Source organism: Cystobacter fuscus DSM 2262, from assembly GCF_000335475.2.
GTDB classification, from domain to species: domain Bacteria; phylum Myxococcota; class Myxococcia; order Myxococcales; family Myxococcaceae; genus Cystobacter; species Cystobacter fuscus.
Window position 1 is genome coordinate 518,069 of record NZ_ANAH02000001.1, and the last position, 115,343, is coordinate 633,411.

Genomic DNA, 115,343 nt, shown 5'->3' on the forward strand with positions numbered 1-115,343 from the left:
GCGTGCGGACGCACAGGGGAGGACCGTGCCGCGGTGCAAGGCCGTGGAGCACGTGGCTCGCGAGGCGCTGGCGCGGCAGGACGTGCGCCCGTGAGCCCGTGGGTGCTCGGTGCGGCCCTCGCGCTCGTGGTCTCGGTGACGCAGGGAAAGACGCGCGAAGAAGTGCTCGTCCCGGAAGGAGAGCCCGCGAGCATCCTGGAGGGGGCAAACTGGTTGCCCATGGGAGATGTCTCCTCTGTCTCGTTCAGCCCGGATGGGTATTCCCTGGCTTCGGGGTTAGGCGACACAACGGTGCGGCTGTGGGACGTGACCACTGGGCGCGAACTGCGTCGCTTCACGGGACATACAGGAGCGGTGATATCCGTGGCACTCAGCCCCGATGGTCGCACCCTGGCCTCGGGCTCCTCCGACAAAACGGTGCGACTGTGGGACGTGGCCACTGGGCGTGAACTGCGTCGCATCGAGGGACATGCAGAAATAGCAACGGTGATGTCCGTGGCATTCAGTCCCGATGGCCGAACCCTGGCCTCGGGAGGCTTCGATAAGACGGTGCGACTGTGGGACGTAGCCACTGGGCACGAGTTGCGGCGATTTGAGGGGCACCCCACCATGGTGGTGTCCTTGGCCTTCAGTCCAGACGGCCGCACCCTGGCTTCGGGAGGTGGGTACGACAATACGGTACTGATATGGGAGGTGGCCACCGGCCGCGAGTTGCGCCGTTTCGAGGGACATCACAGCTTTGCGGTGTTCGTAGCATTCAGCCCGGATGGGCGCACCCTGGCCTCGGGGGCAGATGATGTGCGGCTATGGGATGTAGCCACTGGACGCGAGTTGCGTCTCCTAGAGGGACACACCTCTAGTGTCAGGTCCGTAACCTTCAGCCCGGATGGGCGAACCCTGGCTTCGGGGGCAGATGATGTGCGGATATGGGATGTGGCTACTGGACGCGAGTTGCGCCGCTTGGCGGGGAACATCGCCACATTCAGCCCGGATGGGCGCATCCTGGCTTCAGGGGCATATAACAGCACAACGCATAACAGCACAACGCAACTATGGGACGTAGCTACCGGGCACGAACTGCGTCGCCTGCAAGGACACACCTCTGGTGTGCAGTCCGTGGCTTTCAGCCCGGATGGGCAAACCCTGACTTCGGGGACCACCGACAGAATGGTGCGACTGTGGGAGCTGACCACCGGGCACGAACTCCGCCGATTGGAGGGGCACACCAAAGCCGTGCTGTCTGTAGCCCTCAGTCCAGATGGGCGCACCCTGGCTTCAGGGTCGGACGACAATACGGTACAACTGTGGGATGTGGCCACCGGTCGCGAACTGCGCCGCTTGGCGGGGCATACCAATCATGTGCTGTCCGTGGCATTCAGTCCAGATGGGCGCACCCTGGCTTCAGGGTCTCATGATTATACAGTACGACTGTGGGATGTGGCCACCGGTCGCGAACTGCGCCGTTTGGCTGGGCATACCTTTTGGGTGCAATCCGTAGCATTCAGTCCAGATGGGCGCACATTGGCGTCGGGGGCAGGAGACAAGACGGTGCGTCTATGGGATGTGGCTACCGGGCGCGAACTGCGCCGCCTGCAAGGACATACCGGCATGGTGGTATCCGTGGCATTCAGCCCAAATGGCCGCATTTTGGCCTCGGGGGGCAGCACCTTGGCCTTGACGCCAGAAGACAAAACGGTGCGTCTATGGGACGTGGCTACCGGGCGCGAACTGCGTCGCCTGCAAGGACATACCGGCGTGGTGGCATCCGTGGCATTCAGCCCGAATGGCCGCATCTTGGCCTCGGGGGCGGAAGACAAGACGGTACGCCTATGGGACGTGGCCACCGGGCGCGAGTTGCATCGCATAGAAGAACATACAGCCAGTGTGCTAGCAGTGACCTTCAGCCCAGACGGGCGCACCCTTGCGTCTAGTGATGAAGCAGGAATCATCCGGCTGTGGTCGCACGTCGATGGGCAGCCCACAGGAGTCCTGATCGGGGGACAAAACGGATGGCTGAGCCAGATTGGTAATCAACCCGTCTTTCGTCACGACGATGGCCATTTCTTATACCGAAAGCTTGAGGATGGAAGGCTTGAGCCCGTTCTACCCCCTAGGAGGGAACTTGAGCCACGGCTCTCCAGCCAAACCACGCTACAGACCGTTCCGGGAGATTTCGGAGACCTGGGTGAACTCGCACTGACTGTCGCCAACGAAAAGGGCGCGGGACGTGCGTACTGGATCCGGATCGAGCCCGTCGAGATTCCCCCCGGACTGGTCCTGCTCCCGCCCGCGCCCCTCATGCGCCTGGAGGCAGGCGACTCCGTGCCACTTCGAGTAGGGCTCTCATACCTGAGGCCCGAGGGCGCGCCCTTCCCGGATTCCTCCAAGACCCGCCTCAGACTCGTCATCAAGCTCGTCCATGCCTTTGGCGAGGGACCCACGGTCGCGATCCCCCTTCAGCTGAAGACGCCCGAGCTGAAGCTGGAGCAGGAGCCCCGCATCGAGGACAAGGTCCTGACCGTCATCCTCAAGAACACAGGGACGCAGTCCACCGGGCAGCTGGTCATCCGCGGTGCATTCGGCCCCCCGTCATCCACGCCCCGGACGGAACAGACCTCGAACGCTCAGGCACCCGTGCAGAGGGAACAGACGCTCGTACTGGGACCCGGCCAACAGGAGCGAGTCCCATTCGCCATTCCGGAGGCCCTCCTCCCACTCGACAGCATCTCCTTCCAGCTCACGGCGAACTACGAGCGCTGGCCGCGGGAATGGAGCTTCTCGGCCCCAGAGGTGCGAGCCCCCGTCCCTTATGCCCTGTATGGCGCCCTGCTCCTGGGAGCCATGCTGCTCGTCTCGGGCGTGTACTACGCGCGCGTCTACCGGCATCCCGTGGTGGTGCAGGCTGCGGCCACCCCCGCCCTGCTCAGGACATACCCCCTCGGGGACACGGAGCGCGCGGACCTGGCCCTGCGGCGTGCACGGCGCCGTGACGCCACCCTCACCGCCGCGAGCATCCCCTTGCTTCGCTGGGAGCGCCTGCTCCGAGGCGCAAGGCATCCCTCGGAGGTGGCCGCCGCCTTCACCGAAGCGCTCGGCGCCCGGCTCGGCGCTCCCCTCGGTGAGCGAGCCTGGGCCCTGGAACTGCCCCCGCTGCGCTTGCGCTTCACGCGACAGACGGCCCTCCTCGTCCTCGATGGACCCCGAGTCGAGTCCGGTGAGGCCCAGCGGATGATGACGGACGTCTTCCAGGACGGACGAGGTCCCAGTCAGGTGCTCGTGCTCGACCGGACCCAGGCCCAGAACGCCTCCCAGGTGTTCAAAGAACTGCCCCAGGTGCGCGCCGTCGCCCTCTCCGCCGATCGGCTCCGGGATCTGCTGCTCGCCGAGAATCCCTCCCGACTGCTGGAGTCCAGCATCGCCGAGCAGGTCGCCGTCTCGGAGCTGTCTCCCTATCAGGTGTCCGGTGGCGTGAAGGACGACCACCTGTTCTTCGGCCGCGAGCGCGAGGTGCGTGTCATCGCGGATCGGACCTTGCGCAACTTCTTCGTGGTGGGCCAGCGACAGATGGGCAAGAGCAGTCTCCTGCTTGCCGTCCAACGTCGGCTCCAGGCCCGCCCGAACGTGGACGTGCGCTACACCGTGCTCGACGGCGCGGACCTGCACGACCGACTCGCCCGTGAGCAGAAGGATTTCGCGGCGGGGAACTCGCTCCCCGCCTTCATGGATCTCGCCGCAGGAACGACATCCCGGCCCCGGCTGTGGCTCATCGACGAAGCGGACGAGTTCATCAAGGCGGATGCCCGGGCAGGATACCCGGTGGTGCAGGCCATGCGCGCTCTGTCCGAGGAAGGCCGGGCCTACTTCGTCCTCGCGGGCTTCTGGGACTTGTACCGGGCCGTGGTGCTGAACGAGCGGCAACCGCTGCGCAACTTCGGCGAGCATCTCCGGCTAGAGCCACTGGACGCGCGCTCCGCGCTGGCGCTGGTCACCGAACCGCTCGCCGCCCTGGGACTGCCGTGGGATGCACCCACCACGCCCGAGCACCTGCTTCAGCAGGCCGGGTGCCGGGCGAACCTGCTCGTGCTCGCCTGCAAGGCGCTGGTGGAGACCCTGCCCCCCGAGGCGCACGTGCTCACCCGCGCGCATCTGGAGCGTGTGCTGCACGAGGACAAGGATCTGCGCGATCAATGCCGCCGCTGGCGTGGAGACCACCCACTCCATCGGGCCGTGGTCCGCCAGGCACTCCTGCTCGAGCGCCCCACCCGGGAGGAAGTCCGGCAAGCCCTCAAGGCGCGGGGAGCCAATATCTCCTCCGTCGACTTCGACGAGGCCATGGACCACCGGGAGCTGAGCTACGTGCTGGTGCCAGATGGAGAGGGCCGTCTGTATTGTCCCGTGCCACTCATGCGGCGCTACATCGAATCCGAGCGCGGACTGGAGACAGGACTCGCCGAGGATCTCGATGACCTCCGCCGGGGCTTCTCCGAGGTGCCTCCGCCGGCCTGAGGTGCCCAAGGGGGAGTGACGTCCCCTCGGGGAGCGAGGAAGCCCCGCTCGTCACAACGCGCCCGCGCCACCTCTGCCCAGAGGGCACCTGTCCCGGGAGATACGGAATGCGGCGTTGGGCGCGAATGATGGCCATGAGTTGGGGACTGGTCTGCCTGGGGAGCATGGGGGCCGCGCCGCCCGCCCGGGGAGCGGACGGCCCAGCCGCTTCCCTCCCGGACTCCGAGGAGCCCTTTCTGGGCGTCGTCATTCCCAATGACTCCGTGGACGTGAGTGCCCGCTTCGACTCGCGGCTGGAGCGGGTGGACGTCGAGGTCGGCCAGTCTGTCCGCCAGGGGCAGGTGCTCGCACGGCTCGACACGCGCGCACTCCAGCAGGAGTTGGCCGCGGCCGAGGCCGCTCTCCTGGGTTCTCGTGCCGAGGAGCGCGCCGCCTCGCTCGCCCTCTCCGAGGCCCGTGCCAGGAAGCGCCGCTACTTCACCCCGAGCTCGCTGAAGCTGGGCGTCTACTCGAGGGAGGAGCTGGACAAGGTGAGCTACGAGGAGAGCGCCGCCGCCGCCCGCTCTCAGGCGGCCCGGGCCCAGACGCTCCAGCGCCAGGCCCAGGTGCTGGGGCTGAAACAGAACCTCGACGACGCCACGCTCGTGGCGCCCTTCGATGGCGTGGTGGCCTCCCGGCTCGTCGGCCCCGGCACCCGCCTCGCCGCGGGGCAGCCCATGCTCCGGCTGCTCGGCAGTGGCGAATGGAGGGTGCGCTTCGCCGTGACCGAGGCAGCGGCAGGCGGGTTCCAGCCGGGCATGCCCGTGGAGCTGAAGGTGATCCAACGAGACCTCTCCCTCGAGGGGACCGTGGAGAACATCGCGCCCGAGGTGGACGCCGCGGCCCGACTGGTCTTCGCCACCGCCACGTTCAGCCAACCCCCGCCCCGCGAGGTCTCCACGGGCCTGCTCGTCCACGTCCGCTCGAGAGCCCAGCCACGGGCCGGAGGCAAGAGCACGGACGGCTCCGCGCCGACGGGGGCAACACCCTGACCATGGAAGCCACCCAGCGAACGCGCATCTTCCGTGAAGAAGCCCTGCGCCATCACGAAGGCACACAGGAGGAGGGAGACCTCCTGCGCATCTCCCCGAAATGGACGCGGTGGACGTACTGGGTGCTCCTCGCCCTGGTCCTCGCCGCGGCCCTCTACTCACTGCTCGGCACCCTCCCCGAGTACGCCTCCGGCCCCGCCATGGTGAAGGTCGAGGGCCGCGGAGAGCTCACCGTCGAGTCTCCGGGCATCGTCGCCTCGGTGGAGGTGCGGCCCGGACAACGGGTGGAGGCGGGCCAGCCCCTGGTGAGATTCCTCTCGCGGGAGGAGACAGCCACCCTGGAGCGCATCCAGCGCGAGTTCGAATTGCAGCTCGTCCGGGTGCTGCAGAACCCCGCGGATGAGGCCGCGCGCCAGGCGCTCACCTCGCTGCGCGCCGAGCGCGAGCTGGCACAAGCCCGTCAGCGGGCCCGCACGCTGCGAGCACCGCGCGCCGGAGTGGTGAGCGCCCTGAAGGTGCGCGAGGGTCAGTATGTCAACCCGGGAGAGAGCGTCGCCTCCATCACGGGGGACGAGGTCCGCGTGACGCTGGTGGCGCTGCTGCCCGGCGGCTACCGGCCGAGGCTCGAACCGGGCAAGCCGCTGCGCGTGGAGCTCAACGGCTTCAGCCACGAATACCAGACGTTCACCATCCAGTCGGTGGGAGATCAGATCCTCGGCCCCAACGAGGTGCGCCGCTACCTGGGCGCGGACCACGGGGATGCCGTGACCCTGGAGGGGCCCCTGGTGGTGGTGAGGGCGAGCATTCCGGCGACCACGTTCAGCATCAAGGGAAAGACCTTCAACTACTTCGACGGGATGCTGGCCCAGGCCGACGTCCGGGTGCGCACGGAGCGCATCCTCGTCACGCTGATTCCAGGTCTGAAGGGAGCACTGGGACATGAAGACTGAAGCTGCCCGGTCTCCGGGTCTCACCGAGCGGTTCCCCGCGCTGCGCAACCTCCACGCGCGGGGCCGCGAGCGCCGCATCCCGCTCGTGCGCCAGCTCTCGGAGCTCGAGTGTGGGGCCGCCTCCCTCGCCATGGTGCTCGGCTACCACGGCAAGCCGGTGCGCCTGGAGGAGGTGCGTCAGGCGATGGGCGCGGCGCGCGACGGAGTGTCCGCGCTGGACATCCTGCGCACGGCCCGCGCCTTCGGGCTGCGAGGGCGCGGCGTCTCCGTGGACGAGGAGGCGCTGACGTACCTGCCCGCCGGCACCATCCTCCACTGGCGGTTCTCGCACTTCGTCGTCTTCGAGAAGCTGGGACGGGAGGGCGTCCACCTGCTCGACCCCGGCCTCGGTCGGCGCAAGGTCTCCCTCGAGAACTTCCGCCAATCCTTCACGGGCGTGGCGCTGCTGCTCGAGCCGAGCGAGCACTTCGAGACGGGCAAGAAGCCACGTCCCCGCTCCGCCGCGAGGTACGCGCTCGAGGTGCTCCAGCACTCGCACGTCCTCCAGCGCATCATCGTCGTCTCGCTCGTCCTGCAACTCTTCGCGCTGGCGGTGCCGGCGCTGACAGGGCTGATCATCGACCGCGTGGTGCCCAGGGGGGACGAACACCTGTTGCTGGTGGTGGGCCTGGGTTTCATCTCCCTCGCGGGTTTCCAATTGCTCACCACCCTCATCCGCGGCCACCTGCTGCTCGAGCTGCGCACGCGCATGGACTCGAGCATGACGCTGGGCTTCCTGGAGCACCTGGTGGGCCTGCCCTACTCCTTCTTCCAGGTGCGCGCGGCGGGCGATCTGATGCAGCGGCTCAACAGCAACGCCACGGTGCGGGAAATCCTCTCCTCCAGCACGCTCTCCTCGCTCCTGGATGGCGCCCTGGTGGTCCTCTACCTCGTGGTGCTGTTCGTGGTGAGCCCACTCATGGCGCTCATCGTGCTGGGGCTGGGTGCCCTGCAGATCCTCGTCCTCGTGCTGTCCACGCGGCGCCAGCACGCGTTGATGTCGGAAGGCCTGGAGGTGGAGGCGAAGAACCAGAACCAGCAGATCGAGATGCTCACCGGCATCCAGACGCTGAAGGCGTTCGGCGTGGAGCACCAGGCGGTGCAGCGCTTCTCGGAGAACTTCGTCAACGTGCTCAACGTGTCGCTGAGCCGGGGCCGGCTGACGGCCTGGGTGGACGCGCTCACGGGAACGCTGAGGCTGATAGCGCCGCTGGTGCTGCTCACCGCCGGAGCCCTCCTGGTGCTCGATGGAAAGATGACGCTGGGCGCCATGATGGGGATCAACGCGCTCGCCGGGGCGCTGTTGGTGCCCCTGGCCAACCTGGTCACCACGGGCTCCCAACTGCAATTACTGCACAGCTACATCGAGCGCATCGACGATGTCTGGGAGACGGCGCCCGAGCGGGACGCGTCCAGGCCCGGCCGAGCGGTGGGACTGAAGGGAGGCATCGAGCTGGACCGGGTGTCCTTCCGCTACGCGGCCATGTCGCCGCTGGTGGTGCAGGACGTGTCGGTGCGCATCGAGCCCGGCCAATCCGTGGCGATCGTCGGTCGCTCGGGCGCCGGGAAGACGACGCTGGCCAACCTGCTGCTCGGCCTGTATCTGCCCACCTCGGGGCGCGTCCTCTTCGATGGGGAGGATCTGACGGAGTTGGAGCTGCACTCGGTGCGCGGCCAGGTGGGTGTGGTGCCCCAGGAACCGACCTTCTTCAGTTCCACGCTGCGCGCCAACATCGCCATCCGTGACATGGCCGCCCCGCTGGAGCCCATCATCGAGGCGGCCCGCCTGGCCCAGCTCCACGACGACATCATGGGCATGCCCATGGGTTATGACACGCCCCTGGTGGATCGCGGCGCCTCGCTCTCGGGTGGCCAGCGACAACGGCTGGCACTGGCCCGGGCGCTGATGCACAGGCCCGCGGTCCTGCTGCTGGATGAGGCCACCAGCTCTCTCGATGCCATCACCGAGAGCCGGGTGCAGCGCGCGCTCGCCTCGCTCCCGTGTACCCGCGTCATCATCGCCCACCGGCTGAGCACCGTGGTGGACGCGGATCTCATCCTGGTCATGGACGAGGGCCGCCTGGTGGAGGCGGGCAGGCACCAGGAGCTGCTCCTGCGAGGCGGCATCTACGCGGAGCTGGTGCGCGCCCAGATGCGTCACGGCGAACGGGTGGAGTGAGACGCCGCTCTTCCCGATCCTCGTCCTGGTCCTCGCCGCCCGGCGCCTCTTTCAGGAAGCCCCGCTCCGGCACGAGCAGTCCAGACAGCCGCTCGCGGCACACGCGCCACAGGTGTGCTGGAGCCGCGTCTTGAGCGCCTGACGGGCCCGGTGCAGGCGGACCATCGCGTTGTTGGGGGTGACACCCGCCTCGTGCGCCACCTCGGAGACGGAGTGCTCCTCCAGGTCCACCCGCCGCACCATGCGTGCGTACTCGGGCTTGAGCGTGGGCAGCACGCCATGCAGGCAGGCACACACCTTCGAGCCGGCCCCCGGCTCCGGCTGCACGGCGAGGGGCTCCCGGGCCTCGCGCTCGAGGGCCCGGGCTTCCGCGGACCGGTGCCGGTAGTGGTCGGTCAGGGCATTGCGCAGCAGGCGGTAGAACCAGGCCACCGCGCGCTCCTCGTCCCGCAGCGCCGCGCTCTTCTCGAGTGCCTTGACGTAGGCGGCCTGGAGCAGTTCCTCCACGACCGCCTGGCTGTCCACCCGGCTCGCCAGGAAGGAGGCGAAGCGTTCCCGGTTGTCGAGCAGGGTGCGCAGCACCGCCTCGCGCACCGGGTCGGTGTCGGACGCGGCGTTGGAGGCGGGAGGAGGGCTTCGCATGTCGACCGGGGGGAAATGGACTCGCGCGAGGAGCATATAACCCGGAGACGAACCCGCCGCCCGGGCCTTACAGGGAGCAGCGACTCCAGCACCGCTCAGGCGCGAGTGGCCAACGCTTCCCTGCATGCACCAGGAGGGGAGGACGGCGCTCCGGGCGGAGGAAGGACCCGGGGCGCCGTCGGCGTCACATCAACGCTCGGCTTCGGCGTCCGACACCAGGGCGGAGCCCGCCGTGCCCTTGGCCAGCTCGGCCACGTAGGCCGCGGCCAGCTTCACGAACTTGACCGAGTTCTGCGCGCTCCCGGCCGACTGCGTGAGCGTGTCGCTCGAGGTGTGGATGTACGGGTTGTCCTGGCCCATGAGCGCCTCGAAGGGGATGGAGGCCGCGTAGCCCTGGTTGTACCAGGAGGCGTGGTCCGAGCAGCCGTAGCCGCAGCGCGTGGAGGTCGAGGTCACCCCGGGCAGGTACTTGGAGATGAGGCTGGAGAGGAAGGAGTTCTGCGCGGCGTTGGTGTAGTCGGACACCAGGACGATGTCGTAGCTGGAGCCGCGGTAGTTGGTCATGTCCAGCTGGAGCACGCCCACCACGTTGATGCCGCTGCTCTTGTGCTGGGCGGCGATGGCGGCCGAGCCCTTGAGGCCCACCTCCTCGGCGGCGTAGGCCATGAACTTCACCGTGCGGGCCGGCTTGTAGCCCTTGAGCATGGCCACGCGGATGACCTCGGTGAGCGAGGCGATGCCCGAGGCGTCATCGTCCGCGCCCGGCGCGCTGGCCGTGGAGCTGCTGCCGTTGATGGAGTCCAGGTGCCCGCCGAGCACCACCACCTCGTTGGGCAGCGTGGTGCCCTTGATGGTGAGGATGACGGACGGCTGCAGCCAGGAGGAGTGATTGAAGAACGCCACCGACACGTCGCTGCGCGAGCCGGCCAGCGCCGTCCACTGGCTCTTGAGCCACGTGGCCGCGTCCGCGCCCGACTGCACGTTGTAGCGGCGCGACGTCCACTTCGTGGACAGCGAGGTGATGGTGCTGCGGATGCTCGTCTCCTGGACGCTGCCCAGCAGCGCGTTCACCGTCGTCGCGTTGTCGATGGTGTAGCTGATGAGGGACTGCACCGGCTTGGGCGAGGCAGCTCCCTCCACCGCGGCCAGCGCCTGCTCCTCGGAGTCATGGGCGATGAAGCCCGCGCACCGGTTGAGCTTGTCGTGCATCGCCGAGGCCAGCGTCTCCAGCTGGGACTCGCGCACGCGCATCACCGCGACGCCACCCTTCTCGCGCGTCACGGTCGGCGCCACCAGGCCCTGCCCCTGGAACGAGGCCAGCGCCGGCTCCAGCGCGTCCGTCCCGATGGTGATCCACACCTCCTTGTCCTTCTCTCCCGCGAACGCGGGGGTGGTGCACATCAGCAACAACGCGGCCGCACCGAACTTCATCGTCCTCATACGCTGCTCCTCGGCGGTGGATGCTTCCTCTGTTTTTGATTCCGTGAACCGGTTCTGTCCCAATTCGCCGGAGGCGCCCTTTTAGCTGTTTTCACGGAAATCAGCCATACGCATCGTGAGCACAAGCCATTCTTGGGGCGAGGACTTCAAAACAGTTCGACGTTCCTGTGAGGCTACCGTGTGAGCGTTCAGGGAATAAGGCTCACGCCGCCTCGGGGGCGTATGACTTGTCACCATGACAATCACGAGCGCGCTTCCAGGCTTCCCGCCACGAATCGTCTGACACCTTCACGCGGCCTTCGCGCCTTCGCGGGAGGGATTGTCGCCGATGAACCGCAACCACATGGGCTTTGCGTTTGGGTTCAATGACAGCCCCAACGTGCGCCCCTGGAAGGCCGTCGTGCCCGTGAGCGAGGCCACCACCCCCTGGCCCTGGGCGTCGAAGGCCACGTCCGCGGCGCCGCCAGCGCCGTGACACACCCGGGCAAACGGTTGACCCACCCGACCGGGCGCTCCCGAGGGGGTGAACTTCGTGGCCCGGGGGCAGGACGAAAGGTGGTCGTCTGGCCGGCAGAGATCCCCTCGCCCCCTCGAATTGGGCTACAAGGGCGCGGCTCAAGGGGCGCGGCTCTCGGATGATCTTCAACACCCTCGCGTACTTCCTCCTGTTCCTCATTCCGGCGGCCCTGCTCTTCCGGCTCCTGCCGCCCGGTGCCAGACCGTGGATGTGCACCCTCTTCGGCGCGCTCTTCTTCGTCTACTTCTCGTTGACGGAGTCCGGTGGCGCCGTGGGCGCGGCCTGCCTCGCCATCTTCGCCTGGGAAGCGCTCTGCAGCCGCCTCTACCGCCCGGGCTCGTGGCTGTGCCTGCTCGGCGTGGTGCAGAGCGTCTTCTTCCTCGCGGTGTTCAAGTACTGGAACTTCTTCACCGGGCTGGCCTTCGGGTCCCGGGAGACGAATCCGTTCTACTGGGAGGGGGCCTTCCTCCCGCTCGGCATCTCGTTCTTCACCTTCGAGTTCATCCACTACGCCGTGGACCGCTACCGCGACAAGACGAGGACGGGGAGCCTCGGCCAGTACATGGCCTTCATCCTGTTCTTCCCCACCATGGTGGCCGGACCCATCAAGCGCTACCAGGACTTCCTGCCCAAGCTGGAGGCGCCGAGCACCGACTGGCGCACCGACTGGGAGCGCGGCACCACCCGCATCCTCTGCGGCCTCGCCAAGAAGTTCGTCATCGCCGACACCCTCACCGCGATGACCGTCCACCTCAACCAGGCCGATCTCGCCGTGGCCCACCGGGCCATGCTGCCCGTGTGGCTGCTCGCGTACGGGATGCAGATATACTTCGACTTCTCGGCCTATTCCGACATCGCCATCGGCTCCACGCGCCTGTTCGGCATCAAGGTTCCCGAGAACTTCGACTGGCCCTACCTGTGCACCAACATCGCCGAGTTCTGGCGGCACTGGCACATCTCGCTCTCCAAATGGCTCACCGACTACGTCTACATCCCGCTCGGCGGCTCGCGGCGCGCGCCCGTGCTCGTCTACGCCAACCTGATGACCACCATGCTGGTGAGCGGCATCTGGCACGGCGCGGGCACCAACTTCGTCGTGTGGGGGCTGTGGCACGGAGGGCTGCTCGCCCTCCACCGCCTCTGGTCGCGCTGGCGAGGCCCCCGCGAGGGCCCTCCGTCCTTCGCCGGCCAGGCGCTGAGCTGGGCGCTCACCTTCGTCATGGTCAATCTGGGCTGGGCGTTCTTCTGCATGGACCTGCCCACGGCCCGGTTCTTCTTCCGCCGGTTGTTCCTCGGGTGAGGTGAGACGATGAAGACACCGCCGCGACTCAAGGAGAGGCTCGAGTACCTGGGGGGCGTCACCGACGCTCCCCCCGACGGCATGCGCCCCCTGTCCCCCCTGGCGCTGGGGCTCTTCTGGGGGCTGCTCATCTGCGCCATCCTGGCCTTCTCGGGACAGGCGTCCAAGTTCATCTACATCGACTTCTGACCATGACCCGAAGGCACCTGCTCCCGTCCGTTGTCACCGCGCTCGCGGTGCTCCTCGTGTTCAACCTCGCCGTCACGATGGCGACCCGGCTGACCGCGAGACGTCAGTTCCTCGCCCGCCTCGACAACGCCCCACGAGACACCCGGCTGCTCTTCCTGGGCAACTCCCTGCTCGAGGACGGAACCGACCTCGCCGCCTTCGCCGCGGCGTGGAGCCCGGCCGGACAAGCGCCCGCCTCGTTCAACGCGGCGCTCCACGCGACGACGCCCGTGGAGCACGCGCTCGTCCTGAAACAGGCGCTCCCTCGGCTGCCCCAGGTGCGGGACATCGTCTACGGCTACTTCGACGATCAGCTCAGCCTCCAGTCCAACACCGGTTGGCGAGACATGATCAGCAGCCGCGCCCTCGCCTACTCCTTCCCCGAGGATGCCGCCGCGCTCTACGCGCCCGGCTCGTGGGAGACGGCGTGGCGCTTCCGCGCCATGTCGCTGATGCCCATGCTCGCCGAGCGCACCACCATCTGGTCCAAGGTGGAGACGCTCCGCAAGGCGATGGGTGCCTGGGGCATGTCGGCCGGCACGGCCCCGAAGCAGGAAGATCTGGAGGAGCTGGCCCGGCGGCTCGGCCGCGTGGTCCAGGAGGACCGGGGGTTCTCCGCGGCCGTGAAGGAGCTCTTCCGCCTGGCCGAGACCCGGGGCGCCCGGATGGTCGTCGTCGCGATGCCCGACGGGCGTCCGCCCGGGTTCCACGACGGGCCGGCCGCACGCGCGCTGCGCGCCTACAACCGCGCGAAGGTGGAGGCGGCCCACGGCCTCTACATCGACGCGAGCCAGTGGGTCACGGATCGCAAGTACTTCAAGGCGGACGGAGTCCACCTGAATCCAGAGGGCGCCCGGCTCTTCAGTGAGCAGCTCGGGCGGGAGCTGTCGCGCGCGCGCGGCCTCGATCGCTCCAGCGATTGAGGCCGCGGCACGCGGACGGCTAGGCCGCCTTGATCGCCGCGGTCACGCGAGAAGGACGAACCGGGACCTGAGGTACCGGCCTGGGGACGGCGGCCACCTGGTAGCACAGGGTCAGCAGCTGGTCGCAGGAGCGATCCCAGTTGAGCCGCCGCGCATACGTGGGGCCCTCCCGGGTGATGCGCTCACGCCACGCGGTATCTCCCACCACCCGGGTCAGCGCCGCGGACATGTCCGAGGGGTCGTAGGGATCGCAGAGGATGCCCAGCTCTCCGACGACCTCGGGCAGGGCGCCGGTGTTGGAGACGACCACGGGGCGGCCCATGGCCAGCGCCTCCAGCGCGGGCAGACCAAAGCCCTCGCACAGCCCCACCGCGATGACCGCGGAGGCATCGGCGAGCAGCCCGGGGATGAACTCGTCGGCCACGAAGCCGAGGATCCGCACGCGCCCCTCGAGCTTCAAGCGCTGGATCTCCGCGCGGATGCGGGCCTCACCGCCCCAGTCCGCTCCCACCAGGGCGAGCTGGTGGGTGTGGCGCACGGGAGACGCGGCATAGGCCTGCAACAGCCGCAGGTGGTTCTTGCCCGGATGCTCCAGGCGCGACAGGTAGAGCAGGTAGTCACCGCTCAGGTCCGTATGGGCGCGCGCCCGCGCGATCTGCGAGGGATCCGGCGTGTGGAAGCGGTCGGTGTCCACGCCATTGGGAATCACGTGGAGCCGCTCGGGTGAGTAGTCGAGGATGCGCGCCACGTCCGCGCGGGTGGACTCGCTGACCACCACCAGGGCCGACAGGGACGAGAACGCCCGGGGCAGCAGGTTGCGCACGTAGCGGGTGCGCAGCCCGTCGTACTTGTTCGGGACGTTGAACTGGGCGAGATCGTGGACCACGCCCACCGAGGGAAGGCCGAGCCGCAGCGGCACCCGGCGGTTCGCCGCGGGCAACAGCAGCGCGTCCGCCCCCGCCGAGCGCGCACAGGCGCCCACGCGGGTGAGATACCACGAGGCACTCAGCACCGGCTTGTCCAGCATCGAGGGCAGCACCACCCGCCTCGCGTCCGCGAGGACCCCCTCATACGCTTCGAAATCCCGCGGGGTACCGAGCGCCACCAACTCGCCACCGGACGCACGCAGCGCCCGTCCCAGCCTCGCCAGCACCGCGCGAGTATACGTACCAATTCCGGAGCGGCCCCAGTCGGTTCCGCCCAGCGCCATTGCCAGCCTCATGCGTCTGCCTCTCCCACCTCTACCGCAATGAAATCGCCAGGCCCTGGTATCCGGGCCGCACCGGCCCCTTCATCCCTTCATCACCGGAAGCAAGAGCTCCGGACTGTCCTGGTCCAAGGGATGACAGTTTCGTTATCGCAAAGTAAATACCTGATATAAAAAACCGGGTCCAGTGTGCCTGGGACGTTGAACATGTAGCAAACCAATAAAGATTTTGGAAACTTCCGGGGATGTTTGTCACGGCCCGAGTCACCGCGCGCGCCGAGGCGCTTCCCCAGGAAAGTCCACCCCGTCGCCCTGGAAAAGTCATCCAGGAGACAAAGCAAATGGCACGCCATGGGCGGCTCGCACCCGGCGGCTCAGACGCACACCTTCGAAGATACGAGCTCCAATGAAAGTCCGAGGGGGACTCGCTCCTCCTGATGAGCCAGCCTCCTGACAGCATTGTCCTCGGCTGGAAGGTCTGGATCGGACGGCGACGGAAAAAATCTCCGCGCGCGGGGACGGGGCCCGTTGGGAGTGCCCAACGGGCGCCACCGACCCCGTTACCGCCGCCCGCCCAGCCGCTGCTCGGAATCCAGGGGGTACGACTCCTTCACGACGCCGCGGACAGGGGACAGGTCCGCGTGGGACAGGGAGGGGCCCCAGAAGTCCGAGTCATCCCCCACCCGATCGCGCAGCAGGGCCAGCTCGGGCCCCAGCCCGAGCACCACGAGGCCGATGCCGTCCTCCCGGCCGAGCAGACGCCGCAGTCCGGTGAACTCCAGCGCGGCGTGCGCCCCCGCATCCACCAACACCACCACCCGGGCACTCTCGCGCGAGGCACGCCGCAGCGCCTGGACGCGGTCGGTCTCGTCCCACAGCCGCAGGAAGGGCATCCGCGGGCGCAGCGCCTCCACGAGCTCGGCGGCGCTCGCGCTCCGCGCGGGATCCAGGGGCAAGAGCAAGGTCGTCCCCTGCGCCTGCTCTCCGCGCGAGGCGAGCTCCAGGACGAGGTTGCGCAGTTCCTCCGGGGCCTGGGGCCACGACGAGGAGGCGAGCACGGGGGCCTTCGCCCAGAAAGCGATTTCCGACGGGGTGCGCAGCCGCAAGCCCCGCAGCTCCTGGCCGACGACGAAGAGCACGGCGAGCAGTCCCGCGAGCAGCGGGAACGCGAGGGCCACCTTGCGGCGGGACGACTGGGCCGCATAGGGCGGGGGCACCGGGCTGTTGAGCACCCGGAGCTCGGAGGAGGGCTGACGCACCGCCGCCTCGAGCTCGGCCTGCTCCGCCTTGAGCTTGCCCAGTCGCTCCTCGGCGAGCCGCACGTCCGCCAGCAACAGGTTGGCCTCGCCCTCCAACGCCGTGAGCTGGAGGACGCGCTCGTTGAGGGACTCCTGCAGCTTGGAGTAGGACTGCAACTTCTTCTGCGCCGCCTCTCCATCGATGGAGGTGCGCGTGAGCTGCTCCTGCAGCACCAGGAACTCCGGATTGGCCCCCACCTGCCTGCCCGTCACGGTGTAGGCATCCGCGGGCGTCTGCTCCAGGGCCTCCACCGAGGCCTGGAGTCCCTGGACCTCGGGGTGCTCCTGGGAGAGGCTCGCGCGGCGGGCGGTGAGCAGGGCGCTCAGCTCGGCCAGCTTCTGGCGATCCGCCTGGACCTGGTTCTCCGTGAGCACGAGCTGGGCGGGGGCCTTCTGGACCGCCGAGCGCAGCAGACTCGCCTTCGCCGTGGTCGAATCCGCCTCGGCGCGGCTCTTGTGCATCTCCGAGCGCAGCAGGGCCAGCTGGTCGATGGCCGTCTGGCGGTCGAGGGTGAAGTCCACCACCTGGTGCTGGGTACGGAAGCCGTCGTAGCGCTCACGGGCGGAGGTGAGCTGCTTGTGCATCTGCTCCACCTCCTCCTTGAGGCCCTTGAGCTTCTCCTCCGTGCGCGTCCGGGCGATCCGCACCCGCGCATCCAGGAAGACATCCGTCACGGCCTGGGTGAAGCGCGCGGCCTCCTCCGAGTTGGCGCCCGAGCCCGAGATGGTCAGGACGTTCGACTCGTTGGAGACGACGCCCACGCGGATGCGCGCCCCCACATCCTCGAGGGAGTTGCTCAGCTTCAGCCGCTCGCGGACCTGCGCGAGGTTGCCCGGCAACTTCACCGAGCTCGTCAGGGTCTGCAGATCCCGGGCGGGCGTCGAGGAGCGCGCCACCGGCTCCCAGACCAGCACCGACTGGGCCACGAACTCCCGCGGCGCCAGGAAGAACGCCACCACCAGCCCCACCGGAATGCTAAGCACCACGGCCAGGGCGATCAGCCGGGCCCTCCGGCGCAACGCCCACGCGAGCCGCACGGGCTCCAACGGCAGGCCGGGCCGCTGCTCCAAGCCCGCATCGGTCACTTCACCCTCAACTGGCGCGAACACGCGTCACCCCCTGCTCATTGACACCTTGTGTCCTCGCCCCAAGGTCGAGGATCTTCTGCTTTCTACTGGAGGTCTGCATTGTTTCGCCTTCCACTACCACACAACAGATGCCACGAATCGCGTGGCGTGTTTCTTGCCTGGAGATTGAGGTCATCGATGTCGCGTCTGCTCACACTCGCCCTTGGCGCCTGGCTCGTCCTTCCCGCGTGCGCTCATCTGCCACGCGCACCCACCACGCCCTCGGAAGATCCCGGCTTCAAGCAAGAGGAAGTCGCAACCCCGTCCGGTATGGCTCCCATTCCCCCCGAGCCCTTCGTGTTGAAACCGGGCGATGTGCTCTCCTTGAGAATCATTTCGGTGACCCCGTTCGAGGTCGGGCGCATGAGTGTGGACGACCTGGGCGTCCTCTACGTGCCACTCGTGGGCGCTGTCCAGGTCGGCGGCATCAGTTTGGACGTGGCGGAAGCCAGGATACAGGAAGGTCTGCGGCGCTTCGACAAGTACGGCGTCGTGTCTCTCTCGCTCGTGGAGCCAGCGGGGCACCAGGCGAGTGTCCTGGGTGCGGTCGAGAAACCGGGCATCTACCCGTTGGGCGGTCCGACGCGGGTCTCCGAGCTGCTGGCGAAGGCGGGCGGCACCCGGGTGGGAGAGTTGGAGCGGTCGGCCGAGCTGATCGAATACGGCGACCTCGAGTCCACGCGGCTGATTCGGGCGGGCGTGGCCCTGCCCATCAGCGTCCCCGAGGCCGTGATGGGCAACCCCCGGCACGACGTCCAGGTCAAGAGCGGTGACGTGCTGTACGTCCCCGCGCTGAGAGGCGCCGCGATCGCCGTCTACGGCGACGTACGCGAGCCCCGCTCGGTTCCCTGGCGCAAGGGCCTGCGGCTGTCGGAAGCCCTGGCCGGGGCGGGCGGCCTGGTCCGCAACGCGGCGGACTACGCGGACGTGCGAGTCATCCGGGGACCGCTCTCCAAGCCGCGTGTCTACCGGGCGAGCGTGACGGATCTCATCGGAGGCAAGGGAACGGATGTAGAACTGGCGCGTGGAGACGTCGTCTTCGTCACGTCTCATTGGTATTACACCACCACCGATGTCATTCAGCGCCTGATTCCCCTCCTGTCGGTGGGTGCCGCCGCGGCGGTGAGCACCCAGCTCCAACGCTAGGAACCAACACAGCATGCACCCGTCACACATCTCCCAGCAGCCCTCCCCCACGGTCGCGAGAACGGGAGGCGGCGCCGAACAGCGCGTCCTGCTCGTCTTCGTCGATGCGCTCGGGCCGTCACAGCTCGAGTTCGCGGGCGGGCTGGGAGGGCTGCCCTACCGGGGCCACCTGCACGGTATCCTGGGCTTCTCCTGCGGCGCACTGCCCACGATCCTCACCGGAACCCCGCCCGAGCAGCACGGGCGCATGTGCCTCTTCTCCCAGGCGAATCAGGGCTCCGGCATCCTCTCGCCGCTCGTCCACCTGGGCCTCTTGCCGCGCCTCATCCACGAGCGGGGCCGGGTGCGGCGGCTGGCGGCCAAGGCACTCGCGCGCACCGCGGGGCTCACCGGCTACGTGGACCTCTACCGGGTTCCGCCCGAGCTCTTCGAGTGGCTGGACATGCCCGAGCGCGAGGATCTCTTCACCGCCGAGCGCATCGGCGGACAGGAGACGTTCCTGTCCCAGGCGCGCCAGGCGGGACTGAGTGTCTTCACCGCGCCCTGGCGCATGCCCGAGGCCGAGCGCTGGCAGCACACCGTGGAGATGCTGCGCACGAAGAAGCCCCAGCTCGCGTTCGCGTACGCGACCGAGATCGACGGCGCGCTCCACCGCACGGGCAACGGCAGCCAGGAGGCGGCGGCGGCCGCGCGCCGGGTGACGACCGGCATCGAGCGCGCGGTGGAGGCGATGCGCGCGGGCGGCGGCGAGGTGACCACCATCGTCGTGGGCGATCACGGCATGGCGGACATCCACCGCGTCATCGACCCGCGACCCCTCCTGCGGCACCTCTCGGGCACGCGCCTGTTCGTGGACAGCACGATGATGCGCTTCTGGGGCAGCGACCAGGAGCTGGACCGGGTGCGAGCCCTGGTGGAGGCCGAGGGGCTTCCGGGACGGTGGCTGGACACGCGTGAACTCCAGGCGCGCAAGGCGCCCGTGAAGGACGAACCGTACGGACGCGCGTTCCTGGTGCTCGACGAGGGCAACCTCTTCTCCCCGAGCTTCGTGGGAGGCGCGGTGCGCGGCATGCACGGCTACGACGTGGACTGTCACTCGGCCCGGGCGGCGATCGCCTCGGACCGGCCCATTCCCGCGGGTGTCGGGGCGCTCACGGACGTGGCGACCTGGATCCGCTCCCTGCTCGGCCTGGGCGGCTCGGGGGTGTCATGGGCGGCCTGACCGTCGCGTGGATCAACGAGAGCGCGCGGCCGGTGGGTGGTGCCGAGCGCTATATCCGGGAAACGGCGCGGGAGCTCGCCCAGCACGGCGTGCGCTCCTTCCTGTTCTACGACGTCGGGGCCTCGCCGGACCCCTCGCCCGTGATGCTGGAGCCCTTCGAGGGGGCCTTCCCCATCGTGGACCTGGCGCGGCAGTTGCGCGAGCTCGCGCCGGACGTGGTGTACGTGCACCAGCTGGGCGTGGAGGGCACCCGTGCCCTGCGCGACTCACCCGCGCCCGTGATGCGCTTCTTCCACGACCACCGGATGTTCTGCCTGCGCGAGCACAAGTACACCACGCTCACGAAGACGACCTGCACCCAGACGGTGGGCAGCGCGTGCATCACGTGCCTGGGCTTCATCGGGCGCACGGCCCAGTGGCCCGGCGTCAAGCTGGCCTCCCTGCGCGAGCTCCAGGCCGAGCAGGAGCTGGTGCGCCACGAGGAGATGGGGGTCGTCGGCTCCGAGTACATGGCGGGCCACATCGCCGCCCATGGGTTCGACCGCGCCCGCCTCCACGTCCTGCCGCTCTACGCCCGGCCTCCCGCCGACGCGCCCCAGCCCGTGCAGCGCGAGGAGGATCTGCTGCTGGCCGTGGGTCAGCTCAGCACCGGCAAGGGCATCGACGTGCTGCTGCACGCGCTCACGCGCACCTCACGGCCCGCCCGGCTTCGCCTGGTGGGACAGGGGCGGCAGCAGGAGGAGCTCAAGGCCCTGACCAAGGCCCTGCGGCTCCAGGACCGGGTCACCTTCGTGGGCCCCCTGTCCTCCAGCGAAGCCCTGTCGGCCGAGTACCGCCGCGCCACCTGTCTCGTCTTCCCCAGCCGCGCGCCGGAGACGTTGGGGCTCGTCGGACTCGAGGCCCTGGCGCACGGCACGCCCGTCATCGGCAGCCTCATCGGCGGCATCGGCGAGTGGCTCCTCCCCGAGCGCACCGGCCTGGGCGTGCCCTCCGGCGACCCCGCCGCGCTGGCGGCCGCGATCGACCGGATGCTCGGCGACAAGGCCCTGCGCGAGAAGATGGGCCAGGAGGGCTTGCGGCTGCATCGCGAGCGCTTCCTGCCCGAGCACCATGTCGCCGGCCTGCACCGCTTGCTGCAGCGCGTGGCCTCCGAGGGCAGGAGGCGGGCATGACCGGGGAGCGCTACACCCACCGGGGCTCCCCCGCCGTCGAGCGCACCATCTCGGACATCGTGACGCGCGCGGGCGCTCTCATCTCCCAGCGCTTCGCGCCCGGTGAGCTGCTCACGCTCGCCCTCATCGGTGGCTATGGCCGCGGCGAGGGCGGCGTGGACCGTGCCGGAGGCCAGGAGCGGCCCCACAACAACCTCGATCTCATGCTCGTGGTCCGCGACGCGCCGCCCGCGGGGCTCAAAGGCGAGCTCGACCGGGCCCTGGAGCCCCTGCGCACCGAGTACCAGGTCGGCATCGACATGGGGCTCGTCACGCTCTCCAGCCTGAACCGGGCTCCGTGCCGGGTCATGTGGTACGACGTGCGGCACGGCCACAAGACGATCCTGGGCGACGCGGCCCTGCTGCCCTCGCTCGAGCGCTTCCGCGTCGAGGCGATCCTCCCGGAGGACGTGAGGGATCTGCTCATCAACCGGGGCACGCTCCTGGTCATCAACGAGCTCTTGCTGGCCCGGGGCGAGCTGGACGCCGAGTCTCGCCGCGCCCTCATCCGGCACACCGTCAAGGCCATCATCGGCTACGGCGACGCGCTCTTGTTCTTCCGCGGGGCGTACCACTGGAGCTACGTGGAGAAGCGCCGCCGCATGGCCGGGCGCACCGATGTCCCGGAAGCCTTCCGGCGCCTGTACGAGGAGGCCAGCGCCTTCCGGTTCGAGCCGGACTACGCGGGCTTCGCCGAGCGGGACCTGCGCGCCTGGATGTCCGAGACGCGCACGCAGCTCGCCGCCGTGCACCTCGCCTGTGAGTCGGCCCGGCTGGGCGTGCCCCGACTCGATTGGAGCGACTACCCGCGGCGCGCCCTGCGGCACGCGCTCGTCGAGGGAGGACTCGACGCGCGGGCGTGGCTGCACAAGCTGCGCGCCGGCTTGAAGCCCCCTCCGGAGGTGCCCGTGAAGCTGGGCAAGCGCGCCCGGCTCGGGCTGCGGCTCGGAGGCGCCCGGGGCCTCATGGCCGCGGTGTTCCCCTACGTCACCTACGGCGCGCCCGGCGCCGGCCGGGAGTTCGCGAGGCAGGCGCTCGGCGCGGCCAGCACCTCGGACATCGCGCTGCAACGCGCCTACCTGCGCTTCTGGGGTTCCGCGGGGGACCCGAACTTCATCCACACCGCCCGCAAGCTCGGTCTCACCCTGGAGGACACTCCCTCATGAATCACACGACGACGGACGGGAAGATCACCATCATCATGCGCACGAAGAACGCCGCCTGGGTCGTCGGGCAGGCGCTCAGCGCCCTGTTCTCCCAGAAGCGCCGGGACTTCGAGCTGCTCGTGGTGGACTCCGGCTCCACCGACGCCACGCTCGACATCGTGAGCCGCTACCCCTGCCGGCTCGTGAAGATCGAGGCCAAGGAGTACTTCCCCGGCCTGGTGCTCAACATGGCCATCCGCGAGGCCAAGGGCAGCCTCATCGTCTTCCAGAACTCGGACACGGTGCCGCTCGTCACCGACGCGCTGGAGCGGCTGGTGGCGCCCATCGAGAACGGAAGCGCCGACGCGACGTTCGCGCGCCAGCTCCCCCGGCCCGAGGCCCATACCTGGGTGCGCCGGGACTACGCCGCGGCGTTCCCCGAGACGGGCGACGCGCCGCCCTGGATGGCCTACTCGCTGCCCTTCGCGGCGATGACGCGCGCGGCCTGGGAGAAGCACCCCTTCTACGAGGATGCGTGGGGCTCGGAGGACACCGAGTGGGGCTACTGGGCGCGCAACAACGGCCTGCGCGTGCGCTACGTGCCCGAGGCGCTCGTGATGCACTCGCACAACTACACGCTCCGGCAGCTCTACGGGCGGCGCTTCATCGAGGGCGAGGCGGACGCGTTCATCCTGCGTGAGCATGCGTCCCTGGCCCGGTTCGCCGTACGCACGGGCATCTCCTGTGCCCGCGATGCGCTGGCCCACGTCGCGGCGAGGGATCTGCCGGGGCTCGCGCTCACCTTCCCCCGGCGGCTCGTCTACCACTGGGCCCACCTGCAGGGGCATCGGCTGGGAGAGCAGCGGCGGCGCAGCGGCAACCGCGACGCCAGCGTGGGACAGAAGGTCGTGCTCGAGCGGCAGTGAGCGGCGAAAGCCCGCCGGCACTCACTCGACGGCGGGCAGTTCCGCGGTAACGGGGGTCGGCGGAGCGGAGGCGCTGGCGGTGTCGCGGCGCCACCAGAGGAACAGGGACGTCCCGGTGCCCAGAATGGTGACCACGCCGCACACGGCCGCGCTCGCCAGGGGATGGACGGTGGAGAGCGGAGCCAGCCCCCAGCCCGCGGCCCCGGCGACGAGCACCGCGCCCAGGATGGGGGCGATCGTCTGGAGCACCTGCGACAGGCGCCACTGCATCAACGCGCGGGAGCGGCCCCAGATGAGCACCGCCATGAGCAGGTTGCCACAGGCCGTGCCGCCCGCGACGGCCCAGGCGCCGTAGTACCGCACGCCGATGAGCGAGACGGTCACGTTGAACATGTGGCCGATGAGGATGGGGTGGGCCGCCCGCCAGGCGCTGTCGTTGCTCAGCGTCAGGGTGGCGGCCGAGGCCTCCTGGGACGCCTGGATGACCGCCGCGAGGCCCAGGATGGCGAGCGTCACGGAGGTGAGCCGCTCGGCGGCGACGGGGCCCGCCCAGGCCACGAGCAGGGGCGTCCCATCCAGCCAGAGCGCCAGCAGCCCGCTGGCGACCAGTCCGCCCATGGCCGCGGTGCCGAGCCGCACCGCCGAGGAGCGCTCCTCCGCGGTGCCGAGCCGGTGCAACAGCCACGCGCACACCTGCTTGGCGAAGACGGCGACCTGGTCCACGGCCCGCGCGGCGACCTGGTAGGCGCCCACCGCGGCCAGGGGCAGGTACGAGGTGAGGATGAGGACGTCCGCGCGCACGGCCGCCGCGACGCCGAAGTTGATGGCCAGCGCCGCGGAGCCCTGGCGGAACGCGTCGCGCACCTCGGCGGGGTCCTTCGGCCACGCGGGGCGCAGCGACAGCTCCGGGTCATGCCGGAGGGCGGCCCGAACGAGGAAGAAGGACTCGAGGAACGAGCTGGCGAGCACGCCCAGGGTGGGCGCCAGGAGCGTGGGGGAGATCGACAGTCCCAGGGCCGTCAGGGCCACCTGGATCGCCGAGGCATACGCGCGCGCCCGGGCCAGCACGGGGAAGTCGTTCCTCATGATGAGGAAGCCCCGGATGGGGTTGACGAGCGAGCCCACCAGGCCCGCGAACAGCATCGGCAGGGCGGCACGGGCCACGTCGGCCTGCAGCACCACGTTGTTCTGGTCGGACGGCAGCCAGACCATCAGGGCGTAGGCGCCCAGGCTCAGGATCGGGCAGACGACGCTCACCACGAGGAGCGCCAGGCTGATCATCCGGCGCGTGGCGGCGTGGTCCGGGCGGGCGGCCGTGCGCTGCACGGCGACGCTCAAGCCGAGATCCGACAGCGCCATCAGGTACCCGGTGGTGCTGAGCACCGCCCAGGCACCCAGCCCGTCCGCGCCCATCGAGCGCGCCACCAGGGGAATCGTGAAGAGACCCGCCACGACCCCCGCGAGGTGCCGCGCGCAAGCCGCGATGAGATTGAAGATGGTTCCCCGGGTCGAAGGCTTCTGGCTCATGGTGCGCCCCCGTGCATACCACGCCTCGCGCCGGAACCCCGTCCCCCGTGCCATGCTCGGCCGAGTGCTCCCCTCGCGGAGGGCCGCCACCCCTCCCCCCTCCCCATTCCCGTTTGAGACGCCCCCCGGCCCCCGTATGCTCCCGGGAATGGCCCGTGAATTCGTGGGAGGAACATGGCTGGCGAGACCCGGGTGATGCGGCGCGTGGCGCACGTCATTCGCAAATACAACCCCGCGGAGTGGGGAGGCATGGAGACCCATGTGGAGCAGGTGGCACGCCACCTCGCGCTCCTGGGCTGGGGGGCGGAGATCCACGCGCCCCACATGACCTCGGGCTCCAGTGGCTCCGGCCATGCCCTGGACCCCTCGGTCCCCGTCAAGCGCTACCACGTCCTGTCTCCGTACCTCGGCTCCGCGAGCAAGCGGCGGGCGCTCAAGGAGACCGGCAGCGTGCTCACGGTGGATGAGCCCCTGCGGCTGTTGTTGGACCGTCAGCTCCCGCTCGTCCATCTGCACACGGCCGGCCGGATTGGCGGGGCCGTGCGCGGCGTCCTGCGGCTCACGAAGCGTCCCTATGTCATCTCCATCCATGGGCCGCTGCTCACCGTCCAGGACTGGCAGCAGAAGGCGATGGCGGAGCGCTTCTCGGGAGCGGTGGACCTGGGCCGCCCGTTCGGGATGCTCGTGGGCGCGCGTCGCGTGCTCGACGATGCCGCGCGCATCATCGTCTTCAACGAGGAGGAGCGGCGGGCCATGACCGAGAAGTACGGCCCGCGCGTCATCCTCATGGAGCAGGGGGTGGATCCGCGGCGGATGGAGTCGGGCGACGCGGAGCGGGCACGCCGCCGCTGGCCGCATCTCGCCAAGGGTCCGGTGATCACCGTCCTCGCCCGTCTGACGCGGGCGAAGAACCAGCTCCTGGCCATCCAGGCCTTCGCCCGGGGAGCCCCACCGGACAGTCACCTCGTGCTGGCGGGCGCGACGGTGGAGGCCGACTACCGCGCCAGCCTCGAGCGGGAGATCCAGGCGTCCGGCCTGGGCGCGCGCGTGCACATCATGGGCAATCTGGATGCCAACCAGGAGGTGCCCGATCTGCTCGCCCTGTCCAGGCTGATGATGATGACCTCCCACGTCGAGCCGTTCGGCCTGGTGGTCCTGGAGGCCTGGGCGGCCGGTTGCCCGGTGCTCATGGGGACCCGCTTCGGCCTGGCCATCCTCGCGGACGCCATCGGGAAGCAAGGCCTGTTCGTGCAGACGCAGGAGCCGGAGGACTGGGCCTCGGCCCTGCGCTCGTGCTTCGCGTCTCCCGAGCGACTCGACGCCGCGGCGCGGGCGGGCAAGGAAGTCGTCCGCCAGCGCTTCAGCTGGACCGCCTTCGCCCAGCGGACGCAGGACATCTACCTGGAAGTCCTCGAGGAGAACCGTCGCCGTGCAAGGTAGCGCCCTGATTCGAGACCTGTCCCGGCAGGCCTTCCGCTCGGCCCTGGCGCGCTCGGCGCGGCGCCTCGACGAGGCGGAGCTGCGGCGTCCGGCCATGGTCTTCGCGCCGCACCCCGACGACGAGACGCTCGGCTGTGGCGGAACCATCCTCTTGAAGCGGCGCCTGGACGTGCCGGTGCGGATCGTCTTCGTGACGGATGGCTCCGGCTCGCATCCGGAGCTGCTCCCGCCCGAGGAGTTGAGCAAGCTGCGGGCACGCGAGGCCCTGGAGGCCTCGAAGCTCCTGGGAGTCGACACCTCGCGCGTGCACCTGCTGGGCTTTCCCGACCGCTACCTCCTGGAGCATCGGGAGGAGGCGATCTCCCGGGTCGTCGCCCTGCTCGAGGCTCATCGGCCCGAGCAGCTCTTCGTTCCCTACGCGGCCGGGGAGAACCCGGACCATGGCTCCACCTGCCTCATCGTGCACGAGGCCCTGCGGCGCGTGAACCGGCCCGTCACGGTCCTCGAGTACGCCGTCTGGTCCTGGCGCTACTGGCCGAACGTGCGCCGGGATGGCGCCTTGTGGGATCCGCGGACGTGGGTGCGCAATACGGCCTCGACGGTGAGGGGACTGGTGCGCTCCTCGGCGTTCCGCACGTGCGTGAACGTCCACGAGGTGCTCGCTGGCAAGCGGGCGGCCCTCGCCCGGCATACCTCCCAGTTGGAACGCCGCCACGGAGACCCGCGTTGGGTTACCCTCCGGGACGTCGACGGAGGGGAGTTCCTCGAATGCTTCTTCGACGGCTTCGAGTTCTATCGTCGCATCGACTTCAACCCACGACCCATCTCATGAACCAAGACCAGGACACCCCAGCAGAGCGCGCCAAGGTGCGCGTCCTGTTCGTCGCGTGGTTCCTCCGCCCGGATCGCAAGTGGCTGGGCGAGTTCCTGCCCCCCGAGCGCTTCGAGTGCTCCTACGTGGGCCTGGAGGAACGCGTCGACTCGACCCAGAAGCGCACGCCCGGCAAGAAGTGGCTGCAGCTCGTCCAGCTCGCCCTGAAGGCCCGGTTGCACCTGGCGCGCCATCCGCAGGACGTGATCGTCACGGCCTTCCCGCAGGGAGGCTTCACGCAGGGGCTCGTGAACCTGCTGACCTTCGAGCGCACCCCGCATATCGTCTGGTACTTCAACTGCGGCCACGAGTACCACGGGGCGCGCAAGTGGCTGTCGCGCATCGCCTACCGGTACGTGGACCGGTTCATCGTCTACACGAAGCAAGAGCGCACCGCGTACGCGCGCACCTTCGCCGTGCCGGAGTCCCGCTTCCACTTCACGTACCTGACCGGGGTGCCGCTCGAGGCCGAGAAGTTCCGCGGGGCGCGCGAGCGCTTCGGGCTGGCGCCGCGCTACATCGCCGCGCTCGGCTCGTCGGGCCGGGACTACGCCACCCTCTTCAAGGCGGTGGAGGGCCTGCCCATCCAACTGGTGGTCGTGGCGCATCCGCATGGCCTGCCGGGCGGACCGGTCCCGGCCAACGTCAAGGTCATCACCAGCATCCCCCAGCAGGACTACCTGAGCATCATCGCGGAGGCGGAGCTCGTCGCCATTCCCGTCAACAACCAGGAGACGGCCAGCGGGCAGATGACGCTCATCCAGGCCATGTCGCTGGGCGTGCCGGTGGTGGCCACCCGGTGCATCGGCACCGAGGACTACATCCGCCACGGGGAGAACGGCTGGTTCGTGCCCATGGGGGACGTGGAGGAGTGGCGGCGCACGCTGCGCTCGGTGCTCGAGGACTCCGAGGCGCTTGGTCGCACGGCCGACCACGCGCTGCGCTTCGCCCAGGAGCGCTTCACCGACCGGGCGGGAGCCCAGGTGCTGATCGATCTGGCCGAGGAGCTGTGTCCGGCGGCCCCACGAGAGGCGCTGGCTTGAGCGAGCGGTCCTGATGGAAATCAAGTCGATCCTCTTCCTGCTGGTCTCGGCCGTGGTGCTCTACGTGGGGTGCGGCTGGGTGGGGCGCGCGTCCTGGCGCAAGGACGTCTGCGTCTTCCTCCTGGTGCTGGGCACCGTCCACTCCGGCCTCATCGACATCAACCTGATGAGCCGGGAGTGGTACCGCGGCACCACGCGAGGCCTCGAGTGGTCCTGGCTCGACTACCTGTGGATCTTCGTCCTCGTCGACGAGCTGAAGCGCAGAAGGCCCGGCACGGCCATGCCCGTGTGCCTGTCCGCCATGGTGCTGTTCGTCGGCTACAACGCGCTGCGCGTGATGACGTCGGACCCGTGGATCTTCGGCGTGTTCGAGCTGTCGAAGATGATCCGCGCCACCCTGCTCTTCCTCGCGGTGGCCCTCTACGTGAAGGAGGAGCGCCACCTGCGCATCATCGTCGCGGCCCTGGCGCTGTCGACCTCGTACGAATTCCTCGCGACCGTGTACTCGCGGGTCATCCTGGGCCATGCCCGGGCGGACGGGACGCTCAACCACCCGAACAGCCTGGCCATGTACAACCTGATGACGGCGCCGATGCTGTTCGCCGTCTACCTCTCCGACGCGCCGCGCAAGCTGCGGCGCCTGTGCGGCGTGGGCGCGCTGCTCGGCACCCTGTCGGTGGTGATGACCATTTCCCGGGCGGGCTTCATCGGCATCCTGCTGCTGCTCTTCGGCGTCGGCCTCACCTGCGGCTTCTGGAAGAACCCGATCCGCGTGGCGGTGAGCGCCGTGCTCCTCGCCGTGGTGGGCACGGGGCTGTACCTCAAGCTCGGAGACGCCTTCAACTCACGCTTCGAGACGTCACTGGCCGCGGAGTACGGGGACAAGCCCACCGAGGGCCGCATCGTCTACCTCAACCTGGCCGACCTGATCGTCAGCGAGCGGCCCTGGGGCTGCGGGCTGAACAACTGGTCCTGGTGCGTCACCAACCGCTACGGGCCGATGCTGGGGATGCGCTACCTGGCTTACGAGAGCACCGACGAGCGCCCCCGCGCCGGGCCCATCCCCGCCGGCTCCAACGTGGAGGCGCCCCAGGCGGCTCCGGCGCACAGCCTGTACGCCATCACCCTCGGTGAGAGCGGGTGGCTGGGGGTCATCCTCCTGGGCGTGCTCTGGTGGCGCTGGCTGAAGCTGGGAGCGAGCTTCCTGCGCGCGCGCTCCAAGTCGTTCCGCTCCCGCTTCGGCACCGGCGTCTTCTTCTCCCTGCTCGGCGTGGTGTTGCAGAGCCTCGTCGAGTGGGAGATCCGCCAGACGCCCCTGCTCTTCCTGCTGCACATCCTGCTGGGCGCCGTCGCCAGCCTGTATCCGGCACGGCCCTCGCGGTGGGTGGCGGCCCGGAGGCGCGAGCGTGCCCGCGCCCGCCGCCGCCTGGAGCTGAGCGCTCCCGTGACGAACCCGCCCTCCGGCGTCAACGCCTGAAAACGAGGCGTACCCCGCGAGGCCCGGAGCCCTGGGCCTCGCGGCCAGGAGTCGTGATGCCGACCCTTCACCACGGGGCGCTTGCCGAGCCCCCGGCGCGATGGTTACGACGCCCCCCTGCGGCGCATCACCCAGACAAAGGAAGGCGAGGCATGAAGCGGATTCTCCTGGCGGTGGTCACCCTCACGTACGCGCTCGGGTTCTCCACGGGCTGCGCGAAGGGCAAGAAGTTCAACGTGGGGCGCACGGCGGCCTCCCTCCTCATCTCGGATCAGCAGGAGAACCAGCTCGGCCTCCAGGTGAAGCAGGAGCTGGAGACGAAGGAGAAGATCAAGTACCTGGAGGACCCCACCGTCGTGGAGTACGTGCGCAACCTCTCCACGCGCATCCTCCAGCAGGCCAACAAGGATCGCCCGGGGGTGAAGTGGAAGATCAACGTCATCGATGATCCGAAGACGGTGAACGCCTTCGCCACGCCGGGCGGCTACCTCTACGTGTACACGGGCCTGCTGCTCGCGGCCGAGAACGAGGCCGAGGTGGCCGGCGTCATGGGCCACGAGGCCGGGCACGTGGTGGGCCGGCACTCCGCCCAGGCCATGCTGCTGCAGTACGGCGAGCAGGCCGTCATCGAGGCGGCGCTCGGCAAGAACGCCGGGACGGTGTCGAAGATCGCCGCGGGCCTGGCCGGTAATGGCGCGGCCCTGGCCTTCAGCCGCGGCAACGAGACGGAAGCGGACGAGCTGGGCGCCAGGTACATCTCCGCGGTGAACTACGATCCGCACGGCCTGGCCACCTTCTTCCAGAAGCTCGCGGCCCAGGAGGGCAAGACGCCCGCGGTGCTCAAGTGGCTGAGCACGCACCCGGCGAGCGCCGACCGCGTCACGCACATCAACAAGTACATCCAGCAGAACCGGCTGACGGGCGCGGAGCTGGGCGGCAACCAGCTCGCCGCCATCAAGCAGCGCCTGCGCAAGTAGGCGCCCGCGCTACGGCAGGGGCGTGCGCTCGGGCTCTCCCGCGGGGGGAGCCTCGGGCGTCTCCTCCCGCAGCTCGGCGGGGGGCTCGATGTCGGTGGGAGCGCGCTCGGCCATGCGCCGGCGCCACCGCCAGAAGCCGAGCCGCTCGCGCCCCGAGCCTCCCGCCTCCGCCTCGCCCTTGAGGTGGGGGGTCTCGATGGGCGGGGGCCGTCCTTGCGCGCGCGCCGCCTCGGCCTCGGCCTGCTCGAGGATGGCGTTCACCTCGCCGCCGAGGATGAAGATGAGGCCGGTGAGGTAGAGCCACAGCAGGAGCACGATGACGCCACCGATGGAGCCATAGGTGACGTTGTAGCGGCCGAAGTGCTCGACGTACTGGGTGAAGCCCCAGGTGGTGAGCAGCCACAGCACGCTGGCGACCAGCGCGCCGGGGGACAGGAAGCTGTAGCGGTGGCGCACCGCGGGCAGGCGCCAGTAGCACAGGGCGAGCGCCAGCATGACGAGCGCGGTGACGGAGGGCCAGCGCAGCCAGGACCACACGGCGTGGTAGGCGTTGAGCACGTGCAGGTGCTGGGCGATCCACTCCCCCAACCGCCCGCCCAGCAGGAACAGGGTGACGGTCACGGGGATGAGCAGCGAGCCCCCCACGGTCATGAGCAGCGCGAGCCCCTGGGTGTGCCACAGGGGCCGGTACTCGGGCACGTCATAGGCGAGGTTGAGCGCCCGGCGGAACGCGTCCACGCCGCGCGAGGCGGACCAGAGCGACAGCGCCAGGCCGAAGGTGACCAGGCGCGGCTGGGTGTCCTGGGCGATGGCGCGCAGGTGCGCCTGCACCAGGCCCAGGGCATCCGCCGGCATGAGCGGACCGAGCCGCTCCACCATGGACACCACCACGCCCCGCTCCACCGGCAGGTGGGCCGCGAGCGTCACGACGAAGAAGAGGAAGGGAAAGAGCGCGAAGAGGAAATAGAAGGCGAGCTGCGCCGCGCACTCGGTGACCGCGTCCTCCTCGATCTCCACCCAGAGGCGCCGGAAGAACTCGCGCCATGTGAGGCTCCTCGGCTTACGCAGTCGCATTCCTTCCCGGCCCGGGTCCTGGGTTGAGCGGGCAAGCTAGCCACGAGAAGGGCTCGAGCACCAGTGCCCGGCCCATGCCACGCGGCCTGGAGGCCTGCTACCCTTCGCCCCCATCATGCCCATGCTCCCGCTCGTCCTCCTGCTGACACTCACCGCTGGCGATGACCGGTCCATCCCCCCGGGATGCCGTGAGGACCATGGGACGTGCCGCGAGGACTGCACCATCGACTACGGCGGCAGCACGACGAAATACCAGCAGCTCAACCAGTGCGTCGCCCGGTGCACCCGGGAGCGGGACGCGTGCACCACCCGCTTCTATACGCTCCGGGACACGGCGGGAGACCTGCCCGCCTCCCCCACCGGCCCGGCTCCGGCTTCGGAGCGGTTCGAGGAGCCCTCGAAGCCCACGTCCCTCCAGGACACGGAGCGCCGGGGCGTCTACCGGGCCAACGAGGCCGCGCCTCCCGCCGAGCCCTCCGCGGAGTCCGCTCCGGAGGAAATGCCCGCCGCCCCTCCACCCCCCGCGCCGGCCGAGCCCGAGGTGGAGTCCAAGGTGGAACTCGAGGAGAAGCCCCTCCCCGCGCCGAAGCCGCCCGCCGAGGTGAAGAAGAGCCCGCCCCCCCGGGGAAAGCGGGAGGAGATCCGCATCTTCGGAGATTCCGACGACACGGCGGCGGAGGCATCCAAGGAGGACGCCGCGCCCCCCGCGAAGTCCAAGCCCGGCAAGCCCGCGGCGACCCCGAAGAAGGACGCCTCGAAGCGGTCGTCCGGCGACGATTGGTGGAAGGATTAGGCGCGCTGGACGGCCGGGCGCCCGGGCACCGTGGGGGCGCGCTGGGTCAACCGCACGCCAACGAGCACCAGGGCGCCGCCGAGGATCAGCTCCCCATGCAGGGACTCGCCGAGCAGGAGCCACGCGGCGAGCGCCGTCATCACCGGCTGGAGGTTGGAGAAGATGGCCGCGTGTGAGGCGGGCACCTTGGTCAGGGCGTAGTACCAGATGAGGTAGGCCACCACGGACGTGAGGACGGCCAGATAGGCGATGCTGCCCAGGGCGGAGGGGCTCGCGGAGAAGGTGCGCGAGGGCTCGAGGACGAAGGGGGCCACGGGCAGCAGGAGCAGGGCGGCGGCCACCATGCTCCACGCGGTGGAGCGCACCGAGCCATGGGCGGAGGCGAAGGGCTTGCCCTCGGTGGTGTAGGCGATCCACGCGATCACCGCGCCGAGGATGAGCAGATCCCCCAGCAGCGAGCCGCGCGCCGAGGCCAGCCCCCGCCCGAGCAACAGCACCACCACGCCAGTGAAGGCCGTGAGGATGCCGAGCACCGCGCGCGACGAGGCCCGCTCCTGCCCGCGCACGAGCCCCAGCAGGTACACGCCCAGCGGCGTCAGCGCGTAGAGCAGCGCCGCGTGGGCCGCGGTGGAGCGGGACAGCCCGTGGAAGAACAACACCTGGTTGAGCGGGCCCGCGAGCAGGCCGAGCATGAACACGCGGCGCCACTCGGAGCGCGGCGGCAGCTTGGGTCCGGGCGTGAAGGCGAGCAGCAGGCAGAAGAGGGTGGCGCTGAGCAGGAAGCGCCACATCACCACCGTGAGCGGGGGCAGTTCCTCCATGGCGCGCTTGCCGGCCAGATACGTCCCCGCGTTGATGACGACTTGCAGGAACAGCGCCGCGTAGACCCCGCTGAGCGGCTCGCGCCGAGCGGAAAGGAGATCGGTGGTGGAGGACTGCACGCGGCGACACGTAGCAGATAAACCCTCGCGATTCACTGCGCGGACGGCCATTCCCCCCTCGCGTGGAATGTCACCAGGACAAGTGTCAGGGATGGAGGTGCAGCAGGGCCCACGCGGCGGCGTGGCGCACCACCTCGCTGGGATCCTCGCGCAGCCGCTCGAGCAGGGGCCGGGCCTCCAGACGTTTCGCGGCCCCGAGTGCGTACACGGCGTTGCGGCGCAGGCCGTCGTACTTGGCCCGGGCGAGCGCGGTGCCGGGGATGAGCTGGCTGTACTGCTCGGGGGTGAGCGCCGCGAGTTCCATCACCCCCAGCTCGGCCACCGCCCGGGGAGCGAAGCGCTCGTTGGGCGTGACAACGGGCCGGCGGTTGAGGGGGCAGACGTCCTGGCAGATGTCGCAACCGAAGATGAGGTTGTCCATCTCCACCCGGAAGGACTCGGGCACCTCGCCGTGGCGGTTCTCGATGGTCTGGAAGGAGAGACAGGCCCGCGCGTCCACCCGCCCCTGGCCGAGCAGCGCCCCGGTGGGGCACGACATGATGCACAGGTGGCAACTGCCACAACGATCCACGGTGGGCCCGTCGGCGTACGTGTCCACCTCGGCGTCGAGGATGAGCACGGCCAGCACCACCCACGAGCCCAGGGGCTCGGTGATGAAGCAGCCATTCTTGCCCACGTAGCCCAGCCCGGCGCGGGCGGCCCACACCTTCTCCATCATCGGGCCCGAGTCCACGCCGCCGTAGTCGCGCACCTCGGGGTATGCCTCCTTGAGCCGGCGGCGGAAGGACTTCAGGCTGTCGCGCAGGGTGGAGTGGTAGTCCCGGCCCCGCGCGTAGCGGGCGATGGGCGAGTCCTCCGTCCGGGGCTCCTCCCGGTAGTAGTTGGTCGCGAAGGCGATCACCGTGCGCGCGCCGGGCAGCAGCAGCGAGACGTCGAGCCGCTCGGCCGTCCGCTCGCCCAGCCAGTCCATGTCGGCGTCGCAGCCAGCCGCCAACCACTCCAGGAAGAAGTCACCCGGGATGGGCTCGGCGCGCGCGAAGCCCACGAGATCGAAGCCCGCCTGGGTGGAGAGCTGGCGGAGATGTTTGGTGGACAGCGGGGGCACGGCTTCTACATAACCCAACCGCCGCGCCCCTTCCGAGATGACCCACGGGACTAGGTCGTGGGCTTCTCCGGAATCCACTTCACGTCCTCGACACCCGCCCGGCGGTTGGCCACCCGCGCCATGACGAAGAGCAGGTCCGAGAGCCGGTTGAGGAAGGACAGCACGTCATCGGACGCCTCGCCCTCGCTCAGGGCGGTGAGCACGCGACGCTCGGCCCGCCGGCACACCGTGCGCGCCAGATGCAGCGCGGCGGACGCCTGGACGCCCGCGGGCAGGATGAAGTGCGTCATGGGGGACAGCTCGCCCTCGAAGGTGTCGATCGCCCGCTCCATGTCCGTGACCCACTCGCTCTTGAGCGGGGGAATGAAGCCGGAGGCCTTGGTGCCGGGAGGCGTGGCCAGCACCGCGCCCACGGTGAAGAGCTGCTCCTGCAGGCGCTGGAGCAGGGCATCCAGGTCGCTCGGCATGGACAGGGAGCGCGCCAGCCCCAGCGCGGCGTTCAGCTCGTCCACCTCACCGTAGGCGTCCACGCGGACGCTGTCCTTGCGGACCCGTCCTCCACCGAACAGGCCCGTCTCTCCCTTGTCTCCAGTCTTCGTATAGATCTTCAATGGTGTGTTCCCTTGCGTTGGACAATCGGCACCGCACCTGGCGGAAATTCGCGCCCGGGGGGTCCGTGGGCTAGGAGAAGTCCATGACACCCTACCTCGCCCTGCTCGAGCACGTCCTGCATCACGGCACGAAGAAGAGCGACCGCACCGGCACCGGCACGCTGAGTGTCTTCGGCCATCAGATGCGCTTCGATCTCACGCGGGGCTTCCCCCTGGTGACGACGAAGAAGCTCCACCTCAAGTCCATCATCCACGAGCTGTTGTGGATGCTCGCGGGCGGCACGAACGTGCACGCGCTCCAGGCGCACGGTGTCACCATCTGGGACGAGTGGGCCGACGCCGAGGGCAACCTCGGCCCCATCTACGGCCACCAGTGGCGCTCCTGGTCCACGCCCGAGGGGGGCGCCATCGATCAGATGACCCAGCTCGTCGAGGGGCTGAAGAAGAACCCCGACTCGCGGCGCCACCTGGTGAGCGCGTGGAACGTGGCGGACCTGGGCGCCATGAAGCTGCCGCCCTGTCACATCCTGTTCCAGTTCTACGTGGCCAACGGGCGGCTGTCCTGCCAGCTCTACCAGCGCAGCGCGGACATCTTCCTGGGCTTGCCCTTCAACATCGCCTCCTACGCCCTGCTGACGATGATGGTGGCGCAGGTGACGGGGCTCGAGGCCCATGAGTTCATCCACACCTCGGGCGACGCGCACCTGTACCTCAACCACGTGGAGCAGGCGCGCGAGCAGCTGAAGCGCGAGCCCCGGCCCCTGCCCCGGATGACGCTCAACCCGGCCGTCCGCTCGCTCTTCGACTTCAAGTACGAGGACTTCACACTCAGTGGGTACGAGCCCCACCCCGCCATCAAGGCCCCGGTGGCCGTATGACGCTGTCGGCCATCGTGGCGATGGCATCCAACCGCTGCATCGGCCGGGACAACACCCTGCCCTGGCGCCTGCCGGCGGACCTCCAACGATTCAAGCGGCTCACCCTGGGACACACGCTCCTCATGGGCCGCAAGACGTACGAGTCCATCGGTCGGCCGCTGCCCGGCAGGACGATGCTCGTGGTGACGCGCCAACAGGGTTGGGCCCCCGAGGGCATCGAGGTGGCGCACTCGCTGGAGGAGGCCCTCGCGCGGGCACGCGGCGACGAGGTCTTCCTCGCGGGAGGCGCCCAGCTCTACGAGCAGGCGATGGACCGGGTGCGTCGGCTGTACCTCACACGCATCGACCGCGAGTACGAGGGCGACACCTTCTTCCCCGAGGTGGATCTGTCCACCTGGCGCCTCACCGCCGAGGAGTTCCATCCGGCCACCGACACCACGCCGCCCTTCGCCTTCCTCACTTACGAGCGGTGATCACCACTGGTTTTGATTCTGCCTCGCAACATTGAGAATATGTGGGCGGACTGGTAGAGGGTGGAGCGTGAAGCGCACCGGTCTACTGCTCCTGTCCCTGCTGCTCACGGCGCCGGTGGCCACCGCCGCCGAGAGCGAGTCCGAAGCGCGCACCTGGCACCGCCTGGTGGGCATTCTGCAGTACCTGCAGGCGGACTATCCGGCGGCGGTGGAATCCAAGTCGGACTTCGAGCTGGCCGAGCAGCGCAGCTTCATCGCCGAGGCCACCGAAGCGGCGCGCGAGCTGGGACGCCCCGGGGAGACGTTCGTCGCGCGGCTGGAGGAGATCAAGGCCCGGGTGGACAAGGCCGCGGATCCCGAGGGCGTCAGCCAGGACTGCGGCGCGCTGGTGGAGGATCTGGTGCTCGCGGGGGGACTGGCCCGCAGCCCGCGGATGGCGCCGGACCTGAAGGTGGGCGAGCGTGTCTACCAGGAGAGCTGCGCGGCCTGTCACGGCGCGGACGGACGCGCGCAGGTGCCCATCGCCCAGACGATGGAGCCGCGTCCCACCAACTTCCATGACGCGGAGATCATGGGCGGGCTCACGCCCTACAAGGCCTTCAACACGGTGGGCTTCGGCGTGCCCGGCACCGCCATGCCGGGCTATCCCACCCTGACCGAGGAGGAGCGTTGGGGCCTGGCCTTCTTTCTCTTCACGCTCCGCCAGCCCCCGTGTGACGCCGTGCCGCCCCGCGTGTCGCTGGAGAAGCTCGCCAACGCCACGGACAACGAGCTCGTCCAGGCCTATGGGCAGGAGCACCTCGCGTGCCTGCGCCGGAAGATGCCGGACGTGGACGCGGAACGCGGCCTGCTGGTGACGCGCGAGTACGTGGAACAGGCGCTCAAGCTGGGCGCCTCCGGGGACATGCTGGGCGCGCGCAACGCGCTGCTGGACGCCTACCTCAAGGGGCTGGAGCCGGTGGAGGTGACGCTCCGGGCGCGCAACCCCGACCTGGTGCTCAAGCTGGAGAAGGCCTTCCTGGACACGCGCGTGGCCGCCGAGCGCAAGAGCCCGCACCTCCAGGACGAGGGCCGCGTCCTGCTGTCGCTGCTGGATGAGGCGCGCCGGGACAGTGGCGACACGATGAGCTTCCTGTCGGTCATCTGGATCACCCTGCTCATCCTGCTGCGCGAGGGCTTCGAGGCGACCATCATCATCGCCGCGCTGCTGGCGATGCTGCGCAAGATGCAGGCGCCCGAGTACGCGCGCGTGGTGCACCTGGGCTGGGTGTCCGCGCTGGTGGTGGGGGCGCTCGCCTTCATCTTCGGCCGGCACCTGATGAACGGGGCCAACCGCGAGATGCTCGAGGGCATCGCCGGGCTCGTGGCGGTGGCGATGCTGCTGTACGCGGCGCTGTGGCTCAACGCGCGCGCCAACATGAGCAAGTTCATGGGCGAGCTGCGCGAGAAGATGAAGGGGGCGCTGGGCCGCGGCAGCATGATGGGCCTGTTCGCCATCGCCTTCACCTCGGCGCTGCGCGAGAGCGTGGAGACGGCCATCTTCCTGCAGGGGCTCGCGCTCGACTCGGCGTCGGGCGTGGCCTGGGGGTGCGCCGCGGGCGCCGTGGCGCTCACCGTGCTCGTCCTCTTCGTCAACCGCGTGGGCTACAAGCTGCCCATGAAGACGCTCTTCAAGGCGTCCACCGTGCTGCTGGTGGTCACCGCCATCATCCTCCTGGGCAAGGCGATCCGTGCCCTCCAGGAGGTCGCCCTGGTGCCCATCCACCCCATCCGCTTCGTCACCATCGACCTGCTCGGCATCTACCCCGACGCCATGTCCCTCATCCCCCAGGCGGTGCTCACCGCCATTCCGCTCGCCCTGCTCCTCATCAAGCGGCGCGGCGGCGGAACGGCGAGCCTGGCGGACACCTCGTCCCAGGCCGAGGCTCAGGCCGGGAAGTAGCGGCCGGACTCCTCGCGCACCCTTCCCTCCTCCCGCAGCTTCAGCAACACCGCCAGGGCGCTGCGCTCCGCGATGGGCAGCAGGAACGCGGGCGTCTCCGTGTAGGCGCGCTCCACCACCTGCGCCAGCGTGACCCCCTCCTCGGGCACCGCCGCCACGATGCGGGCCTCGCGCGCCGCCCGGTGGTCCAGGTACTCCTGGAGCTTGCCCGGCCCATCCGGAATCGCCATGCCGTGCGCCGGGTGCAGCGTCGTCACCGGCCAGTCCCGCAGCCGCGCGAGCTGCCGCAGGTACTCGCCCATGTCCCCCTCGGGCGGATCGATGACGATGGAGCCCACGCCCGCCACCATGTCACCCACCACCGCCGCGCGCGTGCGCTCGTCCACCAGGCACAGGTGGCCCCGCGCGTGTCCCGGCGTGTGCAACACCCGCCAGCGCTGGGGCGGACTGCCCGCCAGCTCCAGCACCTCCCCGTCCTCCAGGAGCCGCTCCGTCGGCACGGGCACCCGATCCGCCGTGCGCGCATGGCACCACAGGGGCGCGTTCAGCCGCGCCGTCACCGCGCCCACGCCCCCGATGTGGTCTCCATGGTGGTGGGTGAGCACCACCGCCTTCACCCGGGCCCCTTCCGCCACCAGCCCCTCCACCATCTCCAGCAACCCCTCCAGCTCTTCCTCGTCCCCCGCCCCGGGGTCCACGAGCAGCAGCTCCCCATTGCCCAGCACGTACACGTTGGTGTGCGTGGCCGGAGGCAGGGTCGCCGTGCGCACGGGGAACACCCGCACGCCCTGGTGGTACTCGATGCGCCGCGCGATGAAGTCCGGAGCGAGCGGCGGCGAGGCCAGCTCCGCCAGCGCCGCCTCGCGCGAGCCGAAGCGCGCCATCACCCGCAGCACGTGCACCGCGGGCGGGTGCAGGAGCGCCGTGCCCACCTCCCAGCGAGAGAGCGCCTCGGCCGGCGTCACCCACGCCGCCTCCGACAGTTCCCCGGCCCACCACTCCGCCCGCATCCCCTCGTCCACCTCCACCAGATAGAAGAAGGTGTCGAAGCGCACGGGCGCGAACTCCGGCGTCACCCACCGCCCCGCCGCCGGGAAGTCCTCGGCCCGCAGCACGAGCCCGTGCCGCTCGAGCAACTCCCCCCACGGCGACTCACCCGCCAGGAGCGCCCGGCGCAGCGCCGTCACCGCCTCGGGGGAGAGGCGCTCGGCGCCCTCGGCCACCAGCACCCCGGTCTCCTCCAGCAGCTCGCGCGCCGCGGCCGCCCGCAACGCCGCCTCCTGCCCCGAGGCCCCCCGCACCGGCACCGCCGCGTCCGCCTTGTCCACCTTCCCGCCGGGAAAGGCATAGAAGCCGCCCGCGAAGGCGAGCGCCTTCTCGCGCTTCACCCAGAACAGCTCCACCCCCGTGGGCGTGCGGCGGTAGGGCACCACCACCGACGCGAGCCGGGGCACCGCGACGGGGGGAGGCGGAGGCGCTCCGGCGATTGTCTCACTCATTCCCGCACCACCTGTCCAAGCAGACGCGCCATCATGTTGCGCGCGTCCTCGATTTGATCCGGCCGCACGTACACCCGGGACAGCCGCACCGCGCCCTTGTAGCGCTGATAGAGCGGCGTGTAGCGCGCCACCTCCGTGAGCCGGCCGGTGGACACGTCGATGATGAACAGGCTCGGCCCCGAGCCCTCCGAGAAGTACTTGGAGAGCACGCCCCGGGACTCCACCGTGAAGTGCTCGAAGCCGCCCGTCACCAGCGCGCTGCGCAGCACCTCCAGGTCATAACCCACGTCGCGCTCGGTGAACTGCGCGAGCAGCTTGAAGCCCTGGCGCGACGCGATGCGCTGGGCCCAGCGGTTCTTCGAGCGGCGCAGCGTGTACCAGAGCGCCACGTCGTCACAGTAGAGGAAGCCCTCGGGGTCGGCGGGGATCTCGAACTCGCCGGGCGCCTCCTCGTAGTAGCGCCGCAGCATGTGATCGAAGTTCACCGAGGTGTGGTGGTAGTACACCGACAGGAACATGTGGTGGCGGCTGAGCAGGAAGTCCTCGAAGGCGAACGCCGCCGCCCGGCTCAACGCCAGATAGGCGCGCCCGTCCTTGATGGCCGGGTTCAGGTTGGACACCAGCCAGTCCATGTCGTACCGGCCATAGTTCACGCCCGTGTAGAACGAGTCGCGCAGCAGGTAGTCCATGCGGTCCGCGTCCAGCTCCCCGGACACGATGGCGCGCAACAGCGGCGTCCAGTCCACCCCCTCGTGGGAGAAGCCGGGATCCCTCGGGAGCTTCGCCCCGGTAATGAGCCCCACCGCCGCCTCGGGGGTGATGCCCAGGGGCGCGTAGCTCTCCTGGATGAGGGGCGTGAGTGAACTGTCCAACAGAAGCTTGGCGGTGAAATCTTCGTGCGTGGCCTGCTCGCCCTCCGCCACGGAGTCCAACCAGGCCGGGAGCCGCAGCAGCGCACGCCGGGGGGCGATGCTCTCGGAGGCATGGGACAGGGGCATGTGCCCCAGGTCATGACACAGCACGGCGAGCCGGACGGCGGCGTTGAAGCGCTCGCGCACCGGCGTGGGCAGACCCGAGCGGGCGGTGACGGCGAGGAAGACCCGGGAGGCCACGTGCATGGCGCCGAGCGAATGCGCATGCCGGGTATGGGTGCCCCCCGGGAATGCCAGGTCGCCGAAGCCCAGTTGGCGCACGTGGCGAAGCCGTTGGTAGAACCGGCTGTCAATGACGGCCTTCTCCTCGCCACTCACATCGATGGTGCCGTGGATGGGGTCACGAATCCGCATGGTTCTCCTCATACTTCCAGACACTGCTCAGCGGCCAGCCAATCGGGCCCGCTGTGAACTGTCATCCCCCCTGGGGACGTGCTAACCCTGGCCGTCGACACATGCCCCGCATGCACATCGCCATCCTGTACAACCGAGACCATGAGCAGTTGGAGGACGACCCGGGTCGGGAGGCGCGAGCAGACGTGATGCGAGTGGCCTCCGCGCTCTCCGAGGCCCTCACCCAAGATGGAACCCAGGTCGAGCTCGTTCCCGTCACGGGCTCCCGGCTGGAGTTCGTGGACGTGCTCGCCCGGATGCAGCCCGACCTGGTCATCAACCTCTGCGAGTCCGTGGCGGCGGACAGTCGGGCGGAAACCATCATCCCCTGCCTGCTGGACATGCTGGGGCTGCCCTACACGGGCGCATCCGCGCTCTCGCTCACCCTCGCCCTGCACAAGGACAAGGCCAAGGAGCTGCTCAAGGCGCGCGGCGTCTCCACCCCGGGCTTCGCGCGGGTGGACCGGCTCGAGGACCTGGACGCGGTGACCCTGCCCTTCCCGCTCATCGTCAAGCCGGCGCGCGAGGATGCCAGCGTGGGCATCACGAGCGACTCGGTGGTGCACGACCGGGAGGGCCTGCGCCGCGCGGTGGACGCGGTGCTGCGCACCTTCCAGCAGCCCGCGCTCGTCGAGCAGTTCATCGCCGGCCGCGAAATCTACGTGCCACTGCTGGGCAACTCGCCCCGCCGGGCCCTGCCCCTGTCGGAGATCCGCTTCGGCCAGCTCTTCGCCGACCGGCCCAACATCGTCACCTACGCGGGCAAGTGGGAGACCGGCTCGCCCGAGTACGTGAACACCCCCTCCGGCCCCTGTCTGCTGACGGACACCGTCCTGGAGGCGCGGCTCGTCCAGACGGCGATGGACGCCTTCGCCGCGCTGGAGGGCCGGGACTATGGACGCGTGGACATGCGCGTCACCCCCGAGGGCGTGCCCTACGTCATCGACATCAACCCCAACTGCGATCTCCACCCGGAGGCGGGCTTCGCCAAGGCCGCGCGCTCGGCCGGAATCGACTACCGCACCCTCGCCCGGCAGCTCGTGGCGATCGCCCTCGAGAGACACCATGGACATCCGACCGCTCGCAGAAAAGGACCGGGAGCCCCTCGCCTCCCTGATTCATCGAATCGAAACCTTCTCCCAGGACGAGCAGGTGTGCGCCATCGAGCTCGTCGATCTCGCGCTTCAGCCGAATAACCCCGACTACAAGATCCTCGTCGCGGACCGGGACGGCACGCTCGTGGGCTACGTGTGCTACGGCCCCACGCCGATGACGGAGGGCACGTACGACCTGTACTGGATCGCCTCGGACCCCGAGGTGCGGGGCCAGGGCGTGGGCGCCTCGCTGGTGTCGGGCATGGAGGCGGACCTGCGCCGCCGGACGGCCCGCATCATCCGCGTGGAGACGAGCGCCACGGAGGCCTACGGTCCCACCCGCGGCTTCTACGCCTCCATGAAGTACATGGAGGAGGCGCGCATCCGCGACTTCTACAAGGTCGGCGACGACCTCATCATCCTCACCAAGCGGGTCTGAGCCGCACCACGCGCCAGGCCCGCGCGCCGGAGCCGCGCGCGTGACTTCCCTCAAGACCTTCCTCCCCCTGAGCGCCGCCGTCCTGGGTCTGGCGCTCGTGCAGTGCAAGAAGCAGGACGCCGCGCCCGCGGCTCCTCCTCCGGTCCAGGCGCAGCGGGCCCCCGAGTCCGCCGCCCCGCCCCAGCAGGCGCCCGCCGCCGTCTCCGACGTGGTGAAGGCGAAGCGGCCCGCGGGGGGCGAGTACCTGGGGCTGTACCTCGTGGACAAGAAGGTGGGCTACGTCTTCAACGACCTGGGCCTCATCCCGGGCCGGGCGGACCGGGTGCGTGCCATCAATGAGTTGCACTTCAAGGCGCAGGTGGGGGCGCGGCTGTCCGAGCGCGTCCACCGCGAGGAGCGCATCTACGAGGCCCACCCCGGCGGCCGGCTGGTGGCCTTCACCATCGAGCAGCGTGGGGATGGCGGCACGCAGACGCTGGTGGGCAGCGCCACGCCCACGGGGATCAGCGTGGTGCGCAAGCGTCCGGGGATGCAGGACGAGACGGTGAACCTGCCGGCCACGTCGGAGGTGGTGGAGGACGCGGACCAGGTGCGCGTGGCGCTGCTGCGCCGGACGAACCTGAGCGGGGCGGTGCTGGATGGGATGGACCTGGGCACCTACAAGCTCGCCACCACGGTGCAGCCCTCCGAGGAGCGGCTCATCAGCGGCGTCAAGGTGAAGGTGGGCCGGGCCGTCAGCGTCTCGGACAAGGAGAAGGTGCCGGTGACGGCCTGGGTGGCCGAGGAGGATGGGCGGCTCTTGGAGATGGAGTACGGCCAGACGATGAAGGCGCGCGCCGAGCCCGAGGCGGTGGCCAAGCGACTGGATCTGGTGGAAGTGTTCGGCCTCACGCGCGTCGTGCTGCCCAAGGCGCTGCCCGAGTCGGCGCACGCGATTCCCGGCGAGGTGAAGCTGGTGATGGAGAACCTGCCGGAGAAGTTCCAGCAGGACAGCTACCGGCAGAAGTACCAGCGCGAGAAGGACGGGCGCGTCCTGGTGACGCTGTCCGCGAGGCCCCCCGAGCCCAAGGTGCTCAAGCCCCGGCCGCTCGCGGACCCCGAGGGCGGGGAGAACCTCAAGACGTCCATCATCATCGAGAGCGACAACCCGCGCATCGTCGAGCAGTCACGGATGCTGGTGGGGGGAGAGAAGGACGCCTACGCGGCGGCGAAGAAGATCGTCGAGTGGGTGGCGAGCACGCTGCAGAAGGACTACGGGTCGAGCGCGGACCGGGCCACGGACGTGCTGCGCCAGCGCAAGGGTGACTGCACGGAGCACTCGCTGCTGACGGTGTCGCTGCTGCGCGCGGCGGGCATTCCGGCCCGGCGGGTGGATGGCGTCATCTACATGGTGAACGCGGATGGAGTTCCGGCGCTCTACTGGCACGAGTGGGTGGAGGCCTTCGTGGGCGAGTGGACCCAGATGGATCCGACCTTCAACCAGGTAGTGGCGGACGCCACGCACTTCGGCGTGGGGCGGGAGGGCAACGCGGAGATCACCCCCCTCATCGGCTCGCTCAAGGTGCTTGAGGTGAAGTAGGGCCGCGAGCCGGATGGCAAGCGCTCGCCTTAGCGCGAGCGGTTTCAATTCGAGGCAGCGAGCCACCACACAGAACAGAAGGCGGTGGGAATCGACCCCCCAAACAAGGCGATGGAAAACCCCAGGCAGGACATGCTGTTACCCACTATCTCCTTGATTCGCCTCGGGTTCATCATCCCGTCCCGTCCCACGCCATGCCCCCTGTATGCCGCCTCCAACCACCTTGGAGGGGCACACTGGGGGCATATTCGGCTCACCAGCATGAAGCCGCTCACGGACGCGAGCGGCCAGAGTCCTCTGCTATCCTAATGTTCACGAGAAGTCCGTTGGAACTTGGCAGTAGCATGTGCCCCAATGAGAGGCGACTGAGAGGGAGCAAGTGGGAGCGCGCGAGTGGGAGTAGTGGTGGAGGTGGCCTGAGGGGGCAGTGCTGTACGAGATGGTGAGGGACAATCTCGCCGCGCTTCCACCTTAGACTTATACGCTATTCCGGCACTCACTCACTGGTTCTGGAAAATCGTTCCCATGTAGGCTTGCATCAACTGGAGTTCTGACTGGCTCACGCGATTTGCACCTAAGTCTAGAGGGTTCAATGGAGGAAGTTCTCAAAAACATCAAGGAGAGCATAGCGCTTGCCGACTACATAGAGCGAGCATGGCGCTGGCTCACTCAGATAAAAGACTGGAACAGCTGGCAAGGGTGGCTTGCCCGAATCTTAATCGTGGCTGTATTTTTTGGATCTTGCCTCTGGCTACTGAGGAAAGGGTTAGAGTGGCTTATCGCCATTCAAGAAGACTGGAAGAAGGCCGGCCTGCCTGTTGCAATGAGCAATGAGCAGCGCGCCGCCATTCGAAGGCGTCGCCAATTTTGCAAGGTCCTTCGCAGTGATCTTGACACTCTCAACAAAGCCGAGAACTGGAATGACCAATTCTTTGCAGATCTCGAAGCAGAGGTCGAAGCGCAAGGATGGTATTATGCCTCCCGCTTCGACAAGCTCATTCGTCGCAGAGCATTCGGACTTAGGCGGGTGAGATCATTGTTCCAAGCTCTTGAAACCAGCACAGAGCAAGCCTTATTGCTTGTTGGCGAACCAGGGAGTGGGAAAAGCGTAGCGCTACGGCATCTTGCCTATCAAGTCGCAGATCGCGGCGCAAAGTCATCGGACTTGAAGGCAAAAATCCCTCTCTATGTAAACCTCAAAGAGTTGCCCCATCCCCCAGCGACCGGGCCCACCGCAGATTGGATACGTAAATTTGTAATTGACAACGTGCGGCGAGGGGATGCAGATACCGCTGACTATATTAAAGAGCATTGGGATGCGCACCTTCGCGATGGCCTATGGCTCTTCTTGTTCGACTCGTTCGATGAGATTCCCGAGGTAATGCATGCTCCCGCAGGAAGCACCAGCATACAGCAGTACGCAGAAGCGATTCGGCAATTTCTGGCAAATATGAGCGACTGTCGAAGCATTCTCGCCTCACGGGAGTTCAAGGGCCCCGAATCGCTCCCTTGGCAAAAATTTCGCATCCTTCCACTCAGTGTTGAGCGGCAAAACGAACTCATTGAGAAAAGTTTTCTTTCGTCAGATCATAAAAAAATTATTCGCACACGCCTTGCTGAAAGCAACAGTAATCTAAACCAGAGCCCCTTATTTCTCGCCTTGCTTTGCCGCCATATCAAGCAGGAAGGACGCGCACCAACAAATGACCATGATTTACTTGCCAAACACATCAATCGACTGGCCGAGCGCGATCCAGAATACATTAAAAACAAACACGGGCTCACACCTCAGCAACTCCTAGATGGAGCCACCGAACTCGCGGTTCTCTTTGCGACAGATTCGCAACTAAGCCTTGCACCAACATACGATCAAATAGCGGCAGCACTGCCACCAGATTCGCTCACGCACCAACGACTCGACTCCCTGCTTTCTGCATTGATTGATGTCAAGATTGGGCGAAGCGACGTGCAAGAGTCCAAACCTGGGGACAGGCGTTTTACTTTCTCGCACAGGCGCTATCAAGAAACGCTATTTGTGCGTCATCTATCTATTAACCCACAATTTATTTCTGCAATAGATCTTCTTGTCGACAAGAGATGGCGCGAATACACCGTGGCCCTCTTGCAAAGCGCGGAAAATGCTACGATTGAGCCGATTCTCGAAACTGCCACACAGATTCTTGCCCTTCTTGAGCAAAAGCAGCAATCAGTCGCTGTGCTGCCCGGCTTTGGCGATGAATTAAGCTACCACGCCTGGAGCGAATCAGAATATCAGTTATTGGGTATTCTTCAGGAAGGGCTTGGCAAGCGCCCAGAACTCGTCCCGCCGTCGCTTACTGCAGCCGTTGAAAGATTTCTCGCACATCGTTGGTCCACGGGGGACTTGTTGGACCGAATGTTGGTTATTCGATATGGCGGGCTGCTGCCTGCGGCGCGTCTGTCTGACTATCTGACATTCGCAGTGGAGCTAAAGATCTCGGTCATGCAAGAAATTGCGCTTCGCCGTGTTATGTTTTTCCCCAGCATATCCGACAAATTGGCAAAGTGGATTCGCAAAGAACTCAGTGAGCAAGCGCTCTGGGCGTGGACCGTCCAGAGGCAATTGCGACTACAAGCCTTAGCAGCACGACTTCCCACCGAAGTTGGGGCCGACAAAGTAGTCCGAAGAGGTGCATGGCTGCGGGCAACCCTTCCTTCCGCACTACTAGTACGGCTAATACGCACTTTTCCAAAACCAATAAAAGGCAAAACAACATCTGCAAATGATTCAACTGAAACAAAGCGCTATGCCGAACCCCATGAAGTCAAAAGTTCAGACTTCATAGTCTTTGCCACCCAATTTTACTTGCTGTCAATATTTCTTTCCGTCTTAAGATATACAACAAACCAGTGGTGGTTTGGGGCTGCCTGGGTGGTATTCACTCTGTTCTCGATAGCGCTGATTAACTATCTCTTCTGCGAGATCGTCGACGGAAAGGCTCGTGATTACATTGCAGCGCTATCTGAATCGCGGACGAGACTGGTATTGACGGGCATGTACTTCCTGGGTGGATTTGGTGCTGTTTATTATGGCGGTAAAGGTACCGTATGGGGTTCAGTGGTCCCCTTATCTGCCATGATGTTCTGGGGTGGCACTTCGATATGGGAGTGGCTGTCTCAGACCAAGCGGCGAAGAAACCAACAGAGGCGTCTGAATCAATTTTTAGCACAATCCATATTGCCACCGTCCTTTGTGCTTCAGGCACGGTCGCTTGACGAGTTGTGTTGTTGGATGGTTGATGCAAGGCAGCCTGTGGCGCATAGCGTGGAGTTTTCGCGTTCACTCTCTCGCGCTTTATTGCATGGCACTGAGCAGGCAGTTGGCCCAAAGGCCGGACCGCCACTAATCGACTATCTAGCGTCCTGCGAATACAAAACGTCAGGATTGCTTCCTCCCCGGATTGGTGTTGCCATGAGTATCATCCATGGGTTTGGATTATGAAGAGATTACTCCCTCATGTAGGGGCAGAGCCAAAGCTAGAAAGGCGAGCCGGACCGGTGTCAAACGACTCGTGAGGGAAGAGGTGTCGATACGAGTCCTTTGACCCCTTCTCATGGGACATTGAGGGTTGATGGCGCAGGGAGCGTCACGCTGCCGTCTTCAGCCGGCCCGCCACGTCCTGCAGCACCTGTCCGCTCCGCGTGAGGAACTCCGCGATCGTCTCCAACTGCGGGACGCTGTAGGCCGAGAGTTCCTCCCCCATGCAGCGCGCCGGGTAGGGTGTCAGACGACTCGTAAGGGAGGAGTTGTCGGACCAGGTCCCTTGACCCCCTCCCGGATCACAGGGCAGGCGCCGAAAAGTCGGCCGACGCACGGGGACCTCATGGTACAAAACCTACAGCATGCGAACGGCGTCGACCCCTCAGCGGCTCTTGGCGATGAGCCTCGGCCTTCTGCTTTTTTCTTGTAGTACGCTCCAGACTTCGAGCCCCGCCCCTACGAGCGTCCAAGAACTTTCTCGCTGGGTGCTCGTCATCAAGGAGACGCCAGAGGGACAGGTCACCCATGCATGGGAGCCATTTAGCAATTTCGATCTGTCAAAGTACCCGAACCGAGCGAGCAGCAGTACCGCTGATGCCCTCGTTGTCCGAACTGCCTGGACTCGCAGTTGCGAGGACGAGCTTGATACCTGCAAGAACATTTGCATGAAGTCGCTCAGGGGCCGGAATTGGAGCCACGCGAGTCGGGGCTCGAAGGATGGAATATGTCGCGACAGGTGCAGGCCCGCTTACAATGACTGTTGTCGGCTCCGCGAACTGGCCGAAACCCTGAAATTTCCGGCTACGGACAAAGCAGTCGATTGGTTGAAGCAGCACCACGAAGAACTCTTGGCTGGCACCGTGGTCGTCATTGCCGGGGTGGTGTTCGTCGCGGTTGTCGTGGGAAGCGGAGGAACCGCTCTGGTCCTCGTTCCAGCGGTCCTGCTCGTGTCGTCGGATGTTCCTTCCGAACCCCAAATCGCGGCGGTGCAGCCATGACGTCCTCCACCCTTCTTTCCGACTCACACGAGGTGATTGGGATGCTCTGGAGCGATGCGCAGTCACCCGAACAGACGCGCCTTCTGGGGCTCGCGCGAGATGCCATCCACTTCGTTTTCGCTACGGGACAGCGGTATCAATTCTCAGACTTCCGCGAAGCCCTCTCGTCTGATACCCACCCTGCCGCGACCGTCGGCCCGCCTCCAGATGGCTCCGCGAGCATCGAGGAGCGCATGGACGGAGCGGCTGGCTTCTTCACGAAGCTTCGCGACGAGGCCGATTCCTCCGAGGAGAAGAAGCGTCTCCAGGTCTTTCTCGATGCATTCCACTTCATCGCCTTGACCGGTCAGACCGGCGCTTTCGGGGAGTACCTCGAGCACGTCGAGGCGGGTGCACCTCCTTATGCTATTGCCTCTTTCGATACGAGAGAGGAGGCGGAAGCCTGGCTTGGAAATCACCCCAATCCTCCCGATTTCGCCAACGTGCTGATCGCGAACGGCTATCACGATGTGTTCCATGACCGTGAAACGAACGTCCGCCGCCTGCTGCGCAACCGCGGTCTCGAGTACTACCTCGCGGAGCTCGCACAAGAGGAGCCTCCCGTCGCCGCCGCGTCTTTCGCCAGCCTTGAAGAAGCAGAGGCCTGGCTGACGGCACAACCCGAGCCAGCCAGATGGGCGTGGGTGTCCATCGCAGGTGAGCCCTACCTCGCGGTGTATCATCCCAACATCGGCCACCGCGCCCTCTACCCACTTTCCATGGCCAAGGGATACGAGCTGCCACCCGATGCACCGCAGGGGAGTGCGTGAAAGGCGTCGATGACGTCGAAGAGACGCGCCTGCGGGGTGCTGGCGCGTCCACTTCTCACGTACGCCGATACGAGTCCTCTGATCCCCTTGGAACTCAGGGCTGCACGGAGCGCGGCAAGGGCTCCGGCTTCTTCACGGGGATGAAGCACTTGCCCTGGTACTCGGCCGTGTTTCGCGGACAGGGCGCATCCAGCTTGTGTTGGATCCAGCATCCCCCCCGGATTTCCGTCTCCGTCCCTTCGAGACACGGCGGCTTGCGCTGTTCCTTGAAGGGCGCCTCCGGCATCGGATAGGCGATGACCGCCAGAGCGAGGTCTTGTCCATCCGCGAAGAACGCAGACTCGCCGGGCGTGTCATCCGCCCGCCCGGGCTCGGGCGCGTGAGGCCCGAGTAACGACCAGACACCGAGGCCCACCACGAGCACGGCAACCCCAGCGGCGGCGAGCCACGTCCTGGAAGGACCCACCCGGCACACACGCGAGTCCCTGGACCCCAGGCCGAGCGCGGGCCCGCTGGCGAGGTGGGCGTCTACCTCGTCATCATCCTCCACGCGCTTGAACGCGGCCGTCATCAGGACCAGGAGGTTGGTCAGCTCCGACGTACGCACCGAGGCGGGCGCCTGTTCCACGTCCACCGTCACCGAGTCCCGCTCCGAATCGTAGATGAGACTCATCCGACAATCGCCCCCGGGTTGCCACTCCACGTCATCTCTCGGAATGAGCGTCAGGGCCGGAGTGCCCGTGGCCACGTTCCGCGCTTCATGGAGGCGCCCCAGGCGGGCATCCACCTCGTAGCACCTGCCCAGTTCGAAGGGCCCCGGTCCACCGACCTTCCCGCTCTTATCGTCCGCCATGGTGAGGCTCCTGCGTAGAGACTCACAGGGGACCGGATTTGACCCCTCAAGTCAAGGAGGACCAGGAGCCCTCTGCGGTCAGTCCAACGGGGTTTCCTCACCGGACTGCGGACCCGGAGCGGGTGTCGTTGGACCAGGAGTCAAACGACTCGTAGGGGGAGAAGTGTCGATATAAGACCTTTGACACCTTCTCAGGGACACCTTCTCAGGATGCTTGCTGTACTAGCGGTGGGGATGATCAAGCTGAAAACCATCGTTTTGAGGCTCGTTCCTCTGTGGCTCGGCGCCTGCGCGACCATGGTCGTCGGCGGCATCCCACCGAGTTCGTTCGAGTTTCACCCCACGGTTCCTGTCGGCGGCGGGCTGCCGGGGGGATGGATGGTGGCCCAGGTGGTCATCCAGCTGGGGAGTGCTTCTCCATCGGACCCTCGAGCGGTCTGGTGCGACATTGAAGTAGGCCTTCCGCAGGTGAACCACTTGGGCCCGGTTTCCAATGAGGCGGCTCAGGTCACATGTGCCGCGGCAGCCGATCAAGCCGCCCGCATCGTCTTGCAGCAGAAACTGGCGGTGTCCGCTCTTATCTGCAAGCGATTCCAGGAGAGAATGGAGGCACTCATCAGTCAATCGATCCCAGGAGTCCGCGTCACCAAGATCCAGACAGCCGGGCTCCAACCCAGACGATTCCCAGATGGGGATGACTTCGGCCTGCTCGGATGGCCCGCGAGCCGTAGGCTGTCCTCCATCAACAGATAATGACAGGGGAGCCACTTTCTTGATGCCACTCACAGCTGCTGAACTCACCGACCTGGTCCACCGCTTCTACCCGAGGAATGTCTACACCACGGATGCGCGGTATGAATCACAGGCGGAAGCTGTCGAACTGCGCGCCTTCAGGAAGGCAGCCCAAGAAGACAGCAGCGCATGGACTACACTGCTGCAACGCATCCGCCAGGAACTGCCAGAATGCAGTCTCTGGGAACTTCCCTTTTTGATCTACGATCCCTGTCGCTGTGTTCGAGTATCGCTCGCGGGCTCACCGGTAGGAGCACCCGAACAGAAGGCCGTGGTGCTACTCGCCAGCATCCTCGCGCCCGTGCACCACATCTACGCTTCCTGGCAACAAGTCGAAAACCATCGAGTCATCAAGCAGCAACTCTGGCATCCGCCGCTTCCTCCCGAGTACCAAACACTTGAGACCCGGTTGAACTCGCTGGCGCAGTCCGTGCTGGGGACGTCCACACTGCCCAACGAGGTTCTCTTCACACCAGTTTCAGACGTTCAAGTGGGAAACCTGGACCTGGGTCATGCCCAACTCATCCACTGCCTCTTCACGGATCGGCTCTGGTAGTTCACCCTCGTCAAGACACCGCTAGAGCACCGATCAGACTTCGATGAACCTGGGGCCACTCAGGCCCTCGTCTTCCAGTGCCCGTTTCACACGCTCGGAGACGATGAGGGCCACGGGCCAGCCCCATGGCCGGAAGATGTGGGCGTCCCCAACCTTCTCGGGGTCCACTTTCAGCCCGACCACGTTCCGGTAGTGGCCCACTCTCTCGGGCTCTCCATGACGGGGTTCCCAGAAGGAGAATTCTTCGCACCGAGCCTCATCCACGCACCGGATGAGGCGAAGGGTGTTGAGGACGAAGTAGGGATCGGGATGCTCTTCGACCCGTGCCGGAATGAGCTGTATCTGATGTTGGATTCCCAGTCGCTCACAAAGGGTGGCGAACCGACCATTGACCACCGCGAAATCGAGGCCCGTCTGGCTAAAATCCAGAGCACGTCCCCGACGGTATAAAGGGAGGACAAGCGGCGCCTCCCAATGGAGCGCCCTGCCTTGCAAGAAGTCCTGGGGGATGATTTCTCGCCCCTGATCATCCAGCGGGCTTTCCACATGCCAACGTCCCTCGAGGTGCACGTCGTCCATCAGGCGGAAGTACCTGGATTGAGGTCTCATGGTTGTTTCGTGAGGGGATTGTTGAGCCGCGACCCAGGCTTACAGATATCGCCCGCGATTTCATCGAGTGCTGCGTGGTGTTCAGGGCACTATGGCCACCGCCAGACGGCATTTACCGGAGCGGTTCGCAGGAGCTGGACGGTGCCGGACTTGGAGCCAGGCTGCCGGAGCATGCGCCCGTGAGGGCCGCCCAGGGCGATGCATACCGGGTACTCTTTGCCGTGAGGCAACACAGCGCGCGTGTAGCGGCCGATGACGGCCTCCCGGCCCAGGTCATCTGTCAGACCGGGGCCCGTCCACAGCCTCCCATACAGCAGCGTCCCCTCCACCAGCAGCCCTTCCCCGGTCGTGACGCGGCCGACGATGGGACCCTCCTCGTAGGTTCCGTAGTCGCCCCCCTCTACGGGCTGGGTGACGTCAATGAGGGCGTTAGTAAAGCTGCCCTCGCGCATCCCAAGTTCCTTGAACATGGCCGTAGTGGCGTCCACCGGGCAGTTCGCCGACTCGGGCCGCACCTGGGCCCCGGGGCACCCCATGCCACTAGCGGCGCACAGCCATGCGGCGAGAACACTCGAGAGCGAGGAGCTACGAGGGGCGGCAACAGGGTGGGTGGAGTCGGGCACGGGCGGGGTTCCTCTCTGGGCTGTGGCGGACGCACCAGGCGCCGCGGGTGAGGGCTCGAGCAGCGCTCGTCCGATGAGCAGGCCGATGGCACCCACCAAGAGGACGCAGGCCAAGGCGATGAGGAGCCACGCCCTCCGAGGGCTGCTCACCGGGGGGCCGGCCTTCTCTCCTGGGGGCACATCCTGCGGCTGCGCTACTTCGGGTGCTGTCTGCGGCTGCGCTACTTCGGGTTCTTCCTGCGGCTGCGCTACTTCGGGTGCTGTCTGCGGCTGCGCTACTTCGGGTTCTTCCTGCGGCTGCTCAGCGCTCAGATCCTGATCGAGCGGCGCCTCTGCCAGGCTCTCCTCCGGGTCGGTGAGTGGAACCTTCCAGGCGGGGGATGCCCTTTCCTTTTCGGCGGCCTCATCCAGCGCCTGGAGCAGCGCCTGGGTGTTGGGGTAACGATCCTCGGGCTTCTTCTCCAGCAGCTTCAGGGCGATGTTGCTGAGGGAGCGCGGCGCCCTCGGGTTGAGGAGGTGGGGTGCGGCGGGGACAACGGTCGCGATGGCCGCCACCAACTCCCTGTCCGGCAGCTCCGGGTCGAAAGGGTGCCGATCCGTGAGGCCTTGGTAAAGCAACACCCCCAGGGCGTACAGGTCCACGGGCGCGCCTCCTTGGAAGGGCTCGCCCCGCTTCCATGCCTCGGTGCGCGTGTAGGCCAGGAGCTCGGGTGGCAGCAGGTGCAGCACACCTTCGGGCAGACCCATCGTTTTCGTGAGGGCTCCGGGCAGGCGCACGGTGCCAAAATCAATGAGATAGGGTCTGCCGTCCGCCCGGCGGATGAGGAGGTTCTCCGCCTTCAAGTCCCGGTGGTACACGCCGCGCTGGTGCAGCGCGTCTACGGTGCGCACCACGTCGCCGAAAGTGTCCACGAGCTTGCCGGCATGAGGGTTCTTCCTCCAGCGCCACTCGTGCCAGTCGTCTCCGTCCACGTAGTCGGTGACGATGAAGGGGTAGCCCACGCGTGGGTCGGGCCAGAAGTCCACCGCGAAGGCACGCAGGAGGTTGGGGTGGGAGGAGTAGGTGAAAAGGGCTGCCGCCTCACGCGCCATCTGCCGGTAGGCGCTCTTCTCCTCTACGTACTTTTCCTCCGAGAGGTCCTTCCGAGAAGTGTTCTTCCGAGAGGTAGAGAGGGGGCGCAACCCCATCTTCAGGGAGTAGAAAACCCCCTCCCGCTCGACCTTGAAGACGCGGGAGGAGCCTCCCCGGCCCAGCACCTGGACGATGCGCCAGGGGCCTACCGTGTCGCCAGCCCTGAGGTGGTCTGGGTGCAGAGCCTCTGCGGTCATGGACGGCCTTCCTAGAGTTCCACTGCGCCAATGACAAGGTGCCGCCCGCCGCCCTTTTCTCGCAGCTCGAGGTGGAGCACCTCCCCGGCCGCCCAGTAGGGCACCTCCGTCTCCGCCACCACCAAGCCGACGTCTCCTGGGGCGAGCTGCGGCCTGTCCATGCGGACGGAGCCCCCCCTTACTGGAGTCCCGTCCGCCCTGGTGAGCCGAGCCTCCCCGGGCGTCCACGGCTGCTGTCCGGGCAGGTTGTGCACCCGGACGGCGGCCAGCGCCCAGGTGCCTGCCCGGTACCCAGTGCCGTCCTCCAGCTTCATGCCAGCTTGGACTTGGGAGCTCGGAGCGATGGAGATGGGCCGCGCTCGGACGCCCTTTCGCTCCAACCGCCCCGACAGCACCAGGCTGGCGGGCCCGCCGGCTTCGCACTGGGCGAGTTCCACCTCCAGCACATCCAGGGAGCGTTGCATGCGTGCAACGTCCACCCGGGTGTCCACCACCGTGGGGTGGGAGACGAGCGCGAAGACGGCGAAGGCGGGGGAGACGCCGTCCTTGTAGCGCACCCGCACGCCCAGCCGCTCTCCGTCCCCTGGGGGAACGAGAGGCTCGAGAAAGAGGGTGCGCTCGCCCACGTCCACCAACCGGAAGCGCGTCCGCTGCCCCTCTACCTCTACCGAGACCCTGTCGATGGGCGCATTGAAGACGAGGGTGGTAGCGATGCCGGCCGCCACCTTCACCTCCGGCACCGGCTCGTCAGGGCTGCTGGGGACGACGACTTGTCGCTCCTGACGCTCGCGGGCCGGAGGCTGGGGCTGTTGCGCGGCCGCAGCGCTCCCCATCAAGAAGAGAGCGAGTGGAAGCAACGGTAGGAGTCGTGCCAGAGTGTAGTACCTCCGGAGTCTACCCTAGCAAATGTGGTGCAGCGCCAGAGCCGAAAGCGCGGGGGGGGGCATTGATGCACCCCTGTGGCGTTCCCGCCCGCAGAAGGTGTCGAAGAACTCGTTGAACTCGTCACACCGTGCGCTGGAGGCGCTCACGCGCCTCGAGCCACGCGCGGGGAATGGACTCGCGGCCCGCGCTCAGCGCGACGAGGGACCCCACGATGGCGCAGGTGGTATCGCAATCTCCCTGTCCGGCCACCGTGCTCCAGAGCGCCGCCTCGTAGTCCTCCAGGTGCCGGGCCGTGCACCACACGCAGAAGGGCACGGTGTCCTGGGCGAGCACGCGCCGGCCACTGCCCAGGGCGCGCGCCGCGGACGTGGGAGTGGCCTCGAGCGGCCACTGCCGGGCCTTCTCCAAGCCCTCGCGTGTCTCCCCGGGTGGAGTGTGCTCGAGCACGGCGTCGAAGAGCTCTCGCGCGGGCCCGCGCTGCTCTCGCCAGCGGTGCGCCCAGGCCGCCGCCACGGCGATGGTGATGGCGCCCGCCTGGCCCTCGGGGTGGAAGTGCGTCACCTGGGCCGACAGCCGGGCCTCGGCGACGCAGCGCTCCAGCTCCGTGGCGAACCGCTCGGCGCCATCGGTGGAGGAGGGAGAGGTCATGTCCCCTCTTTACCCCAGCACCCCACCCTCTCCAGGGTCCTCATGCTTCCTCTACGTGCTCGTCTACAAGCGGAAGGCGAGCTTGCCCACCATCTTGCCGGAGGAGACGGTCCGGTGCGCCTCGGCGAGCGCGGCGGGCTCCAGCACGCCCGCGTCCACCGTCAGGGTCGAGGTGAGCACGCCCTCGTCCAACAAGTCGGCCACTCGGTCGAGGATGGCCTGCTGGCTGGCCATGTCCGGCGTCTTGTACATCGACTTCGTGAACATGAGCTCCCACGAGAAGCTCGCCCTCTTGCCGAAGAGCTTCCCCATCGGCAGCGGTTGCTCGGGCTCCACGATGGACACGATGCGTCCTCCTGGCGCGATCAGCTCCGCCATCGTCTCGAAGTGCGCATCCGTGCCGACGCAGCAGAAGATGGCGTCCACGTTCTTCAGGCCGAGCGCCGAGAGCTGGGCGGGTAGGTTCTCGCGGTGGTTCACCACGTGGTCCGCGCCCATCTTCTTCACCCAGTCCCGGGTGGTGTCGCGCGAGGCCGTGCCGATGACGGTCATCTTCGTCAGCCGCTTCGCCAGTTGCACGACGAGCGAGCCGACGCCGCCGGCCGCGCCGATGACGAGGAGGGTCTTGCCCTGCTCGACCCGGAGCTGCTCGTACAGACCCTCCCAGGCCGTGAGCGCCGTGAGGGGGATGCTCGCGGCGTGGAGGTGGTCCAGCTTGCGCGGCTTGTGGCCGACGATGCGCTCGTCCACCACGTGCAGCGACGCGTTCGTGCCCTCCCGGGTGAGGTCACCGGCGTAGAAGACCTCGTCGCCCTCGCGGAAGCGCTTCACCTCCGAGCCCCGAGCGACGACGACGCCCGAGGCATCCCAGCCGAGGCTCTTGCCCGGCCGCTTCGCGCGCACCTTGGTGTCGACGGGATTGACGGAGACGGCCTTGACCTCGACCAGGAGATCATACGGGCCGGGCTGGGGGACTTCTCGCTCCACGAACTCGAACCGGCTCGTATCGGTGGGGCTGACGACGAGGGCTTTCTGGGTCTGGGTGGGGGCCATGGTGGCGCTCTCCTCGGAAGAAGGTGGAAACCGAGGCCGGCGCCTCGATGACCCGGAACTTGCGTTGTTCCTGGCAAATGAAAAAGGCTTCCCCAGGACGAGCACTCTTGCCGGGGATTCACGAATGCTGGAGCACCGCGAGGCCATCACCGGAATGTCCATCCTGGTCGCCGTCGTCGACGCGGGCTCGCTCAGCGCCGCCGCGGCGAAGCTGGGCATGACGTCTTCAGCGGTGAGCAAGCAGGTCTCGCGGCTCGAAGCCCGGCTCGGGATAAGGCTGCTGCAGCGCACCACGCGCCGCATGCAGCTCACCGAGGCCGGTGCGCGCTACTGCGAGCGGGCCCGCTCCATCCTGGAGTCCATCGAATCCGTCGAGCGCGAGGCGGAGAGCGTCCAGGACACCCCGCACGGCACGCTGCGCATCACCGCGCCGACGGTGCTCGGCCAGGTCCAGGTGATGCCGGTGGTGCTCGCCTTCCAGCGGGCACATCCGGCCGTGAAGGTCCACGTCGAGTTCTCGGATCGCAGGATCGATCTCATCGAGGAGGGCGTCGACGTGGCCATCCGCATGACGGCCCAGCCGCCGCCTGCCTTCGTGGCTCGCAGGCTCGGTGATGACCGGCGCGTGCTCTGCGCCAGCCCCGACTACCTCGCCCGAGCGGGCCGCCCCCGCCGGCCTGGCGAGCTGTCGAACCATGAATGCATCGTGTTCGTCGCGGGTCAGCCCGTGGAGACGTGGCACCTGCGCGCCACGCAGGACGCCGAGCACACCACGCCCATTCGCGTCTCGGGCCGGTTGCACGTCAACAACACCCACGCCCTGCGACAGGCCGCGCTCGCGGGCCTCGGGCTCGCCGATCTGCCCCGCTACCTCGTCGAGGAGGACCTCGCGGCCGGACGGCTCGAGGCCGTCCTCGAGCGCTTCATGCCGGTGGCGCGCGGGGTGTTCGCCATCTATGCGCCCGCGCCCTACGTCCCGGCCAAGGTGCGCCGCTTCGTCGAGATGGTGGAAAAGACCTTCCGAGACGGCGTTGCCGAGGGGCGAACCTCGTAAGACCGCCACTCCCCCGGGAGCCACGAGCACCCTCTCGGGGGGGAGGCGAGCACCTTCTGCGCCATGTCCGAGTTCCTGTATCTTCCTCGAACATGGACACCAAGATCGATCGCGAGCCAGAGGACAAGGTCGAGCCCACGCTCAAGCTCAAGTTCTACAGCCACGCGACGCTGGAGTGCCGAGACATCCAGCGCACGCGGCGATTCTTCAAGGAGTTCCTCGGCTTCGAGACCGTCCAGATGTCGGACAAATCGTTCTGGGCCCGGCTCGGCGGCGATCAGATCATCGTGATCGTGCAGGGTCCGCCTCGCGCGAAGGAGGAGATGCCCTTCCTCAACCACAATGGGCTCGACGTCGAGAACGAGGCCGCCGTCGACGACGCCTACGAGGTGGTGAAGCGCGACGCGGAGAAGTGGGGCCTGAAGAAGATCACGAAGCCGGTCGTCCAGCACGGGACCTATTGCTTCTACTTCTGGGACATGGACGACAACTCCTGGGAAATCCTCTCCAATCCACCGGGCGGTTACTCCTGGGGCTTCGCGCGTGGAGACCAGGAAGGTGCGGGTCACATGAGCCGCACGTTCAAGCGCCCGGACTCGACCCTGGGCAAGGGAAAGTAGCCCGCGGTGGGAGCGGCGGCGTGTAGCGCCTACCGGCGCACGCCTCGTCCCGAGAGGACGTCCGCCAGCGCCTCGGCGATGGGCAGCCCCGGGTAGCGCGTGAGCCACATGAACTCGCCCGAGGGGTTCACCTCGAGGAAGACGTGGCGTCCCTCGGGGGTGACGATGAAGTCGAACGCGCCATAGTTGAGCCCCAGCGCGTCCATCAGCTTCAGCACGCGGGTGTGCACTGGCTCGGGCAGTGTGTAGGGCTGCCACGCGGCGAGGAGCGCCACGCCCTCCCGGCGCCAGTCCTCGCGAGCCCTGGGCAGCGCCTGCGAGTCGATGGCCGCCGCCATCACCCGGTCTCCCACCACCGTCACCCGCAACTCCAGCGCCTTGGCCAGGCGCTCCTGGAAGGTCATCGGACACAGATCCAGCCCCTCCAGGTCCTCCAGCGCCTGCGCGCTCAGCGGCGTGGTGAAGACCACCTGCTCCTCGCCCTGGGCGTCGTAGACAGCGAAGGAAGACATCATCTTCGTCACCACACCGCCCGGGCAGCCCGCCGCGAAGGCCCGCACCGCCTCCGGGTCGTTGGTCATCAGCGTGCGGGGCACCTCCATTCCCAGGCCACGGGCCAGCGCGAGTTGCAGCGGCTTGTGCCCCGCCCGCCGCACCCGCTCCACCGCATCCAGCTGGAAGACGTCGAGCGCCGCCAGCATGCCGTACAGCAGGCGCCGGCTCTCCTCCATCGAGGGCCGGCGCAGCTGCGGCTCCATGTCCAGGGGAAGGTGCTGAGCCGTCGCGTTGCGGCGATACCAGACGGAGGAGACCTCGGCCAGTTCGAGCACCCCCTCCGGTCCGGAGAGCCGCCCCCTGGCCGCCTCGTCGAGCGAGAGCTGGAGGTGCGTGGGGAACAGGTCCGTGTCGAACCGGTACACGCGCTCGCCGCGCGCCTCCAGGGAGTGGGTGACCGCACGAACGGCTTCGTTGTCCCGGGTGTGCGTCACGATGAGAACAGCCATGGGCGCTCCTGAGAAAAGGGGCGAGTCGGGCACGAGCCGCCCTCCGCGGTGAGCACCTCGGCGAAGGCGGCGGCGATGGGCAGGTCCAGCTCATGCTCGAGCATTCCCCACTCACCCGCGGGGTTGACCTCGAGGAAGACGTGCCGTCCCTCGGGTGTGACGATGAAGTCCGCGGCGCCGTACACGAGCCCCAGGTCGGCGACCAGGCGCACCAGCCGGGTGGCCACCTCCACCGGCAACTCACCGCGCTCCCAGGGGCACTCGTCCGGCCCGGCCCGTCTCCAGTCCACCTGTCCCGTCACCGAGCGCGAGGCATCGATGGCGCCGACGAAGCAGTGTCCGCCCACCACGGCCACACGCAGCTCGCGGAGCTTGTCGAGGCGCTCCTGGAACACCATGGGGCAGTGGTGCAGTCCCTCGAGTTCCTCCAGATCCTCGGGGCCGATGGCGCTCGTGTAGACGAAGGGTTGCCCGCCGCGCATGGAGTGACTCAGGGGCGTCAGCATCTTGGCCACCATGTGGCCGTGGACGTGCGCGAAGAAGGCGCGCACCCGGGCCGCGTCGTTGGTCACCAGGGTGCGAGGTACCTCCAACCCCAGCGCGCGGGCCCGCCGGAGTTGGTGCAGCTTGTCCTGGGCAGCCCTGTCGGCGTGGAACGGGTTGACGAAGCGGCAGCCCGCCGCCTCCAGCCCATCGAGAAAGCCCTGGAGCGCGGCCTGGGACTCACGCAGGCAGCCCTCGCGCCAGCCAGGCTCCAGCGCCGCATCGGGCCGAGGTGGCAGCAGCCGGCGCAGCCACACCGAGCGGATCTGCTCGCCGCGCACCTCGCCTCCGGCCGTGCGAAGGGACACCTCGTCCCCGTCGCCCGCCAGCGCCGACGTCAGCTCCAGTTCCGCCGGGAAGGTCTCCGTGTCGAGGCGCAGGGCCCGTGCTCCCCGCCGCGACACCTCCTGCGCGATCCGGTCGACCGTGTAGTAGTCGTCGCTGTGGGTGAGGAGCAAGACGGTGTCGCGAGCGGAGAGCATGGGCGTCGGGGAGCCCTCGGAGAGGGCGATGGGGTTTCAGTAGGAGTCGTCCCAATCCGAGGGCCACTTCCTGGTGATGGACCCGTCGTCGTCCGAGTCCGAGGGGTACTTCAGGGTCTGCAGCGGAGCGCCACCGGCGGCCTTCTCGAGTTCCTGGGCCTCCAGCAGGCGAGCGAAGAACGGCCTCTTGCCCTTCTGCTGGGATGATTCCTGTTTGTCCTTCTTCATGACCAACCTCCATGCCACCCGTTGAGCAGGTGGTCACTGGAGTCAGAGTGCGGGGCGGTGAAATGTCACGGAGGACGAGCCACGGGCGCGGCCCCTTCGCCCGTCCGCTGGAGGTGGAGCCGTGCGCACCATTGCGCCCGGCCGCCGATGACTCGGAAAAGGCTCGCTACTGGAGGGGCACGGGGCGACGGACCACGAAGCGCGACGACTTGTACCATGAGCGGGAAGTTGCCTCCCCCCTCCTCGTGGAGCCCGTCTTGTCGAGCCGATCCCGCCCCGCTTCCACCTTGTTCGCCCTGGCCTTCCTGCTGTTGCTCGCGAGACGCGCCGAGGCGTTTGGTCCTCCGACCCACTCGGAGCCCGCGCTGAACACGCCGCCCTCGGCGCTCGAGGCGATCCGGGTGGACGAGAAGCTGGGAGCGCCCATCCCATTGGACACGGAGCTCATCGATGAGAGCGGTCAGCGCGTCACGCTCCGGCAAATGATGTCCCCGGATCGGCCCACGGTGCTCTCCCTGGCCTACTTCCGTTGCCCCCAGCTATGCAGTCTGGTGCTCAAGGGCCTCGTCAAGAGCTTGAGCGAGACCCAGCTCGAGCTGGGCAAGGACTACCATTCGATCACCCTCTCCATCGACCCGAGTGACACGCCCGAGGAGGCCTCGAAGTGGCGGGCGCGCTACCTCCAGCAGTTGGGTCAGCCCGGGCAGGCCCCGTGGCGGTTCCTCACCGGCACGCAGGAGCAGGTGAAGAAGGTGGCGGACGCGGTGGGCTTTGGCTACGCGTATGACAAATCCACCGACCAGTACGCACACGCGGCGGTGGTGATGGTCCTGTCGCCGCAAGGGACGGTCAGCCGCTATCTCTACGGCGTCGACTTCCCCGCCATGGACATGCGCCTGGCCATCAACGAGGCCGCTCAAGGCAAGGCGGGAATCACGCTCGAGCGGGTCATGCTCTCGTGCTTCAAGTACGATCCAGCGACGCGGCGCTACGGCTTCTACGTCTTCGGCTTCCTGCGGATGTGGTGGTTGGTGGGAATCGGCATGGCCGCGACCCTGGCGGTGCTGATTCGCAGGAACGCGCGCCAACGGTCCGCGTCGGGGAATGGCGCTTGATGGGCCTGGCCTCGGCGCGTGTCTGGCGGGCCGCGGGGCAGGCGCCGTGATTCCACGGCGATGTCGTCCACTGAACAGAGCAGCCGGATGCGCGCCGACCGGCCAGGGGATGGCGGCACTTTCGCCGGGGCTGTGAACTGGGTCACAGACACGAAGCGGGGGGAGCGAGCACTGTGTCGGTTGTCAGGGCCTGTTGACACGGAATGCCCTGTTCGAGGGGAAAAACATGTCAGGGGGAAACATGTCGTCCGACACGTCGCGCGAGCTGCATGATGAGGCCGTTCAACTCCCTTCCAGCGAGCAGCCGGGAGAGGTGCTCTTGGATTACGAGTACCTGGCGGAGGCGTGGGCCCAGCGGGGATGGCTGACACGCGCCATCGCCTTGTGCAAGGTCATCCTCCGGCTCGAGCCGGCTCATGAGCCGACGAGGCGACTGCTCGCGGAGTTGGATGCCCGGAAGGTGGAGCCCCTGGCTCCGCCGGGGCCCTCCGTGCAGATGCCCATGGAGCGGGAGCCATCCCTCGAGACGGACTGGAACGAGGGAGGAACTTCGCAGCCCATCTCCCTGCTCTCGCGGCTCGGCGAGCAGGAGTTCCTCTCGGTCATGGAGTCGCTGGAACTGCGGGAATTCCACGCCGGGGAGACCATCGTCGAGGAAGGCGAGCCGGGCGATTCCATGTTCGCCATCGTGCAGGGGAGCGTGGAGGTGGTGCGGACGCTGAAATCGGGGCGTCGGCGCACGGTCGCCTTCATGAGCGAGGGCGACTTCTTCGGGGAGATGTCCATCCTCTCCGGCGTGCCGAGGCTCGCGAGCGTCAAGGCCTTCGAGCGCACGGCGGTCCTGGAACTGTCCCGCGAGCGGCTGGAACAGATCATCCAGCGCTACCCCTCCGTGGCGGAGATGCTGAGGGCCTATCACCACGAGCACCTGCTGAGTGACGTGCTCCGTGGCAATCCGCTCTTCCGGATCCTCCCGCCCGAGCGCAGGGCGGCCCTGTCCCGTGAATTCCAGCTCCGCGCCAGGGCGAAGGGAGCCACCCTGCTCGAACAGGGCAAGCCGGTGGATGCCCTGTACTTGCTGCTGCGGGGCCGGTGCCAGGTGCTGCACCAGCACCCGGACGGCGGCGAGAAGCTCCTGCGAACGATGGAGGAAGGCGACATCTTCGGGGAGATCTCCCTGATGCTCGGCCTGACAGCCACCGCCACCGTGCGCGCGGAGACGACCTGCCTGCTGCTGCGACTGGACTGGGGAAGCTGCGACCGGTTCCTCATGGATCAGCCCGGAATGTGCGACGCGCTCTCGCGGATGAGCAACGAGCGCATCCTGTACTCCTCCGAGCTGTTCCTGGAGCCCGCGGCGCACGGAGAGGCACCTCCGAGCGCCTGAGATGGGAGCGAGCCTCGACCCTCGCTCAAGCGGAGGCCCGGAGCATCCCCAGAAGGCGCCTGGCTTGCTCCTGGACCTCGGGAGTCCCGAGCTCCAGGGCCATCAGCAGCCAACGGGCTTCGTCATGTCGGCGGCTGCGCAGCTCCAGGATGGCCTCCTTGTAAATCTTGCGCGTAGGGTCCAGCTCCTCTCCCACCATCAGCAAGCAGGGGGCGCCGGACAGGGGCGCGAGCCGCGCGGCCTCCTGGAAACGGGTGACCGCCGTGGCCCAATCCTGCTCTTGGAGGTGGGGCTGGAAACGGGTTCGTGAATGCCGTCGAAGTTACTGGGCGGGCCAGGAGCCCGGCATGCGGGAGGGGGTCTGCTGGGCGACCCCTGCCTCGAGATCGCGCAGCTGGATGCCCAGCTCGCCGATGAGATCAGCGGCTTGCGCAACGTTGCTGGATGCCACCCCAGGGCTCGGCATCGAGTTGGCGCGCTTGCGAAGGGGCTCCCGCTGCGTGGTGGTGGGAGCTGATCCGGTCGAATTACGACGGACGGGCGGCTGCTGAATCCTGGTCATGACTCTCCCATGGCGTGCACGCGGCTGCGGCGACCGGCGAGTCATGTAGCGTGGCGCATACGACTGGGGCGTAAAGATTGGGCCACAACCTCCCATCCGGAAGATGGCAGCCAGTTACATTTTCCAAGAGAAGGCGAAGCACGGCCGACTGGAGGGAGAGCAAGGGCGGCCGTGACGGGCGGGAGTGATTCACCACCGGTGTGCGTTGGAACGCCGTGAGCCCGGGTACCGGCCGTGGCCGCGGACTCCGCCGTGTGAGCACGTCCCCCCTTTCCCTTGAAGCCAAGGAGGAGTTCCGTCTCATGCCTTTGAGAGCCATTGCCGTCTCCGCCCCGGACTGGATCAAGGGCGCGAAGGATTCCCGGGCGCTGAACAGCCAGGATCCCGCGAGCCTTTTCAATGCCTGCCGCTACGCGGCGCATCGCACGTTCGATCCATCGAGCGCCTGGTCACGCAGCAATTGGGCCGGGACGCGCGCCCAGCGCCGCGCCCAGACCCTCTTGATGTACTCGCTCGACGACATGCCCGTGTTCGCCGAGATGCTGCGGCGAGAGCGGCCCAACCTCCTGCTGATTGGGGCCATGACGCTGTGTCTGCCAGGCGCGGTGGCCTGCGCCTCGTTGGCCAAGGAGCTCCTCGGAGAACAGGTCGTCGTGGTACTGGGCGGCCGGCACCCCAGCGAATCCATGTACCTGGAGAAGCACTCCGAGCGGATGCCGGAGCACGTGCGCCATCACCCCAGCTCTCCCCTGCGGCTCATGGCCACGGGGCGGCTCCCCCGGGTGTTCGACCTGGTCGTGGCGGGAGACGGCGAGCACCTCATCGCCGCCCTGGGAGAGGCCGTGGCGGCGGCCGAGGCCGAGGGGAGCGCGGACCTGTCGTGCTCGGTGTTGGAGCGGCTCGACGCCCGGGTTCCGGGCAGCTGGATAGCGGGCGCGCTGGATGGGGACACCCCGCGTGTGCTGCCCAGCACCGGAGCGCGTCTGGATTACAGCCGGATGCCTTCGCCCTCGCGGATGTTTGGCGCGGTCGCCGGATTCAATGTGTTCGGTGGGCGGGTGACGGCGCACGCCTTCAGCGACACCGGCCGCGGCTGTGTCTATGACTGTGGGTTCTGCAGCGAGCGCAGCTCGGTGACGGGCGGGTTGAGGGATGCCGCGAGTTCCAGTGAGCGGCTCCACCGTCAATTGGCCGAAGCCGTGACGGTCATCTCCGAGGATCATCCGGCCCGGGGCGCCAGCGCGTTCGTGGAGGATTCCGTCATCCTGGGGGGCAGTCCCCGGCTGGTGGATCAGTTCGTGGATCGGCTGGAGTCCGAGCCGCTCGACATCGTCTTCGGTGCCCAATTGACCATCGATCAGATCCTCACCCGCCGGGCCCAGCTCGCGCGGCTGGCGGGAGTGGGCCTGCGCTATGTGTTCGTCGGCGTGGAGACCCTGGTCCCCGAGGCCATCGGTGGCATGAGCAAGGATCTCGGCCGCCACCAGGCGCCCTGGTTGTCACGCATCCATCGGGCGTTGGCGTTCCTGGGCGAGCTGGGCATCCATTGTGGCTGCGCGATCCTCTTCGGCTTGGGAGAGACGCAGGAGCGCCGGCTGGAACTGCTCGAGGCTCTGCGGATGATGCGAGGCATGTATGGAATGCCCTCGCCGGTCAGCGCGAACTGGGCGGTTCAACACCCGCTCTGTGGCCAGGACGGCGGCGCCGGGTACGAGTACATCGAATGGGGAACTCCCGAGGGTCCCTTCCTCGAGTGTTTCCATCGCTTCGGCGAGGCCTCCGTGCGCTACCCCCTGCCCCATGTCGGCCCGCCACGGCTCGAGGAAGTACGAGAGGTGACCGCGAGGCTCGACACCCTCGAGGAGCCGCTGGGGCCCAGCCTGCCCACCCAGGGGGAACACTACTCGTGACGAAAAAGACCACCCGCACGGCGCAGATCGGCACGTTCCCCGTGGGACGCGTCGAGGTCCCGGTCCTGCCCGCCATCAACGCGACCACGGTGTTGTTTCCCGACACGGCGTCGCTCGCCCCGATCGATCCGGACTCGCTCCGCCACTCGGGGCGAAGCCCCTATGAGAACTTCTATTACGGGGGGGTGGGAACACCGACCACCGAGGCCTTCGGCCAGGCCGTGGCCGGACTGGAAGGGGGCACCTTCGCGGCGCTGGCCCCTTCGGGGCAGAGCGCGCTGGTCGCCACCTTGTCGGCGCTGCTGAAGCAGGGCGACCACGTCCTCATCGTCGATACGGTGACGTACACGACGCGCTGGTACATCGATCAGTGCCTCGCCACCGCCGGGGTCGCCGTCACCTACTACCCACCGGACGTCAGCGACCTCGACCCCCTGCTCAGGCCCAATACCCGCGTGGTGTTCATGGAGTCTCCGGGCTCCATGACCTTCGAGGTGCAGGATGTCGCGGCCCTCTGCCAGACAGCCGCCCGCCACGGCATCGTGACGGTGCTCGACAACACCTGGGCGGCGTCGCGCTGCTTCCAGCCGTTCGCCCACGGGGTCGACATCTCGGTGCTCTCGCTGACCAAGTACCACGCGGCTCCGGCCGGCGTGTCCCTGGGCGCGGTGGTCACGCGGACGGAGCGCCTGCATGCCCTCATCAAGAACCAGACGGCCCTGCTCGGCCTGCACGTCAGTCCGGATGCCTGCGCACGTGCCTCCCTGGCGCTGGCGACGTTGGATCTCCGGTTGAACCATCAGGAGCGCACCACCCGGCTCGTGCTCGAGGGCCTCGCCGGGCATCCAGCCATCCGGGCGCTGTTCCACCCGTCCCTGCCGGAGGCACCAGGACATGCGGTGTGGCGGCGTGACTTCCAGGGCGCCAACAGCCTGCTGACGATCGCGTTCGATGGGCTCGACCGGCCCACGGTGAACGCGATGGTGGATCGGCTCCGGGTGGTCCGGATCGGTTATGGCTGGGGAGGATCGCTCAGTCTGGCGACCATCTTCGAGGCCAATGAGTGGCGGACCGTGTCGCGCTCCCCGGCTCGCGGAACGTGTTTGAGAATCTACCTCGGCCTGGAGGATCCCTTGGATATCCTCGCCGATCTGCGGCAGGCACTCGACAGGAGCTAGGCACATGGAGAACGAGCGGGTGTCAAGGGGGCGGCGGATCCACGGCCCCGGGCTGGGGCGGCTCGTCGCGTGGGGGGTGTTGGCATCCGCGTTCTTCAGCCTCTCGTTCGTGCTCAACCGCTCCATGAGCCTGTCGGGTGGGCACTGGTTCTGGAGCGCCAGCCTGCGCTACGCCGCGATGCTGCTGATTCTCGGCGGCTGGGTGGGCATGCGGAGGGGGCGCGACGGGCTGATGGAGGTCGCCCGGGTCTTCCGCTCACGTCCCGGCTTCTGGTTGCTCTCCGGCGGAGTGGGCTTCGGCGTGTTCTACGCGGGCATCTGCTTCGCCGCGGATCACACCCCGGGGTGGGTGCTCGCCACCACGTGGCAATCCACCCTGCTCGCCTCTCCCCTCGTCCTGCGGGCCTTCGGCTTGCGCGTCCCCCTTCGGGGCGTGTTCTTCATCGCCCTGGTGCTCGTGGGCATCAGCCTCGTCAATCTGCAGCAATGGCGGGGCGGACTGTCCACGCGGGAGCTGGTGTTGGGGGTGGTCCCCGTGCTCGTGGCGGCTTTCGCCTACCCCTTCGGCAACCAGATGCTGAACGCGGCCCGTCATGGCACGAGCACGCGCATCGCGCCCATCCACTCGCCGGCCCTCGCGGATGCGGCCTCCTGTGTGCTGTTGCTGGTGCTCGGCTCGGTTCCCTTCTGGTGCGGACTCGCGCTCGTGACGCGCCCGCCGGCGCCCACGTCCTCCCAGGTGCTGCAGACGCTGATCGTGGCGCTGTCCTCGGGGGTGATCGCCACCCCGCTGTTCCTCCGCGCCCGGACCGCGGCGAGTGACGCCTACAGCATCGCCGCCGTTGACGCGACCCAGGCGGGCGAGGTGGTCTTCGCCCTGCTCGGAGAAGTGCTGCTGTTGGGGGCTCCACTGCCCGAGGCGGGCGCGCTGGCCGGGCTCCTCCTGGTCATCTCCGGGCTCATCGGTTTCACCCTGGGCGGCCCCGCTGGAGCCGACGTCGAGCCGAGCCCCTCGGAGCAAGAAAGGGCCAACGCTTCTCCCCCATCGGAGTGAGCATTCGCTCCCTCTTTGGGGTGATTTCCACCAAGGCATGAAGCTCTACCCTGAGTTCATGATTACCTGGAAATCTTCAAAATCCTTGAAAGGCCAGCTCCGCGTCCCTCGCGGGGTGATGGCACTGGTCGTGGGCCTGCTGGCGGCGTGTGGAGACCGTGGCGACACGGACCAGACGCCGCAACCCCTCCCGCTCCATCCCCAGAGCGGCAACAGCCAGGGGGCACTGGCCGTGGGTCAGTACAGCCTGCGCTCGGTGCACTCCAACCTGTGCCTGGAGGTCGCCGGCGCCAGCACGGCCGATGGGGCCCTCGTCCAGCAAACCAACTGCGCCAACGTGGCGCAGCAACACTTCGAGGTGCTGTCCTCGGCGGATGGCACCTACCAGTTGCGTGCCGTCCACAGTGGCAAGCCACTGGACGTGCGCGGGAACAACCAGGTCAGTGGCGAGCTGCTCCAGCAGTGGAACGACAACGGCGGGCCCAACCAACGCTTCATCCTGACCGCGCAGGGAGATGCCTACCAGATCAAGGCCTCGCACAGCGGCAAGTGCATCGACGTGAAGGACATGAGCCAGGCCGTGGGCGGGCAGATCCACCAGTGGGATTGCCACGGCCAGCCCAATCAGCAGTGGCGGCTGGAGGCCGTGACCCAACCGGAGCCCAACCCCTCCGCCCCTCCGCTCGAGTTGCCGCTCGAACTCCTGAGCGATGGCTCCCCATCGCTCCCGGCGATCTCCGAAGCCAGCCTCCACGTGGACTCCAGCAAACTCGGCACCGTGAGTCAGCTGTGGTGGACGTGCCACCGCTGCGCCTTCTTTGGCGCCCCCGAGTTCGAGGCGACGAACCAGCCGCCCACCCGGATCAAGGCCAGCGTGCGCGTGCTCGGCGGCCTCAGCCCGGATCAAGCCGGCAGCATTCCCTGGATCGACATCACGGACGCCACCGTGAAGCTGGCCGATGTCGAACGCGTCCAGGGCGGCCTGACCCGTGGCGGGTTCTACACCACGCGCATGAGCCTCACGCTCGATGCCACCACCCGGGCGAGGCTCGTGGCCGCGCCTGGAGCCAACCGCATCCAGTTCCGCTTCAACGGGACCGATGGTGAGTCCAATGGCTACCGCGTCCTCAACCTCCAGTTGCAAGACGCCCAGGGCAACAGCCTGGCCAGCAACCCCGTGCGGTACGCCGACATCCAAGCCGAGAAGGTGGCGGGCCAGACCTCGAGTGCCGATGTCACGGCGGGCGAGGCGCTCTGGTATGGCCAGGGCAAGCTCCTCAAGAGCAGCATCGTCAGACGCAACATCACGGCCGCCTGCTCCTCCTGCCACGCGAGCGATGGGCGGGATCTCCAGTACTTCAACTACTCCAACAACGCCATCGTGCAGCGCTCGCGCTTCCACGGCCTGAGCGAGGCACAAGGCAGACAGATCGCCGCCTACATCCGCTACAGCCAGAGGAACGTCCCCCACGTGGCCCAGGCCACGCCGTGGAACCCGCCGTACCAGCCGGGCCCGGGGCTGGACAGCAAACCCATCCTCGAATGGGCCGCCGGAGCGGGTCTGGGCGCGGTGCTCGAGACCCCCACCCAGGCCGTCCAGGCCCTCTTCGGCAAGCCGCCAGCCTCCCTGAGCCAGGCCGACGTCGATGCCGTGATGAACGCCAACGCCACCATGAACGCGCGGGAAGTCGCCATGCCGTTGCAGTACCCCGACTGGAACGCCTGGCTGCCCACGATCCATCCGCTCGACGTGTGGCCCACGGGTGCCAGCAGCGCCGGTTCCTTCGAGAACGGAGCCCAGTGGTCGCAAAGCAGCCGCACCCACCCCAAGGCCAGCGCGGAGCAGATCGAGGCGTGGCTCAAGGCCCACAAGAATCCCAACGGGCAATACGGAGACTGGAGCCATCTGACCCCGAGCGAGCGCAACGAGATCCAGAGCTACTTCAGCAACTTTGGTTGGGAGGGCTACCGCTTCCTCGGCGGTGGCCGTGGCAACCACATCGCCAGCTCCGGCGAGTACGGCGCGCAGGTCGGTGCCCGCCTCCTGGCCGCGCGCGCCTCCAGCGCCACGACGGGCAGTGATCCGGCGTCCTTCACCACCAATGCCTTCATCGAGCGTGCCGTCATGAGCATGCTCCACTGGAACGTCATCAAGCAGTGGGAGTGGGCCCACACCCATGGGCTCGAAGGCAATCAGCAGTGGTTCATCGGCGACTTCAACTCCACCACCAAGACCTGGAGAGGCCGGGGTGAGGTGCGCGGCTGGCCCTTCAACACGGTGAGCGTGTTCTTCCTCGCTCCGCACATGCTCTACCAGGCCGACGAGTCTTCGGGGAAGGTCACCCGGGAGTGGTATCTGGCCTGGGAGCGCTCCAACATCGTGGGCTCGTACTACCGGACCAACGCCTGGTACCAGATGCAGGTCTCCATCAACCCGGGCGCTCAAGGCGATTGGGTGAACTTCTCGGTGGACTGGCCCTATCTGACCGGCTTCGATGAGCTCCTGTCGCAGAGCGTGGGCACCTCGACGCCCGCGCACGCGAACGCGGCCTTCCTGAGCGACATCCGGCTGCTGCAGGCCCGCATCAAGTCGGCCCAGTACGTCAACAACGACATCCCGCTCTACGTGCCGACCCAGACGAATGGCCTCATCAACAACCGCGGACGCTTCAGCCGGGCGCAGGTCCTGAAGCACCTGGCCCCCACCAACTTCATGGATCAGGCGACGACCCAGGGCACCAGCAGGACGCCCTTCAGCAAGCTCGAGCAACTCCAAACAGGCCTGTACCTGAAGGTGCTCAACGGGGCGATCAATCAGTTCAATGTCCTGTACACCGACACGAATCCCGCGAGCTGGCGGCGTTGCGATCCAGCCAACACGGAGCTGGGCGAGCCCGAGCCGTATGCCGGGTTCGCGTTCTGTGTGGACCAGACCCGCCAGCCCCTGGCGCAGCCGACATCGGGCAACTTCGCGATGAACGCGGTGAACGGAAGGGTGACGGCCGAGCAGAAGCAGCAGTATGGCGTCTGGAAGGCCACGCAGTTGGGTGCCGAGGCGCAGCGCATCCAGAAATGGCGCGATTGGACCCTGCGCATCTGGCCTTGAAGCGCTGTTTGTCTCAGGGAGACTGTCTGGTGGACAGTCTCCCGATCTCAGACGTACAGGGTCACTGCTTGGGCGAGATGGACACCTTGAGGCCGTCGCGCCAGGTCTTGTGGTCGTCCGCGTAGTACAGGTAGGCGCGGCTCGCCGGCCCCGTGTACGTACCGGGCACCGCCGCGATCAGCGACAGCGGCACCTCGAGCTTCTTGCGCGGCTCCATTCCCCGCCAGTAGAGGACGACGTCGCGGCCGAGCACCTCGTAGGCGTCCACCGTCTGCTTCTTCACCAGCTCCTTGAGCTGGTCGTGGCGGACCTCGAGCCCTCCCGGCACGCCGAAGATGGCCACGGTGGTCGAGAGCTTCTCGTCGCTCCTGTTCGTCACCCAGACGCGTGCCTCGGTCGGCTCGCCCTCGGTCAGGGCGTTCTTCGCGAGCGACACCTCCAGCGCGACCCGGGTGTCCGGGGAGCTGGCGGGCACCAGGGCGTGGTAGGTGACCTCGATCGAATAGGGCAGCTCCGAGCCGCCCTCCATCCGCAGCTCGATCTTCCGCTCGGCCGAGGTGAGCAGCTCGGACACGTCCGGGAGCTTGAGCGCCTCCTGCGTCTTCCCGTCGAACTTCACGGCATCGCCCACGGGCCGACCGTCGACGTAGACGCGGACCGAGCCCGAAGCACGCTTCGCCGAGCGCGCCTGGTCGTAGGCGACGATGGCGCGCAGCGCGAGCACCGTGCTCTGGGTCGAGCCGTAGCGTCCTCCCTCGCACGAGTTCGCCAGGAAGCGCATCGAGCGCTCCACGTTCCCCACGCGGGTGGGCTCCCGGAGCCAGGCGAGCACCGCCAGCGAGGTGGTCTCGATCTCGAGCGTGTCACCCGAGCTGCCGACGATCGACTGCGTGCCCCCCTGCACCACGCCGGACGCGTTCTGCTTCGCGGCGAGCCGCTCCATGAGCCCGCGGGCCTCGGCGCCCTCCCCCACGAGCGCCATCACGTTCGCGGCGAGGGCGAGCACGTAGCTGTTCTGGCTCCTGACCGCGGCGGCCTTGAGCGCCTCGACCTCCCTGGACAGCTCCCGGGCCTGCTCGGCCGGCTTGTCCGCGCTCTCCAGCAGGGCCCAGAGGATGTAGGCGTTGGAGGTGTCCCGGTCCTCGATCCAGGTGTGGAGCGCGCGCCGCTTGCGCTCGAAGCCCCCCTTGCCATCCCGCTGCTTGAGCAACCAGGCCCGCGTGCGCTCGAGCATGGCGGGGTTCACGTCCCGCACCTGCTTCATGTCGCTGAAGTGCATCAGCCCGAACGCGGTGAGCGCCTCGTGGCCCGGGTTCTCGCCGAACCACTCGTAGCCCTTCTCCGAGCACTCGAAGCCCACCAGCCGCTTGTAGCCCGCCTCCAGCTTCTCGCGCGCCGACGCCACCAGCTCGGGGCTCACCCCGCTGTGCGTCTGGAAGTACTGCTGCGCCATCGTCATCGGGTAGGTGGTCGAGCTCGTCTGCTCGAAGCAACCGGAGGGCTCCTGGATGAGCCGGGCGAGCGACTCGGTCATGTTGGCCAGCGGCGTCGGGTACACCGCGATGGAGGTCTTCACGCTGCCTCGCACCCAGTTGGGCGGCAGGGTCACCCCATGCACCACCGGCTGGCGCGACGAGAGCAGCCCGCCGAACGAGGCGCGCAGGGGGAAGCCCCGAGGCTTGATGCTCAGCGTGCGCTTCACCGTGTCCGTGTAGTTGCCCGCGGCCGCCGCGAGCGTGACGTCAACGGGTCTGGCTTGCTCACCGACCTTCAGCTCGATGATACGCCGGGCGCGCTCGTTGGCGGCGAGGTCCACCCCACCGACGGAGGCGGCCTTCATGTCGCCCGTCAGGCCGACCTTCACCCCCGCGCCCCTGAGCGCCGCGGAGGTGCCATTCACCAGCGCCAGCGGCAGTTGGATCACGTCACCTGACGTCACCTCGAGCGGGAGCTTGGGCTCGATGTAGAAGGGCTGCACCGACTCGATCGTGGCCACCGTGGAGCCGAGCGCGCCGTCATCCCCGACGCCACCGGCGAACGCCTTGAAGGTGGTGACCGAGTCGTTCAGGCCGAAGGAGACCCGGGCCTCTCCCGTCCTGGCATCGGTGCGCACACCCGCGTTCCAGAAGAGCGTCTCCGAGAAGTCCACGCGATCGCCCGGCTCGCGCCCGGGCCGCACCACGTGGGCGTACTCGCGGAAGTACACTCTGGGCATGGGGGCCATCGACTCCTCCTCCATCACCATCCCCATCACCGCATCATCCGCCCGCACGCCCCTCTGGACCGGCTGGTTTCGCGCGTCCTCCTTCTTGGCCTTGCGCGCCACCTGCGCCCTGCTCGCTTGGGGCACGGGTTTGGGGGCCATGTCCTTGTCGGCGTCTGGGACCGGTGGGGCCGCCAGAGCCGGGGCGGCGACGACCCGCGGACGGGGCGCCTTCTCCGGGCGTACGGCCTGGGCGGGCGGCGCGGCCATCGGCGGCGGAGCTCCGCCGCGAATCCCCCCCTTCCCGGGCGCGCCAAAGGCCTCTTCGGCAATGGGCGCCGCGGGCATGGGGGGCCGCGGCACCCGGACCGCGAGCGCGCGCCGGGCCAGATCGCCATGCTGCGCCATGAAGCCCTCCGCATCCGCGAGCGCGAAGCGCCGCCAGCCCTGGGTGCCGAGCAGCAGATCCACCGCCAGCTTCGCCTTCGGATTCTTCTCGTCGAGGTACACCTGGGCGTCGGCCAACTCCTTCACCTCGGGCTCGAGCAGCACCATCACCGGCAACCGCGGCGCCTGATCGCGCTTCTCGATGAGTTCCAGGACCGCGTCGTCCGTGACGGTGAGCATCACCAGGGCCGAGACCGGCTTGCCCTCGCGCGTCGTCCGGGCGGTGAGCTGGACCTGCTCGCCCGGCACGTAGCGCTTCTTGTCCGCCGTCACCTCGATGGACAGGGCCTTCGCGGGCTGGCGGAACACCAACCGCTCCGCGAGCGGGCGGCCCTGCTCGTCCCACACCGTGGCGATGAGCACCCCGTCCGCGCCCTTCGGGTCGAGGATCACCTTCTCGTTCGGGTCCACCTGGGAGGAGGCGAGCTCCACCTCGCGCTGGCTCAGGGTCAGCTTCGCGCGCTTCAGGCCCGAGAGCCCGACGGAGAGCACCACGGGCATGCCGGCGGGGATGACGTCCTCGCTCGAGCGGAGGACAGCGCCCCGGGCCTTCACCTCGGGCAGGGGGAAGGTCTTCTTGATGCCCGAGGGCGCGTCGATGCGCAGCGCGTACTTCACACCTGCCCTGGGGGTCAGCTCGAAGCGGCCCCTGCCCTCGTGCTCCGAGCGGACGGGGGCCACCGCCTCGCCCGTGGCCAGATCGATCACCGCTCCGGAGAGGTCCGCGGGCTTCTGCGCGGGCGTCTTCGCCTGAAAGTAGACGCGCGAGGGCAGCCCCGCCACCAGCTCCCCTCCCTCGGGGTACATCGTGAGATCCAGGGTCTGCAGGAGGATGGGGAGGGTCTTGGCCGCTGTCTCGACCACGCCGCCATCCTCGATGGCGAAGGCGAGCGAGCCTTCGCCCCGCTCGATCCGGGCGGGCAGCTTGAAGCTGACGGTGCACAAGCCCTGGGCATTGACCGAGCTCGTCACCTGCGCCGCGGTGACGCCATCGACGAGGGCGGTGGCGGTGACGCGGGCGCCCGAGGGGATGCCACCCTCGGCGCGCTTCACGTCGAGCGTGGCGGTGACGGTGTCACCCGGCCCGTAGCCATCGCGGAGGAACTCGATCTGCGACTTGAGCCGGGGCGCGCGGTAGGCGCGCACGTCGAACTTGCGCTCCGCGGGGGCGTCTCCCGACCAGGGAGAGGTGACCTTGATCGTGTACTCGCCGCCCGCCATGTCGGGCGGGACGGTCCAGGAGTAGCCCCAGACCGAGTGCTCGCTCGCCACCATCGCGGAGGTGACGACATCGCCCTTGGGGCCGCGGATCTCCACGGCCGCGTACACCTGGTTCGAGAGCGGCTTGTGGCTGAGAGACTCGAGCACCAGGCCCCGGACCAGCACCTGCTCGCCGGGCCGGTAGAGGGGCTTGTCGGTGCTGACGAAGGTCAAGGAGCGGTTGGGCCCGCCGAGTAAATCCTGGGTGGCCTGGGTGGCCAACACCTGCTGCTGGACGGTGAGGGGGACGGCGAGGCCCATCGTGAAGAGGGCGAGGAGGGCGCGCGGGACGACGTGTTCGAGCATGGAAATCCCTGGGACGGGAAACGGGCGTCGCCAGGGAACGGATGTGCGCGGCGAAAGTTCTGCTCAGGACCACGGGCCTCGAGGCGATTGCCGCTGAAGGAGGGCCCCTCAGCCCAGGCGCTTCGCGAGCGCACCCGCTTCCGTGAGGGGCGGCTCGCAGGCGAAGTTCCGGCACAGGTACGCGGCGGCGCGTCCGCCCACCGGCTCCCGGCCCAGGAAGGTCTCGCGCATCGAGGGCGGAACGGGGGCCTCCGGCGCCTTCCAGGTGAAGCCAAACGTGGGCGCGTAGACCGTCCGGGATACCGCCAGCAGGGGCTCCACCGCCTCCCGCGTCCCCGCGAAGGTCACGCTCGGCGCGCCATCCACGAGCGCGTCCGCCGCCAGCGCCAGGTGCCCATACCCCATCGGGTTCTTGCGCAACTGCTCGCCCATGCGTGACACGTAGCGCTCGGGCAGCTCCAGGTACTGCTTGTTGGACGTGAGCGCCGCGAGCGCCACCTGCGCCTCCGTCAGCGTCGACGCCCCCGAGGGAAACGCGTTGTCGAACGTCGCGTAGGTGGCCACCACCAGGTCTCCCTGCGTCCTCGGCGCCGTCAGGTACGCGCCCCGCTCCTCATCCCAGAAGAGCGTCTCGGCCGTGCGCACCAGCGCCTCCGCCGCCTCCAGGTAGCGGGGCTCGAAGGTCGCCTGGTAGAGCGCGGTGAGGCCCGCGGCCAGGTCTCCGTAGTCCTCGACGAAGCCCGGAATGCGCGCCTGCCCCTCCTGGTACGAGCGCGAGAGCCGCTGGCCATCCCACAGCTCCGCCAGCACGAAGTCCGCCGCCTTCCGGGCGCTCTCCACCCAGTCCGCCCGGTCGAAGACGCGGCCCGCGAACGCCAGCCCGCGAATCATCAGCCCGTTCCAGCCCGCCAGGATCTTGTCGTCCCGGCCCGGCTTCACCCGCCGCTCGCGTGCCTCGAAGAGCCGCCGCCGCGCCTCGCTCAGCCCCGAGGCCACCTCCTCCACCGGCCGCTGGAGCTCCTCGGCCAGGGACTCCACGGACACCGCGGACTCCAGCACCGTGCGCCCATGCTCGAAGTTGCCCAGCGCGGTGACGCGGAAATGGCGCAATGCCAGCTCCGCCAGCTCCGGCGGCAACACCTCGCGCACCTGCTCGGGGAGCCAGACGAAGAAACGGCCTTCCTCTCCCTCCGTGTCCGCGTCCTGGGTGGCGTAGAAGCCGCCCCGCGCGTCCGTCATCTCCCGCCGCACGTACTCCGCCGTCTCCTCCACCACCTTGCGCCACAACGGTCGCGGCTCCACCTGCTGCGCCTCCGCGTACAGGTGCAGCAGTTGCGCGTTGTCGTAGAGCATCTTCTCGAAGTGGGGCACCGCCCACCGCTCGTCCACGGAGTAGCGGTGGAAGCCCCCGCCGAGCTGATCATAGACACCGCCCCGCGCCATCTTCTCCAGCGTCAGCAGCACCGCCTGCTTCAGCGCGTCCTGTCCCGGCTCTCGCCGCCAGGCCCTGAGCACCAGCGCCACGTTCATGGGGTTGGGGAACTTGGGCGCCCCGCCGAAGCCGCCATTCACGCCGTCCATCCGTTCCAACAGGGACAAGCCCATGGACACGATGTCCTCCGGCTTCAACGCCGCCGGCGCCGCGTCCAGCCCATGCAGGGCCAGCTCGCCCAGACCCTCGCGGAACTCCCGCGCCTGGCTCAGCAGCTCGCCGCGGTTCGTAGCCCAGGCCTCGCTCAGCGCTCGCAGCACCTTGGGAAAACCCGGCCGCCCATACCGGTCCTTCGGCGGGAAGTAGGTGCCACCGAAGAAGGGCACGAGATCCGGCGTGAGGAACACCGTCAGCGGCCAGCCGCCTCCCTGCCCCATCAACTGCACCACGCCCTGGTAGAGCTGATCCACGTCCGGCCGCTCCTCGCGGTCCACCTTCACGTTGATGAAGCCCTCGTTCATCAACCGGGCGATCGCCTCGTCCTCGAAGGACTCGTGCGCCATGACGTGGCACCAGTGGCAGGCCGAGTAACCCACCGACAGGAGCAGGGGCTTGTCCTCCGCTCGCGCCCGCGCGAAGGCCTCTTCCCCCCAGGGGTACCAGTCCACCGGGTTGGAGGCATGCTGCCGCAAGTAGGGAGAGGGCTCTCGCTCGAGTCGGTTGGCCATGGACGCGCACCCTAATGGCCCGGGAGGAAAGGTGCAGGGCAAAGGGCTACGGAGTGCCCCAGGAGTTCACGAGGAAACCGCCCTCCGGGGTGAGGCGCACCTGGAACAAGGCAGCGAAGCCCTCGGCATACGAGGGCCAGCGCAGGTGGTGCCGCGTGATGAGGATGGCCTTGTCCTCCACCCGGGCCCGGCCGACACGCCCCGCGTTGCGCGCGAGGCACGCCTCCAGGTCCGACTCGAAGGCATAGCCCACCACCCGCGCCCCCCGCTCCCGGCCGATGGCGATGAGCGGGGCCCGGTCCTCGAGCCGGGGGTTGGTGTTGTCCACCACCACCGACTCGCCCCGCGCGAGCGCCTCGTCGATGAGCCGTCGCTGCCGCGCCTCGCGCTTGCGCGCGTTGGGCCACAGGTCCTTGCTCACGTGCACGTGCGTGGCCGCGAAGCGCTCCCGGTAGAAGCTGCTCTTGCCCGAGCCCTGTAGCCCAATGAAGAGGACGAGTTCCATGGCGTGCCCTGCGTGACAGTAACGGGAGCAGGTGTTGTCAGACCTCCCTCCGCGTGGAAACCTGCCCCGCTCCCACGGCGAGGGCCCCATGGACATCCGTACCATCGACAAGCAGAACGAGAAGATCCGACTGGACGACATCTCGCCGGAACCTCCAGCGGGGACGGACAAGGAGGAGGCGAAGCGGCAACTGGAAGTCCTCGGCGAGGAGCTGTTCGACCTGCAGGATCTGCTGTGGGGCGCGCGGATGAACGCCGTGCTCATCGTCCTGCAGGGCCGGGACACCGCCGGGAAGGATGGCACCATCAAGCACGTCGCGGGCTTCCTCAATCCCCGGGGGCTCGGCATCACCTCCTTCGGCGTGCCCACCCCCGAGGAGCTGGAGCACGACTTCCTCTGGCGCGTCCACAAGGCCACGCCGCGCAAGGGCGAGTTCGGCATCTTCAACCGCTCGCACTATGAGGACGTGCTCGTCTCGCGCGTGAAGGGGCTGGTGCCCGAGTCGCTCTGGAAGGAGCGCTACGGCCACATCCGCGACTTCGAGGAGCTGCTCGCCGAGCATGGGACGATCATCCTCAAGTTCTTCCTCCACATCAGCCTCGAGGAGCAGGAGGAGCGGCTGCGCTCGCGCGAGAAGGAGCCGCGCAAGGCGTGGAAGATCAGCGCCGGGGACTGGGAGGATCGGGCCCACTGGCAGGACTACACCCAGGCCTACGAGGAGGTGTTCGCGCGCACGTCGACGAAGAACGCGCCCTGGACGATCGTCCCCGCCAACTCCAAGTGGTACCGCAACCTGGTGGTGGCGCACACGCTCGTCGAGACGCTCCGGCCCTACCGCGACGCCTGGCAGGGCAAGCTCGACAAGGTGGGCCAGGAGAAGAAGAAGGAACTGGCCGCCTGGCGCAAGGACAAGTGAAGGGAGCGCGGAGCGCATCATGTCCGTCCGAGAACTGTGGATCTCCGGCTACCGCTCGGTGCACGCGTTGCGCTTCGAGCTCGCGCCGGTGACGGTGGTGGTGGGCCCCAATGGCAGCGGCAAGACGAACGTCTACCGCTCGCTGTACCTGCTGCACGCCGCGGCCCGGGGGGACTTCGCGCACACGCTGGCCGAGGAGGGAGGAATGCCCTCGGCGCTGTGGGCGGGAGCGCGCAAGAAGACGGAGACGGCGCGCGTCACCGTGGGCGTGCGCCTGGAGGACCTCGCCTACGAGCTGTCCTGCGGGCTCGTGCCTCCACCGCAGGGCCCCTTCCTGCTCGACCCGGACGTGAAGGAGGAGACGGTCTGGGTGCACGAGGGCACGCGCCGGCACGTGGTGGCCGAGCGCCGCGCCCAGAGCGTCTTCGCGCGAGACGCGGAGGGCCGCCGCACCACCTTCGCCGCCAGGCTGTGGGGCCACGAGTCCGTGCTGGCGCAGATCTCCGAGCCGCACCGGTTCCCCCTACTGAGCGCGCTGCGCGCGGAGCTGCTCCAGTGGCGCTTCTACCACCACTTCCGGACCGACCCCGAGTCACCCCTGCGCCACGAGCAGGTCGGCGTGCGCACTCCCGCGCTGGCCCATGACGGAAGGGACCTGGCCGCGGCGTTGATGACCATCCAGGAAATCGGAGACACCCGGGCGATGCACGACGCCGTGACGCGGGCCTTTCCCGGTGCCCGGCTGGAGCTGGCTTCCGAGGACGGGCGCTTCTCGATCCACCTGCACATGCCCGGGCTCGGCCGTCCCCTGGGCGCGGCGGAGCTGTCCGACGGCACCCTGCGCTACCTGTGCCTGCTCGCCGCCCTGCTCTCTCCCAGGCCGCCCCCCTTCCTCGCGCTCAACGAGCCCGAGACGAGCCTGCACCCCTCGCTCCTCGAGCCACTCGCCCGCCTCATCGCCGACGCGAGCCGCCGGGGGCAGATCTTCGTCACCACGCATGCCCAGGAGCTCGCCACCGCCCTGGAGAAGAACACCCGCGCCGCCCTCCTGACGTTGCACCGGAGCGGAGGCGCCACGGAACTCGTGGAGGAAGCGGAGGACTAGTACGGGTACTGGGGGTCACGCGAGGCGACGAGGCGTACCATCATCGGCGAGTGGTAGCGCGGGTCCATGCCGAGCGCCAGACGGAGGACCAGTCCGGGGAGCTCCCAGGTGCGCTCGGACTGCTCGATGTCCACGGGATCCTTGTCCGTGAGCATGGCCTCGGACTCGAGGTGGTCGAGCTTGCCGGGGCCGAAGCGGGAGGTGAGCCGCGCGGCGAGTGAGTCGTAGACCGCCCTGCGCGCTCTCTCCAGGCGCAGAAGGCACGCGTCGCTCTGCTCTTGCGAGGCTCCTCCGGGGAAGCACTCCCCCGGGTTGTCCGAGCGCTGGATGACGAGCACCGCTGGGGCATGTCCCTCGAAGCGCATCACGCGGATGTCCACCGTGCCGAAAGGCTCCAGGTGCGCGTCCGTGGCCACGACCTCCACAGCCACGAGTTCACGCCCCTCCTCGTCCTTCCAATCCCTGGGGTCATGATCCGTCTCCCACACCCGCGCTTCCGGAAAGCGCGCACGCAGACTGTCCGCGTCGGTGCTCCAGTCGATAGGCCCGAACACGTCAGGCAGGGGTGTCTCCACCAGATGAGCCGTGGGAGGCGGCGTACTGGCACGACAGGTGCCCAGCAGGGTGAGGACGAGGAGCCACAGGTGACGGTGCATGACGGGGTTTAATGCACAGCGTGGGCCATCGGGTTCTTTGACACCTGATGCGACTGATGTCGGGCATGGCATAAACCTCCCCCATGTCTCGCGACGTCTCCTTCTTCGACTCCCTGGGCCGCCTCCTCTCCATGGAGCGCGATGCCGAGCGCGCCCGCACGGCGGCCCTCGCCGAGGGCATGTCCCTCCAGCAGCGCGCCGAACAGGGCCTGACCTTCCTCGACCTGGAGAGCCTGGAGGAAGAGGTGGGCCTCGGAGGCCGCGTCCTCGTCACGCTCGCGCGCCAGGACCGTGCCCGCTTCCCCGCCCGGCTCGACAACGGCGACCAGGTGGCCGTCTTCCCCCGCCGCGCCGAGGTGAAGGAGCCCGCCCGCGCGCTCGTCACCCGTGCCACCGCCACCCGCGTCCAGCTCGCCTTCGACCGCTCCCCTCCCCCCTTCATCCACGAGGGCCTGCTGCGGCTCGACCGCGTCCCCAACGACGTCACCTACGAGCGCATGCGCGCCGGCCTCTCCCGCGTCAAGGCGCTCGACAAGGGCCTGGGCCGCCGCAAGCGCGAGGTGCTGCTCGGCAACGAGCCTCCCCGCTTCGACTCCCTCCGCGAGTTCACCCCCTCGCGCCCCCTCAACCCCGAGCAGCACGACGCCGTCGCCCGCGCGCTCGCCGCCGAGGACTTCTTCCTCGTGCACGGCCCTCCCGGCACCGGCAAGAGCACCGTGCTCGCCGAGGTGGCCGCCCAGGCCGTCGCCCAGGGCCAGCGCCTGCTGTGCGCCGCCGCCAGCAACGCCGCCGTGGACCACCTGCTCGACTTGTGCCTCGACAAGGGTCTGCGCGCGGTGCGCGTGGGCCACCCCGCCCGCGTCACGCCCCGGCTCCAGGAGCACACCCTGGATCTCATCGTCGAGGACCATCCCGACCGCGTCCTCTCGCGCGAGCTGTTCGACGAGGCCTTCTCCCTGCTCGGCTACGCGCGCCGCCAGCGCACCCAGGGCCGCAGCCGCGAGCGCTTCTCCAACGCCCGAGCCTCCACCACCGAGGCCAAGGGCATGCTCGACGAGGCACGCGCCCTCGAGCGCAAGGCCGTGCGCAACGTGCTGGAGCGCGCCCAGGTGGTGTGCGTGACGCTCGCGAGCCTCGACTCCGGCGTGCTCGCCCACGAGGAGTTCGACCTCGCCCTGCTGGACGAGGCCGCCCAGTCCACCGAGCCGCTCGCCCTGCTCGGCTTCCTGCGCGCCCCCAAGGTGGTGCTCGCGGGAGACCCCCAGCAGCTCCCCCCCACCATCCTCTCCCCCGAGGCCGCCAAGGCGGGCCTGGCCGTGAGCCTCTTCGAGCGCCTGCTCGCGGACCACGGGGACGGCGTCAAGCGCATGCTGCGCGAGCAGTACCGGATGAACACCGCCATCATGACCTTCCCCTCGAAGGAGATGTATGGCGGCGAGCTGCGCGCCCACCCGAGCGTGGCCGGGCGCACCCTCGCGGACGTGCTGCCGCCGGAGGCACAGGGAGACTTCCCGCCCGTGCTCTACCTCGACACGGCCGGCAAGGGCTTCGAGGAGGAGCAGGAGAAGGACACCGGCAGCCTCTTCAACACCGGCGAGGCGGACCTGATCGTCGCCCGGGTGAAGGAGCTGCTGGCCGCGGGGATCGCGCCGAGAGAACTCGCCGTCATCACCCCCTACCGCGCCCAGGCCCACGCCCTGCGCGAGCGCGTGGAGCCGCTCTCGCCCGACGTGGAGGTGGACACCGTGGATGCCTTCCAGGGACGGGAGAAGGACGCCATCCTCGTGAGCCTCGTGCGCTCCAACTCCGAGGGGCAGATTGGCTTCCTCTCGGATCTGCGCCGCATGAACGTGGCGCTCACCCGCGCCCGCCGGCACCTCTTCGTCGTGGGTGACTCGGCCACGCTCAGCGGCCATGCCTTCTACGCGCGCTTCATCGAGTCCACCCAGGAGGGCGCGGGCTACCGCTCCGCCTGGGAATGGCCCGACCCCAACGAGGTCCCCTGAAGGGCAAGGCCTCAATAGCGCCTTCCAAATCCGACATCCCCTCTGCAGGTCAGGTCACCTGCATCTTCCGGTTCATTTTTAAAATGTACTCTTAGTGGAAAGGCCGTCGGTCCAGAGTTTCCAAGCGCTTGTTCGCCTCGTACTCAGCAGCGGTCATGAGCAGCTCAAACAGCTCAAGACCGCGCGATCGCGTCTCTGGGAGACGGTGAAGAGTCAACGCAAGTTCAACCAAGTTACCGTTGCCGCCAGCGTGGATAGTACGAGCATCACCTAGCTCCTGTCCTGCTTGAACGATCAATGCGGACGCAACCGCGTGGATGAGTTCAGGTTCCCAGCCTTCGCGAAGCAAATTGTTCAATTTATTAATTACAAGCATTGCAGATCCTGCAACAAGAATTGCTGGGCAGCCAAGCAATGACATCAGATACTCGCGCGTGTGCTCGTCCGGTGGCAGAGGGTCAGCCTTGGCAAATATTCTATGCAGCACAGGGGCTAGCGCCTTATCATTAATCGAAACGAGGCGGATCATAAGTGGTGTAGTTTGCGCGCGGAGCGTTGGCTCATTCCATGTTGCAACCAAAGTGTAGGCAACTCCAAGGCGCAGCCCTTCAGAAATTTTCGGCGGGAAGTCGGCGCCATCTATGAATCGCTCTACCTGTTCCTTCGCTTTTGTCTCGTTCGGTTTGAGACAGAAGCGCAGCGCGGCAACTTCTCCAGCTGCTTGTGGGCCTTGCGCCCAATTACCAGTGACCCAATGGGTGAGTATTTGTGAATAAACTTCAGGAGGGAGCAGTCCGTGAACACGACCGATCAGATGGATGCCCGCCCTGCTCATTAAAATTTCCGGGAAACGGTTGAACAAAGCCGTATAGAACCTAATCGTACGATCATGGTCAGCATGTGTAATGTAGTGTAGATAGCGCGCAATAGCGATCCAGACCTCTGGGTCTTCGCGGCGGGCGAAGTGCCGCTCCAGTTGCGCTAGCCAACTGTTCGAGCCCCCATTATTTCGAAAAAGGTAGCCATGCATGAGAGCATCCAGGAATGGGTAGTTGCCACCAGGCAGTTTCTCCAAGTCACCGTGCCCCCAAAGAAAGCTCTCAGCTTTTTTATTGTTACCCGGTTGATTCTGATGTTCTCTCGCAGAGTCAGTTTCTTCTTCATTTGGATTGGGCTCTTTGAGTGTCCAATCTGAGAGCCAACCTTCAAGCAGCGCACAAGTCGTATCGTCGAGTCCTTTGGCTCGTCGGGCGATAGCGCGAAGGCATAGCGCAGCGTCCTCCCGAAACTCTGTTGACGAGAATCCTCGTTTCTCCAGAGCATGAATCTGGCCAATCAAATCTTCGGCAGGCACAACGTCATTTGAGCCCAATTCTGTCAGAGTCGCGCCAACTGGGCGTTCCTGCAGCCCTGGTCGAAACCGTTCGATAATCCGGAGTGCTCGACTTGGCTGAAGTTTGGCGAACGCTCCGAACTCTCTGGAAGCAGGAATGCTGCCCCCAACGTAGTTCTTCCAACTTCGCTTGGGGTGATCCCACTTGGTAGAGTCAGTCAATCTGTCGAACAAGGCGACGATCTCATCGTCCGTTGCTTTTTGCATTTGCTCGGCAGACATGGGACTGCCAATCGAAACGAGTCCTACCCCCGTGTACTCGTCTTGAGCATACGGCATTGCACGCTCCTCTTCCTGTAGATGTCGACGGCCTTTGGTCGACAATTGTTCAGCGGGAAATGCACGTAGGAGGAGCAGTCGATGCTCGCGGATCTTTTTCCGACGGTTGAAACGAATTTTTGCATCCTCGTTGGCTGGTATCTCGCGATAAAGTGGCCATTTGGTGATTGCTTGTTCCAGACGCAACGCCTCAACACGCCCTAGTGCGGGCACGATGGCCGCAATCAGGCTCTGGCTGTCACGGTGAAAATTATCATAATCACCAATTGCAAAGCGCCTAGGATCTTCCATCAAATAACACAGGACAACTTCAGGCCGCCCCGGGGCGAGCAATTCAAGACCGATCGCCAGAAGATGATGAACCACCATAAGGTCAGATTTTTTATTCGCCTCAACAAAAGCAAGAAAGGCATCCGCGTCGACCTCAGCGAACGCGCGCATTGCAGCCTCAAATGCATTCGGCAGCGGCTCATGTCCATGCGAATTACTCTCGGCAGCAAAAGAAAGCCCCTGATGCTCGCGGTACATATGGAGGAATTCGCGAGGGGCGCGACCTAGCCGCTTCAGAATGTCGATGAGCCATGGCCAAGCTCGCACCAGAAATGCTTGGGGAGCTTGCACCACCTGTTCATCAAGTCTGTACCAGTCCTCCGAGCCTTCCAAGAGCTTTCTTAGTTGGCCATTCACTGCGTTTTCGTGTTCTATGCGGTACGAAAGATGCGCGTCTTCTGACGCATCCTCTGGCGGCGGCTTCGGAAGATTTCTGGGAGCTGCATCAATCTGTGCAGTCTGTGCCTCCAGATGACGAACAATCACTGATGGGGCCAACTCCGGCTTCGATTTCGCGATGCCCTCTGCAAGGCGTCTGATACGAAAGGCTGCCACATTGGGATACCCCGCTATTCGGATTGCCAAGTCGAGGCTGCGCTTGTCCCATACTTGGATTTCGTCCAACAGGTGGAGGGCATGCGCGAGGTACTCGGCGCTGGACAGCCAATGACGCTCAACCAACTCTAGTACGACATCACGACCAAACGCCAATGCCTTGCTGAGAATAGGCGCCGTATACCAAGCCTCGGCCGGGGGAGCCGTCATGAGCGAGGAAATGCGTCCTCGTAGCCGGCTGAACCAACCATGACTGCCGGCCATCGCGTGTAGTGCTCTGGGACGCAAATCGAGGTTGGTGAGAGTCGGCAGCAACCAGCGGGCCTCTTCGTCGTCGGGCTCGTTGAGCTGCCCCAGAAAGGAGATGAGCAAATATCGCAGATGAGCCCTCAATTCTTCATGCATCCACAGACGGCGGAACTCACAGCGATATAGGGACCGGTCGACGCCACGGATATGGTGCAGTGCACTCCACAAGATCGGCCGCACAAAGAGGGACTCTTGTTTTTCCTTGATGACATGCTCAGCGATCGACACGCCATCACGCAGAAAAGCGCGCACGCGCATGAAGTCAAAGAGGGTTTGGTGACGAAAGGAGAGACTTAGGCCATCTTCTGAAAATACCAAGAATTCTGCCGCTTCCAAGTGGCACAATTCTTCTTTGTACAATCGTTCAAACCTGCCTCTACTGAGCCACAACTCCTCCTCTTGGGCCATGGTCGTGGCAATATGCTCAGCTGCTTCTGTAGTTCGAGCGCCATACCGCCGCTCAAGCCGTTCAGCAACGACCCGGTCCAGCATGCCTTGATAGGTGGTGAAGGCAATGGTTCCACTCTGCCGACCCGTCGCCAGATGCGTCAGAAAAACTGCCAAGTTCTGAGGCGTGCGTAGGATATCGCGCACCTCGTCGCTCCATCCTGTGGGGTCAAGTCCTCGTGCAGTGAGCAACGGCAAAACCTGCTCCCATAGGGGACGGCTAAGCGTCACTGTATCCGTTTTAATTGAGTTAAGGCGGATGTCATTGCGGAATTCGAACTCACGGCAGGATAGCAGCACCTGCAAATTCTTTACTCCACGTACAGTGTCGACCAGCCGAAGCAAAGCTGAGAGGCGCGCTGAGTGCTGGTCCATAAGCTCGGCGAGCGCATCAAGTTGGTCGATCAACAGGATGACGCGGCGCTCTGCGGCAAGGCGGCGCAGTGCCTCCGCTACTGGGACCGGCGCCCCGACCCATGAGTCTAGATCATCTAACGTGCTGATAGTTCGTGGCAGGTGATCAGCTTTGAGCGCAAGTAGCAACACGTTCTTGGCGGCAAGTTGGTTGCCGACACGAGCGAGCAACGCAGACTTTCCTTCACCTGGACCACCGATCAAGACAGTCACGGTTGGATCTGTCTGCATCGCGAGAGCGCGCAGTCGCTCCAACTCAGGCCGCTCGAGCCAATGACCATCTGTCTCCTGTGGCCAGCCAAGCATCAACCGAGATTTAGATCCAAATGCTCGCTCGACCGCTTCAACGTCGAGCGGTCGTGACGACACAATAGAACGTCCAGAAAGTGCAGATTCCCTGCTATCAAATATTGCGCTATCACCCAGGTTAGGTAGGAACTCTCCAGGCCCCATAACCCGGTCGAGAAGAGCCAAATGGAGTGATTGAGGTATCGTAGTTGTTGCAACAGCGTCAAATTCCCGAAACAAGGATGGGCGGTCCAATTTGCGCTCGTCGGATCGAGAAACCACCTTCCACACGTGGAAATACAGTGGCGCAAGAGCCTTCTCCGCATCACGTGCGTAGACTCGGTTTGATCCAAACTCAACGAGCCGATCATCGATTTGCTTGAGCAATGCAGCTGTCTCATCCGCTCCACTTAGCCATCGGATAGGCTCGACGAGTTCCGTCAGAATCTCGTCATCCTTTGCCGTTTTCAAGAAGCTCAGCACGCCGCTTGAAACCTTCTCCTCCTTCAAGAGGAAGTCAGCGATCCTGCGCGCATCTGCACCCCGTTGAAATGGCTCAGAATTTTCCTGAGCGCGACGCCAGAGTTCAATGCCACCGATATCTTTACCAAACGGCGCACCTTGCTCGCGCCCAATTACGGACGTGGTCAGGTAATCGAAGTGGATTCGGCGGCCATGGTTGCGTTCACGGTGAGCCCAATAGTTGCTAATTGCCTCAACAGCGCCAGAGGTGCGCAGAGTCAGGGAGCCGGATGCGGCAGTATCTTTGACCTGCGTCACCACCGTTGAACCATCAGGTTTGATTTTGTCGAAATCCTCCGCACCTTCCAAGTACAGCACCTCGCCTTCTCCGAGGTTGAGCCATGCGAGCAAGCTGGCCAAAACTTGGTATTTGTAAGCACGCATTGTATCTACCGCCTCTCGGGCGGGGTCGTTCAACAGCGGCCTCACTGGGGGCAGGCTAGCCATTACTATCGGATCCTTGCTGGTAAGTATTGGGTGATTACGGGTTCCATCAAGCCACGGATGAGGCGGAACCGAAAGAGGCGATCCCCCCGCCAGTAACAGCAGAGAGGGAGGAGAGGAAGAAGGGGAAGACACCGCGGCTGGACCAGGCCGGGCTACTGCGTCGCACCTTCGCACTAGACCTGTCTGCCAGCCCCCACTGAGCAGGCAGGCGCAAGAAACTGGCGTACGTGTCGGCAGAGCCAAGGATGCGCTCCATGTTGCAGAACCTGGGACTGGCCCGTCACACGACCCCTGGGGCCCCCGCCAACGGCCCCCTCGGTCACTAAGCATAAGAAAGATGGGCGGTTGGTGGAAGGCGAGGGATGAAGCGGAGGGGCCGAGGAGAGCCGCTGACGGACGGGGGCTGCCCAAGTTGTGCCCCGGGCCAGAGGAGAGGCCGCACAGCTCCCTTGGCCGCGCAGTCCACCGAGCCGCTCGCCCTGCTCGGCTTCCTGCGCGCCCCCAAGGTGGTGCTCGCGGGCGACCCCCAACAGTTCCCCCCCACCATCCTCTCCCCCGAGGCCGCCAAGGCGGGTCTGGCCGTGAGCCTCTTCGAGCGCCTGCTCGCGGACCACGGGGACGGCGTCAAGCGCATGCTGCGCGAGCAGTACCGGATGAACACCGCCATCATGACCTTCCCCTCGAAGGAGATGTATGGCGGCGAGCTGCGCGCCCACCCGAGCGTGGCCGGCCGCACCCTCGTGGACGTGCTGCCACCGGAGACGCCGGGAGACTTCCCACCCGTGCTCTACCTCGACACGGCCGGCAAGGGCTTCGAGGAGGAGCAGGAGAAGGACACCGGCAGCCTCTTCAACACCGGCGAGGCGGACCTGATCGTCGCCCGGGTGAGGGAGTTGCTCGCCGCGGGGATCGCGCCGCGCGAGCTGGCCGTCATCACCCCCTACCGCGCCCAGGCCCATGCCCTGCGCGAGCGCGTGGAGCCGCTCTCACCCGACGTGGAGGTGGACACCGTGGACGCCTTCCAGGGGCGGGAAAAGGACGCCATCCTCGTGAGCCTCGTGCGCTCCAACTCCGAGGGGCAGATTGGCTTCCTCTCGGACCTGCGCCGCATGAACGTGGCGCTCACCCGCGCCCGCCGGCACCTCTTCGTCGTGGGCGACTCGGCCACGCTCAGCGGCCATGCCTTCTACGCGCGCTTCATCGAGTCCACCCAGGAGGGCGCCGGCTACCGCTCCGCCTGGGAATGGCCAGACCCCAACGAGGTTCCCTGATTCCCCGCGCGCTCCCGAGCACGCGTGCCGAGTGCGCCCGCCAACAGGCTGACGGCCCCGAAGGGTGAGGCGCCCCCGCCCCCACCGCGCGTGCACCCGGTCGGCAATCCAGCCACCGAGCGTCATCCCCACCAGCCCGGTGGCGCCCGTGAGGTAGTTACGCCCGGCACCTGGCCGACCACCCTCCAGGGACGCGAAGACCTCTTCCCAGTCCTTCCCGTGGAGAAGTTGCTCCACCGCAGCTTCGCTGAGAATAATAGATTTCGTGGTCAGAACATTTTTTTCATGATTTTCTGGAATCTGGATGTCGGGGGGACCATGAGACCAATCGCAATAGTAGGTCTACTGTTGCTTGGGGCGGGGTGCGCGACCACCCGTGTTGTCCATCTGGATACCGGGCATGGGGAACCCGTTACCTACACGTCCGTTGGTGTCGAGCCGGTCGAGGTGAGCGAGACCGAGTTCAAGGCGGCCCTTGTGCAGCTCCTCCTCGACATGCGGCTGGACGTCGCATTCCGGGAGACTGAAGAGGCGGATGAGCGAGGGTGGGTGCGCTCCAGGACTCTGCTCGCATCCTCGAAGGGCCTCGCTGATTCGGGCTTGGGGAGTTCGCCTGAGTCGTTGTACGCGCGCATCTGCCCCGACACGGATGACTGCTTGACCCTGGTAGGCGGAACGGGGTTGTCGTTCGGACGGAAGGACCGGACGCTGATGGCGCTGTCCTTCGCGCTCGATACCGTCTGGGAGAGCGTCGAGGCGGAGGTCGGCAAGATGCTGAATCCGGTAGCGCTCAAGGCGATGTTGACGTCAGCTGCGCTGACCGTGCTCCTCACGATGACCCTGCCCGAGCCTGTCACCAAAGTCCTCGCGGTCGCGTTGACGGCGGCCATGGTGGCCTACCTCGGCATGATTCCGGTCTGGGAGATTGGTCGTGGATTCGTCCGGCTGTGGGACGATGCGGGGAAGGCAACGAGCGTCATCGAGTTGCAGGACATCGGGCACCGGTTCGGACGGGTGTTGGGAGCGAACGGCACGCGTGTCCTGGTGCTGCTCGTCACGGCAGCGCTCGGCGGGAAGAATGCGATGGCGGCCCAGGGCCCCAAGCTCCCCGGCTTCTCCCTGGCTGCAATCCGCGCGCAGGCCGAGGGTGGTTTCCAGCTCACGGCTGCGCTGAATGGTGGGGTGGGTGCAATCTCATTGCCTGCTGCCGGTGTACTCAACGTCGCGCTCGCTCCTGGAGCGGTCGCAGCGATTGCGATGTACTCGCAGGGGATGGTGCCAGGCGACGCAGAGGGCCCGGTTCATCACCTCTGCACGAACAAGAACATGGTTTCCGGTGCGTCCGGCGGCCCTTGGACTCCATTGTGTGAGAAGCTATTCGGCCGAGCAGGGATGACGCTGGGCGATGTTGCGAACCAGGTAAGGTTGAAAGCCCACCAGGGGCCGCACCCCCAAGCGTATCATCAAGCTGTAATAGACCGTTTGCAGAAAGCGCTCGGGAGGTGCAAGTCAGAGGAAACGTGTCGTCCTCGGCTGGTTGAAGAGCTTGCAAAGATTGCAAACGACCTGCTTACGCCGGGCTCGGATTTGCGGCGTCTGATTGTGACGGGTGAGGGGTAAATGGAGCGCAATTTCTATGTAGTAGAAATTGGGGATGTTCCTCAATGGTGCCTCGACACTCCCGTTCCCATAGCGGGTGGCGAACTGGAGGATCCCTGGATGTTCGTGGAAGGCAAGCCGGTGCCAGACCCTGGTCCTCTCAAGACCAAACCTTTCCACCATGGAGAAGAGCGCACGTTTACGGTAGCCAATGCAGACCGCACACCCATTGCAAACGAGCAAGTCGCTCGTGCCTTCCGTGAGCTTGCACCTGACGACGTGCAATTGTTCCCGGTCGAAGTCGAGGGTACGCCCGAGCGGTACTACATCGTAAACGCGACCAGGAGTTTCAAGTGCGTTGACGAAAAGAACTCTCGAGAGGTCCAGGTATACCCTTCAGATGGCGCCGTGCCCGAGCGGGTGGGGGAGTACCGCTCGATCTCCGGTCTACGGATAGACACCTCGAAGATCGAGAATGCGCGTGTCTTCCGCCCGATGGGTTGGGAAGTAGCCCTCATCGTTTCCGAGGAGCTCAAGGCGAGGATTGAGCGAATTGGCAATACAGGAGTGTACTTCAATCGTGTAACGGGGCCTCACGCGTCGAACGAGGGCTGAGGTGGAACGTCATTTCCCCGGCAACACCCGCGGAGAGAGGGGGCTCGCGGGGTGCCAGCTTCAGATGAACGAAAGGGCCGCACTTACGTGACCAGCCCTTTTTCCAGGGGCCTCAGCGCGTGGAGTAGGACGCGCCGACGAAGGCGCAGTCCGTGGACTCGTTACCCCAACGCACCTGGGAGCCCACGTTGCCGTCCAGGAAGGTGGAGCGGAAGTTCGTGTTCCAGCACTCATTCAGCGTCACCGGGCTGGCGAGATCGCCTCCGGTCGCGCGCACGTCCGCCCGGCCCGCGCCCGTGGCCGTCCAGCGGCTCTTGATGCTCCAGCGCTCCAGGGCGATCTTGCTCAGATCGAACCAGTGGATGTTGGAGTCGACGGCGAACTCGAACGAGCCCTCTCCCCCAGGCACCTGGCTGTAGTGGTAGGCGGCCGTGTCGGGCACGGTGGCGTCGTTGACGAACTGCTCGAGGTCCACGTCCACGGTGGCCGCGGCCGTGGGGCTCGGCCGGGCGTAGTGGAAGCTGATGCGGCCCTTCTTGCTGTCCTGGTGTGGCAGACGCGCGGCCTTGTCGTAGTCGATGTCGAAGCGACCCTCGCCATAGCCCTTGATGGCCTTGCCCTTGTCGTCCACCGCCACCGTGTGCGAGCCGGTGATGACGGCGGCGTACTCGCTGTCGGCGCTGCCCCTGGGCTTGGCCTCCAGGGTGTACTTGAAGGCATTGGGCGCGGTGCGCACGGCCGTCAGCTTCCAGGTGGTGAGCTCCCAGTCATTGTTGTGCGGACCCCACACCGCGGTGGTGCCGTCATCCGAGGTCGGCTCGAAGCCCGCCACGAAGTTGAGCGCGCCGAGCGACCACAGGGTGACACCGTTGACGAAGGCCACCGTTCCCCCGGTCACGAGCCAGGTGCGGGAGAGCTCGCCCCGCAGCGTCTGCTCCACGCGGGTCAGACCATCGTCGAGGCGCTGCTCGCTCTCGGTGGGGACCTCCAGCTTCGCCATCTCCTGGGAAGGCAGGCCGTCCTTGAAGGACACCGTTTCGATCTGGGGGCCGCAAGCAGCGAGGGAGAGCGAAGCCAGGACGCCGAACATCTTCTTCATGGGGTTTCCTCGGGTGGGGAGTTGTGCCGTCCCCATGAGCAAGGGACGGACCAACGCCAAACCCGCGAAACCATGAGGTGCTCCCGCCGAGCCTGTAGGCCGCACCCTACAGGGAGCGCCCGCGCTGTAGGGCGCACCCTACCGGCACCAGGTGGTGACGCAGACCTTGTTGCGGCAGGCGCCCGTGGGGCCGCAGTCCCCGTTGGCCAGGCAGACCCCGCCGGGGGCGACGTACTGCTGGCAGACGAGCTGGGCGAAGGGACCGAAGGCGCACCGGCTCCCGAGGCACAGGGCCCGCTCCTCCGTGCCGTCCGGGTTGAAGCACGTCTGGCCGGGCTCCCTCCACGGGCGACAGCGCGCGGAGGCGGCCTCGCAGTAGAGCAGGCCGCCGCACTCGAGCGCCCCGGGCGTGCAGGCCTCGTCCAGGCCCCGGGCCGGTCGGCACTCGCGCGGGGCGCCCGCGTCCGCGGCCACCTTCGCGCAGACCTGTCCGGGCGCGCACTCCTCGGCGCTCGCGCAGGCACCGGCCTCCTTGCGCGCGACACACACGTTGTTCACGCACGCGGCATTGGCCTCGGGCGCGCAGCGCACTCCCCAGGCGCAGGACTCACCCAGGTTCGCGTACGCGCGGCACACGTTGAGCGAGCAGGTGGTGCCCGGCTGACACGGGACACTGTCGTCACATCTGCTCCCCGCGGGCACGTAGCGCTTGCACACACCGGGACAGCCGGCGCCCGTGTCACACCAACCCTCCTGGCAGTCCATGTTGCCGCCGCAGGAGCCGCCTTCGGCCACCTGGGGCGACAGGGCGTCGCAGCGGGCCAACAGGTTGCCCTGGCTGAACTCCTCGAGCGTCAGCGCGCCACAGGGCAGGTCGCGCAGGCGGCGCACGCACGCGCCGAACTGTTCCGGGAGGAAGGCCTGCCGGCTCGTCTGGACGCTCGCCATCACCGAGGCACACACCGCTTCGGTGTCCACCAGCCGCTGGTAGCTGTCCGGCGGCCCGCCGGAGCACTGGTTCGCGCGCCGGGCGAGTGCATCCATCGCCGTGCGGCAGGACTCCAGCAGGTGCTCCCCGGAGCGGGCGCCCGCCACGCAGCGGCCCTCGGAGGTGCAGCGCTGGGCACTCGGGCACTGCAGATCGTCCTCGCAGGGCGCGTCCGTCACCTGCACGGCGCAGCCCGCCAGGGCCATCATCATCACCACCAGCCATGCGCGCACGTCAGAAGCTCCCCTCGAAGAAGAACAGCGCCGTGCCCGCCAGCAGGGCCACGCCCGCGGTACCGGTGAGGATGTTGGAGGCCCGCGCCCGGCCCAGGGCCGAGTCATGCAGCCGCTGCGCCTCGGCGCGCTCGTGCGGCCGGGCCAGCAGTTCCCGCGAGTCGGCGCGCGCCAGCAACCCGAGCGTCACCGCCCCCGCCCCCGCCACCCCCGCCGCGCCCGCGGCCACCCACGTCCAGACGCGCCTGCCAGGTTGTCCCGAGCGGCTCTCGACCGCCACTCCGATCGTCGACAAGGGCGTGAGCATCAACTGGAGCTCGAGGGGCTCGCCCGGCCGCAGCTCCACGTCGCGCCGCAGCGGCTGATAGCCCTCGTGTGCCAGCTCGAGCCGGTGCGGGCCCACCTCCAGCTTGTCGCGCCAGGGCGTCACCCCACGCGCCTTGCCATCCACCTGGACTCGCGCTCCCGCGGGCTGGCTGGAGACGGTCACCTGGGGACGGCGCTCCTCTTCGTGGCGCTTCTCCAGCCGGGCGATGAGCGACTCGACGAGCGGCCGATCCTCCGCGTGGGGCACCATGCGCAGGTAGTCGCGGTAGTAGCCGATGGCCCGCTGGAGATCGCCGAGCTTCTCGTAGCACTGGCCCAGGTTGTAGAGGACCACGCCGTTGGCGAGCGTCTGGTAGGCGGCCTCGAAGGCGGCGGCGGCCTCGGCGTAGTGGCCCTCCTGGTAGAGGGTGGTTCCGCGCTCGAAGTGCTTGCGAGCGGCGGCGCGGGCGGCTCCGGGCTCGGTGGCGCTCGCCCTCGTGCCACCCAGGGCGAGCAGCAGCGCGACAAGAAGCGTCGGAAAGGACATGTGTCGGTGGCGGGTGGTCATCGTCAATAGGGGTCGGACTTGAGGTCTTGGACCTTGCCCTGGGCCTTGCCCGTCCGGGGCTTGTCGGACCGCACGCGCGGCGACGTTGGTTTCTTCAGCGTGACGTCCAGCCGCTCGCTCTCGGGCAGGCGCTCGAGCACCTCGGGGACATGGCCCTCCAGGGTGAGGCGCAGGGGGCCGGCGTCTCCGTCGGGACGCTCGAACTCCAGGGGAGTGACTCCGAGCACCCGCTCGCCCAGCGTCACCGTGGCGCCCTCGGGCCGCGAGGCGATGGACAGGCGTGGACGGGCCGGGGCCGGCGGGGGAAGGGACTCCTTCGGGGGCTCCACGGCTGGAACCGGCGAGGGGGCCGCCACCGGCACCGCGGCGGCGGGCGTCTCCACGGCGGGGCCGCGCGACGTGACCGCCCACAGCCCCACGCCGCCGAGCAGCAGCAGCGCGCCCACGCCTCCCACGAGGAGCCCGCCGCGCCTGCCCCGGTGGACCGCCTCCAGGCTCCGGGTGGACACCACGGTGGGCTCGAGGGGCTCGACCACGACGGGCGGAGCCGTGAACGGTGCGGCGGGCGGGAGCGCGGACACGCCGCCGGTGGCCATGGCCGGCGTGAGCTGGAGGGGCACTCGGCCCGGGACGAGGGCCTCCAGCGCGGCGCGGAACGTCTCCAGGGTGGGGCGAGCGGCCGGGTCCTTGGCGAGCGCGCTCAGCACCAGCGCGTCCAGCTCCGGCGGCAGGCCGAGGTCCGGACGACGCCGGCTGGGGGGCTCGGCGGTGGCCTCCAGGTGCTGCAACATCGTGGCGAAGGTGTTGTCCCCGCGGAAGGGGAGCGAGCCGGTGCAGACCTCGTAGGTGAGCACCCCCAACGAGTACACATCCGCCCGGGCATCCACCGTCCCCCCCGCCGCCTGCTCCGGGGCCATGTAGTTGGCGGTGCCGAGGATGACGCCCGCCTCGGTGAGCCCACTGCCCGGCGGCCCCTGCATCACCTTGGAGATGCCGAAGTCCACCACCTTGACGAAGTCCGCCTGCCCCTGGCGCCGCAGGAGCATCACGTTCTGTGGCTTCACGTCCCGATGGACGATGCCGCGCGCGTGCGCCGCCTCGAGCGCCCGGCACACCTGCGCCAGGATCGGCACGGCGCGCCACAGCGGGAGGAAGTGCTCGCGCAGCAGCAGCGCCCCGAGGCTCTCTCCCTCCAGCAACTCCATGACGTAGAAGAGCTCCCCGGCGGGGGTGCGGCCCAGGTCCGTCACGTTGACGATGTGCTCGTGGCCGATCTGGCTGGCGGCGATGGCCTCCTGCTCGAAGCGGCGGGCGAAGGTGGGGTCTCGCGACAGCTCACCGCGCAGCAGCTTCACCGCCACGCTCTTGCGCAGACCCAGGTGCTCGGCGAGGTACACCACGCCCATGCCTCCCTCGCCGAGCGGGGACAGCAACCGGTAGCGGCCCTCCAGCACGGCGGGCAGCAGCGCCGTGCCGTCACGGGGACAGAACGAGACGTCCTCCGCGTACTCGCTCTGGCACGTCGGGCAGCGCGGCATGGGAGCTGGGTTCATAAAACGGGGGAAGCAGAGGTCAGCGTACCGCGTGCTTGCGCAACAGCTTGATGACGTGGGCCCGGTCCACCTCGGCCTCGCGCGCCATCTGGCTCACGTTGCCGCCCGAGGCCGCCAGGCGCTGGCGCAGATACACCTCCTCGAAGTGGGCGAGCCATGCCTCCTTGGCCTCCTTGTAGGGCAGCTCCACGCGCACGGTGGGGGCTCCGGCCGACGCCACCGGGGCGCTGGCCGCCTGGAGGAACGAGGCATCCAACGCGCCGGAGAGGGCCACGCTGCGCTCGACGAAGTTGCGCAACTCGCGCACGTTGCCGCGCCAAGGCAGGGTGGAGAGCTGGTGCAGCGTCTCGGGGCTGGGGGCGGTGAAGGGCCGGGGCGGCAGACCGAGCGAGCGGAACGTCTCCGTCCACAGGTGCTCCAGCAGGTCCGGCAGATCCTCCAGATGCGCGCGCAGCGGGGGCACGCGCACCATGCCCACGGCGAGCCGGAAGTACAGGTCCTCGCGGAACTGTCCGCGGTTGACGGCCTCGCGCAGATCGCGGTGCGTGGCGGCCACGAAGCGCACGTCCACGCTCCGGTACCCATCCGCGCCCACGCGCTTGATCTGCCGGCGCTCCAGCGCGCGCAGCAGCTTGGGCTGCACGGCCAGGGGCAGCTCGCCCAGCTCGTCCAGGAAGAGGGTGCCTCCGTTGGCGGCCTCGAAGGCGCCCCGGCGCTCGTGGGTGGCGCCGGTGAAGGCGCCCTTCTCGTGGCCGAACAGTTCGCTCTCCACCAGCTCGGCGGGGATGGAGCCACAGTCCACCACCACGAAAGGTCCCGAGGCCCGGGGACTCGCCTGGTGGAGCGCCTCGGCCACCCGCTCCTTGCCGGTGCCGCTCTCGCCCTCGACGAGCACCGTGGCGTCCGTGACGGCCAGGCGCACGAGCTGGGCGAACAGGGCCCGCATCACGGCGCTCTCGCCCACCAGCCCGCCGAAGCGAGGCTCGGGATGCAGGGGCAACACGTCCCGCGTGGCCACCAGGGAGAAGCGCACCGTGGTGCCGCCGAAGGTCAGCGTGGAGCCGTCCGCGACATAGGCGTCCTGCACGCGGACATGGTCCACCCGCGTACCGTTGGTGCTGCCCAGGTCCTTCACCCGGTAGCCGCCGCGCTCGCGCACCAGCTCGGCGTGGAAGCGCGACACGGTGGTGTCGGTGAGCACCAGATCATTGCCCGGGGCCGTGCCCAGGGTGAGCTTCTCGGCGGAGCTGCTCACCGTGGTGCCCGCGTCAGGGCCGGCCGACACCTCGAGGTTCACCCTCTGGATGGAGAGCCCACTGGCCGGTGTCTGCGCGGGGATGAGCTCGGTACGCCCTGACATGCCCGCCGTGCATAGCACCTTTCCGTCCGGGAGGGCACGCGGCCGGGGAATCACGGGCACGGCGGCGTCATGCCTCCTCGTCCCCCCGGCCTTCGAGTAGGGCGGCGGAGAACGGGCTCGCGACGCGCTTCCCGGGCCCGGAGGCCGCCGGGGTACGCCCGGCGGCGAGCGTCTCCGCCACCAGCTCCGCCACGTGCCAGGGCTGCTCCGCCCCGGAGCCGGTGTCCACGTCCAGCAGGGCACGCGCCATGTCTCCCGCCGAGGCGAAGCGCTCGGAGGGGTGGGGGCGCAGGGCACGCTGGAGGACGCTGGCCAGGGCGGGCCCGGCCCGTTGCAGCAGGTGCTCGGCGGGCTCCAGGCGCACGTCCCGCACGGCGAGCAGCAACTGCGCGTCCGTGGCCGCGGCGAAGGGGCCGCGGCCCACCACCGCCTCGTAGAGGAGGATCCCGAGCGAGAAGAGATCGGCCCTCGCGTCCAGGGGGCCGCCGCGCACCTGCTCGGGGGACATGTAGCGCAGCGTGCCGCGCGTGCTGCCGGGCGCGGTGCGCGAGGGCGTGCGCAGCCCCTTGGCGATACCGAAGTCCCCCAGCTTCACGTCGCCGGTGTGCCCCAGCAGCACGTTCGCGGGGCTCACGTCCCGGTGGACGAGCCCCAGCCACTCGCCCTGGGTGTCGCGCAGGCCGTGCACGTGCTCGAGCGCGCGCAGCAGGCACAGGCCCAGGTGCCGCACGAGCGCGGGAGCCAGCGGTCCTCGCGCGGCGAGCGCCCGGGCCAGGTCCACCCCCTCCACGTACTCCAGCACCAGGTAGGGCGCGCCCGCCTCCAGCCCGAAGTCCAGCACCGAGACGACGTGCGCGTGGCCGAAGGTGGCCATCAGCCGCGCCTCCTGGGCGAACATCTGTCGGTAGGCCTCCTGTCCGGCCAGCTGAGGCAGCAATCGCTTGACGACCACCGGCTTCTCGAAGCCCTCGGGCCCGGGCAGGACGCCGAGGAACACCTCCGCCATCCCTCCGCGCGCCAGGCGGGATACCAGCCGGTAGCGGCCCACCGAGCCTGCCTCTCCTCCCTGGTTCATGGCGACAACATAGCGGGTTCTCCACGCCCCTCGCTCCGGCCACTTCACCTGATGCGCAGAAGGCTCGGAGGGGCCGAGAGGAGCGACCCCTCGAGCCGCTCCACCAATCGCTCAGTCCTGGACGTCCTGGCAGACCGAGCCCGCGCCACAGACGAGGATCGCGGTGTTCAAGAAGTCCGCCGCGCTCGAGCACGAGGTGGTGCCGATGCGCTTCAGGCACGTCTCGAGCCCTGTCTCGTTGATGGCGGGGCAGTTGTCCGCCGTCCACGCGGCCTGGAAGAAATCGCGGGTCTTCACCTCACACTCGCTCCGGTCCTCGAACTGCTTGCCCTCGCCGGAGCCGATTTCCTCACACTCCGCGTAGTAATCGCAGGCGGAGTCGGCGGCCTGGTGTTGTGCATCAGCGCGGGAGGTGGGGCCACACGCGGGGAGGAGAAGCAGGGACAGCAGGGAGAGGGAGAACGAGATGCGCATAGGGGTGACTCGTGAAGCGGGGTGATGAGGAGTGCACGACGACATGCGCCCCATGAGCAAGGGACGGACCAACGCCAAACCCGCGAAACGACGAGGCAGCGGTGCGAGGGTTGTAGGCTCGAGACAACAGGGAGCGCCGGGCCTGTAGGTTGCGGCCAACACCCTCCCCGCTCGGTGACCGGAGCTCCTCCCGCGGCCCCTCAAGCACAACCGCGTGCACGTCGCCGTCGCGCTCGAAGTGCTCCACTGGCGGAAGAGCGTCAGCTGACGGATGGCCCGAACGAAACCTGGGTGACTCAACCCGCCTTCGCTTGCTCCGCGGCACCAGGCGCCGGGAACAGGGCCCGACGCAGCGCGGCCGTGAAGGCTCCACGGAAGTCGCGCGCCACTCTGGCGCCGCGGGTGATGATGTCGAAGCCGTGGAAGGCGCCGGGCACCACGACGACGTCGCACGGCACCCCAGCGGCCTCCAGGCGCCTGGCGTATACGAGATCCTCGTCGTGGAAGAGGTCGCAGGTGCCCACGCCCAACCAGGCCGGGGGGAGACCCGAGAGGTCCTCGCGCCGCGCGGGCACGGCATGCACCGGCACCTGCGCGCCTCCCGGCTCTCGTCCCAGGTAGGACCTCCAGCCGAACACGTTGCTGCCCTGGTTCCAGGCGCGGTGGTTCGTGCCGTCGATGTCCGTGCGCGTCGTCGTGCGGTCGTCCAGCATCGGATAGACGAGCAGTTGGAAGACGGGCCGGACATCCTCGCGGTCATGCGCCAGTTGAGCCAGCGCCGCCGTGAGTCCCCCACCAGCGCTCGCCCCGCCGATGGCGATGCGCTCGGGGAGGATGCCGAGCGTCCCCGCCTGAGAGAAGAGCCATCGCAGCGCCGCGTAGCAGTCCTCCAGCGGTGCCGGGAAGGGGTGCTCGGGAGCCAGCCGGTAGTCCACCGAGGCGACGAGGATGCCCAGCTCACGCGCGAGCTCCAGGCAAAGAACATCGTCCTGCTCCGGTTGGCCGACGATGTACCCGCCCCCGTGAATCCACAGGAGCGCCGGCGTCGGTCCCTGGACTGACCGGGGCCGATAGGTCCGCACGCGCACCGGCGGCGCCCCCGCGGGCCCGGGCACTCGCACGTCCTCCACCTCCACGGCCACGTCCACGGGGACGCGGGGCTTGCGCTGGAAGCGGCCGAGAAACCGCACCACGGCGAGCACCGGCCGGGTCACCGTGACGTTCGGGAGGAGGCGCGCGGCGCGTTGCAGGTCAGGGTGGAACGGATTCGTGGTTGGCTTCATCTCTCTGCTCCTTCATTCCAATTCGTGCGTTGGCGAGGCGGCGGGTGCTCCGAGCGGCTGCCTCAGCTCGCTGAGCGGCACGATCAGAAGCGCGCGCGAGACAAAGGATCCGATCCAGAGTTCGTCACCGATGACGACGGCGCTCGTGCCCCCACTGAAGGTCTCGTTCGCACCCCGCTTGAAGAGCGTGGCCGCCTGGAAGGTGGCCGGATCGACGCGGGCCACCTCCGTCCCAATGCCGCACCTCACGACGAATCCACACAGGGCAACGACGGCGATGGAATGTGGGTGCCCTGTCGCGAGAATGGAGCCGTCGGGCGCGAACCGGATGTTGTCTGGATGAAAGCCAAGGTCGACGGACCGGGGAGGAGTGACGGTTCCAGCGAGAGAGACCTCGTGTACCCTGTTGTTGTGGTACTCGTTCACGTACAGGCGCGTGCCATCAGGCGACACGAGGAGGCCGTTGTCTCCTTGGAAGCGGGTACCCGGAACCTCGGTCCAACCGCCGCCAGGCCCCCACCGCAGCACCACCCCCTCCGATACAGACGGAAGTTGCGGAATGGTGACGACGATGCCGCCGTCCGGGAGTGGTGCGACGGAGTTGGCCGCATGCTCCGCGGGCAGCACGATGCAGCCGGTCCAGGTCAGCGCTGGCCCCTCGGCGGAAACCCGGACGTCGAACACCTCGATCGACTCGCGACCACCGTGATTGACTGCGTATAGCGTGTGCTCATCATTGGCGCGGGCACGCAGAGCAACCCCGTGCGCGGAGAAGAGCTTCGGCTCGGGAGCACCGGGGCAGTCACCGTAGGTCGGCTCGGCCGGGCGCGAGAAATCAGGTGTGATGGCGCGGAAGGCTTCGTCGCCAATCCTGATGGCATAGAAGCCGCCCTCGGCCCAGTCGTCGTTGCCCATGTTCCCCGTGACGACCCAGTCACTGTCCCCGAGGCGCAGCAGGTCCTCCGGCTTGTTGAGCCCACACAGGGCATGGACGCCGCTCTTGAGCTCGCACTCCCTGCCTGCACCTCGCCCGGCCGGCCAGAGCGTCCAGTAGAGAGCGAACGCGGCGGCGAACACCAGAAGAGCGAGGAGGCCGCGTGCGACGACGCGCATGACCCTTCTGAACAAGCGACGGGGGGCAGCAGGTACCCGTGTCTCATCCCCACCAGATGACGGCATGTTTCCCACCCGAACCTCCTTCTCGCGTCAACAAGGAGCAGCAGGGCTCCGTCTGACAGGGGAGCTTGTCAGCTGCAAGGGAAACGGACGGGCATGAGGCCAGGAGCGGAGACGTCGCCCGGCCCTTCTCCCGCCTTCCGTCCCTCCTCCACGCACCGATGGATACACGTTGACGGATTCGTTTACCACACTTACCATTTACGTCATAAACTGATGAGGAGACCGTCCGAGCCGAACCTCGTCAACCTCCCTACCCAATCCCGTGAGCCCTCCATGAGCCATGCCCAAACCCTTCGCCTGCCCGACAATGCCTCCCTGTTCACCCGCCTGCGTGTGGCGAGCCAGTGCCTGAAGGGGCTCAAGAACGATCCGACGAATCCCACCTACGGCCAGACGTTCAACCTGAGCCTGAACGGCAACGTCTACGCCTCGCTCGTTCAGCAACTCCAGCGCGGCGAAGCGGGGCGCCGCCTGCTGTCCAAACGCCCTTCCCTGGAGGCCAGGGATCTGGATCTGGCCGCGCTCGAGCGCCTGCCCGAGGGCACGCTCGGCCATGAGTTCGCGCGCTACTATCGCGACAACAAGATCTCGCCCTTCCAGACGACGCTCGAGCTCAAGAACGACGTCGACTTCCTCTCCAAGCGCTACCGCGAGACGCATGACTTGCAGCACGTGCTGACGGGCTACGCCACGGACGTGGTGGGCGAAATGGAGCTACAGGCGTACATCCTGGGCAACCTGGGGCTCCGGACCACGATGTTCGTCCTGCTCAACGGCACGGTCGGACAACTCAAGGCGCCGCAGTCCGGCATCGAGCGGTCCGAGTACCTGCGGCGGGTGTGGGCCGCGTACCGTCGTGGCCGTGCGTCCCCGCGGTTCCTCGACTTCTGGTTCGAGGAGCACTGGGAGACCCCCGTGGCCACGCTGCGCGCGCGGCTGTGCGCCCCCGCGACGGCGTAGGACGAGCGGAGCCTCTCGAGCTTCTGCGCGGCCTCGTCGCTCAAGGCCGCCACATCCTCCACGACCCTCGCGTTCTCGTTGAGCAGCGCTCGGCCCCGCGCCGTGATGGAGAAGAGCTTGCGCTGGTTGTCGGTTATCCGGCTCGCCCACCAGGCCCATGTCCTTGAGCAGGGTGAGCGTCGGATAGACCACCCGGGGCTCGGTCCGGCCAGAGATGTACACGGGTGTTTACTTGCGACGGCACCTGGGTTATGTCCGTGATGTACACAGCCGTGTACATGAGCCGTGGCTGTCGGGCCGAAAGGAAGTGCGCGGATGATTGCTTCGAAGAAGGGTGAGGTCTCTTTCTCTCCGGAAGCGCTGAAGGAGAAGTACCGGCTCGAGCGCGAGAAGCGGCTGCGTGCTGACGGCAACGCCCAGTACCGCGACTTCAGCGGCGTCTATGCGGACTTCGACAAGGACCCCTACGTCGAGCCCGGCTTCACCCGTCCGGCGCTGACCGAGAAGCTAGACGTCTTGATTGTCGGGGGTGGCTTTGGCGGCATGTTGGCGGCGGTGCGGCTGCGCCAGGCGGGGGTGGATTCCTTCCGCATCGTCGAGAAGGCGGGTGACTTCGGCGGCACCTGGTACTGGAACCGCTATCCGGGCGCCGCCTGTGACGTGGAGTCCTACATCTACCTGCCGCTGCTCGAGGAGACCGGCTACATCCCGACGGAGAAGTACGCCAAGGCGCCGGAGATCTTCGCCCACTGCCAGCGCATTGGCCGGCACTTCGACCTCTACAAGGCGGCGCTGTTCCAGACCCAGGTCGAGCTGATGGAGTGGGACGAGAACACCCGGCGCTGGAACATCACGACCAGCCGGGGCGACAAGCTCGCGGCGCGCTTCGTCATCACCGCCGGCGGCATCCTCCACAAGGCGAAGCTGCCCGGCATCCCGGGCATCGAGACCTTCAAGGGCCACAGCTTCCACACCACCCGATGGGACTATGCCTATACCGGCGGCGGCCCCACGGGCGGCATGGACCGGCTGGCGGACAAGCGCGTGGGCATCATCGGCACGGGCGCGACCTCGGTCCAGGCCATCCCCCACCTCGGGGCCGCGGCCAAACAGTTGTACGTCTTCCAGCGCACGCCCTCGGGCGTCGGCGTACGCGACAACCAGCCGACGGATCCGGAATGGGTGAAGACACTCAAGCCCGGCTGGCAGCAGGAGCGCATCCTCAACTTCACCGCGCTCGTCTCCGGCAAACCGCAGGACGTCGACATGGTGCGCGACGGGTGGACGTACATCTTCCAGGATGCCGAACTCCGCCGTGCAAAGACTCCCGAGGAGGCCGCCGAGCTCCGCCAGCTCACGGACTTCCGCAAGATGGAGGAGATCCGCGCGCGGGTGGACACCATCGTCAAGGATCCGGTGACGGCCGAGGCGCTCAAGCCCTACTACAACCAGATGTGCAAGCGGCCCTGCTTCCACGACGAGTACCTGGACACGTTCAACCGCCCCAACGTCCAGCTCGTGGATACCGATGGCAAGGGCGTGGAGCGGATCACCCCCAACGGCGTGGTGGTGAACGGCAAGGAGTACGAAGTCGACTGCCTCATCTACGCCTCGGGCTTCGAGCTCTCGAGCGAATACACCCGCCGGATGGGCTTCGACATTCGCGGGCGCGGCGGCAAGTCCCTGAGCGACAGCTGGGCCGAGGGAGCGGCGACGTTGCACGGCATGCACAGCCGCGGCTATCCCAACCTCCTGATGTTCAGCCTCACCCAGAGCGGGTGGGCGATCAATTTCGTTTCCATCCTCAACGAGCAGTCGCAACACGCCGCCTACATCATCGCGCGTTGCCTGAAGCAGGGCATCGAGACCATCGAGCCGACGGAACAGGCGCAGCAGCAGTGGTGGGATGTCATCCTCGGCAACCTCATGAAGGCCGCGTCCTTCGGCGGTGTCGAATGCACGCCCGGCTACTTCAACAACGAGGGCGCCCGGCCTCCCCCGAGCGCGATGCGCAATGCCCCTTTCGCGGGCGGCACGATCGAGTTCATCGACATCCTGCGCGACTGGCGCAAGGCCGACGAGCTCGCGGGCCTGGAACTCACCCGTGGCGGGACGTCTTCCAACCCATGAAGGTCCAGAACAAGATCATCGTCGTGACCGGCGGCGGAAATGGTATGGGCAGGGAGCTCGTCCTCGCCCTTCTCTCCAAGGGCGCGAGCGTCGCCGCCGTGGACATCAACGCGTCCGCCCTCGAGGAGACCGTCGCGCTGGCGGGGATGAACCGGGCCAACCTGGCCACCTACACCGTGAACATCACGGACCGGGCCCTGGTGGAGTCGCTCCCGGAGCAGGTCATCTCCCGCTTCGGGGCTGTCGACGGCATCATCAACAACGCGGGCGTCATCCAACCCTTCGTCAAGCTGAAGGACCTCGACTACGCGGCGATCGACCGGGTGATGAACGTCAACCTGTTCGGCACGCTCTACATGACCAAGGCGTTCCTGCCCCACCTGCTCGCACGCCCGGAAGCGCACATCACGAACATCTCCAGCATGGGGGGCTTCCTGCCCGTGCCGGGACAGACCATCTACGGAGCGGCCAAGGCGGCCGTCAAACTGCTGACGGAGGGTTTGAACTCGGAGCTCTTGGGGACGAACGTGCGGGTCACGGTGGTCTTCCCGGGGGCGATTGGCACGAACATCGCGGCGAACTCGGGGGTGATGAACACCCTGCAGGTGAAGGGCGGGGAGACGTCCTTCAAGATGCTGGCCCCCGCCAAGGCCGCGCAGCTCATCCTCGAAGGCATCGAGAACAACCGCTACCGCGTCCTCGTGGGCTCCGACTCCAGGTTCATGGACGCCATCTACAGACTGAACCCCCAGCGCGCGGCGCGGTTCATCCTCAATCAGATGAGCAGTTTGTTGCCGCAGTAGGAGAGCCTCCCATGAACGACACCAACACCCTGTCCCTGCCCGACAACGCCTCCCTGCTCACCCGCCTGAGCGTGGCGCGCCAGTGCTTGAATGTGCTCAGGCACGATCCAGCGAACCCCACCTGCGGCCAGCTGCTCAACATCTGCCTGGACCTCAACGTCTACGCTTCACTCGTCCAGCAACTCCAGCGCAGCGAGGAGGGACGCCACCTGCTGTCCGAGCGCCCTTCCCTTCAGGGCAAGGAACTGGACCTGGCCGCGCTGGAGCGCCTGCCCGAGGGCACGCTCGGCCATGAGTTCGCGCGCTACTTCCGCGACAACAAGATCTCCCCCTTCGAGACGACGCTCGAGCTCAAGAACGACGTCGACTTCATTGGCAAGCGCTACCGCGAGACGCATGACCTGTTGCACGTGCTGACGGGCTACGCCACGGACGTGATGGGCGAGATGGAGTTGCAGGCGTACGCCCTGGGCAACCTGGGCATCCGCACCGCGGCGTTCATCCTGATGTTCAGCTCGCTCGAACACCTCAAGGCTCCGCGGTCCGGTGTCGGGCGGTCCGAGTACCTGCGGCGGATCCAGGCCGCGTACCGCCGGGGCCGCGCGTCCCCGCAGTTCCTCGGCTTCCCGTTCGAGCAGCACTGGGAGACGCCCGTGGCCACGCTCAGCGCGCGGCTGTGCGCCCCCAGGCAACAGATGAACTGACCCTCTCCCGAGGCGTCAGGAGCGGGTGGCCTCGGGCGGCTCCCGAGGCCACGTCCGGGCATAGTGGCGCGCGAGCACCGCGCACACCATGAGCTGGAGCTGGTGGAAGAGCATCAGCGGCAGCACCAGGGCGCCCACCGTGGCCGGGGGGAAGAGCACACCCGCCATGGGCACGCCACTGGCCAGGCTCTTCTTCGAGCCACAGAAGACGATGGCGATCTCATCCTCCCGCGAGAAGCCCAGCCCCCGGCTCAACCACGTGGTGAGCCCCAGCACCGCCGCGAGCAGCGCCGCGCTCACCAGCCCCAGCACCCCGAGGTCCCTCGCGTCCAACTGGGACCAGAGCCCGTTGACCACCGCCTCGCTGAACGCGGTGTAGACCACGAGCAGGATGGAGCCCCGGTCGACGAGCGCCAGCACCGCGCGGTGGCGTCCGACCCAGGCGCCAATCCAGGGGCGCAGCAGGTGTCCCGTCACGAAGGGCACGAAGAGCTGGGCGAAGATGGCCCCCACCGCCTGCCCGGAGATGCCGCCTCCACGCTGATTCAAGAGCAGGCCCACCAGCACGGGGGTGAGGACGACGCCCAGCAGGTTGGAGGCGGAGGCGCTGCACACCGCCGCCGCCACGTTGCCGCGCGCCAGGGCGGTGAACGCGATGGAGGACTGGACCGTCGAGGGCAGGAGGCACAGGAACAGCACCCCCAGCCCGAGCTCGGGCGCGAGCCAGCCGCGCAGCCCCCAGCGCAGCGCCAGCCCGAGCAGGGGAAAGAGCACGAAGGTGGAGGCCAGCACCACCAGGTGCAGCCTCCAGTTCGTCGCCCCCTCGAGCACGGCCTCGCGCGACAGGCGGGCGCCATGCAGGAAGAACAGCAGCGCGATGGCCGCGTTCGTCACCGCGTCGAACAGGGGAACGGAGGCACCCCGCAGGGGCAGCAGGGTCGCCAGCACCACGCTCCCGGCCAGCGCCAGGGTGAAGGAATCAGGTCGGAGTCGGGACAGGAGGGACATGGGCCTTTCGCGGGGGGACGGAGAGCCTCGCGAAAGGCCGGGAGCCACCGCGCTCAGTAATCGTAGCGGTTCGAGATGAAACCGCTGATGTGGTAGCTGGAGTTACCGGCGTAGATCTTGAAGTAGCTGTTGAGGGGCTGGCTGAGCCCGTAGGCGCTTCCCGCGCAGCCCGTGCACAACGGCGCCCCGTTCTTGCTGATGTTCCACAGCCCCTTGATCTCATCGGCCGTCGTGGGAGCCGTCACGGAGACGAGCTGGAACGCATAGATCTCGCCCGCGGGACCCTCGGCCTCGGCGTTGACGAACGCGAGGCTGGTACCCTCCTTCCAATTGAAGGACATTTTGGCGGAGGGCACGTAGGCGAAGACGCCTGGCACCTGCAGGACGTAGCCCTGCGTCGACCAGATGCTGTGCGTCGGAGCGCTCCAGGCCAGGGCGGGCAACAGCACGAACAGCGCGGACAGCAGACGGGTGGCTTTCATGGAGAAACCTCTCTTCATCGGGGTGGAAGCTCAATCTACGGAGGGAGTGTGACGCTCCAGGCGGCCGTGCTCAGTAGTCGTAACGGCTCGTGATGAAGCCACTGAAGTGATAGCCATTGGCGGAGTAGAACTTGAAGGAGCCGGAGAAGCCGTAGACCTGTCCCGCGCAGCTCCCGCACAGCAGCGCCCCGTTCTTGCTGATGTTCCACAACCCCTGGATGGTCGTGGCCGTCGTGGGGGCCGTCACGGAGGCGAGCTGGAACTCATAGGCATCCCCGGTGGCGACCCAGGCCTTGGCCAGGCCGAACGCGTTGGTGGTGCCCTCCGTCCAGACGAAGGTCATGTCGGCGGAGCTGATGTTCTGGGAGGCCGCGCCCGGCTCGCTCACGTAGAGGCCCCGGTTCGACATGACGTTGTGCGTCGGACTGCTCCACGCCAGGGCGGGGCACAGCACGGTCAACGCGGTCAGCAGATGGGTGGCGTTCATGGCGAGACCTCGCTTCGTCGGGGTTGAAAGATTCATCTTGAACTGTTCAATCCAATAAAACAATGAATTCATGTTTCACCCCCATTCCACGAAACGATGAAGTGACTTGTACGTTTTGACCCACCCGTGCCAAAAAGCGTCACTCCTGGAGTCATGGGCAAAAGCCAAATCCCTGGATTCATTGGGTAACGGCAAAAGCCGGGCATGGCATGGGAACTGCTTGGGAACAGGACGAACGAAGGTCGTAAACACGGGGGAAGACCATGTCGTCGAATGCTCGTTCGGTCGTGTCGAAGGAAGCGGACATCTGGGTGCTGCGCCTGCATACCCACAGCGGCAAGGTGCAGGAGTACCGCTGCAGCACCGAGGGACAGGCCCGGCAGTTCGCGCTGGTGCTCTCGGTCCCGGCGGAGCAGCCCAGCCAACCCTCGGCGTGAGCCCGCCCCACCCAGACCGGGTCCATCCGGACTCAGGCTGGGAGCCAGTTGGCCAGGGCCTGGAGGGAATGCGGCGCGAGCCCATGCCCACGCACCAGGCCCTCCCACACGGCGTGCTTGTCCCGCATCTCCCTGGTGAGTGAGAAGGCCCGCGGCGCCACGCCCTGATAGGCTGCCGCCCCCCGCGCGCCCACCAGGAGTGCTCTGCCTTGCCTTCCGCCTTCGAGCCGTTGATCGTCGATGCCCACGGGCTCGCCCTTCACGCGCGCCAGCGCAACGCCTCGGGTTCACCCGCCGTCCTCTTCCTGCACGGCTGGTTGGACCACTCGAACAGCTTCGACATGCTCACCGAGCACCTGCCGGACACCTGGCGGCTGGTGCTGTTCGACCTGCGCGGAATGGGCCGCAGCGCGTGGCTGCCGCGCCCCGCCAGCTACCAATACGGCGACTACCTCGTGGACGTGGAGGCCGTGCTGCGCGCCGCCGGGTTGGAGTCGGCGCACGTCGTCGGCCACTCGCTCGGGGGCATCATCGCCACGGCGTACGCCGCCGCGCGCCCCGAGCGCGTGAGCAGCCTCACCCTCATCGAGAGCCTCGGCCCCCAGGCGGGTCCGCCCGACAGGGCCGTGTCGCGCCTGCGCGGCTTCCTGGAGGACCTGGAGCGCCCACCCCACCGCAAGGTCTACCCCCACGTGGCGGCGGCCGCCGCGCGGCTGCGCGAGAACAACCCGGACCTGTCCGGCCCCGCCGCCATCCACCTGGCGCGCCATGGCACCGAGCCCGTGGAAGGCGGCGTCTCCTTCACGTTCGACCCCACCCACCGCCGCCGCTTCGCCCAGGCCTTCGACGAGGCCCAGTGGCTCGCCCTGAGCGCCGCCGTCTCCTGCCCGGTGCAGCTGCTGCTCGGCGCCCAGGGCCTGCGCTTCGACGAGGAGCGCACCCGAACGCGCCTCGACGCCCTGCGCCTCGCCCGGCCTCCCCAGGTGATCCCCGGTGGCCACCACGTCCACATGGACACACCCGACACCGTGGCCCGTGCGCTGGTGGATTTCCTCACGCCCTGAGGCGCCGGTTTCCCACCTCCCCCCAGCCGAGGGTGAAAACTCGTTCACCCCCCAGGGCAAACCCTTTCCGTCGGTCCAACACCTACACCTCCCCTTTCGCCCACAACCCCCCGAAATTCCTCATCCGTGATCGGCCGCTTGGACTGGTACGGAATTTGATGGGAGCAGCGCAGGAATTGGGTGCGAGGCGGGGACGGGTGATGATGAAAGAGCGAGGCGGTAGGCGGCTCATCAAGTTGTCGCTGTTGGCGGGGCTCCTGGCGGCGTGCCACGAAACGGGGGAGACCCGGGCGGTCCAGGCCACGGCGGCGGTGGATACGAACGCGCTCGATTTTGGCGAGGTGCCGGTAGGCGAGTGGCGCGAGAAGGTCGTGCGCCTGCGCAACGTGGGCTACGTGCCCTTCCGTGCGCTGGAGGCGCTGGAGCTCGGGGACAACCCCTCCTATGAGGTCTCCTTCGATGGGGACTCGCGGCTGATGCCGGGGGAGGAGAAGCTGGTGAAGGTGCGCTTCCACCCGCTGGCGGAAGGGGGCAGCGAGTCCTCGTTGCAGGTGCGGACAGACGCCAGCTCGGGCAAGGAGCACACGGTGCGCGTGCTGGGCCAGGGCGGGCCGCTGACGGTGCGCATGGAGCCCGAGGTGCTCGACTTCGAGACGCTCGAGGTGGACAGCGAGCGCGTGCTGCGGCTGACCATCACCAACCCGGTGGATCTGCCGCTGAGCGTGGAGGTGAAGGGCGAGGCCGCCGCGGCCTTCAGCGCGGAGAACATCACCGTGCCGCCGCTGGCCACCTACCAGCTGGAGACGAAGTACTTCCCGCGCGACCTGGGGCAGATGAAGGCGCAGGTGGAGGTGCGGCCGTGCGCCACGTGCACGCCCACCGTCGCGGGGCTCACGGGCCGCTCGGTGGCGAGCGCCTTCGAGTTCGATCCGGCGCCGGTGCCCTTCGACTCGATTCCCGTGCACGAGACCACGCGCTCCTTCACGCGGGCGCGCAACATCACGTGGCGGCCCGTCACCATCCAGGCGCTCAACACGAGCGACCCCGCCTTCACGCCGCTCAATGCCATGACGTCCACGGAGGTGAAGCCGGGCGAGGTGGTGCAACTGCCCATGCAGTTCGCGGCGCGCTTCTCCGGGCCCAACACGGGCAAGCTGACGGTGGGCTACCAGTCGGACAAGCCGCGCACGACCGAGGTGGCGCTGGACGCGCGCGGCGGCCGGCCCACGCTGGCGGTGGCCCCGCTGGCGCTGGACTTCGGCGAGCTGCCCGCGGGCGGCAAGGTGGGCAAGACGATCCGCATCACCAACGCGGGCACCACGGGCAACCTGTACTTCCGCGGGGTGAAGGCCACCGGGAACGTGGAGCACTTCTCGGTGGACGTCATCCAGCGAGGCAAGGCGCCCCAGCCCTGGAAGCCGGGCAGCGCCTGGCCCGCGCTGGAGACGGACAACCTGCCCATCGCGCCGGGCACGGACGCGTTGGACCTGACGGTGTACTACGAGCCCAAGGCGTCGGGCGCCTGGCAGGCCACGCTGGTGCTCGTGTCGGACGACCTGTTCAACCCCGAGCGCACCATCCTCCTGACGGGCAGCGCGCGGGAGACGGGCGCGTGCGTCTTCACGCTCAAGCCCCAGCCGGAGATGGACTTCGGCAACCTGGAGCCGGGGCGCGGTGCGGTGCTGGGCTTCCGCTTCGACAACGCGGGCCGGGCCGAGTGCGCGGTGAAGGACATCCACATCTCCAACGACGCGGGCGGCGCCTTCACCATGCCGGGCGGGAAGATCGTCGGTGGCGTGGTGCCCTTCGACACGGCCTTCAGCGCCATGGTGTCCTTCCGTCCGCCCGCGGCGGGCGACTACGTGGGCGAGCTCAAGCTCACGGTGAACGATCCGGCCAACCCCACGGTGACGCTGCCCCTGCGCGGCACGTCGCGCGGCAGCTGCCTGGTGGCGGCGCCGGCCTTCGTGGACTTCGGGCCCATCCGCTATGACTGCGCGACGACGCCCCGGCGCACGCTCGTCTCCAACCAGTGCGCCACCCCCGTGGCCGTGACGGAGACGCGCATCGGCGCGGGCACGAGCGACCAGTACCAACTCGTCTCGCCCATCTCCCTGCCGCGCACGCTCGCGCCCGGCGAGGGCTTCGAGCTGGAGTTCTCCTATGCGCGCAACGTGCTCGGCCAGCACTACAGCCCCTTCTTCGTGAAGGAGCAGGCCGAGCCCTCGCCGCTGATGATTCCCCTGCTGGCGGAGACCAACCACGAGGGTCTGCAGCTCGACCGCTTCATCCAGGGCACCGACAGCCAGCTCGACGTGCTCTTCGTGGTGAGCAACACCACCACCATGCAGGACTTCCAGGCGCGACTGAAGGCGGCCATGCCCGGGTGGCTGGAGCGGGCGCGGCAGGCGGGCGTGGACGTGCGCATCGGCGTCACCAGCACGGGCCTGAGCACGCGCTCGCCGGCGTGCGCCAACGCCACGGCGGGCGGCGACGCGGGCCGGCTCGTCCCGGCGGACGGCAGCCGTCCACGCACGCTCTCGAGCAGCTCGGCCACGGCGGCCCAGGGGGTGCAGGCCAACATCGACTCGCTGGGGCTGTGCCACAACCTGGTGCAGGGCCTGGAGACGATGCGCCAGGGCCTGTCCTCGCCCCTGGCCACCAGCGCGGATGATCCGCGCACCCCGCTGCCCAACGACGGCAACCTGGGCTTCCTGCGCGCCACGGCCCGGCTGGCGGTGGTGGTGGTGTCCGACGAGGACGACCACTCGGGCTTCGAGCCGGAGAGCTACGTGCAGTTCCTCCAGTCCCTCAAGGGCACGGGCATGGCGCACCGCAGCCAGATGTACGCCCTGGTACCCACCGACGCGCGCTGCACCACCGCGGGCGCTCCGGGCACGCGCTTCTCCACCGTCGCCCAGCGTACCGGCGGCGCGGTGGACTCCATCTGCCAGAGCGACTACGGCCCCTTCCTGGACAACCTGCTCAAGCGCGCCGGGGGCCCCCAGGCGGACTTCCCCCTGACGGCCACGCCCAACGGCCTGGCGGAGATGTCCGTGCGCGTGGGCGGCACGACGGTCGGTGTGGACAAGTGGACCTATGACACCCAGCACAACACCGTCGTCTTCAAGAACGGGGCGGTGCCGGTGACGGGGCAGACCATCGAGGTGCGCTACCGCAGCGTGTGCGCGGCCCCCTGACGGGCCGCCCCCACTCCCGGTGGATTCCCGCCCGGACCCGGGCGGGAACCCTTCCGCTGGTGGCCCGGAGGCGGTTATGGTGGACGCCTCTCGTGGAAACCTTCGGCCGTTACGAACTGCTGCGCAAACTGGCGACTGGCGGAATGGGTCAGGTCTTCCTGGCCCGTCAAACGGGGCCCGTGGGCTTCCAGAAGCTGCTGGTGGTCAAGCGGCTCTTGCCGCACCTGTCCGAGGACCCCGAATTCATCCACATGTTCCTGGATGAGGCGCGCATCGCCGGGTTGCTCAACCACCCGAACATCGCGCAGATCTACGACCTGGGGGACGTGGACGGGGTGCTCTACATCGCCATGGAGTACGTCCACGGCGAGGCGGTCAGCCAGGTGAACGTGCACGCCCGGCAGCGCAAGGGCGGGCTGCCGCTGGGGCTCAAGTGCCGCATCATCGCGGACGCGGCCGCGGGCCTCGGCCACGCGCACCAGGCGCGCACCCCCTCGGGCCGCAAGCTGGGCCTCATCCACCGGGACGTGTCCCCCCAGAACGTGCTCGTGGGCTTCAACGGCAACGTGAAGCTCATCGACTTCGGGGTGGCCAAGGCGGCCGGCAAGCTGTCCCAGACGGTCGTCGGCACCATCAAGGGCAAGCACGCGTACATGTCCCCGGAGCAGGCGCGGGGCGAGGAGCTCGACGCGCGCTCGGACGTGTACGGCCTGGGCACCGTCTTCTACGAGCTGCTCACCCACCAGCGGCTGTTCAAACGGGAGACGGACATGGCCACCCTCAAGGCCGTGGTGGGCGCGCGCGTGCTGCCCCCGTCCGAAGTGGTGCCCGGCGTCCCCAAGTCCCTGGACGCGGTGGTGATGAAGGCGCTGGCGCGCCGGCGCGAGGAGCGCTTCCAGAGCGCGGGGGACTTCCAGCTCGCGCTCGAGGACTTCCTCGTCTCCGAGCGGCTCGCGAGCACCCAGGCCCACCTCACCGCCTTCATGAAGGAGCTGTACGCCACGGAGCTGGAGGAGGAGCGCTTCGCCAGCGAGCCCACCGTCATCCAGTTCGACCCCCGGCTGGCGAGGGAGATCAGCTCCTCGTCGGAGACCAAGGTGGGCTCGGCTCAGGCTCCGCGCCCCAAGCCCTCCGCCGCGAGCCCCACGCCCGCGCGCAAACCGCAGACCGGCGGCTCCACCCCCGGCCGGCCCGCCGCGAAGGTGCCCCGCCCGGGTGATGACGGCTCGAAGGGCAAGTGATCGCCGGGACTCCCCCGCCCGGCTCCCCATCCGACGCTTCGCTTGACAGCTCCTCCAGGAGAAGGGAAGGTCTCCGCCCCAGGTTTGAATTTGAGAATCAAACTCAAATTCGCCCCTCCCACGCACGGGTGTGCACCCGGCCAGGGGGGTGCCCGACACCGGCCCTTTCCCGGAGCGCAGCCACCATGAGAGCTCTCGCCATTTCGATGCTGTTCACGGGGACGCTGCTCGTCAGTCCCCTGGCCTCCGCCGGGCCGGTGAAAGGGGCCGACGGGCAGACGGTGGAGATCGCCCCGCCCAAGCGGGTGGTGGCCATCAACTCCTCGCTGGTGGAGATCCTCTTCGGGCTCGGCAAGGGCGGCACCGTGGTGGGCACCGACGTGGGGGGCAACTTCCCCCCGGAGCAGGCGAAGATCGCCAAGGTGGGCCATCCCTACCACCCGAGCGTCGAGGGCATCATCAGCCTCTCGCCGGACGTCGTCCTGGCCAGCCAGGAGAACCTGGATGCCGCCACCGCCGCGCAGCTGCGGGGCGCGCGCATCCCCGTGCTGGTGCTGGAGAACTCCTCGAAGGAGGGAGTCGCCGGACTCAAGCGCCGCATCGACGCCGTGGCGCGGCTGTTCGACATCCCCGAGGCCGGCCAGAAGATGACGCGGGAGATCGATCAGCGGCTCTCGGAGCTGAACAAGCGCATCGCCGCGACGAAGACGAAGCCGCGCATCCTCTTCATCTACGCGCACGGGCCGGGCGAGGCCTTCGTGTACGGACGGGACACGGGCGTGCACGTGCTCATCGAGCTGGTGGGCGGCCAGAACGCCGCGGACTTCACCACGGGCACCAAGGCACTGTCGGCCGAGGGCATGGTGCTGGCCGCCCCGGACGCCATCATCATGCTCCACCGCAGCCTGGAGGCCGTGGGCGGCGTGGCCGGAGCCCTGAAGCTGCCGGGCGTGGCCCTGACGCCCGCGGGCAAGAACTCGAAGATCATCGCCGTGGACGACACCGTGCGCTGGGTGGGTCCCCGCTTCCCGCTCTTCGCCGACTCCCTCTTCACGGCCCTCCATGCGAACGCTCGGCCTTGATCAACCGCAGCCGTCCATCACCCACGTGCCCTCCGCCCGGAGCCGGAGCGTCCGGGGACTGCTCGTGCTCGTGCCCCTGCTGGTCGGGTGCATGATCGTCTCCATGGGCGCGGGAGCCATGTCCATGAGCCCCGCCCAGGTGGTCTCCATCCTCCTCGCGAAGGTGGGCCTCCCTCCCCTGGCCGCATTCACGGATCAGCAGGCCGCGGTGATCCACGCCGTCCGCCTGCCCCGCGTCCTCATGGGGGCCCTGGTGGGCGCGGCGCTCGCCATCGCGGGCGCGGCCCTGCAGGGCCTGTTCCGCAACCCCCTGGCCGATCCCGGTCTGCTCGGCGTCTCCGGAGGCGCCTCGCTCGCGGTGGCCGCGGTCACCGTCCTCAAGGTGCACTTCCTCGGCCTGCACACCCAGCCGGTGGCGGCATTCGGAGGCAGCCTCGCGGCCATCCTCCTCATCTCCTCGCTCTCGCGGGGCCATGGCAGGACCCAGGTGGCGACGATGCTGCTGTGCGGAGTGGCCATCAACGCCCTGTGCCTGGCGGGCACGGGCCTC

At 67.6% G+C, this 115,343-nt stretch carries 92 protein-coding genes and 2 pseudogenes (2 of these 94 running past the window's edge); 55 read left to right on the forward strand and 39 right to left on the reverse strand.

The genetic code is table 11. From position 1 onward, the window contains the following. The 6 genes and pseudogenes from D187_RS01965 to D187_RS01985 all read left to right on the forward strand — a co-directional run. Positions 1-94, forward strand: partial view of an SIR2 family protein gene (locus D187_RS01965; RefSeq protein WP_002623205.1) — the end only. It extends 1,865 nt beyond the left edge of the window; the window shows 94 of its 1,959 coding nt (coding positions 1,866-1,959); the start codon falls outside the window, past its left edge; its stop codon occupies positions 92-94. Between the two features lie 125 nt (positions 95-219). Then, positions 220-1,950, forward strand: a pseudogene (locus D187_RS59160) (WD40 domain-containing protein); the annotation flags it as partial. 372 nt (positions 1,951-2,322) lie between these two features. Continuing rightward, complete coding sequence (locus tag D187_RS57380; RefSeq protein WP_020917726.1) at positions 2,323-4,506, forward strand: nSTAND1 domain-containing NTPase; 2,184 nt, start codon at positions 2,323-2,325, stop codon at positions 4,504-4,506. A gap of 134 nt (positions 4,507-4,640) precedes the next feature. Beyond that, on the forward strand, positions 4,641-5,537 hold the full coding sequence (locus tag D187_RS01975) for an efflux RND transporter periplasmic adaptor subunit (RefSeq protein WP_245591581.1): 897 nt from the start codon (positions 4,641-4,643) through the stop codon (positions 5,535-5,537). Positions 5,538-5,539: 2 nt separating this feature from the next. Beyond that, the gene (locus D187_RS01980; protein WP_002623200.1) at positions 5,540-6,487 is read left to right on the forward strand and encodes an efflux RND transporter periplasmic adaptor subunit; all 948 of its coding nucleotides are present in this window, start codon (positions 5,540-5,542) and stop codon (positions 6,485-6,487) included. After that, a complete protein-coding gene (locus tag D187_RS01985; RefSeq protein WP_002623198.1) occupies positions 6,477-8,705 on the forward strand; it encodes a peptidase domain-containing ABC transporter in 2,229 nt (742 codons plus the stop codon). The genes D187_RS01980 and D187_RS01985 overlap by 11 nt, the downstream gene beginning before the upstream one ends. A 51-nt stretch (positions 8,706-8,756) precedes the next feature. Here D187_RS01985 and D187_RS01990 read toward each other — a convergent pair whose 3' ends face one another. The 3 genes from D187_RS01990 to D187_RS02000 all read right to left on the reverse strand — a co-directional run bounded on the left by D187_RS01990 (position 8,757) and on the right by D187_RS02000 (position 11,288). After that, a complete protein-coding gene (locus tag D187_RS01990; RefSeq protein ID WP_051256169.1) occupies positions 8,757-9,347 on the reverse strand; it encodes an RNA polymerase sigma factor in 591 nt (196 codons plus the stop codon). Between the two features lie 189 nt (positions 9,348-9,536). Then, positions 9,537-10,787: a M20/M25/M40 family metallo-hydrolase gene (locus D187_RS01995; protein WP_051256170.1), complete on the reverse strand. Its 1,251-nt coding sequence runs from the start codon at positions 10,785-10,787 to the stop codon at positions 9,537-9,539. A gap of 288 nt (positions 10,788-11,075) precedes the next feature. Next, complete coding sequence (locus D187_RS02000) at positions 11,076-11,288, reverse strand: hypothetical protein (protein WP_155893112.1); 213 nt, start codon at positions 11,286-11,288, stop codon at positions 11,076-11,078. Between the two features lie 134 nt (positions 11,289-11,422). Here D187_RS02000 and D187_RS02005 point away from each other — a divergent pair, with 134 nt between their 5' ends. The 3 genes from D187_RS02005 to D187_RS02015 are packed head-to-tail and all read left to right on the forward strand — an operon-like array spanning position 11,423 to position 13,755. Then, the gene (locus D187_RS02005; protein ID WP_002623194.1) at positions 11,423-12,604 is read left to right on the forward strand and encodes an MBOAT family O-acyltransferase; all 1,182 of its coding nucleotides are present in this window, start codon (positions 11,423-11,425) and stop codon (positions 12,602-12,604) included. A gap of 9 nt (positions 12,605-12,613) precedes the next feature. After that, the gene (locus D187_RS02010) at positions 12,614-12,793 is read left to right on the forward strand and encodes a hypothetical protein (protein WP_002623193.1); all 180 of its coding nucleotides are present in this window, start codon (positions 12,614-12,616) and stop codon (positions 12,791-12,793) included. A 2-nt stretch (positions 12,794-12,795) separates the two neighbouring features. Further along, entirely contained in the window at positions 12,796-13,755 is a 960-nt protein-coding gene (locus D187_RS02015) for an SGNH/GDSL hydrolase family protein (protein ID WP_002623192.1), read from the forward strand. A 19-nt stretch (positions 13,756-13,774) separates the two neighbouring features. Here D187_RS02015 and D187_RS02020 read toward each other — a convergent pair whose 3' ends face one another. Further along, a complete protein-coding gene (locus D187_RS02020; protein ID WP_081713518.1) occupies positions 13,775-14,977 on the reverse strand; it encodes a glycosyltransferase family 4 protein in 1,203 nt (400 codons plus the stop codon). A gap of 545 nt (positions 14,978-15,522) precedes the next feature. Beyond that, positions 15,523-17,346 carry a GumC family protein gene (locus tag D187_RS02025; protein ID WP_002623190.1) on the reverse strand — a complete coding sequence of 608 codons (1,824 nt, stop codon included), beginning with the start codon at positions 17,344-17,346 and terminating at the stop codon, positions 15,523-15,525. A 312-nt stretch (positions 17,347-17,658) separates the two neighbouring features. On the opposite strand from D187_RS02025, the gene D187_RS02030 reads away from it, so the two are divergent. From D187_RS02030 to D187_RS02050, 5 genes are read left to right on the forward strand one after another with little or no spacing between them, the layout of a single operon-like run. Next, the gene (locus D187_RS02030) at positions 17,659-18,534 is read left to right on the forward strand and encodes an SLBB domain-containing protein (RefSeq protein WP_043427778.1); all 876 of its coding nucleotides are present in this window, start codon (positions 17,659-17,661) and stop codon (positions 18,532-18,534) included. 13 nt (positions 18,535-18,547) lie between these two features. Next, on the forward strand, positions 18,548-19,756 hold the full coding sequence (locus tag D187_RS02035) for an alkaline phosphatase family protein (protein WP_002623188.1): 1,209 nt from the start codon (positions 18,548-18,550) through the stop codon (positions 19,754-19,756). Then, on the forward strand, positions 19,744-20,928 hold the full coding sequence (locus D187_RS02040; protein ID WP_002623187.1) for a glycosyltransferase family 4 protein: 1,185 nt from the start codon (positions 19,744-19,746) through the stop codon (positions 20,926-20,928). Before D187_RS02035 ends, D187_RS02040 begins: the two co-directional genes overlap by 13 nt. Continuing rightward, positions 20,925-22,133 (forward strand): hypothetical protein, encoded by a 1,209-nt coding sequence (locus D187_RS49300; protein WP_002623186.1) that lies wholly within the window; start codon positions 20,925-20,927, stop codon positions 22,131-22,133. Before D187_RS02040 ends, D187_RS49300 begins: the two co-directional genes overlap by 4 nt. Then, entirely contained in the window at positions 22,130-23,038 is a 909-nt protein-coding gene (locus tag D187_RS02050) for a glycosyltransferase family 2 protein (protein WP_002623185.1), read from the forward strand. The genes D187_RS49300 and D187_RS02050 overlap by 4 nt, the downstream gene beginning before the upstream one ends. Positions 23,039-23,059: 21 nt before the next feature. On the opposite strand, the gene D187_RS02055 is transcribed toward D187_RS02050, so the two are convergent. Then, positions 23,060-24,565 (reverse strand): MATE family efflux transporter, encoded by a 1,506-nt coding sequence (locus D187_RS02055; protein ID WP_043427779.1) that lies wholly within the window; start codon positions 24,563-24,565, stop codon positions 23,060-23,062. Between the two features lie 174 nt (positions 24,566-24,739). Between D187_RS02055 and D187_RS02060 the strand changes: the two genes are divergently transcribed. The 5 genes from D187_RS02060 (at position 24,740) to D187_RS02080 (ending at position 30,373) form a co-directional block, all read left to right on the forward strand. Next, complete coding sequence (locus D187_RS02060; RefSeq protein WP_081713519.1) at positions 24,740-26,005, forward strand: glycosyltransferase family 4 protein; 1,266 nt, start codon at positions 24,740-24,742, stop codon at positions 26,003-26,005. Further along, on the forward strand, positions 25,995-26,837 hold the full coding sequence (locus tag D187_RS02065; protein WP_002623181.1) for a PIG-L deacetylase family protein: 843 nt from the start codon (positions 25,995-25,997) through the stop codon (positions 26,835-26,837). Before D187_RS02060 ends, D187_RS02065 begins: the two co-directional genes overlap by 11 nt. Then, complete coding sequence (locus tag D187_RS02070; RefSeq protein ID WP_043427782.1) at positions 26,834-27,919, forward strand: glycosyltransferase family 4 protein; 1,086 nt, start codon at positions 26,834-26,836, stop codon at positions 27,917-27,919. The genes D187_RS02065 and D187_RS02070 overlap by 4 nt, the downstream gene beginning before the upstream one ends. 13 nt (positions 27,920-27,932) lie before the next feature. Then, entirely contained in the window at positions 27,933-29,396 is a 1,464-nt protein-coding gene (locus D187_RS02075; protein ID WP_002623179.1) for an O-antigen ligase family protein, read from the forward strand. Between the two features lie 152 nt (positions 29,397-29,548). Continuing rightward, on the forward strand, positions 29,549-30,373 hold the full coding sequence (locus D187_RS02080; RefSeq protein WP_002623178.1) for a M48 family metallopeptidase: 825 nt from the start codon (positions 29,549-29,551) through the stop codon (positions 30,371-30,373). A gap of 9 nt (positions 30,374-30,382) precedes the next feature. Here the strand turns inward: D187_RS02080 and D187_RS02085 are convergent, their stop codons facing one another. Further along, positions 30,383-31,447: a YihY/virulence factor BrkB family protein gene (locus D187_RS02085; RefSeq protein WP_020917729.1), complete on the reverse strand. Its 1,065-nt coding sequence runs from the start codon at positions 31,445-31,447 to the stop codon at positions 30,383-30,385. 115 nt (positions 31,448-31,562) lie between these two features. Here D187_RS02085 and D187_RS02090 point away from each other — a divergent pair, with 115 nt between their 5' ends. Then, positions 31,563-32,240 (forward strand): hypothetical protein, encoded by a 678-nt coding sequence (locus D187_RS02090; RefSeq protein WP_002623176.1) that lies wholly within the window; start codon positions 31,563-31,565, stop codon positions 32,238-32,240. Here D187_RS02090 and D187_RS02095 read toward each other — a convergent pair. From D187_RS02095 to D187_RS02105, 3 genes are all read right to left on the reverse strand, one after another. Further along, on the reverse strand, positions 32,237-33,181 hold the full coding sequence (locus tag D187_RS02095; protein WP_002623175.1) for a DMT family transporter: 945 nt from the start codon (positions 33,179-33,181) through the stop codon (positions 32,237-32,239). The two genes, D187_RS02090 and D187_RS02095, sit on opposite strands and share 4 nt — an antisense overlap. Positions 33,182-33,266: 85 nt before the next feature. After that, positions 33,267-34,304 (reverse strand): tRNA epoxyqueuosine(34) reductase QueG, encoded by a 1,038-nt coding sequence (gene queG / locus D187_RS02100; protein ID WP_002623174.1) that lies wholly within the window; start codon positions 34,302-34,304, stop codon positions 33,267-33,269. Between the two features lie 32 nt (positions 34,305-34,336). Then, a complete protein-coding gene (locus tag D187_RS02105) occupies positions 34,337-34,897 on the reverse strand; it encodes a cob(I)yrinic acid a,c-diamide adenosyltransferase (protein ID WP_002623173.1) in 561 nt (186 codons plus the stop codon). A gap of 83 nt (positions 34,898-34,980) precedes the next feature. Between D187_RS02105 and D187_RS02110 the strand changes: the two genes are divergently transcribed. The 3 genes from D187_RS02110 (at position 34,981) to D187_RS02120 (ending at position 38,190) form a co-directional block, all read left to right on the forward strand. Beyond that, entirely contained in the window at positions 34,981-35,775 is a 795-nt protein-coding gene (locus tag D187_RS02110; protein WP_002623172.1) for a thymidylate synthase, read from the forward strand. Then, positions 35,772-36,248: a dihydrofolate reductase gene (locus D187_RS02115; RefSeq protein ID WP_002623171.1), complete on the forward strand. Its 477-nt coding sequence runs from the start codon at positions 35,772-35,774 to the stop codon at positions 36,246-36,248. The genes D187_RS02110 and D187_RS02115 overlap by 4 nt, the downstream gene beginning before the upstream one ends. A 67-nt stretch (positions 36,249-36,315) precedes the next feature. Continuing rightward, a complete protein-coding gene (locus D187_RS02120; RefSeq protein WP_002623170.1) occupies positions 36,316-38,190 on the forward strand; it encodes an FTR1 family protein in 1,875 nt (624 codons plus the stop codon). Here the strand turns inward: D187_RS02120 and D187_RS02125 are convergent. Together D187_RS02125 and D187_RS02130 are read right to left on the reverse strand one after the other, a co-directional pair. Further along, complete coding sequence (locus tag D187_RS02125; protein WP_002623169.1) at positions 38,175-39,689, reverse strand: MBL fold metallo-hydrolase; 1,515 nt, start codon at positions 39,687-39,689, stop codon at positions 38,175-38,177. The two genes, D187_RS02120 and D187_RS02125, sit on opposite strands and share 16 nt — an antisense overlap. Beyond that, complete coding sequence (locus D187_RS02130) at positions 39,686-40,975, reverse strand: HD domain-containing protein (protein ID WP_002623168.1); 1,290 nt, start codon at positions 40,973-40,975, stop codon at positions 39,686-39,688. Before D187_RS02130 ends, D187_RS02125 begins: the two co-directional genes overlap by 4 nt. Positions 40,976-41,076: 101 nt before the next feature. Here D187_RS02130 and D187_RS02135 point away from each other — a divergent pair, with 101 nt between their 5' ends. From D187_RS02135 to D187_RS02145, 6 genes are all read left to right on the forward strand, one after another. Continuing rightward, positions 41,077-42,210 carry a D-alanine--D-alanine ligase family protein gene (locus D187_RS02135; protein ID WP_245591582.1) on the forward strand — a complete coding sequence of 378 codons (1,134 nt, stop codon included), beginning with the start codon at positions 41,077-41,079 and terminating at the stop codon, positions 42,208-42,210. Further along, positions 42,167-42,547 (forward strand): GNAT family N-acetyltransferase, encoded by a 381-nt coding sequence (locus D187_RS51865; RefSeq protein ID WP_002623166.1) that lies wholly within the window; start codon positions 42,167-42,169, stop codon positions 42,545-42,547. The genes D187_RS02135 and D187_RS51865 overlap by 44 nt, the downstream gene beginning before the upstream one ends. A gap of 40 nt (positions 42,548-42,587) precedes the next feature. Beyond that, positions 42,588-44,126, forward strand: coding sequence for a transglutaminase-like domain-containing protein (locus D187_RS02140; RefSeq protein ID WP_002623165.1), 1,539 nt, complete (start codon positions 42,588-42,590; stop codon positions 44,124-44,126). Between the two features lie 592 nt (positions 44,127-44,718). Beyond that, the gene (locus D187_RS53600) at positions 44,719-47,607 is read left to right on the forward strand and encodes an NACHT domain-containing protein (protein ID WP_002623164.1); all 2,889 of its coding nucleotides are present in this window, start codon (positions 44,719-44,721) and stop codon (positions 47,605-47,607) included. An 863-nt stretch (positions 47,608-48,470) separates the two neighbouring features. Then, positions 48,471-48,644 carry a hypothetical protein gene (locus D187_RS51875; RefSeq protein ID WP_245591583.1) on the forward strand — a complete coding sequence of 58 codons (174 nt, stop codon included), beginning with the start codon at positions 48,471-48,473 and terminating at the stop codon, positions 48,642-48,644. Further along, positions 48,641-49,453, forward strand: coding sequence for a hypothetical protein (locus D187_RS02145; protein ID WP_002623162.1), 813 nt, complete (start codon positions 48,641-48,643; stop codon positions 49,451-49,453). Before D187_RS51875 ends, D187_RS02145 begins: the two co-directional genes overlap by 4 nt. A gap of 94 nt (positions 49,454-49,547) precedes the next feature. Here the strand turns inward: D187_RS02145 and D187_RS49305 are convergent, their stop codons facing one another. After that, positions 49,548-50,306: a hypothetical protein gene (locus tag D187_RS49305; protein ID WP_051256171.1), complete on the reverse strand. Its 759-nt coding sequence runs from the start codon at positions 50,304-50,306 to the stop codon at positions 49,548-49,550. Between the two features lie 234 nt (positions 50,307-50,540). On the opposite strand from D187_RS49305, the gene D187_RS02155 reads away from it, so the two are divergent. After that, a complete protein-coding gene (locus D187_RS02155) occupies positions 50,541-51,059 on the forward strand; it encodes a hypothetical protein (RefSeq protein ID WP_043427786.1) in 519 nt (172 codons plus the stop codon). Positions 51,060-51,078: 19 nt separating this feature from the next. After that, entirely contained in the window at positions 51,079-51,654 is a 576-nt protein-coding gene (locus tag D187_RS54610) for a hypothetical protein (protein WP_155893114.1), read from the forward strand. A gap of 33 nt (positions 51,655-51,687) precedes the next feature. Here the strand turns inward: D187_RS54610 and D187_RS02160 are convergent, their stop codons facing one another. From D187_RS02160 to D187_RS02180, 5 genes are all read right to left on the reverse strand, one after another. Next, positions 51,688-52,233, reverse strand: a complete 546-nt coding sequence (locus D187_RS02160) for an imm11 family protein (RefSeq protein ID WP_211241432.1) — start codon at positions 52,231-52,233, stop codon at positions 51,688-51,690. A 119-nt stretch (positions 52,234-52,352) separates the two neighbouring features. Then, the gene (locus D187_RS02165) at positions 52,353-54,215 is read right to left on the reverse strand and encodes a serine/threonine protein kinase (RefSeq protein WP_002623147.1); all 1,863 of its coding nucleotides are present in this window, start codon (positions 54,213-54,215) and stop codon (positions 52,353-52,355) included. Positions 54,216-54,226: 11 nt separating this feature from the next. Continuing rightward, positions 54,227-55,072: a DUF2381 family protein gene (locus D187_RS02170; RefSeq protein ID WP_051256172.1), complete on the reverse strand. Its 846-nt coding sequence runs from the start codon at positions 55,070-55,072 to the stop codon at positions 54,227-54,229. 148 nt (positions 55,073-55,220) lie between these two features. After that, the gene (locus tag D187_RS02175) at positions 55,221-55,748 is read right to left on the reverse strand and encodes an ADP-ribosylglycohydrolase family protein (protein WP_002623142.1); all 528 of its coding nucleotides are present in this window, start codon (positions 55,746-55,748) and stop codon (positions 55,221-55,223) included. A gap of 63 nt (positions 55,749-55,811) precedes the next feature. After that, a complete protein-coding gene (locus tag D187_RS02180; protein WP_002623140.1) occupies positions 55,812-56,801 on the reverse strand; it encodes a zinc-binding alcohol dehydrogenase family protein in 990 nt (329 codons plus the stop codon). 124 nt (positions 56,802-56,925) lie between these two features. Between D187_RS02180 and D187_RS02185 the strand changes: the two genes are divergently transcribed. Together D187_RS02185 and D187_RS02190 are read left to right on the forward strand one after the other, a co-directional pair. Further along, positions 56,926-57,855, forward strand: coding sequence for a LysR family transcriptional regulator (locus D187_RS02185; protein WP_020917732.1), 930 nt, complete (start codon positions 56,926-56,928; stop codon positions 57,853-57,855). Between the two features lie 92 nt (positions 57,856-57,947). Continuing rightward, the gene (locus D187_RS02190; RefSeq protein ID WP_002623137.1) at positions 57,948-58,475 is read left to right on the forward strand and encodes a VOC family protein; all 528 of its coding nucleotides are present in this window, start codon (positions 57,948-57,950) and stop codon (positions 58,473-58,475) included. 29 nt (positions 58,476-58,504) lie between these two features. Here the strand turns inward: D187_RS02190 and D187_RS02195 are convergent, their stop codons facing one another. From D187_RS02195 to D187_RS02205, 3 genes are read right to left on the reverse strand one after another with little or no spacing between them, the layout of a single operon-like run. After that, positions 58,505-59,479, reverse strand: a complete 975-nt coding sequence (locus D187_RS02195) for an MvdC/MvdD family ATP grasp protein (RefSeq protein WP_002623136.1) — start codon at positions 59,477-59,479, stop codon at positions 58,505-58,507. Next, the gene (locus D187_RS02200; protein ID WP_002623135.1) at positions 59,461-60,504 is read right to left on the reverse strand and encodes an MvdC/MvdD family ATP grasp protein; all 1,044 of its coding nucleotides are present in this window, start codon (positions 60,502-60,504) and stop codon (positions 59,461-59,463) included. Before D187_RS02200 ends, D187_RS02195 begins: the two co-directional genes overlap by 19 nt. A gap of 36 nt (positions 60,505-60,540) precedes the next feature. Next, on the reverse strand, positions 60,541-60,732 hold the full coding sequence (locus D187_RS02205) for a microviridin/marinostatin family tricyclic proteinase inhibitor (protein WP_002623134.1): 192 nt from the start codon (positions 60,730-60,732) through the stop codon (positions 60,541-60,543). A gap of 257 nt (positions 60,733-60,989) precedes the next feature. Here D187_RS02205 and D187_RS02210 point away from each other — a divergent pair, with 257 nt between their 5' ends. Further along, positions 60,990-61,847: an SCO family protein gene (locus D187_RS02210; protein WP_155893115.1), complete on the forward strand. Its 858-nt coding sequence runs from the start codon at positions 60,990-60,992 to the stop codon at positions 61,845-61,847. Positions 61,848-62,088: 241 nt separating this feature from the next. Further along, complete coding sequence (locus D187_RS02215) at positions 62,089-63,234, forward strand: cyclic nucleotide-binding domain-containing protein (protein ID WP_002623132.1); 1,146 nt, start codon at positions 62,089-62,091, stop codon at positions 63,232-63,234. Between the two features lie 322 nt (positions 63,235-63,556). Here the strand turns inward: D187_RS02215 and D187_RS58640 are convergent, their stop codons facing one another. Further along, on the reverse strand, positions 63,557-63,685 hold the full coding sequence (locus tag D187_RS58640) for a hypothetical protein (RefSeq protein ID WP_002623130.1): 129 nt from the start codon (positions 63,683-63,685) through the stop codon (positions 63,557-63,559). Between the two features lie 413 nt (positions 63,686-64,098). Here D187_RS58640 and D187_RS02225 point away from each other — a divergent pair, with 413 nt between their 5' ends. From D187_RS02225 to D187_RS02240, 4 genes are all read left to right on the forward strand, one after another. Further along, entirely contained in the window at positions 64,099-65,706 is a 1,608-nt protein-coding gene (locus D187_RS02225; RefSeq protein ID WP_155893116.1) for a B12-binding domain/radical SAM domain-containing protein, read from the forward strand. Further along, positions 65,703-66,884, forward strand: coding sequence for a trans-sulfuration enzyme family protein (locus D187_RS02230; protein ID WP_002623128.1), 1,182 nt, complete (start codon positions 65,703-65,705; stop codon positions 66,882-66,884). The genes D187_RS02225 and D187_RS02230 overlap by 4 nt, the downstream gene beginning before the upstream one ends. Before the next feature lie 4 nt (positions 66,885-66,888). Continuing rightward, entirely contained in the window at positions 66,889-67,938 is a 1,050-nt protein-coding gene (locus tag D187_RS02235; protein ID WP_002623127.1) for a multidrug resistance efflux transporter family protein, read from the forward strand. Between the two features lie 85 nt (positions 67,939-68,023). Further along, a complete protein-coding gene (locus D187_RS02240) occupies positions 68,024-71,044 on the forward strand; it encodes an RICIN domain-containing protein (RefSeq protein WP_162159610.1) in 3,021 nt (1,006 codons plus the stop codon). A 61-nt stretch (positions 71,045-71,105) separates the two neighbouring features. On the opposite strand, the gene D187_RS02245 is transcribed toward D187_RS02240, so the two are convergent. From D187_RS02245 to D187_RS02255, 3 genes are all read right to left on the reverse strand, one after another. After that, entirely contained in the window at positions 71,106-75,260 is a 4,155-nt protein-coding gene (locus tag D187_RS02245) for an MG2 domain-containing protein (RefSeq protein ID WP_002623125.1), read from the reverse strand. A 108-nt stretch (positions 75,261-75,368) separates the two neighbouring features. Beyond that, positions 75,369-77,420, reverse strand: coding sequence for a thioredoxin domain-containing protein (locus D187_RS02250; protein WP_002623124.1), 2,052 nt, complete (start codon positions 77,418-77,420; stop codon positions 75,369-75,371). A gap of 46 nt (positions 77,421-77,466) precedes the next feature. Next, positions 77,467-77,925, reverse strand: coding sequence for an ATP-binding protein (locus tag D187_RS02255; RefSeq protein ID WP_002623123.1), 459 nt, complete (start codon positions 77,923-77,925; stop codon positions 77,467-77,469). An 88-nt stretch (positions 77,926-78,013) separates the two neighbouring features. On the opposite strand from D187_RS02255, the gene D187_RS02260 reads away from it, so the two are divergent. Together D187_RS02260 and D187_RS02265 are read left to right on the forward strand one after the other, a co-directional pair. Beyond that, positions 78,014-78,841: a PPK2 family polyphosphate kinase gene (locus D187_RS02260; protein ID WP_002623122.1), complete on the forward strand. Its 828-nt coding sequence runs from the start codon at positions 78,014-78,016 to the stop codon at positions 78,839-78,841. Between the two features lie 19 nt (positions 78,842-78,860). Beyond that, positions 78,861-79,946, forward strand: a complete 1,086-nt coding sequence (locus D187_RS02265; protein ID WP_002623121.1) for an AAA family ATPase — start codon at positions 78,861-78,863, stop codon at positions 79,944-79,946. On the opposite strand, the gene D187_RS02270 is transcribed toward D187_RS02265, so the two are convergent. After that, complete coding sequence (locus D187_RS02270) at positions 79,943-80,602, reverse strand: hypothetical protein (RefSeq protein ID WP_002623120.1); 660 nt, start codon at positions 80,600-80,602, stop codon at positions 79,943-79,945. The genes D187_RS02265 and D187_RS02270 overlap by 4 nt on opposite strands. Positions 80,603-80,685: 83 nt before the next feature. On the opposite strand from D187_RS02270, the gene D187_RS02275 reads away from it, so the two are divergent. After that, positions 80,686-82,608, forward strand: a complete 1,923-nt coding sequence (locus tag D187_RS02275; RefSeq protein ID WP_002623119.1) for an AAA domain-containing protein — start codon at positions 80,686-80,688, stop codon at positions 82,606-82,608. Between the two features lie 91 nt (positions 82,609-82,699). Here D187_RS02275 and D187_RS54615 read toward each other — a convergent pair whose 3' ends face one another. Continuing rightward, positions 82,700-87,562, reverse strand: a complete 4,863-nt coding sequence (locus D187_RS54615; protein WP_162159611.1) for an NACHT domain-containing protein — start codon at positions 87,560-87,562, stop codon at positions 82,700-82,702. Between the two features lie 482 nt (positions 87,563-88,044). Here D187_RS54615 and D187_RS02285 point away from each other — a divergent pair. The 3 genes and pseudogenes from D187_RS02285 to D187_RS02295 form a co-directional block, all read left to right on the forward strand. After that, positions 88,045-88,863: pseudogene (locus D187_RS02285) on the forward strand (AAA domain-containing protein); the annotation flags it as partial. Between the two features lie 318 nt (positions 88,864-89,181). After that, complete coding sequence (locus tag D187_RS02290) at positions 89,182-90,483, forward strand: AHH domain-containing protein (protein ID WP_043428162.1); 1,302 nt, start codon at positions 89,182-89,184, stop codon at positions 90,481-90,483. Beyond that, positions 90,484-91,077 carry an imm11 family protein gene (locus D187_RS02295; RefSeq protein WP_043427795.1) on the forward strand — a complete coding sequence of 198 codons (594 nt, stop codon included), beginning with the start codon at positions 90,484-90,486 and terminating at the stop codon, positions 91,075-91,077. A 112-nt stretch (positions 91,078-91,189) separates the two neighbouring features. Here the strand turns inward: D187_RS02295 and D187_RS02300 are convergent, their stop codons facing one another. From D187_RS02300 to D187_RS02340, 9 genes are all read right to left on the reverse strand, one after another. Beyond that, positions 91,190-92,176, reverse strand: coding sequence for a hypothetical protein (locus tag D187_RS02300; protein ID WP_002623114.1), 987 nt, complete (start codon positions 92,174-92,176; stop codon positions 91,190-91,192). Positions 92,177-92,314: 138 nt separating this feature from the next. Further along, a complete protein-coding gene (locus D187_RS54620; protein WP_002623113.1) occupies positions 92,315-93,397 on the reverse strand; it encodes a hypothetical protein in 1,083 nt (360 codons plus the stop codon). Position 93,398: 1 nt separating this feature from the next. Beyond that, entirely contained in the window at positions 93,399-94,250 is an 852-nt protein-coding gene (locus tag D187_RS02310; protein ID WP_002623112.1) for a PEGA domain-containing protein, read from the reverse strand. Positions 94,251-94,273: 23 nt separating this feature from the next. Beyond that, positions 94,274-95,809 carry a serine/threonine-protein kinase gene (locus D187_RS49310; protein ID WP_002623111.1) on the reverse strand — a complete coding sequence of 512 codons (1,536 nt, stop codon included), beginning with the start codon at positions 95,807-95,809 and terminating at the stop codon, positions 94,274-94,276. A gap of 34 nt (positions 95,810-95,843) precedes the next feature. Next, positions 95,844-97,184, reverse strand: coding sequence for a sigma 54-interacting transcriptional regulator (locus D187_RS02320; RefSeq protein WP_043427799.1), 1,341 nt, complete (start codon positions 97,182-97,184; stop codon positions 95,844-95,846). A gap of 67 nt (positions 97,185-97,251) precedes the next feature. Beyond that, complete coding sequence (locus D187_RS02325; protein ID WP_051256173.1) at positions 97,252-98,259, reverse strand: serine/threonine-protein kinase; 1,008 nt, start codon at positions 98,257-98,259, stop codon at positions 97,252-97,254. A 111-nt stretch (positions 98,260-98,370) separates the two neighbouring features. Next, positions 98,371-98,733 (reverse strand): DUF6184 family natural product biosynthesis lipoprotein, encoded by a 363-nt coding sequence (locus D187_RS02330; RefSeq protein ID WP_002623106.1) that lies wholly within the window; start codon positions 98,731-98,733, stop codon positions 98,371-98,373. Positions 98,734-99,029: 296 nt separating this feature from the next. Continuing rightward, entirely contained in the window at positions 99,030-100,016 is a 987-nt protein-coding gene (locus D187_RS02335) for an alpha/beta hydrolase (protein ID WP_002623104.1), read from the reverse strand. 12 nt (positions 100,017-100,028) lie between these two features. Then, the gene (locus tag D187_RS02340) at positions 100,029-101,129 is read right to left on the reverse strand and encodes an SMP-30/gluconolactonase/LRE family protein (protein ID WP_002623103.1); all 1,101 of its coding nucleotides are present in this window, start codon (positions 101,127-101,129) and stop codon (positions 100,029-100,031) included. Between the two features lie 339 nt (positions 101,130-101,468). Between D187_RS02340 and D187_RS49315 the strand changes: the two genes are divergently transcribed. From D187_RS49315 to D187_RS49320, 4 genes are all read left to right on the forward strand, one after another. After that, on the forward strand, positions 101,469-102,155 hold the full coding sequence (locus D187_RS49315; protein WP_002623101.1) for a Coq4 family protein: 687 nt from the start codon (positions 101,469-101,471) through the stop codon (positions 102,153-102,155). Between the two features lie 315 nt (positions 102,156-102,470). After that, positions 102,471-104,285 carry a flavin-containing monooxygenase gene (locus tag D187_RS02350; RefSeq protein ID WP_002623099.1) on the forward strand — a complete coding sequence of 605 codons (1,815 nt, stop codon included), beginning with the start codon at positions 102,471-102,473 and terminating at the stop codon, positions 104,283-104,285. Then, a complete protein-coding gene (locus tag D187_RS02355; RefSeq protein ID WP_002623098.1) occupies positions 104,282-105,088 on the forward strand; it encodes an SDR family NAD(P)-dependent oxidoreductase in 807 nt (268 codons plus the stop codon). Before D187_RS02350 ends, D187_RS02355 begins: the two co-directional genes overlap by 4 nt. Positions 105,089-105,099: 11 nt before the next feature. Next, positions 105,100-105,792, forward strand: coding sequence for a Coq4 family protein (locus D187_RS49320; RefSeq protein ID WP_002623096.1), 693 nt, complete (start codon positions 105,100-105,102; stop codon positions 105,790-105,792). A 15-nt stretch (positions 105,793-105,807) separates the two neighbouring features. Here D187_RS49320 and D187_RS02365 read toward each other — a convergent pair whose 3' ends face one another. The 3 genes from D187_RS02365 to D187_RS02375 all read right to left on the reverse strand — a co-directional run bounded on the left by D187_RS02365 (position 105,808) and on the right by D187_RS02375 (position 107,769). Next, positions 105,808-106,800, reverse strand: coding sequence for a bile acid:sodium symporter family protein (locus D187_RS02365; RefSeq protein WP_002623094.1), 993 nt, complete (start codon positions 106,798-106,800; stop codon positions 105,808-105,810). A gap of 53 nt (positions 106,801-106,853) precedes the next feature. Next, complete coding sequence (locus D187_RS02370; RefSeq protein WP_043427805.1) at positions 106,854-107,282, reverse strand: hypothetical protein; 429 nt, start codon at positions 107,280-107,282, stop codon at positions 106,854-106,856. 70 nt (positions 107,283-107,352) lie between these two features. Then, positions 107,353-107,769 (reverse strand): hypothetical protein, encoded by a 417-nt coding sequence (locus D187_RS02375; RefSeq protein ID WP_043427807.1) that lies wholly within the window; start codon positions 107,767-107,769, stop codon positions 107,353-107,355. A 263-nt stretch (positions 107,770-108,032) separates the two neighbouring features. Here D187_RS02375 and D187_RS56680 point away from each other — a divergent pair, with 263 nt between their 5' ends. The 6 genes from D187_RS56680 to D187_RS02400 form a co-directional block, all read left to right on the forward strand. Continuing rightward, entirely contained in the window at positions 108,033-108,206 is a 174-nt protein-coding gene (locus D187_RS56680) for a hypothetical protein (protein ID WP_169433409.1), read from the forward strand. A gap of 209 nt (positions 108,207-108,415) precedes the next feature. Further along, positions 108,416-109,270 carry an alpha/beta fold hydrolase gene (locus D187_RS02380; RefSeq protein WP_002623088.1) on the forward strand — a complete coding sequence of 285 codons (855 nt, stop codon included), beginning with the start codon at positions 108,416-108,418 and terminating at the stop codon, positions 109,268-109,270. A 200-nt stretch (positions 109,271-109,470) separates the two neighbouring features. Further along, positions 109,471-112,470, forward strand: coding sequence for a choice-of-anchor D domain-containing protein (locus tag D187_RS02385; RefSeq protein WP_043427809.1), 3,000 nt, complete (start codon positions 109,471-109,473; stop codon positions 112,468-112,470). 92 nt (positions 112,471-112,562) lie between these two features. Next, on the forward strand, positions 112,563-113,711 hold the full coding sequence (locus D187_RS02390; protein ID WP_002623086.1) for a serine/threonine protein kinase: 1,149 nt from the start codon (positions 112,563-112,565) through the stop codon (positions 113,709-113,711). A gap of 185 nt (positions 113,712-113,896) precedes the next feature. Beyond that, positions 113,897-114,793 carry a heme/hemin ABC transporter substrate-binding protein gene (locus tag D187_RS02395; RefSeq protein ID WP_002623085.1) on the forward strand — a complete coding sequence of 299 codons (897 nt, stop codon included), beginning with the start codon at positions 113,897-113,899 and terminating at the stop codon, positions 114,791-114,793. Further along, positions 114,774-115,343, forward strand: the 5' portion of a protein-coding gene (locus D187_RS02400; RefSeq protein WP_020917735.1) for a FecCD family ABC transporter permease. 510 nt of this gene lie beyond the right edge of the window; only the first 570 of its 1,080 coding nucleotides appear in the window; it begins with the start codon at positions 114,774-114,776; its stop codon lies off the right edge, out of view. The genes D187_RS02395 and D187_RS02400 overlap by 20 nt, the downstream gene beginning before the upstream one ends.

Coding starts and splice junctions, on each gene's coding strand:
- D187_RS01975 (WP_245591581.1), top strand. CDS start 4,641: ATGAGTTGGGGACTGGTCTGCCTGGGGAGCATGGGGGCCGCGCCGCCC.
- D187_RS01980 (WP_002623200.1), top strand. CDS start 5,540: ATGGAAGCCACCCAGCGAACGCGCATCTTCCGTGAAGAAGCCCTGCGC.
- D187_RS01985 (WP_002623198.1), top strand. CDS start 6,477: ATGAAGACTGAAGCTGCCCGGTCTCCGGGTCTCACCGAGCGGTTCCCC.
- D187_RS01990 (WP_051256169.1), bottom strand. CDS start 9,347: ATGCGAAGCCCTCCTCCCGCCTCCAACGCCGCGTCCGACACCGACCCG.
- D187_RS01995 (WP_051256170.1), bottom strand. CDS start 10,787: ATGAGGACGATGAAGTTCGGTGCGGCCGCGTTGTTGCTGATGTGCACC.
- D187_RS02005 (WP_002623194.1), top strand. CDS start 11,423: ATGATCTTCAACACCCTCGCGTACTTCCTCCTGTTCCTCATTCCGGCG.
- D187_RS02010 (WP_002623193.1), top strand. CDS start 12,614: ATGAAGACACCGCCGCGACTCAAGGAGAGGCTCGAGTACCTGGGGGGC.
- D187_RS02015 (WP_002623192.1), top strand. CDS start 12,796: ATGACCCGAAGGCACCTGCTCCCGTCCGTTGTCACCGCGCTCGCGGTG.
- D187_RS02020 (WP_081713518.1), bottom strand. CDS start 14,977: ATGAGGCTGGCAATGGCGCTGGGCGGAACCGACTGGGGCCGCTCCGGA.
- D187_RS02030 (WP_043427778.1), top strand. CDS start 17,659: ATGGCTCCCATTCCCCCCGAGCCCTTCGTGTTGAAACCGGGCGATGTG.
- D187_RS02035 (WP_002623188.1), top strand. CDS start 18,548: ATGCACCCGTCACACATCTCCCAGCAGCCCTCCCCCACGGTCGCGAGA.
- D187_RS02040 (WP_002623187.1), top strand. CDS start 19,744: ATGGGCGGCCTGACCGTCGCGTGGATCAACGAGAGCGCGCGGCCGGTG.
- D187_RS49300 (WP_002623186.1), top strand. CDS start 20,925: ATGACCGGGGAGCGCTACACCCACCGGGGCTCCCCCGCCGTCGAGCGC.
- D187_RS02050 (WP_002623185.1), top strand. CDS start 22,130: ATGAATCACACGACGACGGACGGGAAGATCACCATCATCATGCGCACG.
- D187_RS02055 (WP_043427779.1), bottom strand. CDS start 24,565: ATGAGCCAGAAGCCTTCGACCCGGGGAACCATCTTCAATCTCATCGCG.
- D187_RS02060 (WP_081713519.1), top strand. CDS start 24,740: ATGGCTGGCGAGACCCGGGTGATGCGGCGCGTGGCGCACGTCATTCGC.
- D187_RS02070 (WP_043427782.1), top strand. CDS start 26,834: ATGAACCAAGACCAGGACACCCCAGCAGAGCGCGCCAAGGTGCGCGTC.
- D187_RS02075 (WP_002623179.1), top strand. CDS start 27,933: ATGGAAATCAAGTCGATCCTCTTCCTGCTGGTCTCGGCCGTGGTGCTC.
- D187_RS02080 (WP_002623178.1), top strand. CDS start 29,549: ATGAAGCGGATTCTCCTGGCGGTGGTCACCCTCACGTACGCGCTCGGG.
- D187_RS02085 (WP_020917729.1), bottom strand. CDS start 31,447: ATGCGACTGCGTAAGCCGAGGAGCCTCACATGGCGCGAGTTCTTCCGG.
- D187_RS02090 (WP_002623176.1), top strand. CDS start 31,563: ATGCCCATGCTCCCGCTCGTCCTCCTGCTGACACTCACCGCTGGCGAT.
- D187_RS02110 (WP_002623172.1), top strand. CDS start 34,981: ATGACACCCTACCTCGCCCTGCTCGAGCACGTCCTGCATCACGGCACG.
- D187_RS02115 (WP_002623171.1), top strand. CDS start 35,772: ATGACGCTGTCGGCCATCGTGGCGATGGCATCCAACCGCTGCATCGGC.
- D187_RS02125 (WP_002623169.1), bottom strand. CDS start 39,689: ATGAGTGAGACAATCGCCGGAGCGCCTCCGCCTCCCCCCGTCGCGGTG.
- D187_RS02130 (WP_002623168.1), bottom strand. CDS start 40,975: ATGCGGATTCGTGACCCCATCCACGGCACCATCGATGTGAGTGGCGAG.
- D187_RS02135 (WP_245591582.1), top strand. CDS start 41,077: ATGCCCCGCATGCACATCGCCATCCTGTACAACCGAGACCATGAGCAG.
- D187_RS53600 (WP_002623164.1), top strand. CDS start 44,719: ATGGAGGAAGTTCTCAAAAACATCAAGGAGAGCATAGCGCTTGCCGAC.
- D187_RS02145 (WP_002623162.1), top strand. CDS start 48,641: ATGACGTCCTCCACCCTTCTTTCCGACTCACACGAGGTGATTGGGATG.
- D187_RS49305 (WP_051256171.1), bottom strand. CDS start 50,306: ATGGCGGACGATAAGAGCGGGAAGGTCGGTGGACCGGGGCCCTTCGAA.
- D187_RS02155 (WP_043427786.1), top strand. CDS start 50,541: ATGATCAAGCTGAAAACCATCGTTTTGAGGCTCGTTCCTCTGTGGCTC.
- D187_RS02160 (WP_211241432.1), bottom strand. CDS start 52,233: ATGGACGACGTGCACCTCGAGGGACGTTGGCATGTGGAAAGCCCGCTG.
- D187_RS02165 (WP_002623147.1), bottom strand. CDS start 54,215: ATGACCGCAGAGGCTCTGCACCCAGACCACCTCAGGGCTGGCGACACG.
- D187_RS02175 (WP_002623142.1), bottom strand. CDS start 55,748: ATGACCTCTCCCTCCTCCACCGATGGCGCCGAGCGGTTCGCCACGGAG.
- D187_RS02180 (WP_002623140.1), bottom strand. CDS start 56,801: ATGGCCCCCACCCAGACCCAGAAAGCCCTCGTCGTCAGCCCCACCGAT.
- D187_RS02185 (WP_020917732.1), top strand. CDS start 56,926: ATGCTGGAGCACCGCGAGGCCATCACCGGAATGTCCATCCTGGTCGCC.
- D187_RS02190 (WP_002623137.1), top strand. CDS start 57,948: ATGGACACCAAGATCGATCGCGAGCCAGAGGACAAGGTCGAGCCCACG.
- D187_RS02195 (WP_002623136.1), bottom strand. CDS start 59,479: ATGGCTGTTCTCATCGTGACGCACACCCGGGACAACGAAGCCGTTCGT.
- D187_RS02200 (WP_002623135.1), bottom strand. CDS start 60,504: ATGCTCTCCGCTCGCGACACCGTCTTGCTCCTCACCCACAGCGACGAC.
- D187_RS02205 (WP_002623134.1), bottom strand. CDS start 60,732: ATGAAGAAGGACAAACAGGAATCATCCCAGCAGAAGGGCAAGAGGCCG.
- D187_RS02215 (WP_002623132.1), top strand. CDS start 62,089: ATGTCGTCCGACACGTCGCGCGAGCTGCATGATGAGGCCGTTCAACTC.
- D187_RS02225 (WP_155893116.1), top strand. CDS start 64,099: ATGCCTTTGAGAGCCATTGCCGTCTCCGCCCCGGACTGGATCAAGGGC.
- D187_RS02235 (WP_002623127.1), top strand. CDS start 66,889: ATGGAGAACGAGCGGGTGTCAAGGGGGCGGCGGATCCACGGCCCCGGG.
- D187_RS02245 (WP_002623125.1), bottom strand. CDS start 75,260: ATGCTCGAACACGTCGTCCCGCGCGCCCTCCTCGCCCTCTTCACGATG.
- D187_RS02250 (WP_002623124.1), bottom strand. CDS start 77,420: ATGGCCAACCGACTCGAGCGAGAGCCCTCTCCCTACTTGCGGCAGCAT.
- D187_RS02255 (WP_002623123.1), bottom strand. CDS start 77,925: ATGGAACTCGTCCTCTTCATTGGGCTACAGGGCTCGGGCAAGAGCAGC.
- D187_RS02260 (WP_002623122.1), top strand. CDS start 78,014: ATGGACATCCGTACCATCGACAAGCAGAACGAGAAGATCCGACTGGAC.
- D187_RS02265 (WP_002623121.1), top strand. CDS start 78,861: ATGTCCGTCCGAGAACTGTGGATCTCCGGCTACCGCTCGGTGCACGCG.
- D187_RS02270 (WP_002623120.1), bottom strand. CDS start 80,602: ATGCACCGTCACCTGTGGCTCCTCGTCCTCACCCTGCTGGGCACCTGT.
- D187_RS02275 (WP_002623119.1), top strand. CDS start 80,686: ATGTCTCGCGACGTCTCCTTCTTCGACTCCCTGGGCCGCCTCCTCTCC.
- D187_RS02290 (WP_043428162.1), top strand. CDS start 89,182: ATGAGACCAATCGCAATAGTAGGTCTACTGTTGCTTGGGGCGGGGTGC.
- D187_RS02295 (WP_043427795.1), top strand. CDS start 90,484: ATGGAGCGCAATTTCTATGTAGTAGAAATTGGGGATGTTCCTCAATGG.
- D187_RS02300 (WP_002623114.1), bottom strand. CDS start 92,176: ATGAAGAAGATGTTCGGCGTCCTGGCTTCGCTCTCCCTCGCTGCTTGC.
- D187_RS02310 (WP_002623112.1), bottom strand. CDS start 94,250: ATGTCCTTTCCGACGCTTCTTGTCGCGCTGCTGCTCGCCCTGGGTGGC.
- D187_RS49310 (WP_002623111.1), bottom strand. CDS start 95,809: ATGCCGCGCTGCCCGACGTGCCAGAGCGAGTACGCGGAGGACGTCTCG.
- D187_RS02320 (WP_043427799.1), bottom strand. CDS start 97,184: ATGTCAGGGCGTACCGAGCTCATCCCCGCGCAGACACCGGCCAGTGGG.
- D187_RS02325 (WP_051256173.1), bottom strand. CDS start 98,259: ATGAACCAGGGAGGAGAGGCAGGCTCGGTGGGCCGCTACCGGCTGGTA.
- D187_RS02330 (WP_002623106.1), bottom strand. CDS start 98,733: ATGCGCATCTCGTTCTCCCTCTCCCTGCTGTCCCTGCTTCTCCTCCCC.
- D187_RS02335 (WP_002623104.1), bottom strand. CDS start 100,016: ATGAAGCCAACCACGAATCCGTTCCACCCTGACCTGCAACGCGCCGCG.
- D187_RS02340 (WP_002623103.1), bottom strand. CDS start 101,129: ATGCGCGTCGTCGCACGCGGCCTCCTCGCTCTTCTGGTGTTCGCCGCC.
- D187_RS49315 (WP_002623101.1), top strand. CDS start 101,469: ATGAGCCATGCCCAAACCCTTCGCCTGCCCGACAATGCCTCCCTGTTC.
- D187_RS02350 (WP_002623099.1), top strand. CDS start 102,471: ATGATTGCTTCGAAGAAGGGTGAGGTCTCTTTCTCTCCGGAAGCGCTG.
- D187_RS02355 (WP_002623098.1), top strand. CDS start 104,282: ATGAAGGTCCAGAACAAGATCATCGTCGTGACCGGCGGCGGAAATGGT.
- D187_RS49320 (WP_002623096.1), top strand. CDS start 105,100: ATGAACGACACCAACACCCTGTCCCTGCCCGACAACGCCTCCCTGCTC.
- D187_RS02365 (WP_002623094.1), bottom strand. CDS start 106,800: ATGTCCCTCCTGTCCCGACTCCGACCTGATTCCTTCACCCTGGCGCTG.
- D187_RS02370 (WP_043427805.1), bottom strand. CDS start 107,282: ATGAAAGCCACCCGTCTGCTGTCCGCGCTGTTCGTGCTGTTGCCCGCC.
- D187_RS02375 (WP_043427807.1), bottom strand. CDS start 107,769: ATGAACGCCACCCATCTGCTGACCGCGTTGACCGTGCTGTGCCCCGCC.
- D187_RS56680 (WP_169433409.1), top strand. CDS start 108,033: ATGTCGTCGAATGCTCGTTCGGTCGTGTCGAAGGAAGCGGACATCTGG.
- D187_RS02385 (WP_043427809.1), top strand. CDS start 109,471: ATGATGAAAGAGCGAGGCGGTAGGCGGCTCATCAAGTTGTCGCTGTTG.
- D187_RS02395 (WP_002623085.1), top strand. CDS start 113,897: ATGAGAGCTCTCGCCATTTCGATGCTGTTCACGGGGACGCTGCTCGTC.